Annotated in this window: 106 protein-coding genes and 1 tRNA gene (2 of these 107 only partly in view); 31 read left to right on the top strand and 76 right to left on the bottom strand. The window is 67.6% G+C overall.

Translation table 11 applies throughout. The features are described from left to right. Positions 1–812: the 5' portion of a hydroxymethylbilane synthase gene (gene hemC, locus A8M77_RS07390; protein WP_086920906.1), read on the bottom strand. Its footprint begins 94 nt before the window's first position; the window shows 812 of its 906 coding nt (coding positions 1–812); the start codon lies at positions 810–812; the stop codon falls past the left edge of the window. Between the two features lie 96 nt (positions 813–908). Here hemC and ppc point away from each other — a divergent pair, with 96 nt between their 5' ends. After that, the gene (ppc, locus tag A8M77_RS07395) at positions 909–3746 is read left to right on the top strand and encodes a phosphoenolpyruvate carboxylase (RefSeq protein ID WP_086920907.1); all 2838 of its coding nucleotides are present in this window, start codon (positions 909–911) and stop codon (positions 3744–3746) included. Positions 3747–3875: 129 nt separating this feature from the next. Further along, positions 3876–4781, top strand: a complete 906-nt coding sequence (locus tag A8M77_RS07400; protein ID WP_086920908.1) for a LysR family transcriptional regulator — start codon at positions 3876–3878, stop codon at positions 4779–4781. 22 nt (positions 4782–4803) lie between these two features. On the opposite strand, the gene A8M77_RS07405 is transcribed toward A8M77_RS07400, so the two are convergent. Genes A8M77_RS07405 through A8M77_RS07415 form a run of 3 tightly spaced genes read right to left on the bottom strand, consistent with a single transcriptional unit; the run spans position 4804 to position 7827 of the window. Then, positions 4804–6015: an AI-2E family transporter gene (locus A8M77_RS07405; RefSeq protein ID WP_086920909.1), complete on the bottom strand. Its 1212-nt coding sequence runs from the start codon at positions 6013–6015 to the stop codon at positions 4804–4806. After that, positions 6012–6761 (bottom strand): LytR/AlgR family response regulator transcription factor, encoded by a 750-nt coding sequence (locus tag A8M77_RS07410; protein WP_086920910.1) that lies wholly within the window; start codon positions 6759–6761, stop codon positions 6012–6014. Before A8M77_RS07410 ends, A8M77_RS07405 begins: the two co-directional genes overlap by 4 nt. A 1-nt stretch (position 6762) precedes the next feature. Further along, a complete protein-coding gene (locus tag A8M77_RS07415; protein WP_086920911.1) occupies positions 6763–7827 on the bottom strand; it encodes a sensor histidine kinase in 1065 nt (354 codons plus the stop codon). Positions 7828–7880: 53 nt separating this feature from the next. Between A8M77_RS07415 and argH the strand changes: the two genes are divergently transcribed. From argH to A8M77_RS07440, 5 genes are all read left to right on the top strand, one after another. Then, positions 7881–9278, top strand: coding sequence for an argininosuccinate lyase (argH, locus tag A8M77_RS07420; protein WP_086920912.1), 1398 nt, complete (start codon positions 7881–7883; stop codon positions 9276–9278). A 203-nt stretch (positions 9279–9481) separates the two neighbouring features. Beyond that, complete coding sequence (locus A8M77_RS07425) at positions 9482–10318, top strand: glycosyltransferase family 2 protein (RefSeq protein ID WP_086920913.1); 837 nt, start codon at positions 9482–9484, stop codon at positions 10316–10318. Between the two features lie 37 nt (positions 10319–10355). Next, entirely contained in the window at positions 10356–11327 is a 972-nt protein-coding gene (locus A8M77_RS07430) for a UDP-glucuronic acid decarboxylase family protein (RefSeq protein ID WP_086920914.1), read from the top strand. Positions 11328–11331: 4 nt separating this feature from the next. Further along, positions 11332–12705, top strand: a complete 1374-nt coding sequence (locus tag A8M77_RS07435) for a UDP-glucose dehydrogenase family protein (RefSeq protein ID WP_086920915.1) — start codon at positions 11332–11334, stop codon at positions 12703–12705. 26 nt (positions 12706–12731) lie between these two features. After that, positions 12732–14198 carry a rhomboid family protein gene (locus A8M77_RS07440; protein WP_086920916.1) on the top strand — a complete coding sequence of 489 codons (1467 nt, stop codon included), beginning with the start codon at positions 12732–12734 and terminating at the stop codon, positions 14196–14198. 6 nt (positions 14199–14204) lie between these two features. Here the strand turns inward: A8M77_RS07440 and A8M77_RS07445 are convergent, their stop codons facing one another. Further along, positions 14205–15503 (bottom strand): tetratricopeptide repeat protein, encoded by a 1299-nt coding sequence (locus A8M77_RS07445; RefSeq protein WP_086920917.1) that lies wholly within the window; start codon positions 15501–15503, stop codon positions 14205–14207. Between the two features lie 167 nt (positions 15504–15670). Then, positions 15671–16219: a DUF3455 domain-containing protein gene (locus A8M77_RS07450; RefSeq protein ID WP_086920918.1), complete on the bottom strand. Its 549-nt coding sequence runs from the start codon at positions 16217–16219 to the stop codon at positions 15671–15673. A 181-nt stretch (positions 16220–16400) separates the two neighbouring features. Here A8M77_RS07450 and A8M77_RS07455 point away from each other — a divergent pair, with 181 nt between their 5' ends. The 3 genes from A8M77_RS07455 to A8M77_RS07465 all read left to right on the top strand — a co-directional run bounded on the left by A8M77_RS07455 (position 16401) and on the right by A8M77_RS07465 (position 18621). After that, positions 16401–16976: an RNA polymerase sigma factor gene (locus A8M77_RS07455; RefSeq protein WP_443270533.1), complete on the top strand. Its 576-nt coding sequence runs from the start codon at positions 16401–16403 to the stop codon at positions 16974–16976. Between the two features lie 10 nt (positions 16977–16986). Next, complete coding sequence (locus tag A8M77_RS07460) at positions 16987–17739, top strand: anti-sigma factor (RefSeq protein WP_086920920.1); 753 nt, start codon at positions 16987–16989, stop codon at positions 17737–17739. Between the two features lie 105 nt (positions 17740–17844). Next, on the top strand, positions 17845–18621 hold the full coding sequence (locus A8M77_RS07465) for an SGNH/GDSL hydrolase family protein (RefSeq protein WP_086921045.1): 777 nt from the start codon (positions 17845–17847) through the stop codon (positions 18619–18621). Here A8M77_RS07465 and opgC read toward each other — a convergent pair. Then, positions 18585–19736, bottom strand: coding sequence for an OpgC domain-containing protein (gene opgC, locus A8M77_RS07470; RefSeq protein ID WP_086920921.1), 1152 nt, complete (start codon positions 19734–19736; stop codon positions 18585–18587). The genes A8M77_RS07465 and opgC overlap by 37 nt on opposite strands. 67 nt (positions 19737–19803) lie before the next feature. Next, on the bottom strand, positions 19804–21045 hold the full coding sequence (locus A8M77_RS07475) for a glycosyltransferase family 4 protein (RefSeq protein WP_086920922.1): 1242 nt from the start codon (positions 21043–21045) through the stop codon (positions 19804–19806). A gap of 110 nt (positions 21046–21155) precedes the next feature. On the opposite strand from A8M77_RS07475, the gene A8M77_RS07480 reads away from it, so the two are divergent. The 9 genes from A8M77_RS07480 to A8M77_RS07520 all read left to right on the top strand — a co-directional run bounded on the left by A8M77_RS07480 (position 21156) and on the right by A8M77_RS07520 (position 35637). After that, positions 21156–27203: an alpha-2-macroglobulin family protein gene (locus A8M77_RS07480; RefSeq protein ID WP_086920923.1), complete on the top strand. Its 6048-nt coding sequence runs from the start codon at positions 21156–21158 to the stop codon at positions 27201–27203. Positions 27204–27565: 362 nt separating this feature from the next. Beyond that, the gene (gene pilB / locus A8M77_RS07485; RefSeq protein WP_086920924.1) at positions 27566–29299 is read left to right on the top strand and encodes a type IV-A pilus assembly ATPase PilB; all 1734 of its coding nucleotides are present in this window, start codon (positions 27566–27568) and stop codon (positions 29297–29299) included. A gap of 15 nt (positions 29300–29314) precedes the next feature. After that, on the top strand, positions 29315–30541 hold the full coding sequence (locus A8M77_RS07490; protein WP_086920925.1) for a type II secretion system F family protein: 1227 nt from the start codon (positions 29315–29317) through the stop codon (positions 30539–30541). Continuing rightward, entirely contained in the window at positions 30541–31392 is an 852-nt protein-coding gene (locus tag A8M77_RS07495; protein WP_086920926.1) for a prepilin peptidase, read from the top strand. Before A8M77_RS07490 ends, A8M77_RS07495 begins: the two co-directional genes overlap by 1 nt. A 19-nt stretch (positions 31393–31411) precedes the next feature. Next, positions 31412–31990 (top strand): dephospho-CoA kinase, encoded by a 579-nt coding sequence (coaE, locus tag A8M77_RS07500; protein ID WP_086920927.1) that lies wholly within the window; start codon positions 31412–31414, stop codon positions 31988–31990. A 106-nt stretch (positions 31991–32096) separates the two neighbouring features. After that, complete coding sequence (locus A8M77_RS07505; RefSeq protein ID WP_086920928.1) at positions 32097–33590, top strand: MBOAT family O-acyltransferase; 1494 nt, start codon at positions 32097–32099, stop codon at positions 33588–33590. Positions 33591–33603: 13 nt separating this feature from the next. Further along, positions 33604–34623, top strand: a complete 1020-nt coding sequence (locus A8M77_RS07510) for a hypothetical protein (RefSeq protein WP_086920929.1) — start codon at positions 33604–33606, stop codon at positions 34621–34623. 38 nt (positions 34624–34661) lie between these two features. Continuing rightward, positions 34662–35417, top strand: coding sequence for a cell division protein ZapD (gene zapD, locus A8M77_RS07515; protein ID WP_086920930.1), 756 nt, complete (start codon positions 34662–34664; stop codon positions 35415–35417). Positions 35418–35421: 4 nt separating this feature from the next. Further along, on the top strand, positions 35422–35637 hold the full coding sequence (locus tag A8M77_RS07520) for a DNA gyrase inhibitor YacG (RefSeq protein WP_086920931.1): 216 nt from the start codon (positions 35422–35424) through the stop codon (positions 35635–35637). Here the strand turns inward: A8M77_RS07520 and A8M77_RS07525 are convergent. Genes A8M77_RS07525 through secA form a run of 4 tightly spaced genes read right to left on the bottom strand, consistent with a single transcriptional unit; the run spans position 35631 to position 40967 of the window. Continuing rightward, complete coding sequence (locus A8M77_RS07525) at positions 35631–36056, bottom strand: NUDIX domain-containing protein (protein ID WP_086920932.1); 426 nt, start codon at positions 36054–36056, stop codon at positions 35631–35633. The genes A8M77_RS07520 and A8M77_RS07525 overlap by 7 nt on opposite strands. Before the next feature lie 8 nt (positions 36057–36064). Beyond that, positions 36065–36934, bottom strand: coding sequence for an ATP-binding protein (locus A8M77_RS07530; RefSeq protein ID WP_086920933.1), 870 nt, complete (start codon positions 36932–36934; stop codon positions 36065–36067). After that, a complete protein-coding gene (argJ, locus tag A8M77_RS07535; RefSeq protein ID WP_086920934.1) occupies positions 36931–38160 on the bottom strand; it encodes a bifunctional glutamate N-acetyltransferase/amino-acid acetyltransferase ArgJ in 1230 nt (409 codons plus the stop codon). The genes A8M77_RS07530 and argJ overlap by 4 nt, the downstream gene beginning before the upstream one ends. Positions 38161–38183: 23 nt before the next feature. Beyond that, entirely contained in the window at positions 38184–40967 is a 2784-nt protein-coding gene (secA, locus tag A8M77_RS07540) for a preprotein translocase subunit SecA (RefSeq protein WP_086920935.1), read from the bottom strand. Positions 40968–41140: 173 nt separating this feature from the next. Between secA and A8M77_RS07545 the strand changes: the two genes are divergently transcribed. After that, a complete protein-coding gene (locus A8M77_RS07545; protein ID WP_086920936.1) occupies positions 41141–41446 on the top strand; it encodes a hypothetical protein in 306 nt (101 codons plus the stop codon). 105 nt (positions 41447–41551) lie between these two features. Here the strand turns inward: A8M77_RS07545 and A8M77_RS07550 are convergent, their stop codons facing one another. After that, a complete protein-coding gene (locus A8M77_RS07550; RefSeq protein ID WP_086920937.1) occupies positions 41552–41902 on the bottom strand; it encodes a hypothetical protein in 351 nt (116 codons plus the stop codon). Positions 41903–42035: 133 nt separating this feature from the next. Here A8M77_RS07550 and A8M77_RS07555 point away from each other — a divergent pair, with 133 nt between their 5' ends. Beyond that, on the top strand, positions 42036–42446 hold the full coding sequence (locus A8M77_RS07555; protein WP_086920938.1) for a hypothetical protein: 411 nt from the start codon (positions 42036–42038) through the stop codon (positions 42444–42446). Here the strand turns inward: A8M77_RS07555 and A8M77_RS07560 are convergent. Together A8M77_RS07560 and A8M77_RS07565 are read right to left on the bottom strand one after the other, a co-directional pair. After that, the gene (locus A8M77_RS07560; protein WP_086920939.1) at positions 42443–43360 is read right to left on the bottom strand and encodes an SDR family oxidoreductase; all 918 of its coding nucleotides are present in this window, start codon (positions 43358–43360) and stop codon (positions 42443–42445) included. The two genes, A8M77_RS07555 and A8M77_RS07560, sit on opposite strands and share 4 nt — an antisense overlap. A gap of 37 nt (positions 43361–43397) precedes the next feature. Beyond that, on the bottom strand, positions 43398–44138 hold the full coding sequence (locus tag A8M77_RS07565) for an SDR family oxidoreductase (RefSeq protein ID WP_086920940.1): 741 nt from the start codon (positions 44136–44138) through the stop codon (positions 43398–43400). A 127-nt stretch (positions 44139–44265) separates the two neighbouring features. On the opposite strand from A8M77_RS07565, the gene A8M77_RS07570 reads away from it, so the two are divergent. Then, the gene (locus tag A8M77_RS07570) at positions 44266–45180 is read left to right on the top strand and encodes a LysR family transcriptional regulator (protein ID WP_086920941.1); all 915 of its coding nucleotides are present in this window, start codon (positions 44266–44268) and stop codon (positions 45178–45180) included. 51 nt (positions 45181–45231) lie between these two features. Here the strand turns inward: A8M77_RS07570 and A8M77_RS07575 are convergent. The 6 genes from A8M77_RS07575 to petA all read right to left on the bottom strand — a co-directional run bounded on the left by A8M77_RS07575 (position 45232) and on the right by petA (position 49484). Then, positions 45232–45307 (bottom strand) — tRNA-Thr (locus A8M77_RS07575). 61 nt (positions 45308–45368) lie between these two features. Beyond that, positions 45369–45929, bottom strand: a complete 561-nt coding sequence (locus A8M77_RS07580; RefSeq protein WP_086920942.1) for a ClpXP protease specificity-enhancing factor — start codon at positions 45927–45929, stop codon at positions 45369–45371. Positions 45930–45959: 30 nt separating this feature from the next. Further along, on the bottom strand, positions 45960–46571 hold the full coding sequence (locus A8M77_RS07585; protein WP_086920943.1) for a glutathione S-transferase N-terminal domain-containing protein: 612 nt from the start codon (positions 46569–46571) through the stop codon (positions 45960–45962). 105 nt (positions 46572–46676) lie between these two features. Beyond that, the gene (locus A8M77_RS07590) at positions 46677–47432 is read right to left on the bottom strand and encodes a cytochrome c1 (protein WP_086920944.1); all 756 of its coding nucleotides are present in this window, start codon (positions 47430–47432) and stop codon (positions 46677–46679) included. A 20-nt stretch (positions 47433–47452) separates the two neighbouring features. Beyond that, the gene (locus A8M77_RS07595; RefSeq protein ID WP_086920945.1) at positions 47453–48853 is read right to left on the bottom strand and encodes a cytochrome b; all 1401 of its coding nucleotides are present in this window, start codon (positions 48851–48853) and stop codon (positions 47453–47455) included. A 16-nt stretch (positions 48854–48869) separates the two neighbouring features. After that, positions 48870–49484 carry a ubiquinol-cytochrome c reductase iron-sulfur subunit gene (gene petA / locus A8M77_RS07600; protein ID WP_086920946.1) on the bottom strand — a complete coding sequence of 205 codons (615 nt, stop codon included), beginning with the start codon at positions 49482–49484 and terminating at the stop codon, positions 48870–48872. 155 nt (positions 49485–49639) lie between these two features. Here petA and mscL point away from each other — a divergent pair, with 155 nt between their 5' ends. After that, entirely contained in the window at positions 49640–50068 is a 429-nt protein-coding gene (gene mscL, locus A8M77_RS07605) for a large conductance mechanosensitive channel protein MscL (RefSeq protein WP_086920947.1), read from the top strand. Here mscL and pdxA read toward each other — a convergent pair. Then, positions 50055–51101 carry a 4-hydroxythreonine-4-phosphate dehydrogenase PdxA gene (gene pdxA / locus A8M77_RS07610; protein ID WP_086920948.1) on the bottom strand — a complete coding sequence of 349 codons (1047 nt, stop codon included), beginning with the start codon at positions 51099–51101 and terminating at the stop codon, positions 50055–50057. The two genes, mscL and pdxA, sit on opposite strands and share 14 nt — an antisense overlap. Next, positions 51098–51874, bottom strand: coding sequence for a Nif3-like dinuclear metal center hexameric protein (locus tag A8M77_RS07615; protein WP_086920949.1), 777 nt, complete (start codon positions 51872–51874; stop codon positions 51098–51100). The genes pdxA and A8M77_RS07615 overlap by 4 nt, the downstream gene beginning before the upstream one ends. Before the next feature lie 139 nt (positions 51875–52013). On the opposite strand from A8M77_RS07615, the gene A8M77_RS07620 reads away from it, so the two are divergent. Next, positions 52014–53174 (top strand): S1C family serine protease, encoded by a 1161-nt coding sequence (locus tag A8M77_RS07620; RefSeq protein WP_086920950.1) that lies wholly within the window; start codon positions 52014–52016, stop codon positions 53172–53174. A 16-nt stretch (positions 53175–53190) separates the two neighbouring features. Here A8M77_RS07620 and tatC read toward each other — a convergent pair whose 3' ends face one another. The 40 genes from tatC to A8M77_RS07820 all read right to left on the bottom strand — a co-directional run bounded on the left by tatC (position 53191) and on the right by A8M77_RS07820 (position 89091). Next, positions 53191–53988 (bottom strand): twin-arginine translocase subunit TatC, encoded by a 798-nt coding sequence (gene tatC / locus A8M77_RS07625; protein WP_086920951.1) that lies wholly within the window; start codon positions 53986–53988, stop codon positions 53191–53193. Positions 53989–54040: 52 nt separating this feature from the next. Next, complete coding sequence (gene tatB, locus A8M77_RS07630; RefSeq protein WP_086920952.1) at positions 54041–54502, bottom strand: Sec-independent protein translocase protein TatB; 462 nt, start codon at positions 54500–54502, stop codon at positions 54041–54043. 13 nt (positions 54503–54515) lie between these two features. After that, entirely contained in the window at positions 54516–54752 is a 237-nt protein-coding gene (tatA, locus tag A8M77_RS07635) for a Sec-independent protein translocase subunit TatA (protein WP_086920953.1), read from the bottom strand. 64 nt (positions 54753–54816) lie between these two features. Beyond that, a complete protein-coding gene (locus A8M77_RS07640; RefSeq protein ID WP_086920954.1) occupies positions 54817–55176 on the bottom strand; it encodes a histidine triad nucleotide-binding protein in 360 nt (119 codons plus the stop codon). After that, positions 55166–55555, bottom strand: coding sequence for a DUF4870 family protein (locus tag A8M77_RS07645; RefSeq protein ID WP_086920955.1), 390 nt, complete (start codon positions 55553–55555; stop codon positions 55166–55168). The genes A8M77_RS07640 and A8M77_RS07645 overlap by 11 nt, the downstream gene beginning before the upstream one ends. Positions 55556–55577: 22 nt before the next feature. After that, positions 55578–55970 (bottom strand): phosphoribosyl-ATP diphosphatase, encoded by a 393-nt coding sequence (locus A8M77_RS07650; RefSeq protein WP_086920956.1) that lies wholly within the window; start codon positions 55968–55970, stop codon positions 55578–55580. After that, a complete protein-coding gene (gene hisI / locus A8M77_RS07655; protein WP_086920957.1) occupies positions 55967–56368 on the bottom strand; it encodes a phosphoribosyl-AMP cyclohydrolase in 402 nt (133 codons plus the stop codon). The genes A8M77_RS07650 and hisI overlap by 4 nt, the downstream gene beginning before the upstream one ends. 34 nt (positions 56369–56402) lie before the next feature. Beyond that, positions 56403–57182, bottom strand: coding sequence for an imidazole glycerol phosphate synthase subunit HisF (gene hisF / locus A8M77_RS07660; protein ID WP_086920958.1), 780 nt, complete (start codon positions 57180–57182; stop codon positions 56403–56405). Positions 57183–57201: 19 nt separating this feature from the next. Next, positions 57202–58044 (bottom strand): D-hexose-6-phosphate mutarotase, encoded by an 843-nt coding sequence (locus tag A8M77_RS07665; protein ID WP_086920959.1) that lies wholly within the window; start codon positions 58042–58044, stop codon positions 57202–57204. Between the two features lie 44 nt (positions 58045–58088). Beyond that, positions 58089–58832, bottom strand: a complete 744-nt coding sequence (gene hisA, locus A8M77_RS07670) for a 1-(5-phosphoribosyl)-5-[(5-phosphoribosylamino)methylideneamino]imidazole-4-carboxamide isomerase (RefSeq protein ID WP_086920960.1) — start codon at positions 58830–58832, stop codon at positions 58089–58091. A 48-nt stretch (positions 58833–58880) separates the two neighbouring features. Continuing rightward, positions 58881–59537: an imidazole glycerol phosphate synthase subunit HisH gene (gene hisH / locus A8M77_RS07675; protein WP_086920961.1), complete on the bottom strand. Its 657-nt coding sequence runs from the start codon at positions 59535–59537 to the stop codon at positions 58881–58883. Then, positions 59534–60163, bottom strand: coding sequence for an imidazoleglycerol-phosphate dehydratase HisB (gene hisB / locus A8M77_RS07680; RefSeq protein ID WP_086920962.1), 630 nt, complete (start codon positions 60161–60163; stop codon positions 59534–59536). The genes hisH and hisB overlap by 4 nt, the downstream gene beginning before the upstream one ends. Next, a complete protein-coding gene (gene hisC / locus A8M77_RS07685) occupies positions 60160–61254 on the bottom strand; it encodes a histidinol-phosphate transaminase (RefSeq protein ID WP_086920963.1) in 1095 nt (364 codons plus the stop codon). The genes hisB and hisC overlap by 4 nt, the downstream gene beginning before the upstream one ends. An 8-nt stretch (positions 61255–61262) precedes the next feature. Then, entirely contained in the window at positions 61263–61628 is a 366-nt protein-coding gene (locus tag A8M77_RS07690; protein WP_086920964.1) for a hypothetical protein, read from the bottom strand. After that, entirely contained in the window at positions 61628–62953 is a 1326-nt protein-coding gene (hisD, locus tag A8M77_RS07695; protein ID WP_086920965.1) for a histidinol dehydrogenase, read from the bottom strand. The genes A8M77_RS07690 and hisD overlap by 1 nt, the downstream gene beginning before the upstream one ends. Position 62954: 1 nt before the next feature. Then, positions 62955–63596 (bottom strand): ATP phosphoribosyltransferase, encoded by a 642-nt coding sequence (hisG, locus tag A8M77_RS07700; RefSeq protein ID WP_086920966.1) that lies wholly within the window; start codon positions 63594–63596, stop codon positions 62955–62957. Beyond that, the gene (gene murA / locus A8M77_RS07705; protein WP_086920967.1) at positions 63593–64879 is read right to left on the bottom strand and encodes a UDP-N-acetylglucosamine 1-carboxyvinyltransferase; all 1287 of its coding nucleotides are present in this window, start codon (positions 64877–64879) and stop codon (positions 63593–63595) included. Before murA ends, hisG begins: the two co-directional genes overlap by 4 nt. A gap of 18 nt (positions 64880–64897) precedes the next feature. Beyond that, positions 64898–65140 carry a BolA family protein gene (locus tag A8M77_RS07710; protein ID WP_086920968.1) on the bottom strand — a complete coding sequence of 81 codons (243 nt, stop codon included), beginning with the start codon at positions 65138–65140 and terminating at the stop codon, positions 64898–64900. 100 nt (positions 65141–65240) lie between these two features. Further along, a complete protein-coding gene (locus tag A8M77_RS07715) occupies positions 65241–66005 on the bottom strand; it encodes an ABC transporter permease (protein ID WP_086921046.1) in 765 nt (254 codons plus the stop codon). A gap of 85 nt (positions 66006–66090) precedes the next feature. After that, a complete protein-coding gene (locus tag A8M77_RS07720) occupies positions 66091–67038 on the bottom strand; it encodes an ABC transporter ATP-binding protein (protein ID WP_086920969.1) in 948 nt (315 codons plus the stop codon). A gap of 62 nt (positions 67039–67100) precedes the next feature. Continuing rightward, positions 67101–67373 (bottom strand): STAS domain-containing protein, encoded by a 273-nt coding sequence (locus A8M77_RS07725; protein WP_086920970.1) that lies wholly within the window; start codon positions 67371–67373, stop codon positions 67101–67103. Positions 67374–67386: 13 nt separating this feature from the next. Next, positions 67387–68043: an MlaC/ttg2D family ABC transporter substrate-binding protein gene (locus tag A8M77_RS07730; RefSeq protein WP_086920971.1), complete on the bottom strand. Its 657-nt coding sequence runs from the start codon at positions 68041–68043 to the stop codon at positions 67387–67389. A gap of 121 nt (positions 68044–68164) precedes the next feature. After that, the gene (locus tag A8M77_RS07735) at positions 68165–68911 is read right to left on the bottom strand and encodes an MlaA family lipoprotein (RefSeq protein ID WP_086920972.1); all 747 of its coding nucleotides are present in this window, start codon (positions 68909–68911) and stop codon (positions 68165–68167) included. Further along, positions 68908–69396, bottom strand: a complete 489-nt coding sequence (gene mlaD, locus A8M77_RS07740; protein ID WP_086920973.1) for an outer membrane lipid asymmetry maintenance protein MlaD — start codon at positions 69394–69396, stop codon at positions 68908–68910. Before mlaD ends, A8M77_RS07735 begins: the two co-directional genes overlap by 4 nt. A gap of 12 nt (positions 69397–69408) precedes the next feature. Then, positions 69409–70191, bottom strand: coding sequence for a lipid asymmetry maintenance ABC transporter permease subunit MlaE (gene mlaE / locus A8M77_RS07745; protein WP_086920974.1), 783 nt, complete (start codon positions 70189–70191; stop codon positions 69409–69411). Positions 70192–70282: 91 nt separating this feature from the next. Continuing rightward, the gene (locus A8M77_RS07750) at positions 70283–71107 is read right to left on the bottom strand and encodes an ABC transporter ATP-binding protein (protein WP_086920975.1); all 825 of its coding nucleotides are present in this window, start codon (positions 71105–71107) and stop codon (positions 70283–70285) included. Positions 71108–71222: 115 nt separating this feature from the next. Beyond that, positions 71223–72701 carry a glutamate synthase subunit beta gene (locus A8M77_RS07755; protein WP_086920976.1) on the bottom strand — a complete coding sequence of 493 codons (1479 nt, stop codon included), beginning with the start codon at positions 72699–72701 and terminating at the stop codon, positions 71223–71225. A 168-nt stretch (positions 72702–72869) separates the two neighbouring features. Next, positions 72870–77612, bottom strand: coding sequence for a glutamate synthase-related protein (locus tag A8M77_RS07760; RefSeq protein WP_086920977.1), 4743 nt, complete (start codon positions 77610–77612; stop codon positions 72870–72872). A 169-nt stretch (positions 77613–77781) separates the two neighbouring features. After that, on the bottom strand, positions 77782–78474 hold the full coding sequence (locus tag A8M77_RS07765) for a transposase (protein ID WP_086920978.1): 693 nt from the start codon (positions 78472–78474) through the stop codon (positions 77782–77784). 1 nt (position 78475) lies between these two features. Beyond that, complete coding sequence (locus A8M77_RS07770; RefSeq protein ID WP_086920979.1) at positions 78476–79342, bottom strand: class I SAM-dependent methyltransferase; 867 nt, start codon at positions 79340–79342, stop codon at positions 78476–78478. Then, positions 79339–79914, bottom strand: coding sequence for a DUF1415 domain-containing protein (locus A8M77_RS07775; protein WP_086920980.1), 576 nt, complete (start codon positions 79912–79914; stop codon positions 79339–79341). The genes A8M77_RS07770 and A8M77_RS07775 overlap by 4 nt, the downstream gene beginning before the upstream one ends. Continuing rightward, positions 79911–81185: an MFS transporter gene (locus A8M77_RS07780; protein WP_086920981.1), complete on the bottom strand. Its 1275-nt coding sequence runs from the start codon at positions 81183–81185 to the stop codon at positions 79911–79913. The genes A8M77_RS07775 and A8M77_RS07780 overlap by 4 nt, the downstream gene beginning before the upstream one ends. After that, entirely contained in the window at positions 81182–82312 is a 1131-nt protein-coding gene (locus tag A8M77_RS07785) for a deoxyguanosinetriphosphate triphosphohydrolase (RefSeq protein ID WP_086920982.1), read from the bottom strand. Before A8M77_RS07785 ends, A8M77_RS07780 begins: the two co-directional genes overlap by 4 nt. Positions 82313–82326: 14 nt before the next feature. Next, positions 82327–83427, bottom strand: coding sequence for a 3-dehydroquinate synthase (aroB, locus tag A8M77_RS07790; protein ID WP_086920983.1), 1101 nt, complete (start codon positions 83425–83427; stop codon positions 82327–82329). A gap of 36 nt (positions 83428–83463) precedes the next feature. Then, positions 83464–84009, bottom strand: a complete 546-nt coding sequence (locus A8M77_RS07795) for a shikimate kinase (protein WP_086920984.1) — start codon at positions 84007–84009, stop codon at positions 83464–83466. 25 nt (positions 84010–84034) lie between these two features. Further along, a complete protein-coding gene (gene pilQ, locus A8M77_RS07800; protein WP_086920985.1) occupies positions 84035–86179 on the bottom strand; it encodes a type IV pilus secretin PilQ in 2145 nt (714 codons plus the stop codon). Next, complete coding sequence (locus tag A8M77_RS07805) at positions 86176–86718, bottom strand: pilus assembly protein PilP (RefSeq protein WP_086920986.1); 543 nt, start codon at positions 86716–86718, stop codon at positions 86176–86178. The genes pilQ and A8M77_RS07805 overlap by 4 nt, the downstream gene beginning before the upstream one ends. Then, a complete protein-coding gene (locus A8M77_RS07810; RefSeq protein WP_086920987.1) occupies positions 86715–87386 on the bottom strand; it encodes a type 4a pilus biogenesis protein PilO in 672 nt (223 codons plus the stop codon). Before A8M77_RS07810 ends, A8M77_RS07805 begins: the two co-directional genes overlap by 4 nt. An 8-nt stretch (positions 87387–87394) precedes the next feature. Further along, complete coding sequence (locus tag A8M77_RS07815; RefSeq protein WP_086920988.1) at positions 87395–88015, bottom strand: PilN domain-containing protein; 621 nt, start codon at positions 88013–88015, stop codon at positions 87395–87397. After that, complete coding sequence (locus A8M77_RS07820) at positions 88012–89091, bottom strand: pilus assembly protein PilM (protein ID WP_086920989.1); 1080 nt, start codon at positions 89089–89091, stop codon at positions 88012–88014. The genes A8M77_RS07815 and A8M77_RS07820 overlap by 4 nt, the downstream gene beginning before the upstream one ends. Positions 89092–89333: 242 nt before the next feature. Between A8M77_RS07820 and A8M77_RS07825 the strand changes: the two genes are divergently transcribed. Further along, entirely contained in the window at positions 89334–91745 is a 2412-nt protein-coding gene (locus tag A8M77_RS07825; protein WP_086920990.1) for a penicillin-binding protein 1A, read from the top strand. Positions 91746–91751: 6 nt separating this feature from the next. On the opposite strand, the gene cyaY is transcribed toward A8M77_RS07825, so the two are convergent. Further along, positions 91752–92084: an iron donor protein CyaY gene (gene cyaY, locus A8M77_RS07830; RefSeq protein ID WP_086920991.1), complete on the bottom strand. Its 333-nt coding sequence runs from the start codon at positions 92082–92084 to the stop codon at positions 91752–91754. A 12-nt stretch (positions 92085–92096) separates the two neighbouring features. On the opposite strand from cyaY, the gene lptM reads away from it, so the two are divergent. Continuing rightward, positions 92097–92354 carry an LPS translocon maturation chaperone LptM gene (gene lptM / locus A8M77_RS07835; RefSeq protein WP_086920992.1) on the top strand — a complete coding sequence of 86 codons (258 nt, stop codon included), beginning with the start codon at positions 92097–92099 and terminating at the stop codon, positions 92352–92354. After that, positions 92351–93637 (top strand): diaminopimelate decarboxylase, encoded by a 1287-nt coding sequence (gene lysA, locus A8M77_RS07840; RefSeq protein ID WP_086920993.1) that lies wholly within the window; start codon positions 92351–92353, stop codon positions 93635–93637. Before lptM ends, lysA begins: the two co-directional genes overlap by 4 nt. Before the next feature lie 9 nt (positions 93638–93646). Here lysA and A8M77_RS07845 read toward each other — a convergent pair whose 3' ends face one another. The 5 genes from A8M77_RS07845 to A8M77_RS07865 form a co-directional block, all read right to left on the bottom strand. Beyond that, a complete protein-coding gene (locus A8M77_RS07845; RefSeq protein ID WP_086920994.1) occupies positions 93647–94294 on the bottom strand; it encodes a sulfite oxidase heme-binding subunit YedZ in 648 nt (215 codons plus the stop codon). Between the two features lie 13 nt (positions 94295–94307). Then, positions 94308–95306, bottom strand: a complete 999-nt coding sequence (msrP, locus tag A8M77_RS07850) for a protein-methionine-sulfoxide reductase catalytic subunit MsrP (protein ID WP_086920995.1) — start codon at positions 95304–95306, stop codon at positions 94308–94310. Between the two features lie 96 nt (positions 95307–95402). After that, on the bottom strand, positions 95403–96719 hold the full coding sequence (gene ccsB / locus A8M77_RS07855) for a c-type cytochrome biogenesis protein CcsB (RefSeq protein ID WP_086920996.1): 1317 nt from the start codon (positions 96717–96719) through the stop codon (positions 95403–95405). Continuing rightward, positions 96716–98848, bottom strand: coding sequence for a cytochrome c biogenesis protein ResB (locus A8M77_RS07860; RefSeq protein WP_086920997.1), 2133 nt, complete (start codon positions 98846–98848; stop codon positions 96716–96718). The genes ccsB and A8M77_RS07860 overlap by 4 nt, the downstream gene beginning before the upstream one ends. 103 nt (positions 98849–98951) lie before the next feature. Next, positions 98952–99629: a c-type cytochrome gene (locus A8M77_RS07865; protein WP_086920998.1), complete on the bottom strand. Its 678-nt coding sequence runs from the start codon at positions 99627–99629 to the stop codon at positions 98952–98954. 74 nt (positions 99630–99703) lie between these two features. Here A8M77_RS07865 and yihA point away from each other — a divergent pair, with 74 nt between their 5' ends. After that, positions 99704–100441, top strand: coding sequence for a ribosome biogenesis GTP-binding protein YihA/YsxC (yihA, locus tag A8M77_RS07870; protein WP_086920999.1), 738 nt, complete (start codon positions 99704–99706; stop codon positions 100439–100441). Further along, entirely contained in the window at positions 100438–101352 is a 915-nt protein-coding gene (locus A8M77_RS07875) for an alpha/beta fold hydrolase (RefSeq protein ID WP_086921000.1), read from the top strand. Before yihA ends, A8M77_RS07875 begins: the two co-directional genes overlap by 4 nt. Here A8M77_RS07875 and A8M77_RS07880 read toward each other — a convergent pair. Together A8M77_RS07880 and A8M77_RS07885 are read right to left on the bottom strand one after the other, a co-directional pair. After that, positions 101346–102230: a lysophospholipid acyltransferase family protein gene (locus A8M77_RS07880; protein WP_086921001.1), complete on the bottom strand. Its 885-nt coding sequence runs from the start codon at positions 102228–102230 to the stop codon at positions 101346–101348. The two genes, A8M77_RS07875 and A8M77_RS07880, sit on opposite strands and share 7 nt — an antisense overlap. Then, positions 102227–103114, bottom strand: coding sequence for a lysophospholipid acyltransferase family protein (locus A8M77_RS07885; protein WP_086921002.1), 888 nt, complete (start codon positions 103112–103114; stop codon positions 102227–102229). Before A8M77_RS07885 ends, A8M77_RS07880 begins: the two co-directional genes overlap by 4 nt. A gap of 180 nt (positions 103115–103294) precedes the next feature. Between A8M77_RS07885 and metK the strand changes: the two genes are divergently transcribed. Beyond that, on the top strand, positions 103295–104476 hold the full coding sequence (gene metK, locus A8M77_RS07890) for a methionine adenosyltransferase (protein WP_086921003.1): 1182 nt from the start codon (positions 103295–103297) through the stop codon (positions 104474–104476). Here the strand turns inward: metK and A8M77_RS07895 are convergent. The 5 genes from A8M77_RS07895 to A8M77_RS07915 form a co-directional block, all read right to left on the bottom strand. Continuing rightward, positions 104473–105102 carry a phosphoribosyltransferase gene (locus tag A8M77_RS07895; RefSeq protein WP_086921004.1) on the bottom strand — a complete coding sequence of 210 codons (630 nt, stop codon included), beginning with the start codon at positions 105100–105102 and terminating at the stop codon, positions 104473–104475. The genes metK and A8M77_RS07895 overlap by 4 nt on opposite strands. A gap of 28 nt (positions 105103–105130) precedes the next feature. After that, positions 105131–107251 (bottom strand): TonB-dependent receptor family protein, encoded by a 2121-nt coding sequence (locus tag A8M77_RS07900; protein WP_086921005.1) that lies wholly within the window; start codon positions 107249–107251, stop codon positions 105131–105133. Between the two features lie 75 nt (positions 107252–107326). Continuing rightward, positions 107327–107533, bottom strand: a complete 207-nt coding sequence (locus tag A8M77_RS07905; RefSeq protein ID WP_086921006.1) for a hypothetical protein — start codon at positions 107531–107533, stop codon at positions 107327–107329. Next, positions 107530–108717, bottom strand: coding sequence for a PepSY-associated TM helix domain-containing protein (locus A8M77_RS07910; RefSeq protein WP_086921007.1), 1188 nt, complete (start codon positions 108715–108717; stop codon positions 107530–107532). Before A8M77_RS07910 ends, A8M77_RS07905 begins: the two co-directional genes overlap by 4 nt. A gap of 21 nt (positions 108718–108738) precedes the next feature. After that, on the bottom strand, positions 108739–110781 hold the full coding sequence (locus A8M77_RS07915; RefSeq protein WP_086921008.1) for a TonB-dependent siderophore receptor: 2043 nt from the start codon (positions 110779–110781) through the stop codon (positions 108739–108741). Positions 110782–110987: 206 nt separating this feature from the next. Here A8M77_RS07915 and A8M77_RS07920 point away from each other — a divergent pair, with 206 nt between their 5' ends. Continuing rightward, positions 110988–112205, top strand: partial view of a phospholipase D family protein gene (locus A8M77_RS07920; RefSeq protein ID WP_086921047.1) — the 5' portion only. Its footprint extends 372 nt past the window's final position; only the first 1218 of its 1590 coding nucleotides appear in the window; its start codon is at positions 110988–110990; its stop codon lies beyond the right edge, outside the window.

Raw genomic sequence — 112205 nt, forward strand, 5'->3', positions numbered from 1 at the left:
CGGACCAGCGCCGCGGCGCCTTCGGGATCGCCCCAGGCCGCATCGATGCGCAGGCTGTCGCCGGGCTGCCAGCGCGCATGGGCCGCCAGCGGCATCGAGCAACTGCCGCCCATGGCCCGGCTCACCGCGCGTTCTGCGGCCGTGGCCAACGCATCGGGACGGCTGGCCAGCGGTGCGAGCAACGCGAGCAGATCGGCTCGATCGGCCCTGACCTCGATGCCCAGCGCGCCCTGCCCCGCTGCAGGCAGCATGGCCTCGGGCTCGAACACGGCGCGGATGCGGTTCTCGAGCCCCAGGCGCTTGAGGCCGGCGGCCGCCAGCACGATGGCGTCGTACTGGCCTTCGTCGAGCTTGCGCAGCCGGGTGTCGAGGTTGCCGCGCAGCGGCTCGATGCGCAGGTCGGGCCGCAGCGCGCGCAGCAGCACCACGCGGCGCAGGCTGGAGGTGCCGACCACCGCGCCCTGCGGCAACGCGTCGAGCGAGTCATGGCGCGAGGAGACCAGCGCGTCGCGCGGGTCCTCGCGCTCCAGCACGCAGGCCAGCGCGAAGCCATCGGGCAGGTCCATCGGCACGTCCTTGAGGGAATGCACCGCGATGTCGGCACGTCCTTCCTCCAGCGCGAGCTCGAGTTCCTTGACGAACAGGCCCTTGCCGCCGACCTTCGACAGCGAGCGGTCCAGGATCTGGTCACCGCGGGTGGTCATTCCCAACAAGCTGGCCGTGTGGCCGGCGTGCCGAAGAAGGGATTGCACGTGCTCGGCCTGCCAGAGTGCCAGGCGGCTTTCGCGCGTGGCGATCACGATGTTGCTCAAGGGCCGTTTCCGTAACGTTGGGGGATCGCAGGAATGCTAGCATTGTTGCAACGCAGCAACGCGGCACCCACCCGGCTCGAACGAGGAGATATTCGAATGAAGAGCAGCCCCGCCACCGCGTCCGCACCCCGGCGCAAGGACAGCGACGAACAACCGCTGATCGACGACATCCGGCTGCTCGGACGCATCCTCGGCGACGTGATCCGGGAACAGGAGGGCGAGGAAGCCTTCGCGCTGGTCGAGAAGATCCGCACCCTGTCGGTCTCCTTCCGCCGCGATGCCGACCATGCGGCCGACCGGGCGCTGAAGAATCTGCTCAAGGGCCTGAGCGCGGCCGAGACCGTGCGCGTGATCCGCGCCTTCACCTACTTCAGCCATCTCGCCAATCTGGCGGAGGACCGCCACCAGATCCGCCGCCGCACCGAGGCCGAGCGCGCCGGCGAAAGCGCGGCGGGCAGCCTGGAGGTGGCGCTGGCGCGCATCCGCAAGGCCGGCATCACGCCGGCGGCGGTGGCGGAATCGCTGGCGCACAGCTACGTGTCGCCGGTGCTGACGGCGCACCCGACCGAGGTGCAGCGCAAGAGCATCCTCGACGCCGAACGTGCCATCGCCCAACTGCTCACCGAGCGCGACGACATCAAGCTGCGCCAGCAGATGTTCGCCGGCGGCAAGGACGCGCTGAGTCCGCAGGCGCTGGCCGACAACGAGAACCGCATGCGCTCGCGCGTGACCCAGCTCTGGCAGACGCGCCTCCTGCGCTTCTCCAAGCTCACCGTGGCCGACGAGATCGAGAACGCGCTGAGCTACTACGAGGCCACCTTCCTGCGCGAGATCCCGCGCGTCTACGCGGACCTCGAGAAGGCCCTGGGCCAGGCCGACATCGCGCCCTTCCTGCGCATGGGCCAGTGGATCGGCGGCGACCGCGACGGCAACCCCAACGTGACGGCCGAAAGCCTCGAATATGCGATGCGCCGCCAGTCCGAGCTCGCGCTGCGCTATTACCTCACCGAGGTGCACTTCCTCGGCGGCGAGCTCTCGCTGTCGGCCACGCTGGTCGACGTGTCGGTGGAGATGCAGGCCCTGGCCGAGCGCTCGCCCGACCACAACGAGCACCGCCAGGACGAGCCCTACCGCCGCGCCCTCACCGGCGTCTATTCGCGCTTGGCGGCCACGCTGCGCGAACTCAGCGGCGGCGAGGCGGCGCGCCATGCAGTGGCGCCGCAGAACCCGTATCACAGCGCCCAGGAATTCCTGGCCGACCTGCGCACCGTCGAGGAATCGCTGCTCGACAAGCACGGCGCGCCGATGGTGGGCCAGCGCCTGGCCCCGCTGATCCGCGCGGTGGAGGTGTTCGGCTTCCACCTCGCTACCGTGGACCTGCGCCAGAGCTCCGACAAGCACGAGGCGGTGGTGGCCGAGCTGCTGGCCGCCGCGCGCATCGAGCCCGACTACGCCGCGCTGCCCGAAGAGGCCAAGCAGACCCTGCTGCTGCGCCTGCTCGACGACGCCCGCCCGCTGCGCGTGCCCGACGCTGCCTACTCGCCGCTGGCACAGAGCGAGCTGGCCATCTTCACCGCCGCCCGCACGGCGCGCGCGCGCTACGGTGCGGCGGCGATCCGCCACTACATCATCAGCCACACCGAGACGGTCAGCGACCTGCTCGAAGCCCTGCTGTTGCAGAAGGAAGTGGGCCTGCTGCGCGGCACCCTGGACGACAACGCCACCGCCGACCTGATCGTGGTGCCGCTCTTCGAGACCATCGAGGATTTGCGTAACGCCGCGCCCATCGTGCGCACCTTCTACGGCCTGCCCGGCATCCAGGCGCTGGTGCAACGCTCGGGCGGCGAGCAGGACGTCATGCTGGGCTACAGCGACAGCAACAAGGACGGCGGAATCTTCACCAGCAACTGGGAGCTGTACCGCGCAGGCACCGCGCTGGTGGCGCTGTTCGACGAACTCAACAAGAAGGAGAAGACGTCCATTCGGCTGCGCATGTTCCACGGCCGCGGCGGCACGGTCGGGCGCGGCGGCGGCCCGAGCTACCAGGCCATCCTGGCGCAGCCGCCCGGCACGGTGCGCGGCCAGATCCGCCTGACCGAGCAGGGCGAGGTGATCGGCTCCAAGTACGCCAACCGCGAGATCGGCCGGCGCAACCTCGAGACACTGGTCGCGGCCACGCTGGAGGCCACGCTGTTGCCCTCCGCCAAGGCCGCGCCGGCCGCCTTTCTCAGCGCCGCGGACGAACTGTCGGCCGCGAGCATGGCAACCTACCGGGCGCTGGTCTACGAGACGCCCGGCTTCAGCGACTATTTCTTCAGCGCCACGCCGATCCGCGAGATCGCCGAGCTCAACATCGGCTCGCGCCCCTCCTCGCGCAACCCCAACCGCAGCATCGAAGACCTGCGCGCCGTGCCCTGGAGCTTCAGCTGGGGCCAGTGCCGGCTCACGCTGCCGGGCTGGTACGGCTTCGGCTCGGCCATCGAGCGGTTCCTGGCCGCCGCCGGCAGCGCGGCCGCACGCAAGGAGCGCCAGGCCCTGCTGCAGCGCATGTACGCCCAGTGGCCCTTTTTCAGCACCCTGCTGTCGAACATGGACATGGTGCTGGCCAAGAGCGACCTGGCGCTGGCCTCGCGCTATGCCGAGCTGGTGGAAGACCGCAAGCTGCGGCAGAAGGTGTTCGCGATGATCGACGCCGAGTGGCACCGCACCTCCGACGCGCTCACGCTGATCACCGGCGCCAGGCAGCGGCTCGAGGGCAACGTCGAGATGCAGCGCTCGATCCGCCACCGCTTCCCCTACATCGACCCGCTGCACCACCTGCAGGTCGAGCTGATGCGCCGCTGGCGCGGCGGCCAGCAGGACGACGAGCGGGTGCAGCGCGGCATCCACATGTCGATCAACGGCGTGGCGGCAGGGCTGCGGAATACCGGCTGATCGTGCCGAAAATCCCTGGTCGCCGCACAATCGGCGACTGCATGAGCCTCCACGCTTCTCACTTCGCGTATCCGCTGCCCCCCAGAGGAAGCGCAAGCCTCCTTGGGGCCGCCCGGCGATCGGCCTGACATGGACAGCCTCGACCTGATCAGGACCTTCCGCGAGGTGGCCGCCCACGGCAGCTTCTCGCGTGCTGCCAGCCGCCTCGACATGTCGAAGGCCACCGTCAGCAAATACGTCGCCGAACTGGAGAGCCGCTTCGGCGTGCGCCTGCTCAACCGCTCGACCCGCTCCGTCAGCCTCACCGATGCCGGCACCCTGCTCCTGGAGCGCAGCAAGCCGGTGATGGAGATGATCGAGCTCACCCAAGCCGAGCTGCAGGAACACGCCACCCGCCCCACCGGCCGCCTGCGCATCTCGGCGCCGCAGGGCATGGGCCAGGGCGATCTGCCCCGGCTGCTCGGGGAGTTCATGGGTCACTACCCGGACGTCAGCATCAGCCTTCACCTGAGCCTGCAATTGGTGGACCTGGCCGAGGAAGGCATCGACCTGGCGCTGCGCTTCGGGCCGATCGCGGACGACAACCTCATCGTGCGCAAGCTCGCCAGGCCCCGCATGGTGGTGTGCGCCTCGCCGCTCTACTGGAAGAAGCGGGGCATCCCCACCCATCCGAGCGAGCTGTCGCAGCATGACGCGCTCACGCTCTCGCGCTTCGGCCCCCATCCGCACTGGATGTTCGAGGTCGACGGCAAGCCGCTGGACGTGCCGGTCAAGAGCCGCATGGACGCGAGCGAGGGCGCACCGCTGGTGCAGGTGGCGATGATGGGCTTCGGCGTCGTGTACCTGCCCGCGCTGCTGGTGCAGCCGCACATCGACCACGGCGAGCTGGTGCCGGTGCTGCAGGACCATGTGCGCAACGACGTGTGGCTCTCGGCCGCCTATCTCCAGCGGCGCCACAACAGCGCCGCGCTGCGCGCGCTGCTGGATTTTCTGCAGACGCGGATCGCGAAGAAATACCCGCCGGACAAGCGCTGAGGATGTTGTCCCCCCTCGGGCTCTAGTCCCCCAATAGCTCGCCAATGGGCTGCAGGTCTTCCACCCGGTCGCAGATGGCCTTGACCACCATCATGATCGGGATGCCCAGCAGCAGGCCCCAGATCCCCCAGAGCCAGCCCCAGAAGATCACGCCCACGAACACCGCCACCGGGTTCATGCGGCTGGTGCGGCTGGTGAGCCAGGGCACCAGCAGGTTGCCCACCAGCGTGTGGATCAGGAGCGAGGTGCCGCCGACCAGCAGCGCCATCTGGATGCTGTTGAACTGCAGGAAGGCCACCAGGCCCGCCGCGGCCATCACGATCACCGAGCCGATGTAGGGGATGAGATTGGTCACCGCCGCGACGATGCCCCACACGGCCGCGTTCTCCAGGCCGATGGCCCAGAAGGCCAGGCCGGTGGCGACGCCCACCATCGCGCTGGTGAGGATCTGCACCAGCAGGTAGCGCTCGATGTGCTGCGTGATGTCGTCCAGCACGTGCACGGTGATCCGCTTCTTCTGCAGGCTCGGGCCGGTGATCTTCACCAGCTTGCGCCGGAAGGTGTCGCCCGAGCCGAGCGCGAAATAGGTCAGGAAGGCCACGAGCGTGAGCTGCCCGGCCGCGCTGATCAGGCCCACCGTGCCGCTCCAGAGGTAGTCGCGCACGTTGAAGGGCGGCCGCTCGATGATCACGCGCGAGACGCCGCGGCGCGAGGCCACCTTGGCCGAGTTCTCGTCGGCCGCCTGCTCGAGTTGCGCGGCCGCCTTCTGCACCGTGTCGAGCGCGCTGGGGTCACCGGCACGGGTGTTGGCCCGGACCGCCAGGCGCAGCTTCTGCGCCGCCAGCGGCAGGGTGTCGAGCAGCTCGGACGCGCTGCCGGACAGCCTGTAGCCGGTCCAGCCGAAGGCACCGCCGAGCCCGAGCAGGATCAGCGCGGCGCCGATCCAGCGCGAGATCCGCCAGCGCTCCAGCAGGCCGACCAGCGGCGCGAGCGCATAGGTCAGCAGCAGGCTCAGCAGCAGCGGGACGAACACCGCCTTGGCCCAATGCAGCGTGAAAACCACGGCCAGCACGCACAGCACGACCAGCGCCGCGCTGCGCACGTCGACCGGCATGTGCAGCAGCAAGCGGTCCGGCTCGGGCCGCTCGACCGGCTCCAGCGTCGGTTCCTGCGGTGGTGGTGGCGGAGGCTCCGGCGGCGGCTCCACCGCCTTCTGTTCGGGCTGATCGCTCATCGCGGGTCCTTGAGCACTTCGCGCACCGCAGGCAATTGGCGCCGCGACACCACCACAGGCTCCGGGATGCCGTCGAGTCGCAAGGCCCAGCCCTCGGCGTCCTCGCCGTCGTCGTACTTCTCGAGGGCACGGATCGCCTGGCGCGCCACCAGCGCGTTGCGATGCACGCGCACGAAGCGCGCGGGGTAGCGCTCCTCGAGTTCGGCCAGCGAGCCGTCGTAGATGTGGCTGCGCGCCGCGGTGCGCACGGTGAGGTACTTGAACTCGGACTTGAGGTAGAGCACTTCCGACAGCAGCACCCGCTCGGTGCGGCCGCGGTCCTGGATCAGCAGCACCTCCTGCGGCACGTCTGTCGCCGGGTTGCGCCGGTCCCGGAGGAAGCGCTCGGCTTTCTGGAGTGCCTGCTGCAGCCGCTCGGCCCGCACCGGCTTGGTCAGGTAGTCGACCGCCTCCAGCTCGAAAGCCGTCACGGCATGGGCCGCGTGGGCGGTGACGAACACCACGGCCGGCGCACCGGTGCGCTCGCGCAGGCTGCGCGCCAGCGCGATGCCGTCCACGCCGGGCATGTGGATGTCCAGCAGCACCAGGTCGACATCCGAAACGTGCAGGTGCGCCTGCGCCTCGGCGCCATTCGCCGCCTCGGCCACCACTTCGGCCCCCGGCGCGCGGCAGTCGGCCAGGAGCGTGCGCAGGCGCGAGCGGGCCAGCATTTCGTCGTCGACGATCAGGGTGCGAAGAAGGTTCATGTCATGCTTCTACCGGGATGGCAATGCGTACGCGGTAGGACATCTGGTCCATCCCGGCGCTGAACTGCGCCTGCACGTCATGGAGCAGGCGCAGCCGGTCGCGCACGTTGCCCAGCGCGATGCCGTGGCCGCGCGGCAGGGGCTGGTCGGCCCAGCGCAGTGGCGGCAGGCTGTTGACCACCTCGATCACCACCATGCTGCCGCGGCGCTCGGTACGGATGCGGATCTTCGCACCGTCCGGGCTGGGCTCGACGCCATGCTTGACCGCGTTCTCCACCAGCGGCTGCAGCAGCAGCGGCGGCAGGCGCGCCGTATTGGCCGCGGGGTCGACGTCCCAGCGGATGCGCAGCCGCTCGCCGAAGCGCACCTGCTCGATGGCGAGGTAGCGCTCGGCCAGCGCGATCTCGTCGGCCAGCGTGACCGATTCACCCTCATCGGCCAGTGCGCGGCGGAACAGCTCGCTCAGGTCTTCCAGCATGGCCTCGGCCTTGGCCGGCTCCTCGCGCACCAGGGCGATGGCGCTGTTCAAGGTGTTGAAAAGGAAATGCGGCCGGATGCGCGACTGCAGCTCCGTCAGCCGCGCCGTCATGGTCGCCGGCGTCTGGCCGCGCGCGCGCAGCACCAGCGCGGCCATCACCAGCGCGGCGAACATCGCGCCGGCCAGTGCGCTGGCGATCCAGGGCGCACTGCCGAGCACGCCGGTCAGCCGCAGCAGCCCGCAGCCATAGAGCCCGGCCAGCGCGCCCAGCAGCGCACCGGCGCCGTACTGCGCGGTGCGCGGCAGCCGGCCCAGCAGCTTCTTGAGCCAGCAGGCCGCCAGCAGCCACAGCAGCGCAGCCGGCAGGGCGCCGCCGGTCACCGTGGCCAGCAGCATCACCCATTCGCCGGGCGTGGGCGCCTGGAACAGGGTCGCGACCGCCACCACCGCCTCGACGAAGATCACCGTGCGCAGCACCACGCCGATCTGGCAGGCATCGAAAAGCGCGGCCCCCGCGCGCGCAGGCCCGCGCGGGCGCGAGGCGGCCGGCGCAGAGGGGGTGGTCGATAAAATCGATGGGCCTCGCATCAAGAAGACATCGGGTGCAAACCCATTATTGCCTCCCAACCGGTTCACACCCCATGACCCACAACCAACTCGACAAGAAATCCGAAGCCTGGTCCGCCCTGTTCTCCGAGCCGATGAGCGACCTGGTGCAGCGCTACACCGCGAGCGTGTTCTTCGACAAGCGGCTGTGGCAAGCCGACATCCAGGGCTCGCTGGCGCACGCCGCCATGCTCGCGAAACAGGGCGTCATCAGCGCCGACGACCACGCCGCCATCGAGCGCGGCATGGCGCAGATCCGCGGCGAGATCGAATCCGGCGCCTTCGAGTGGAAGCTCGAGCTCGAGGACGTGCACCTCAACATCGAGGCACGCCTCACGCAGCTGGTCGGCGATGCCGGCAAGCGCCTGCACACCGGCCGCAGCCGCAACGACCAGGTGGCCACCGACGTACGCCTCTGGCTGCGCGGCGAGATCGACCTGATCGGCGGCCTGCTCGGCGACCTGCAGAAGTCGCTGCTGGCCATCGCCGAAAAGAATGCCGAGGTGATCCTGCCGGGCTTCACCCACCTGCAGGTGGCCCAGCCCGTGACTTTCGGGCATCACATGCTGGCCTACGTCGAGATGTTCGCGCGCGATGCCGAGCGCATGGCCGACGTGCGTCGTCGCGTCAACCGGCTGCCGCTGGGCGCCGCCGCCCTGGCCGGCACCAGCTACCCGCTGGACCGCGAGCTGGTGGCCCGCACGCTGGGCATGGATGCCGTGTGCGAGAACAGCCTGGACGCGGTGAGCGACCGCGACTTCGCGATCGAGTTCACCTCCGCCGCCTCGCTGGCCATGGTGCACGTCAGCCGCCTGAGCGAGGAACTGGTGCTGTGGACCAGCCAGGCCTTCGGCTTCATCGACATCGCCGACCGCTTCTGCACCGGCAGTTCGATCATGCCGCAGAAGAAGAACCCGGACGTGCCCGAGCTGGCCCGCGGCAAGACCGGCCGCGTGGTGGGCCACCTGATGGGCCTGATCACGCTGATGAAGGGCCAGCCACTGGCCTACAACAAGGACAACCAGGAAGACAAGGAGCCGCTGTTCGACACCGTCGACACGCTCAAGGACACGCTGCGCATCTTCGCCGAGATGGTGGGCGGCATCACGGTCCGCCCCGAGGCGATGGAGAACGCCGCGCTGCGCGGCTACGCGACCGCCACCGACCTGGCCGACTACCTGGTGAAGAAGGGCCTGCCCTTCCGCGACGCCCACGAGACCGTGGCGCATGCGGTCAAGGCCGCTATTTCGCACAAGGTGGACCTGTCGGAGCTGCCGCTGTCGGTGCTGCAGACCTTCCACCCGAAGATCGAGAAGGACGTCTACGACGTGCTGAGCCTGCGCGGCTCGGTGCACGCGCGCGACATCCTGGGGGGCACCGCACCGTCCCAGGTGCGCAAGCAGATCGAGCGCCACCGGGCCAGGCTGGGCTAGGCTCGACGGCCCTCTCCATCGGTTTTTTGCGCGATCCACCGCTTGCGGGAGGCGACATTCCGTGAGAACTATTTGGGGTTAACCCCGGGATATGCCGTCAGGTTTGTGGCGAGTTGTAAAACTGTAGTGCTAAAGTTTGGCATTGCATTGCAGCAAAGTGCCCGGCAACCTGTCGCCGAAGCCTTGCCCAGCCGCCCCAACCGATGGAACCAACCTCCTGCGTCGTCGTCATCCTGACCTTCAACTCCGCCTCGATCATCCGGGAGACCGTGTCCCAGGCGAAGAAGGTGAGCCCGAACGTGTTCGTGGTGGACTCGCACTCGAAGGACGACACCGTCGCCATCCTCGAGGAACTGGGCTGTACCGTGGTGCAGCGCCCCTTCTCCAACTACAGCGACCAGCGCAACTGGGCGATCTCGCAGGTCGAGGCAGCGTACGGCTGGCAATTGCACCTCGATGCCGACGAGGTGCTGGATGCCCGGTCCGTGGACGAGATCCGCGCCTTGCTGGCCGGCACCCCGCGCCACGACGCCTACATGTTGCGCCGGCGCGACTACTTCATGGGCAAGATGCTGCGCTTTTCGGGCGTCAACCCGTGGCACCTGCGGCTCTTCCGTTCCGGCGTGGGCCGCTGCGAGGCGCGTCTCTACGACCAGCACTTCATCGCCAGCGTCACGCCCGGCCGCATCGAAGGCTTCATGCACGACAAGAATTCCCAGCGTCTCACGGACTGGATCAACAGCCACAACCGCTGGAGCGACGCCGAGGCCAAGGAGAAGCTGGGCCCGCGCACGGCCACGGACAACGTGCTCCAGGCCCGCCTGATGGGCGATGCGCGCGAGCGCACACGCTTCATCAAGGAGATCTACTACAAGTTGCCGACCGGGCTGCGCTCGCTCAGCTACTTCATCTACCGCTACATCTTCCGGCTCGGCTTCCTGGACGGCACCACCGGCTTCTATTTCGCGTTCTTCCAGGCATTGTGGTTCCGCATGCTGGTGGACGCGAAGATGTACGAACAGCGCAGCGCCCGGCGCTGACCCCCACCGATTCCCCCTCATGGAGTGATTTCGCAGCATGCGGCAATACAACGAATCCAAGAAGGTCCTGGTCACCGGCGGCGCCGGCTTCCTCGGCAGCCATCTGTGCGACCGGCTGATCGAGCAGGGCCACGACGTCCTGTGCGTGGACAATTTCTTCACCGGCACCAAGCGCAACGTCGAGCATCTGCTGGGGCATCCCCGCTTCGAGCTGATGCGCCACGACGTGACCTTCCCGCTCTACGTGGAGGTGGACGAGATCTTCAACCTGGCCTGCCCGGCCTCGCCGATCCACTACCAGCACGACCCGGTGCAGACCACCAAGACCAGCGTGCACGGCGCCATCAACATGCTGGGCCTGGCCAAGCGGGTGCGCGCCAAGATCCTGCAGGCCTCCACCAGCGAGGTCTACGGCGACCCGGAGATCCACCCGCAGGTCGAGGCGTACTGGGGCCGGGTCAATCCGATCGGCATCCGCAGCTGCTACGACGAAGGCAAGCGCTGCGCCGAGACGCTGTTCTTCGACTACCACCGCCAGCACAAGCTGCGCATCAAGGTCGTGCGCATCTTCAATACCTATGGCCCGCGCATGCACATGGCCGACGGCCGGGTGGTGTCCAACTTCATCGTCCAGGCGCTCAAGGGGCAGGACATCACGATCTACGGCGACGGCCAGCAGACGCGCAGCTTCTGCTACGTGGACGACCTGGTCGAGGCCATGCTGCGCATGATGGGCACCGGCGACGAGGTGCCGGGGCCGATCAACATCGGCAACCCGGGCGAGTTCTCCATGCTGGAACTGGCCAACAAGGTGATCGAACTCACCGGCTCCAAGAGCAAGCTGGTGCGCCAGCCGCTGCCGGCGGACGACCCCAAGCAGCGCCGCCCCGACATCGGCCTGGCACAGAAAGAGCTAGGCGGCTGGGCACCCCAGACCCAGCTCGAGGAAGGCCTGAAGAAGACCATCGCCTACTTCGACGGGCTCCTCACCGAATCGACCGCAGGCTGAACGCATGAACATCACCATCATCGGCACGGGCTACGTCGGCCTGGTTACCGGCGCCTGTCTTGCCGACATCGGCAACAACGTGCTGTGCGCGGACGTGGATGCGCGCAAGATCGACATGCTCAAGGCGGGCAGCATCCCGATCTACGAACCCGGTCTGGGCGACGTGGTCGAATCGAACGCGGCCGCCCGGCGCCTCGCGTTCACCACCGACATCGAGGCCTCGGTCGCGCACGGCGACGTGCAGTTCATCGCCGTCGGCACCCCGCCCGACGAGGATGGCAGCGCCGATCTGCAGTACGTGCTGGCCGCGGCGCGCAACATCGGGCGCTACATGGAAAGCTTCAAGGTCGTGGTCGACAAGTCGACGGTGCCGGTGGGCACGGCCGACAAGGTTACGGCCGTGATCCAGGAGGAGCTGGACAAGCGTGGCCGCGCCGACCTGCGCTTCTCTGTCGTGAGCAACCCCGAGTTCCTCAAGGAAGGCGCGGCGGTCGAGGACTTCATGCGGCCCGACCGCATCGTGATCGGCTACAAGGACGACGAGACCGGCCGCGAGGCGCTGGGCTGGATGCGCAAGCTCTACGCCCCCTTCAACCGCAACCACGAGCGCACCCGTGTGATGGACGTGCGCTCGGCCGAGTTCACCAAGTACGCGGCCAACGCGATGCTGGCCACCCGCATCAGCTTCATGAACGAGCTGGCCAACCTGGCCGACCGCGTGGGCGCCGACATCGAGTCGGTGCGCCAGGGCATCGGCTCCGATCCGCGCATCGGCTACAGCTTCCTGTACGCCGGCACAGGCTACGGCGGCAGCTGCTTCCCGAAAGACATCCAGGCGCTCACCCGCATCGCGCGCGACAACGGGCAGAACCTGCGCGTGCTGGAATCGGTGGAGGCGGTCAACGAGGAGCAGAAGCGCGTCCTGACCAACAAGGTGCTGGGGCGCTTCGGCACGGACCTCGCGGGCCGCACCTTCGCGCTGTGGGGCCTGGCCTTCAAGCCCAACACCGACGACATGCGCGAGGCGCCCAGCCGCGTGATCATCGGCGCGCTGCTGCGCGCAGGCGCCCGCGTGGTGGCACACGACCCGATCGCGGTGGAGGAGACGAAGCGCGTACTGACGCTCGACTTCGCCGACGCGCCGGCGCTGCTGGAGCGCATCGGTTACTCCTCGGCCAAGGACCCGCTGGAAGTGCTGGCCAATGCCGACGCGCTGATCATCGTCACCGAGTGGAAGGCCTACCGCAGCCCCAACCTCGAACGGCTCAAGACGCTGATGAAGACGCCTGTGATCTTCGACGGCCGCAATCTTTATGAGCCCGGCCTCATGAAGGAGGCGGGCGTGGTCTACCAGGGCATCGGCCGCAACAGCGCCTGACGGCACCCGCCGCAGGCTGAGGCCGCGTGTTCTACGCGATTCCGCTCGAGAGCCGGCCCAGCTGGCGCAACCCGCCCTGGGTGACGGTGCTGCTGATCCTCGTGAACATGCTGGTGTTCTGGGGACCGCAGCGCGCGGAAGAGAAGGCACAGGCGCTTGCCGCGCAGTTCTACGCGCAAAGCAGCCTGCCGAAGCTGGAGCTGCCGGCCTTCGTCGACTGGCTGCAGGAGAAGCGCTCGCCGTATGCGGCGACAGCCCGGCGGATGCTGGCCCGCGGCCAGGTCGAGCCGCTGCTCGAAGGACTGCAGCAGGACCAGGCCTTCCTGCGCAGGCTGCATGCCGATGCCGTGATCCGGCCCACCCACTCGCAGTACGCGGCCTGGAAGCGCGACCGGCAGCAGTACGAGCGCCAGTTGCCCGCACCCTTCACCACGCGCTGGTCGCAGGACCACGACAAGGACGCCGGGTTCACGCCCTGGACCTGGATCACCGCGGCGTTCCTGCACGGCAGCACCGGCCACCTGCTGGGCAACATGCTCTTCCTGTTCCTGTTCGGCTTCTCGGTGGAGCTGGCGCTGGGGCGCGGCCTGTACCTCGGCTTCTACCTGTTGGGCGCGATCGGCGCCTCGGCCCTGGCGGCCTGGGCCTATGCGGGCCAGGGCGGCTACGGACTCGGTGCCTCGGGCGCGGTGTCGGCGCTGATGGGCATGTATGCGGTGATGTACCGCCTGCGGCGCATCCGCTTCTTCTATCAGCTCTTCTTCTATTTCAACTACGTCACCGCGCCCGCGCTGATCCTGCTGCCGGCATGGATCGCCAACGAGTTGCTGCAGCACCTGCTGGGCGGCCAGGGCATCGCCTACATGGCCCACCTGGGCGGCCTGCTGACCGGGGCGCTGCTGATGGCCATCGTCATGCGCCGGCGCCGGCTGCGACTGCCGGAGGCGCCGGCCGCGCAGGGGCCCGATCCGTTCGAGCAGCACGTGGCCGCGGCGCGGCGCCTGGCCGCGGAGATGAAGTTCGAGGAGGCGTGCGCGCAATGGCGTGTGGCCGCCGCGCTGCGCCCCGACCACGCGGAGACGCTGCGCGCCTGGTTCAACACGGCCAAGCTGTGGCCGGCGGACGAGGACTTCCATCGTGCCGCGCGCCGCATCTTCCGGCTCAAGCCGCAGGACCCCGCCACGCTGGAGCTGCAGCACGCGAGCTACAGGACCTACCTCGACCATGCGAAGCCGGGCGCTCGCCTGCGGCCCGAGGACATGGCGCGGCTGGCCCGCCGCTTCACCCGCGCGCAGCAGTTCGGCGATGCGGAGCGCCTGTGCCAGGCATTGATCAAGTCCGCGCCCGACCATCCGGAACTGGCTGAGACGCTGTCGATGTGCGCCGGCGGCCTGATGCAGGCCGGCCGGCGCGAGCAGGCACTCGGCTGGCTGCCGCACCTTCTGCGGCTGGCGCCGGACGCCATGGTCACGCGGATGCTGCAGAAGGCCTGAGCGATCTCAGGCCTGCGGCAGCTCGCGCAGCAGCCAGCGCACTTCCTGCGTCTGCTCGCTCTCCGGGTAGCGCGCTTCCAGCGTTGAGAGGATCGGCTGCGCCATGTCGCGCCGGCCGAGGCCCTGCACCAGCACGCGCGCCGCGAGTTCGTAGGCCAGCGGAATCTCGGCATGCCCGCGGAAGCGCTTGTCGAAGCCCCGCAGCAGGGCCAGCGACGCCTTCGCCTCGCCGTTGCGCCACTCGGCACGCGCCAGCGCCACGGTCACCGCAGGATCGTCCAGCACGAAGGAGTCGTCCTTCTCGCGGCAGACGTTGTAGACCTTCAGCGCTTCGGCATTCAGATCGCGCGCCAGCAGCATCGCCACGAGCCCGCGCGCGTGCGAGAGCAGCGTGGCCGTCTTGTCCGGCGCCAGCAGCAGCACACGGTGATAGCGGCGATGTGCGGCCAGGTCGTCCGGCTTGGTGCGCTGGTCCTCGTAGGCCAGGGCCAACGCTCCGGTCACGTCGCCGTCGGTCACCATCTGCGCGACCAGGGCGTCGGTGTGCTGCTGGGCGATCTGCGCCGGCGTGCGGGTGTCGGGCTCGCGCTCGTCGGCGCCCGCGCCGGGCAGCAGCTCGATGCCCAGCTCGGCATGGTTCTGGTACATCACGTAGCCCAGCAGGCTGGCCATGACCCAGCCGAAATAGATCATCACGAAGTTGAAGGCCGGCAGCGCGATCCAGCCCTTGAAGACCGGCAGCAGCATGACCACCGCCAGTTGCGCGCCGGAGTTCAGCAGGAAGAGGAAGAAGCACAGCAGCACGTAGGGCCAGCCGATCGCGCGCATCGTCTCCCACACCAGTCCAGGGTTCAGCGATTGCCAGAAGCTGCCCGACTGAACCAGCACCATGGTCGTGGCCGGCAGGGTGAAGGAGAGGACGAAGAGCGCGACATAGCCCAGCGCGGGGTTCAGCGCACCGATGAGGCCTCCCACGAAGCCCTGCAGCAGGAGCAGGCCGAACAGCTTCCAGGGCAGGTTCGTCCATTCCTCGTCCAGCGTGCGCGGGAAGTCGGCGGCCCGCACGATGCCCCGCGCGCCGAGTGCCATCACCTTGAAGCCGTAGCGGCTGGCCGCCAGCACGATGCCCAGCTCCACCAGCAGCAGGATGAGCGCCTGCGGCAGGAAGAAGAACAGGTGGATCAGCAGGCTGGAAGCAGCCAGCAGCAGCGCATAGCCGAGCGGCTGGCCCTGGAAAGGGAAGGCGAAGAAGGTATTGAGGCGCTGCCAGAAGGGGCGGGGCGCGGGACTGCCAGGCTCTTGCATGGACGCTCCAATCGAGGAGCGCGCAGTATATGTTTCAGGATGTTGACCGCGAAGCTGGCCCGTTCGGGAGCACCCGCGGAACCGGCTCTGCCGGGCCGCTGGGTGCGCCCCCGGTGAGGGGGTGGGCGGACCACACGAAGTGGGGGAGCCTGGGGGAGAGCTCTATTTCACATCGGCCGGTAGAAGATGTAGTCGGCCTGGTACTTCACCACCTGCTTCTGGCCCATGGAAGCGGGGCCGCAGGCCATGGCCGGCGCCGTGCCGCCCTGGGTGGCGACGCGCTGGATGTAGCTCACGCCCTGCATCGCGCCGCTGCCCGTCGCCGGGTTGGCCTTGACCAGCTGGTAGGGAATGTTGCCGCTGCCGTTGGGCGCGACCGCGACCTGGGTGCCGGTGAGCTTGGAGCCGTCCATGCTTTCCCAGGTGGCTGGCGGCCCCCAGTACTTGCCGACCTGCTTGCCGCCGCGGTCCATCAGCTTCGCATCGGGGCCGACGAAGACCCATTCGTGCTCGCCCGGCGCATTGGCCTTGACGCGGCACTCGTAGGTGATGTCGCCGGCGCCGACGGTCTCCATCGCCACGCGGTGGCCGGCGGGCACTTTGACGGGGTCGGGAAGACTGGCCTGCGAATAGGCCATGGGCTTGTTCATGCCCATGCCGGAGCAGGCGGCGAGGCTGGTGGCGACGGCGAAGATGCCGAGGGTGCGGAGGGTCATGATCTGTCCTTTCGGGTTGATGCACTAGGGGCTCGGCGGCCGCTGTTGTTTGCGGATTGGCGGCCTCCATTCCTGCTACGCAGGCCGAACGCGATCGGATTCAACTTTCTTGCGGGCCTGAATCCGTCGGCCGTCCCGCGCCGTATCGCCTCTGTGACGACCGATGCCCCACAATCCGCGCATGCCCGCACCCAGCCCCGACGCCGAACTGGCGGCATTGATCGACCGTGTCGGCCGACGGGACGAGACCGCCCTGCGTCTGCTCTACGAGCGGGCCTCGCCGAAGCTCTTCGGCCTGGCGATGAAGGTGGTGCGCCAGCGCGAATGGGCCGAGGATGTGCTGCAGGAATCCTTTCTCACCATCTGGCGCGTGGCGTGCGACTACCGCACCACGTTGAGCCCGCCGATGGCCTGGATGGGGCTGATCGTGCGCAGCCGCGCGCTGGACCTGCTGCGCCGGCGCACCGCCGACCGCGCCCAGCTCACACAGGAATTCGACGAGGTGATGGCGGAGACCTTCGAGTCCGATGCCGCCAACCCGATGGACACCGCAGATGCCAGCGAACAGGCCTGGGCGCTGCACCAGTGCCTGAGCCGGCTCGAGGGCCGCCAGCGCGAGGTGCTGAGCCTGGCCTACCTGCGCGAGCTCAGCCACGGCGAGCTGGCCGAGCAGCTCAAGCTGCCGCTGGGCACGGTCAAGACCTGGATCCGGCGCGGCCTGGACAAGCTGCGCAGCTGCATGCAGCAGTTCGCGTGAGGGCCGCGCCATGAATCTTCACGCCCATCCCGAACTGCTGGAGCTGCTGGCCGCGAGCCATGCGCTGGGAACGCTGCGCGGCGGTGCCCGCCGACGCTTCGAGGCACTGGCCCGGGAGCAGGCGCCCGTGCGCGCCGCGGCCCTGGTCTGGCAGAGCCGGCTGGCCAGCATGGCGGAGCTGCAGTCGCCCGTGATGCCGGATCCGGCCGTCTGGACGCGGATCCGCAACCTGATCACCGCCGAACAGGAGCAGGAAGTCATCGCCCGCCAGCGCGCGGCACCTGCGTCTGCGGCGCCGGCGCGCGGCGGCTGGCTGCGCAGCCTCGCGCTCTGGCGCAGTGCCACGGCCGCTGGCGCGCTGGCCACAGTGATCGCGACGGTCGTGGGCCTCCAGCTCGGCGAGCAGTTGCGCAATGCGCCGGCGGTGCAATACGTGGCCGTGCTGTCGGACGACCAGGCTACCGCCTCCATGCTGGTGACCTTCGACCCGAAGAAGCGCCAGCTGCTGCTGCAGCGCGTCGGCGGCTACCGCGAGGGCGAGGACAAGTCGCTGCAGCTCTGGGCGTTGCCGCCCGGCGGCGCGCCGCGCTCGCTCGGCGTGCTGGGACGCGATGCGGCCCTGCGGCTGCCGGCGCAGGAAGGCGATGTGCGCGCCGTGCCGGCGCTGGCCGTCAGCCTCGAGCCCCGCGGCGGCGTGCCCAGCGAGCGCGGGCCGACCGGACCGGTGCTCTTCAAGGGCGCGCTGATCGAAAAGACACTTTGAGCGAGAAGACGCTCTGAGCGGGTCGTTAACATCCTGCGACGCACCGTCGGCGATTCGACCGCAGGATGCGTTTCGAAGACTCGTTTCCTGAACTCGATGGTGTCGATGCACGCTGCTCCTGCCGCCAAGGCGGCCCGCCGGCTCCTGCTGCCGATCGCGCTGCTCTTCGCGACGCTCGGCGCACAGGCCCAGTTCCCGAATGCCCCGGGCCCGGACGGCGCCCCCTCCCCCGCTTACCTGGCAGCGCAGGCGCGCTGGCGCAGCGAACTCGCCGCCTTCGACGCCGCCGACCGGCAGCAATGGCCCAGCGAGGGCGGCGTGGTCTTCGTCGGCAGCTCCACCATCCGCTTCTGGACGCGGCTGGCGCAGGACTTTCCGCAGCTGCCGGTGGTCATCAACCGCGGCTTCGGCGGCTCGACCATGGCGGACTGCAGCTACTTCGCGCGCGAGTTGGTGCTGCGCTACAAGCCGCGGCACGTGCTGGTGTATGCGGGCGACAACGACCTGGCGGAAGGCCGCACGCCGATCCAGATCCTGGAGAGCTTCGCGCAGTTCGCGAACACGGTGCGAACCGCGCTGCCGGAGGCGCGCATCAGCTACATCTCGATCAAGCCAAGCCCCTCGCGCGAGAAGCTGCAGCCGCAGATGCGGGAGACCAACGACATCATCGGGGCCTACCTGCGGCGGCTGCCGAACAGCGAGTACATCGATGTGTTCACGCCGATGCTGGGAGCGGACGGGCGGCCAAGGCCCGAGCTGTTCCGGGGTGACCGGCTGCACCTCAACGACGAGGGCTACCGGCTGTGGCGCTCCGTGATCGGCGCACAGCTGGTGCGGCCGGCGGATCAGGCCGAGCTGTCCATCGCCCCGGTGTCGCGGTAGCGGCCCTTCGGCGGCCGGCTGTCCCACCACAGCGTGGCGCGCGCCACCCCGTACAGCCACGCAAACACCGCACCCAGCAGCAGCGCATCGCCCCACCAGGGCCGCGCGGTCTGGCTGTCGCCGTAGAAGGCCAGCACCAGCAGCACCGCCACCAGGTGCGCGCAGAAGACCGGCAGCGAAGCCGCGCCCATGGCTTCCAGCCAGTGCAGGCGCGGGATGCGCCGCATCAGCCCGGGGCCGAAACGCACCGCGACGATGCCCAGCACCACCAGGTTCACGATGCGCAGCGGGCCGAGCTGCCACTTGTCGAACAGCAGGTTCAGCTCTTCGTCGCCGCCGAAGGGTGCCTGGCCGTTGATGCCGTGGTGGCGCCACCAGATGCCGTAGACGGCCAGCGCGATGGCGATCGCGACGAGCCAGCGCGGAAAGCGGAAGGGCTCGGCATCCGGCGCATGCCGGCTGGCGCCGATCCACAGCCCGGCGAACCACAGGAACTGCCAGGCGAAGGCGTTGAACGCGCCCATCTCATGGAAAGGAACCGGCAAGTGCAGGTACAGCGCAGCCAGTCCGTACAGCCACTCGCTGAACCCGAACTGCGCCAGCGCCCAGAAGGCGGCGCTCGCCACCATCACGCCGGTCCAGCCGTGGCGCAGCGCGAAGGCCAGCACCCAGGGGCTCATCAGCATGAAGAAGATGTACATCGGCAGGATGTCGAGCAGCGCCGGCTCGTACACCAGCAGCAGCGAATAGACGAAGCCCTCGGGCGGGTTCGCCAGGTAGAAGGACAGCAGGTTCTTCACTGCCGGCTGGTCGATGCGCAGGCCGACCTTCGTGATGATGGTGAAGAGGAAGAGCAGCGTCGCCGCCTGCGCCAAGTAGACCTTGAGCGCGCGCCGCCAGAAGGCCCGGCGCATCGCGTCCACGCCCTGGCGGTCGCTGATGCGGGTGTAGACCAGGCCGGCGACGAAGGCCGAGAGCAGCACGAAGCCTTCCGCCGCCGAGACGAAGCCGAAGGGCTGCCCCAGCGGATCGGTGAAGCGCGTCGGAAGATGGGTGAAGGTCATCAGCACGAGCATCAGCCCGCGCAGTGCGTCGATTTCCCAGTAGCGCTTCATCGCGAGGTCGCCGGCATCGACGGCAAGCCCGTCGAACGGCAGGTGGTCATGGCAGGTTCTCTTGTTCCTAGCCCAGCTTGCGGATCGCGTCGATCACGACCTCGCTGTAGCCCTTCCAGGTGTAGCTCGCCGCATGCTGCACCGCTGCCTCGCTCATCGCCGGCAGCGCCTGCCTGTTCTGGTTGAACCAGGCCAGCTTCTCGGCGATCTTCTCCGGCGAGCGGATCGGCACCAGGAAGCCGGTCTTGCCTTCGACCACCAGGTCGTCGCCGCCGGTGTTGGGGGTGATCACGATCGGAAGGCCCTGGCTCATGGCCTCCTGCATCACCAGCGCGCGCCCTTCGTAGAGCGAGGGCAGGCAGAACACGTCGCAGCTGCGCATCAGCGCCAGCACCTCGGGGTGGGGGCGGCCCTTCTCGTGCGTGAAACCGGCGTACTGGCCGCGGTAGAAGTCGAGATCGGCGAGCAGCGAGCCCATGACGACCAGCTCGATGTTCTCGCCCTTGAGCAGCTGCATGGCCTGGAACAGGTCGGCCAGGCCCTTGCGCTGGCCCATCGAGCCGACGAAGAGCACCCGCAACGGCTTCGAGGGATCGACCGTCTTCGGCGCCGGCGCGGCGGCCGACAGCGGCGAGCCGAAGGGCGAGAGCACCCGCGTCTTCTGCCCGGCCCAGGCCGGCAGCGAATCGGCCACGAAGCGGCTCGGCACCACCACCAGGTCGGCCAGCTCCAGCTCCTTCGCCTTGCGCTCCAGCTTGGCGGGCGAATCGGACATGCCGCCGCCCAGCGCCTGGCGCCAGGCGGGCAGGCGCTGGATTTCCTCTTCCATCAGCCTGCGGCCGACTTCCCAGTACGAGATGGGCAGGTCGTACACGCACTTGACCCCCAGCGCACGGGCCGCCTTGAAGGTGTCGAGCGCGGAATCCTCGTAGGTATAGACGGCACCCAGGCCGAAGCGCCGGTGCAGGCGCGGCAGGGCGCGGGCGCTGAAGCGGTCGAAGTCCTGCAGCACCCCGTCGATGGAGGCGAAGCCCTGCTCGTGGCGCAGCCAGTAGTTCCAGCCGGCCCGGGAGCAGACGGCGCGGGCCAGCTCACGCCACGGATGCTGCAGGATCTTCTCGCGCGGGATGTTGAAGCGGCGGCGCAGCAGGTCTCGGCTCAGGCCCTGGGGTACCAGCTTGAGGGCCGGGTTGTCCGGCGCGACCGCCAGCGTGGTCGTGAAACGCGCGAGCATGCCGGCGGCCTCCAGCCCGTCGAGCATGGCACGCACGTTCTGGTTGCCTGCGGGATGGCTGAACAGCAGTTTCATATCGATCGATCATAGTGGACGGCTATGGCTCATCCGCGTCGCCGCGCGGGAGTTGCGCTACGCTCGCGCCCCGAAGGAGAAGTCTGTTGAAAACGAGAACGAAAACGACGATGCGGACCTTCGCGGCCGCCGCACTGGCCCTCTGCGCCCTCGGCGCGCAGGCACTGCAGATCACCAGCCTCACGCCGCAGGGTGAAGTGGCTCGGATCCGCCAAGTGGTCGCGAAGTTCGACCAGGCGGCCATCAATTTCGGCGACCCCAAGGCGCCCGCCCCGCTCGCGGTGAGCTGCAGCGACGCGCAGGCCGGCAAGGGTACGGGGCGCTGGACCGGCGACAAGCAATGGGTCTGGGACTTCGAGAACGATTTGCCGCCGGGCGTGCGCTGCACGGTCACGCGGATCGCGGGCTTCAAGTCGGCCTCGGGCGCGGAGCTGACCGGGCCGGAGCGCTACCAGTTCGGGAGCGGCGGCCCCTTCGTGCGCAATTGGCAGCCGAGCTATGGCCGGATCGACGAGGAGCAGCAGTTCATGCTGGAGCTCAACGGCCCGGCCACGCTGGAAAGCGCGCGCGAGAACATCTGGTGCCAGGCCGACGGCGTGGGCGAGCGCATCCCGGTGCGGCTGGTCGAGGGCGAGCAGCGGCAGGCCCTTCTCAAGGCCTTCGGCCGCGAGCGGGATGCCGAGAAGACGCCGCTGCGCTTCGTCACGCTCCAGTGCAATCGCCGGCTGACACCCGGCGGGCGCCTGCAGCTGGTGTACGGCAAGGGCGTCGCAACGCCATCCGGCGTGGCCAACGCGGTCGAGCGGCGCATGAACTTCCAGGTGCGGGAGCCTTTCGCCGCGTCCTTCACCTGCGAGCGCGAGAACGCCCAGTCGGCCTGCCTGCCGCTCAAGCCCATGGTGCTGCAGTTCAATGCGCCGGTGGCGCGCAAGCTCGCGGCGCAGATCACGCTCAAGGGCGCCGGCAAGACCTTCAAGCCCAAGTTCGACGACGAAGGCGCGGCCAAGGACGAGGACGCGGTGGTCGACTCGGTCAGCTTCCCGCCGCCCTTTGCCGAGCAGACGCCCTTCACGATCGAGCTGCCCGCGAAGTTCGAGGATGCCTCGGGCCGCGCCCTGGCCGCGCCCGACAGCTTTCCGCTCAAAGTCTCCACGGGCGCCATGCCGCCCCTGGCCAAGTTCGCCGCTTCGCCCTTCGGCGTGGTCGAGCGTCTGGCCGAGCCCGGTGGCACGGCCCTGATGCCGGTCACGGTGCGGCGCGTCGAGCCGGCGCTGCAGGTCCAGGCGCTGACGCCTGGTCAGGTCAGCGACCTCAACCCGAAGACGGATGCCGAGATCATTGCCTGGTTCCGCAAGGTGCGCCGCTACGAAAGCAACTACATGATGTCGCGCACGCAGGCGGCGCGCGACGTCAAGGGCGCACTGCCCAAGGTGATCGACAAGGAAGAGCGCGAGCGCGTCCAGACGCGCATGCTGTCGCTGCTGGGCGGCCAGGCCCGCGTGAAGACGCTGGACATGCCCAGGGCCGAGGGCGGAGACCCGCGGCCCTTCGAGGTCATCGGCATTCCGCTGACACCGGGCTTCCACGTGCTGGAGATCGCCTCGCAGAAACTGGGCGACGCCCTGCTCGACGAACGCTACGGCGCCGGCCGCACGATGTACGTGCGTACCACCGCGCTGGCCACCAACCTGGCCGTGCACTTCAAGCTGGGCCGCGAGAACGCGCTGGCCTGGGTCACGACCCTGGACAAGGGCAAGGTGGTCCCCAACGCGGCGGTGCGCGTGTCGGACTGCAACGGCAAGGAAATCGCCGCCGGCACCACCGATGCGCGCGGCCTCGTGCAGCTGGCCGGCATCTCCTCCAGCCCCCCGAGCTGTTCCAGCGAGGAGGACTACAGCGGCGACGCCTACTTCGTCAGCGCCCGTGCCAAGGACGAGCGCGGCGTCGAGGACCTTGCCTTCACCTGGAGCGACTGGCAGCGCGGCATCGAGCCCTGGCGCTTCAATGTGCCGACCAGCATGGAGCCCGAGCCCGACCGCGTGGCCCACACCGTGTTCGACCGCACCCTGCTGCGCGCCGGCGAGACGGTGTCGATGAAGCACCTGATCCGCACGCAGACGCGCGAAGGCTTCGGTCTTCCGAAGACCCTGCCCGACACGCTGGTCGTGACGCACGTGGGCAGCGGCCAGCAGTTCACCCAGCCGCTGAATTGGCGCAAGACGCGCACCGGCGGCCAGAGCGGCGAGAACACCTTCGCGATCCCGCCCGCGGCCAAGCTCGGGCTCTACCAGGTGGAACTGCGCAGCGGCAAGGAAGGCAGCGCCGATGCCGAGGACGGCGGCCCGCGCAGCTTCGGCACCGGCCAGTTCCGCGTCGAGGAATTCCGCCTGCCGGTGCTGGAAGGCCGGATCGCGCCGGCCGAGAAGAAGCCGCTGGTGGCCGCGACCTCGCTGCCCACCGACGTGCAGGTCAACTACGTGGCCGGCGGCGGTGCGGGCAACCTGCCGGTGCGGGTGACGGCGGCCGTGCGGGCCAAGAGCCTGTCCTTCCCCGACTTCGACGCCTTCAGCTTCTCGCCGCCGCGCACCGACGGCCAGGCTGCCGCCGATGCCGAGGAGTCGGAATCGGCATCGCAGGACCTGCGCGTGATCGCCGACAAGCTGCCGCTGACGCTCAACAAGGACGGTGCCGGCAAACTCACCATCGAGAAGATCCCCCTGGCCAAGGCGACGCCGCGCGAACTGCTGCTGGAAGCCACCTATTCCGACCCCAACGGCGAGGTGCAGACCCTGCGCGGCATGCAGACGCTCTGGCCCGCCGCCGTGATCGCCGGCGTCAAGACCGAGAGCTGGGTCTCGGTCAGCCAGAAGCTCAAGTTCCAGGCCCTGGCGCTCGATCTTGCCGGCAAGCCGCAGGAAGGCGTGACGCTCAACGTGCGGGCCGTCGCGCGCATCACCACCACCAGCCGCAAGCGCATGGTGGGTGGCTTCTACACCTACGACAACAAGACCGAGGTGAAGGAGATCGGCACCGTCTGCAGCGGCAAGAGCGATGCCCGCGGCCTGCTGTTGTGCGAGGCCGAGCTCAAGGAGGCCGGCCAGGTCGAGCTGATCGCCAGCGCCACCGACAAGGACGGGCGCGACAGCCGCGCCTCCAGCACCGTCTACGTCACCCGCCAGGGCGAGCTCTGGTTCGGCGGCGAGGACCACGACCGCATCGACGTGCTGCCCGAGAAGAAGAACTACCAGCCCGGCGAGACCGCCCGCTTCCAGGTGCGCAGCCCCTTCCGCTTCGCCACCGCGCTGGTGTCGGTGGAGCGCGAGGGCGTGATCGAGACGCAGGTCGTCCAGCTCGACGGCAAGGATCCGACGGTGACGCTGCAGGTCAAGCCCGAGTGGGGGCCGAATGCCTACGTCAGCGTGCTCGCGCTTCGCGGACGGTTGCGCGAGGTGCCGTGGTACAGCTTCTTCACCTGGGGCTTCAAGGCACCGCGCGAGTGGTGGACCGCCTTCTGGTACGAGGGCAAGGAATATGTGGCGCCCACCGCGCTGGTCGACCTGAGCAAGCCGGCCTTCCGCCTCGGGCTGGCGGAAATCCGCGTCGGCACCCAGGCCCACCAGATCGATGTGAAGGTGGCGAGCGACAAGCCCAGCTACCCGGTGCGCGGCAAAGCGCAGGTCACCATCTCGGCCAAGCTGCCGGACGGCAAGCCCGCCGCCGGCGCCGAGGTCGCGCTGGCCGCGATCGACCAGGCCCTGCTGGAGCTGATGCCCAACGACAGCTGGAAGCTGCTGGAGGCCATGATGCAGCGGCGCAGCTGGGGCGTTTCCACCGCCACCGCGCAGATGGAGATCGTCGGTCGCCGGCACTACGGCCGCAAGGCGGTGCCGGCCGGCGGCGGTGGCGGCAAGGGCCAGACCCGCGAGCTGCTCGACACCCTGCTGCTGTGGAATCCGGCCGTGGTGCTGGATGCCAACGGCCAGGCCACGGTGACGGTACCGCTCAACGACGCGCTGACGACTTTCCGGATCGTGGCGGTGGCGGATGCCGGCACCAGCCTCTTCGGCACGGGGCAGACCTCCATCCAGGCCACCCAGGACCTGCAGATCGTCAGCGGCCTGCCGCCACTGGTGCGCGAGGACGATCAGTTCCGCGCCCAGATCACCCTGCGCAACACCACTCAGAAGCCGATGAAAGTGGAAGCCGCGCTGCGCGACACCTCGCTCAAGCCGAGCGCCGCGCCGGGCCGCCCCAAGCAAGCGAGCGCCCCCTCGGGGGGCAGCGAAGTACACGCAGTGACGAGCGTGGGGGCTGAACTTGCTCTGCAGACGGTCGAGATCCCGGGCGGCGAGGCGCGCGAGCTGGCTTGGATGGTGACGGCGCCCGCACAGTTGGCGCAGACCCGCGCCGAGGCCATCCTCTGGGAGATCGAAGCGCGCGACACGATCGGCGGCGCGCGCGACGCGCTCAAGGTGCGGCAGCGCATCGTGCCGGCGGTGCCGCTCACGGTGCAGCAGGCCACGCTGGTGCAGCTGGACGGCCCCTTCACCCTCGACGTGGCGCCCCCAGCCGACGCCCTGCCAGGCCGCGGCGGCTTGAAGCTCTCGCTGCAGCCGCGTCTGGCCGAGGGCCTGACGGGTGTGCGCGACTGGTTCGCTGCCTATCCCTATGCCTGCCTTGAGCAGAAGACCAGCAAGTCCATCGGACTCCGGGACGGCAAGGCCTGGCAGGCGGTGGTGGCGCAGCTGCCCAGCTACCTCGACGGCGACGGCCTGGCCAGCTACTTCCCACCACGCGACGGCGAAGCCAACCGCGGCAGCGACATCCTGACCGCCTATGTGCTGGCCGCCACCCACGAGGCCGCCGCGCTGGATCCGGCCTTCGCCCTGCCCGACGCGGCCCGGGCGCCCATGGAGCAAGGGCTGGTCGCCTTCGTCGAAGGCCGCATCCAGCGCGAGTTCTGGAGCCCGCGCAAGGATCTGGACGTGCGCAAGCTCGCCGCGCTGGAGGCCCTGTCGCGCTACGGCAAGGCCCAGGGGCGGATGACCGGCAGCCTCACCATCGCGCCCAACCAGTGGCCGACCAGCGCGGTCATCGACTGGATCAACATCCTCAAGCGCGTGCCCGACGTACCGCAGCGCCAGCAGCGCCTCGACGAGGCCAACAACGTGCTGAAGGCGCGCCTGAGCTACCAGGGCACGAAGCTGGTCTTCAGCACGGAGCGGGACGACTACTGGTGGTGGCTGATGGCCAACGGGGACGTCAACACGGCCCGCCTGCTGCTGGCCGTGCTGGACGATCCTGCGTGGAAGGAGGACATCGGACGGCTGGCCAGCGGCTTCATCGGCCGTCAGCAGAAGGGCGCCTGGCACACGACCACGGCCAACCTCTGGGGTGGCCTGGCGCTCGAGAAGTTCTCGAAGCAGTTCGAGAACACCCCGGTCGCCGGCATCACCGCCGCCAACCTGGGCAATGCCAAAGCCCAGGTGGACTGGAGCAAGGTCGAGCGCGTCAAGACAGGTGATCCGGGCGGCGCGCCCAACCAGACGACGGCCTTCGGTGCGCCTGCGGCGCCAGGCAACCTGCGCAACAACAGCATGTTCCTGCCCTGGCCGGCCGGAGCCCCGGCCGCGCGCGACACCCTGTTGGTCACCCAGAGCGGCAGCGGGAGGCCCTGGCTCACGGCCCAGTCGGTCGCGGCCGTTCAGCTCAAGGCGCCGTTCGCGGCCGGCTATGCGATCAAGAAGACCGTGACGCCGGTGGAGCAGGCGGTCAAGGGCGTCTACACGCGCGGCGACGTTCTGCGGGTGAGCCTGGAAGTCAATGCCAGCGCGGACATGACCTGGGTTGCGATCACCGACCCGATCCCGGGCGGCGCCACCATCCTCGGCAGCGGTTTGGGCCGCGATTCCCAGATCGCGACGCAGGGAGAAAAGCGTTCCGGTGCCGGCTGGCCCGCCTTCGAGGAGCGCAGCTTCGAGGCCTTCCGCAGCTATTACGAATACCTGCCCAAAGGCGTGGTGAAGATGGAGTACACGGTGCGGCTGAACAACGTCGGCGATTTCGCGCTGCCGCCGAGCCGTGTCGAGGCCCTCTATGCGCCGGAAATGTTCGGCGAGTCGCCGAACGAACGCCTGAAAGTGGAAGCGGCAAGGTAGTTCACGGCCGCCGGCGATGCGCCGCCGCCACAGGGCAAGCACTCACCCCGGGCGGACGAGGTGTTTGCCCTGTTTAGGCCTAAACTGGCGCCTCGTTCAAACGCTGGAAAAGGTCGGGAACTTCAGAAAGGGCGCGGGCGCCTGTTTCGATTTCCGGGGAGGCCCCAGCATCGGCTTTGCCGATCAAGTCCTTCCTTTCGGAATTGCAGGGCCGGTTAACCCGATTTGTTTCATTTCGACACGCCTTTCCGGCTGTAAACGCAAAATGCTGCGCGCTTCGGTCCAAATGGAGCGGTTTACAGCCCTCGGGCGATCAGCGATGATCGTGATGCACTTTTTCACGTCTTGTTACATTCCATTGAATGGCTGCTGCTGAACCTCTCGCCAAAGAAAGCGCATCGATCGCCCTGCCCGGGCTGGCACGCGCATTGATCTCCGCCGGCAAGCTGCCGGCGAAGACCGCGGAGGAGATCTATCAGAAGGCGACCAGCAGCCGCACCAGCTTCATCGCGGAACTGACCGGCACAGGTGCCGTGTCGCCGGCCGACCTGGCCCACACCCTGTCGAGCGCCTTCGGCGCACCGCTGCTCGACCTGGACGCCGTCGACCCCCAGCGCCTGCCCAAGGACCTGCTGGACACCAAGCTGTGCCAGGCCTACCGGGTGGTGGTGTTGAGCAAACGCAACAACCGCCTGATCGTCGCAACGGCCGACCCCTCGGACCAGCAGGCCGTCGAGAAGATCAAGTTCGCCTCCCAGATGGGCGTGGACTGGGTGATTGCGGAGTACGACAAGCTCTCGCGCATGGTCGAAGCAGCGGCCGTGAGCGCCTCCGAGACCATCGACAGCATCGTCGGCGCCGAGTTCGAGTTCGACGACTCCACGATCGCCGAAACCGCCGACCAGAACGAATCGGCGATCGCCGAGGTCGAGGACGCGCCGGTCGTCCGTTTCCTGCACAAGATGCTGCTCGACGCCTTCAGCATGCGGGCATCGGACATCCACTTCGAGCCCTACGAGCACCAGTACCGGGTGCGCTTCCGCATCGACGGCGAACTGCGCGAGATCGCCACCCCGCCCACCGTCATCAAGGAAAAACTGGCCTCGCGCATCAAGGTGATCTCGCGGCTGGACATCTCCGAGAAGCGCGTGCCCCAGGACGGCCGCATGAAGCTCAAGATCGGCCCGGACCGGGTGATCGACTTCCGGGTCAGCACCCTGCCCACGCTGTTCGGCGAGAAGATCGTGGTGCGTATCCTCGACCCCAGCAGCGCGCGCATGGGCATCGATGCGCTGGGCTACGACCCGGACGAGAAGGCGCGGCTGCTGGATGCCATCAGCCGCCCCTACGGCATGGTGCTGGTCACGGGCCCGACGGGCTCGGGCAAGACCGTCTCGCTCTACACCTGCCTGAACCTGCTGAACAAGCCGGGCGTCAACATCGCGACCGCGGAAGACCCGTCCGAAATCAACATGCCCGGCGTGAACCAGGTCAACGTCAACGAAAAGGCGGGCCTGACCTTCGCGACCGCGCTGCGCGCCTTCCTGCGCCAGGACCCGGACATCATCATGGTCGGGGAAATCCGCGACCTCGAGACCGCCGACATCTCGATCAAGGCCGCGCAGACCGGTCACTTGGTGCTTTCGACCCTGCACACGAACGACGCCCCGACCACGTTGACGCGGATGCGCAACATGGGCATCGCCCCCTTCAACATCGCCTCCAGCGTGATCCTGATTACCGCGCAGCGGCTGGCGCGCCGCCTCTGCCCGGTTTGCAAGGTCCCGGTCGACGTGCCGAAGGAAGCCCTGCTCGACGCCGGCTACAAGGACGGCGAGATCGACGGCACCTGGAAGCCCTATAAGCCGGTCGGCTGTCCTGCCTGCAACAGCGGCTACAAGGGCCGCGTGGGCATCTACCAGGTGATGCCGGTCTCCGAAGAGATCCAGAAGATCATCCTGCGCGACGGCAGCGCCCTAGAGATCGCCCACCAGGCCGAGTCCGAGGGCGTGCGCTCGCTGCGCCGGTCAGGACTGCAGAAGGTCATGCAGGGCCTCACCTCGCTCGAGGAAGTGCTCGCGGTGACCAACGAATAGAGAAGCGGAGTTTGAATGGCAACGGCAGCAGCATCATCCCGGACGGCCCACAAGGAATTCGTCTACGAATGGGAAGGCAAGGACCGCAACGGCAAGGTGGTGCGGGGCGAGCTGCGCGCTGCCGGCGAGAACCAGGTCCAGGCCGCGCTGCGCCGCCAGGGGGTGCTGGCCTCCAAGATCAAGAAGCGGCGCATGCGCGCCGGCAAGGCGATCAAGCCCAAGGACATCGCGATCTTCACGCGCCAGCTCGCGACCATGATGAAGGCCGGCGTCCCGCTGCTGCAGTCCTTCGACATCGTGGGCCGCGGCAACGCCAATCCGAGCGTGGCCAAGCTGCTCAACGACATCCGCAGTGACGTCGAGACCGGCACCTCGCTGTCGTCCGCCTTCCGCAAGTTCCCGAAGTACTTCGACAACCTCTACTGCAACCTGGTAGAGGCCGGTGAGGCCGCCGGTATCCTGGAAGAGCTGCTCGACCGCCTCGCCACCTACATGGAGAAGACCGAGGCCATCAAGTCGAAGATCAAGTCGGCGCTGATGTACCCCACCTCGGTGATCGTGGTCGCCTTCGTGGTGGTGGCGATCATCATGATCTTCGTGATCCCGGCCTTCAAGCAGGTGTTCACCTCCTTCGGCGCCGACCTGCCGGCGCCGACGCTTTTCGTCATGGCGGTGAGCGAGTTCTTCGTGGCCTACTGGTGGCTGATCTTCGGCGTGATCGGCGGCGGCCTGTACTTCTTCTTCCAGGCCTGGAAGCGCAACGAGAAGGTCCAGCGCTTCATGGACCGCCTGCTGCTGCGCCTGCCGATCTTCGGCGCGCTGATCGACAAGTCCTGCGTCGCGCGCTGGACCCGCACACTGGCCACCATGTTCGCCGCTGGCGTGCCGCTGGTCGAGGCGCTCGACTCGGTGGGCGGTGCCTCGGGCAACACCGTGTACGGCGATGCCACGGTCAAGATCCAGCAGGAGGTCTCAACCGGTACCAGCCTGACCACGGCCATGACCAACGCCAACCTCTTCCCCTCGATGGTGCTGCAGATGACCGCCATCGGCGAGGAGTCCGGCTCCATCGACCACATGCTGGGCAAGGCGGCCGACTTTTACGAGTCGGAGGTCGACGACATGGTCGCGGGCCTTTCCAGCCTGATGGAGCCGATCATCATCGTGTTCCTGGGCGTCATCATCGGCGGCATCGTGGTCTCGATGTATCTGCCCATCTTCAAGCTCGGCCAGGTCGTCTGATGCTGGTGTCGCAGGGGGTGGACGCCGCGCTGGCCGGCGTGCTGGGGCTCATGATCGGCAGCTTCCTCAATGTGGTGATCCACCGGCTGCCCAAGATGATGGAACGGCAGTGGGCCGCCGAATGCGCGGAGCTGACCGGCGCCGAGGCCGAGGCAGGCAAGGCGCAGGAACCCTTCAACCTCATGGTGCCGCACTCGCGCTGCCCGCATTGCGGTCACGCGATCCGGTGGTATGAGAACCTGCCGGTCCTGAGCTATCTCTTCCTGCGCGGCAAGTGCTCCACCTGCAAGACGCCGATCAGCCTGCGCTATCCGCTGGTGGAACTCGCCACTGCAGCGCTCTTCGCCTGGTGCGTGTGGCGCATGCCCGGCCAGTTCGGCGGCCTGGCCTGGTGCGGCTTCACGGCCGCGTTGCTGGCCGCGGCCCTGATCGATTGGGACACCACCTACCTGCCCGACGACATCACATTGCCCCTGCTCTGGGCCGGGCTGCTCGCCGCCATCGGTGGTTTCACGGGCATCAGCCTGGCCAATGCGGTCTGGGGCGCGGTGGCCGGCTACGTGTCGCTGTGGGCGGTGTACTGGTTGTTCAAGCTCACCACCGGCAAGGAGGGCATGGGCTACGGCGACTTCAAGCTCTTCGCCGCCTTCGGCGCCTGGTTCGGCTGGCAGGCGCTGGTGCCGATCGTGCTGATGGCCTCGGTGATCGGCGTCGTCATCGGCCTGATCCTCAAGTTCAACAGCGGCCTGCGCGAGGGCGGCTACGTGCCCTTCGGCCCCTTCCTGGCCGGCGCCGGCCTGACGGCCATGCTCTTCGGCCCGGACGCGATCCTGCGCACGGTCGGCCTCTGAGCGCGGGGGCGCTCACGGCATGCGCATCGGCCTCACCGGCGGCATCGGCAGCGGCAAGAGCACGGTCGCGGCCATGCTCGTCGACGGCGGTGCCACGCTGATCGACACCGATGCCATTGCGCGCACCATCACGCAGCCCGGGGGCGCAGCCATGCCGGCGGTCGAGGCTGCCTTCGGGCCTTCGGTGATCGCCGCGGACGGCAGCATGGACCGCGCCCGCATGCGCGAGTTGGTCTTCGCCGACCCTTCCGCCAAGCAGCGGCTCGAGGCCATCCTCCACCCCGTGATCGGCCTCGAATGCGAGGCCCAGGCCACCGCGGCCGGGCCGGGGCTGATCGTGTTCGACGTGCCCCTGCTGGTCGAGTCGAAGCGCTGGCGGGCCCGGGTCGACCGGGTGCTGGTGGTCGACACGACCGAAGAAACCCAGCTGCAGCGTGTGGTCACGCGCTCTGGCTGGTCACCCGAGGCGGTGCGCGCCGTCATCGCGCATCAGGCAACGCGGCGCGAGCGCCGTGCCGCCGCCGACGCCGTGATATTCAACGAGGGAATGTCGCTCGAGGAACTCCGCCAGGAGGTCCGCGCTCTACCTTGGGGTTAATACTCCGCGCGGTCACGCGATAATGCAGGGTTTGCCGCCGCAGCGGCGCCCCCCGTGATCAGAAGAAGACGGCGCACAAGGCCCCAGCGAGCGCGCCCCATCCGAGATGCTTTTCAATTCGCACGCGTTCCTTTTCGTCTATTTCCCGATCGTCCTGCTCGGCTTCTTCTGGATCGGCAAACGCAACGTGCGCGCCGCGGCCGGATTCCTGGCCCTGGCCTCGCTCTTCTTCTACGGATGGTGGAGCGTCAAGGCGATGCCGCTGCTGCTGGCATCGATCTGCATCAACTACTGGTTCGGGCTGCGCCTGACGCCGGCGCCGGGCCGCGAGGACGTCCAGCGCAAGCGCCTGCTGATCGTGGCCCTGGTCGTCAACCTCGGCGTTCTGGCGATCTTCAAGTACGCCAACTTCTTCCTCTCGAACGTCAACGAAGGGCTGGCGGCCGCGGGCTTCACGCCCATGGAGTTGCTGCACATCGCGCTGCCTATCGGCATCTCTTTCTACACCTTCACCCAGATCGCCTTCCTGGTCGACTGCTGGCAGGGCAAGGTGCATGAGCGCAGCTTCGTTCACTACGCCCTCTTCGTCACCTACTTCCCGCACCTGATCGCGGGCCCGGTGCTGCACCACGCGCAGATGATGCCGCAGTTCGCCAACCCGGCGACCTACAAGCCCGACCCGAACAAGATCGCGGCGGGCCTGGCGATCTTCAGCTTCGGCCTGGCCAAGAAACTGCTGATCGCCGACCCGATGGGCCAGTACGCCGACCTGGTGTTCAACGGTGCGCACCAGGGCACGGCGCCCACGCTGTACACGGCCTGGTTCGGGGTGCTTGCCTACACGCTGCAGATCTACTTCGATTTCTCGGGCTACTCGGACATGGCGGTCGGCCTGTCGCTGTGCCTGGGCGTGCAGCTGCCGCTCAACTTCCGCTCGCCCTACAAGTCGACCAACATCATCGAGTTCTGGCGCCGCTGGCACATCTCGCTGTCGACCTTCCTGCGCGACTACCTCTACGTGCCGCTGGGCGGCAACCGCAAGGGGCCGGCCCGGCGCTACCTGAACCTGTTCCTCACCATGCTGCTGGGTGGCCTCTGGCACGGCGCCGCCTGGACCTTCGTGATCTGGGGCGCACTGCACGGCGCCTACCTGATGGTCAACCACCTGTGGAATGCCAAGGTGCGGCGCAACGCGGCGCCGGGCCGCATCGCGAAAGTCTTCGGCTGGGCGCTCACCTTCCTGTGCGTGATGATCGCCTGGGTGGTGTTCCGCGCCGAAGGCATGCACACCGCCATCGCGATCTACAAGGGCATGCTCGGCATGCACGGCGCACCGCCAACCGCCTTCAGCGAAATGGGGCTCATGCCCTACCGCAAGAACGACTTCTTCAAGACCATGCTGATCGGGCTGGTGATCTGCCTGGCGCTGCCGCCCACCATCACGCTCGAACGCTGGGTGCCCCACCCGCAATCGGTGGTCGGCCACCGCGTGATGGCGGCAACCTCGACCGTTTTCATTGCCGCCAGCACCTTCGTGCTGTTCGCCTGGGCAGTGTCGAAGCTGGGCGGCTACAGCCCCTTCCTGTATTTCCAATTCTGATCAAGCGACAGACATGACGCTCGCAAAAGTCTGGCTGCGCATCTTTGTCATCGGTTACGTGCTGGTGTTCGCGATGTGGCTCGTCTCCCTGACCACCCTGCCCCCCTATGGCGACCTGACCCGCATCGGACACCTGCCCGAGGAGGACTTTGGCTGGACCAAGCCGGCACCGACCATCGACCCGTCGCTGCTGAAGGCCTCCCCGGTCAAGGACGCCGACATCCTGGTCATCGGCGACAGCTTCTCGATGACGCTCTACTGGCAGGCATCGCTGGTGAAGGCGGGCTACCGCGTCGCCACCACCTACTGGGGCCAGTACGGCACGGTCATGTGCAAGGATTTCGACCAATGGATCGAGCGCTCCGGCTTCAAGGGCAAGCTGATCATCTTCGAGAGCGTGGAGCGCCTGCTGGACGAGCGCACTGTGGACGGCCAGCACTGCGACAAGGTCGTCAAGCCCCTGGAGGCCCGGCTCGACCCCTTCGTCGCCCCGGCCAAGCTGCCGGGACCGGACGCGCTGCCCAACTGGACCGCGCGCTTCGACACCGGCCCGGAGGCCTACTACAACGCCTGGCGCGCGAGGAAGTCGCCGGTGGAGCTCGTGTTCAACAAGAACACGCAACTGCGTGCACTGCCGAACGGCTGCAACTATTTCTCCCACAAGGAGTGCGAGAAGCTGCCGGTTTTCATCGATGACATCCGCAACGGCCCGCTGACCAAGGACACGCTGGCACGGATCAAGGCCTTCAAGGACAGCCACAGCGCCACCATCCCGCAGATGTGGATCGTGATCCCCAACAAGAACACCGTCTACCTGCAGCCCGACTTCTCGAAAGATTTCGAGGCCGGCTTCCGCGAAGCCCGGCTCGGCCCCGACCTCTACGCCTTTGCGCGCGAGATGTATCCGAAGGTGATGGACTTCTATTTCCCGAACGACACCCACCTGTCGATGCATGGGCAACTGGCGCTGGGCGAGCACATGCTGGCCGCGGTGCGCGAGGTGCTGCCCGTGCCGCCTGCGAAATCGCCCTGAGGGGCTATCATGTTCCGACAGGAACCCGACAGAAACGCGTGATCCTCTACGAATACCCCTTCAACGAGCGCATCCGGACCTATCTGCGGCTGGAGCACCTGTTCCGTCGGCTCGGCGAGCTGGTGCCGGCCGATTCGCCGCTGTCTCACCACTACGCCCTGGTCACGATCTTCGAGATCATGGACGTGGCCGCGCGCGCCGACTTGAAGGCTGACGTGCTGCGCGACCTGGACAAGCAGAAGAACGTGTTCAACGGCTATCGCGGCAATCCGGCGATCTCCGAGGCCCTCCTGAACCAGGTGGTCTCCAAGCTGGAGAGCAATTTCGCCACGCTCAACACCATCCCGGGCAAGGCTGGGCAGGCGCTGACCGAGAACGAATGGCTGATGGGCATCCGCAGCCGCGCGAGCATCCCGGGCGGCACCTGCGAGTTCGACCTGCCGGCCTACTACGCGTGGCAGCACCGCCCGGCCACGGAGCGGCGGGCCGGCCTGGAGCGCTGGTCCGCCACCTTGGCGCCGCTGGCCGAGTCGATCTACCTGCTGCTGAAGCTGCTTCGCGATGCCGACGTACCCTACAAGGTCATCGCCACGCGTGGCCAGTTCCAGCAGCCGCTGCCGCAGGGCCGCAGCTTCCAGCTGCTGCGCCTGCGCATCGACCCTCGCTTCGGACTCATCCCGGAGATCAGCGGAAACCGGCTGATGGTGTCGGTGCGGTTGATGCGGCACGAGGCCGATGACCGCCTGCACAAGAGCATGGAAGACACCCCCTTCGAGCTCACTCTCTGCGCCTGACCCCATGGCGACGAACAGGAAGACCCCGTCGGGTGAACGCATTGTCCGTTGCCCCGCCTGCGGCGAGGACAGCGTCTACGGCCCGAGCAATCCTTACCGCCCCTTCTGCAGCGCGCGCTGCAAGGGCATCGATCTCGGCGCTTGGGCGACCGAGGAATTCCGCATGCCGGCCGAGGCACCGCCCGAGGACGAGCCCTTCGGCGATCCGAAAATTCAGTAGGCTGTGCCGGCGAGGCCGCGTTCCTGCGCCAGCCAGTCGAGCACCGGCAGGGCACCCGGCAGTACCGGCGTCACGTCGAGCGGCAATTGCTGCCAGCGAATGGCCTGGCCTTCGCGCATCTCGAATTCCCCGTCCCAGGCGCGCACCTTGCACCAGTGCAGCCGCACCAGCGCATGGGGGTAGTCGTGCTCGGTGGTCTTCCAGACCTCCACGCCGGCGATGGTGATACCCAGTTCCTCGTGCAGTTCGCGCCGCAGCGCCTGCTCGATCGACTCGCCCGGCTCGATCTTGCCGCCCGGGAATTCCCAGTAGCCCGCGTAGGGCTTGCCCTCGGGCCGGGTCGAAAGCAGAAGCGCCTCATCCGCCTCGCGGATCAAGATGCCGACCGCCACTTCGGTGTGCTTGCGCGCCTCGGCCATGGCTGCGTTCAGTGCCTGCCGGCGTAGTCGCGCGCGAACTGGTAGGCCACGCGACCGCTGCGCGAACCCCGCTCGAGCGCCCAGACCAGCGCCTCGGCGCGCGCCGACTCGATGGTTTTCGCATCGGCACCGAAGGAGGACAGCCATTGCGCCACGATCGCGAGGTATTCGTTCTGGCTGAAGGGGTAGAAGCTCACCCAGAGGCCAAAGCGCTCCGACAAAGAAATCTTCTCCTCGATCACCTCGCCCGGATGCACCTCGCCATCCTCGGTGTGGGTGTAGCTGAGGTTCTCCTTCATGTACTCGGGCAGCAAGTGGCGCCGGTTGCTGGTCGCGTAGATCAGCACGTTGGGCGTGGCCGCCGCCACCGAGCCGTCGAGGATGGACTTCAGCGCCTTGTAGCCCGGCTCGCCTTCGTCGAAGCTCAGGTCGTCGCTGAACACGATGAATTTCTCGGGCCGCTGCGACACCACCTCGACGATGTCGGGCAGGTCGGTCAACTCGGCCTTGTCGACCTCGATCAGGCGCAGGCCCTGCGGCGCATAGGCGTGCAGGCAGGCGCGGATCAGGGACGACTTGCCAGTGCCGCGAGCGCCGGTGAGCAGCACGTTGTTGGCCGGCTTGCCTTCCACGAACTGGCGGGTGTTGCGCTCGATCTTCTCCTTCTGGACGTCAATCTCCTTGAGTGCATCCAGCGGCATCGCCGCGAGGTGGCGCACTGGCTCGAGCGTGCCATGGCCCGAGCTGCGGCGGCGGTAGCGCCAGGCGATCGACGCACTCCAGTCGGCAGGCGCCGCGAGCGGCTGGGGAAGGATGGACTCGATGCGGGTGATGAGTTGCTCGGCGCGCTCGATCAGCTTCTCAAATTTCTCGTTCATGACCTGTAGTCGGCGTTGATGGACACGTAATCGTGACTCAAGTCGCAGGTCCAGACCGTGTCGACCGCATCGCCGCGGCCAAGCCCGATGCGCACTGTGATCTCGCTCTGCTTCATCACGCGCTGGCCGTCTTCTTCGCGGTAGCTCGGATTGCGCCCGCCCTTGACCGCAACGTGGACGTCGTCCAGGTACAGGTCGATACCGGTCTGGTCCAGGTCGGCGATGCCGGCATAGCCGACCGCCGCCAGGATGCGCCCGAGGTTCGGGTCGCTCGCGTAGAACGCGGTCTTCACCAGCGGCGAATGCGCGACCGCATAGGCCACCAGGCGGCATTCGGCGGCATCGCGGCCGCCCTCGACCCGCACCGTGATGAACTTGGTCGCGCCCTCGCCGTCACGCACGATGGCCTGGGCCAGCTGGCGCGCGACCGCCTGCATCGCCTCCACCAGCGCCCGGCCCTCGGCCGAGTCCAGCGAGTCGATGGTGGCATGCGCGGCCTTCTGCGTCGCGATCACCACGAAGGAATCGTTGGTGGAAGTGTCGCCGTCGATGGTCACGCGGTTGAAGGAGGCGTCGGCCAGGGCCTTGGCCAGCGGCTGGACCAGCGCCGGCGCGATCTTCGCGTCCGTGGCCAGGAAGCCCAGCATGGTCGCCATGTTGGGCCGGATCATGCCTGCGCCCTTGCTGATGCCGGTGATGCTGACGGTCGCCCCGCCGATCTGCACCTGGCGGCTCGCTGCCTTCGGCACGGTGTCGGTGGTCATGATGCCCTCGGCCGCGCGCGCCCAGTGCGCGGATTGCGCATCGGCCAGCGCGGCAGGCAGGCCCGCTTCGATGCGGTCGATGGGCAACGGCTCCATGATCACGCCCGTCGAGAAAGGCAGGATCTGCTCCGGCGCGAGCTCAAGCTTGCGGGCCAGCGCGATGCAAGTGGCGCGCGCGCGGGCCAGCCCGTCCTCGCCGGTACCGGCATTCGCGTTGCCGGTGTTGATCAGCATCGCGCGGATGCCGAAATCCTTCTGCAGATGCTCGCGGCAGACCTGCACCGGCGCGGCACAGAAACGGTTCTGCGTGAACACGCCGCCGACGGCCGCGCCCTCGTCGATCAGCACCACCGTCAGGTCCTTGCGGTTGGCCTTGCGCACGCCCGCTTCGGCCACGCCGATGCGGATGCCGGGGACCGCATGCAGCGCGGCGGGATCGGGAGCGGAGAGATTCACGGGCATGAGATTTCCCTCGGGGATGCGGCTCAGCTGAGCTTGCCGTGGCAGTGCTTGAATTTCTTGCCGCTGCCGCAGGGGCAGGGGTCGTTGCGGCCCACGCGCGCGAAGGCGGCGGCGCCGGCCGGCACGCCGGAGGCGATCGCGGCCAGGCGGCGCTGGCTTTCCTCGTCGACGCGGACCTCGACCTCGCCGGTCTCGGTGGGTGCGCTGTAAGTGATGTTGGCCAGGTTCTCGCCGCGGCTTTCCATCGCCTCGGCGGCCTCCTCCAGCTGCTCGCTGGACTGCACGCGCACCGTCATCAGCTGGCGCGTGACCTCGTTCTTCACCGAATCGAGCAACTGGCCGAAGAGCTCGAAGGCCTCGCGCTTGTATTCCTGCTTGGGCTGCTTCTGCGCATAACCGCGCAGGTGGATGCCCTGGCGCAGGTAGTCCAGCGAGGCCAGGTGCTCGCGCCAGTGGGTGTCGATGCTCTGCAGCAGGACCATGCGCTCGAACTGGGTGAAGTTCTCCTGCCCGATCAGCGCGACCTTGGCGTTGAAGGCCTCGTTCGCCGCGGCGACCACCTTCTCGACGATGTCCTCGTCGGTCATGGCGGTGGCCGCTTCCACGTCCTTCTGCAGCGGGATGTCGATGCCCCACTCGCCGGCCAGCACCTTCTCCAGGCCGGCCAGATCCCACTGCTCCTCGACCGACTCGGCCGGCACGTACTGGCGGACCAGGTCGGTGAAGCAGCCCTCGCGAAGCGCCTCGATCTGCGCCGTCAGGTCGCCCGCATCGAGGATGTCGTTGCGCTGCTGGTAGATCACCTTGCGCTGGTCGTTCGACACGTCGTCGTACTCGAGCAGCTGCTTGCGGATGTCGAAGTTGCGCGCCTCGACCTTGCGCTGCGCGCTCTCGATGCTTCGCGTGACGATGCCGGCCTCGATCGCCTCGCCGTCGGGCATCTTGAGGCGGTCCATGATGGCCTTGACCCGCTCGCCCGCGAAGATGCGCATCAGCGGATCGTCCAGGCCCAGGTAGAAGCGCGAGGAGCCCGGGTCGCCCTGGCGGCCCGAGCGGCCGCGGAGCTGGTTGTCGATGCGGCGCGACTCGTGGCGCTCGGTGGCGATGATGCGCAGACCGCCGAGCGATTTCACGAACTCGTGGTCCTTGTCCCATTCGGCGCGCAGGCGCGCAACCACGGCGGCGCGCGCGGCTGCATCCTTGGTCTCGTCGGCCTCGATCGCCTCGATCAGCTTGTCGACATTGCCGCCCAGCACGATGTCGGTGCCGCGGCCTGCCATGTTGGTGGCGATGGTGATCATCTTGGTCCGGCCCGCCTGCGCCACGATCTCGGCCTCGCGCGCATGCTGCTTGGCGTTGAGCACCTGGTGCGGCAGCCCGGCCTGGGTGAGCAGGCCGTCGATGATCTCCGAGTTCTCGATCGAGGACGTGCCCACCAACACCGGCTGGCCGCGCTCGTAGCACTCGCGGATATCGGCGATCGCGGCCTCGTATTTCTCGCGCGTGGTCTTGTAGACGCGGTCGAGCTGGTCGTCGCGCCTGCTCGGCTTGTTGGGCGGGATGATCACGGTCTCGAGGCCGTAGATCTCCTGGAATTCGTAGGCCTCGGTGTCGGCGGTGCCGGTCATGCCGGCCAGCTTGGCGTACAGGCGGAAGTAGTTCTGGAAGGTGATCGAGGCCAGGGTCTGGTTCTCGGCCTGGATCTGCACGCCCTCCTTGGCCTCCACCGCCTGGTGCAGGCCATCGCTCCAGCGGCGGCCGGTCATCAGGCGGCCGGTGAACTCGTCGACGATCACCACCTCGCCCTGCTGCACCACGTAGTGCTGGTCGCGGTGGTAGAGATGCCGCGCGCGCAGCGCCGCATTGAGGTGATGCATCAGCGTGATGTTCGCCGGGTCGTAGAGCGAGGCGCCCTCGGGCAGCAGCTTGAACTCGGAGAGGATCTGCTCGGCCTTCTCGTGACCGTCCTCGGTCAGGAAGACCTGGTGCGTCTTCTCGTCGACCGTGAAGTCGCCCGGCTTGGTCACGCCCTCGCCGGTGCGCGGATCGGCCTCGCCTTCCTGGCGCGTGAGCAGGGGCACCACCTTGTTGATCGCCAGATAGAGGTCGGTATGGTCCTCGGCCTGGCCGCTGATGATCAGCGGCGTGCGCGCCTCGTCGATCAGGATCGAGTCCACCTCGTCCACGATCGCGTAGTTGAGCCCGCGCTGCACCCGGTCCTGCGTCTCGTAGACCATGTTGTCGCGCAGGTAGTCGAAGCCGTACTCGTTGTTGGTGCCGTAGGTGATGTCGCTGCCGTAGGCCCGCTGCTTCTCCTCGCGCGGCATCTGCGGCAGGTTGATGCCGACGGAGAGGCCGAGGAAGTTGTAGAGCCGGCCCATCCATTGCGCGTCACGGTTGGCCAGGTAGTCGTTCACCGTGACCACGTGCACGCCCTTGCCGGTCAGTGCGTTCAGGTACACCGGCAGCGTGGCCGTGAGGGTCTTGCCCTCGCCGGTCCGCATCTCGGAGATCTTGCCGTAGTGCAGCGCCATGCCGCCGAGCAGTTGCACGTCGAAGTGGCGCATCTTCATCACGCGCTTGGAGCCCTCGCGCACGACGGCGAAGGCCTCGGGCAGCAGGTCGTCCAGCGTTTCGCCGCGCCCGAGGCGGTCCTTGAACTCCTGGGTCTTGGCACGCAGCGCCTCGTCGCTGAGCTTTTCGAAGCCGGCCTCGAGCGCGTTGATGCGGTCGACGGTCTTGCGATACTGCTTGAGGAGCCGGTCGTTGCGACTGCCGAAGATCTGGGTCAGGAAGTTGGTGGCCATGCGAGCGGGTCGACAGCGACCCCATGGCATGCGGGCTGCGCGACCGAAATTCCTAAGATAGTGAAAGCAGGTGGGCACGCTTGGCGCAGAATCAACACGCCAGGCGCTGGGACCCTCCGGCGCGTACGCCGGCAAACCGGGCATTTTAGCCGCGCCGCTTGACGCCTTCACGCATGAACCGCCGTTTCCACCCCGTCACCCTGCAGCAGGCCGCCGAGGATTCCCCTACCCTCGCCGGCCTGATGGCGCGCGCCCGCGACGCCGAAGAACGGCTGAAGGCGATCCGGGACCTGATCCCGTCCGAGATGCGCGCTGCCGTGCAGGCCGGCCCGGTCGAGGACGGCAACTGGTGCCTGCTGGTACAGGGCAGCGCCGCCGCCGCCAAGCTGCGGCAACTGCTGCCCGCGCTGCAGGCGCGGTTGAAGTCCAGAGGCTGGGCCGACACGGCCCTGCGCCTTAAGGTCCTGACGCGTCGCTGAGCGGCGAACGTCGGCGTTCCGCGTTCAGTGCGTCTCGCGGCGCTGCGTAACGGGTGCCGGCCAACCGGTGTCGGGGTCGCCAAGCTCAAGCGGCGTGCACGCTCCTCACGGTGGACGCCTGTCAGCGGCGATGCGGTCCCGGACCACCTTGGCCGCGCGGCGGTACATCGCGATCATGTTCACCATGCCGGCGAAACCAAAGACCGCGCCGGTCAGGGCCGCCATCAGGAGGATGCCGGGAAACTCGTAGCTGTGGACGAGGATGGCCAGCGCCAGCAGCCCCAGCCAGAGGCAGGCCCAGCGGAGGATGTACATGTCCATGTAGCTCCTGAGCCAGAGCGCGTTCCGGTAATCGACCTCGGCAGCCTCATCCTCGCTGCTGCCGGCGGACACGGGCTCCAGCATGCCGCGGGGCGACCAGAATCGGCTCCAGAGCGATGCGCCTGCGGGGTTCATGGCCGACAGTGTCTCAAAGCGCCGCAGGGGCCTGGCTGCTTCCGGGCGCGGCGCCCGGCACGCGCGGTAGCGTCATTCGATACCCCGGGCGTTCGTCGACGGAATGGGCGCGTGGGCTGTCTACATTGCCCCCATGAAGCCGCTCACTTCCATTTCCTTCCTCCCTCACGCCCTGTCGCCTGCGCCGCAGGCCGTCGACGAGCTCGATGACGTGGACTGGCCGCAGCCCCTGGCCAAAAAGGACGGGGGCTGGAATCCGGCGCCGCTGGAGTGGCTCTTCGGGGGCTTTCTCCTGTGCATGGCGATCGCGGCGCTTCCGCTGTTGGGTATCCGGTGGACCATGCCGGAAGCGATGCGGTTGGGCGCCGCCCTCGCAGATACCGTGGTCTTCGCGCTGCCCGTCGTCGTTCCGCTTCCCTTTCTTTTTTTCGGCTGCGCAGCCGCGCTGATCCTGCAACCGCGCTCCAGGACACCGGCCGCCTTCGCGGCCTTCGCCACGGCCTTGACCATCGGGCTGGCCGCGGTGCATGCGCTGCTGGGCTAGCGCCCCGGCACGCCACCCTTTTCCGAAGCCAGCTTCAGCAGATCGCCCATGCCGACGCGGTGCAGCATCTCCGCGCGCAGCCGGTCCAGCACGGCGAAGCCGACATCGGCGCCGTCCTGCGCCGGATCCACATGGACGCGGAACGGGCGCTGGCCGAAGGGCGTGTCCACCACCGTGACGATCGCATCGGCCACCGCGGACGCATCCGCCCACGCGCGGACGATCGCGGCGAAGGCGCGCTGGATCTCCTCGCCGGAGCCCATATAAGGCCCGCTCTCATAGGCCGCGGCCACGGACGGATCGCCCGGCTGGCCTGCATGCGCGAAGTGGTTGGTGCCGGAGGTGAACGCACCCGGCACGATGATCGAAGTCTCGATGCCCCAGCGCGACAGCTCCCGCGCGTACTGCACCGCGATCGCATCCATCGCGGCCTTGGCGCCGAAGTACGGCGCGAGACAGGGCGGCGTGCCGCCCGCCGAGCCGGAGCTCGACACCCACAGCAGCAGCCCCTTGCGGAGCGCCCGCAGGCGGGGCAGCACCGCGCGGTTGACGCGCTGCGTGCCGATCACGTTGCTGTCGTAGAGCTGCGCGTACTGCTCGGGCGTGAACGATTCGGCCGGGCCGAACACCATGTCGCCGGCGTTCTGCATGACGACGTCGATGCGGCCGGCATCGGCAATGGCCCGGGCCACGCCCGCATCGACCGAGGCCTGCGACTGCACGTCCAGCTCGATCGTGCGCAGGTCGATGCCGCGTTCGGCGGCCAGGCGGGCCATTGCGGCTGCGTTGGCGGCGTTGCGGCCCGCCAGGTCGCGCATGGATGCGTAGACGGTATGGCCAGCCTCGGCCAGCTTCTCGGCAGTGAGGCGGCCGAAACCGCTGGAGGCGCCGATGAGGATGATCTTCTTGCTCATGACACAACCTTTGGCCGGGGGATGCGTGAGATACCGATCAGACGATGCCGCCGTTGGCGCGCAGCACCTGCCCGTTGATCCAGGCACCATCCGGCCCGGCCAGGAAGGCCACGGCATTGGCGATGTCCTCGGGACGGCCCAGGCGCTCCAGCGGCGCGAGGCGGGTCAACTGGTCGATCACCGACTGCGGCTTGCCGTTGAGGAACAGGTCGGTCGCCGTCGGACCGGGCGCGACCGCATTGACGGTGATGTTGCGGCCGCGCATTTCCTTGGCCAGCACGTGCGTCGCGGCCTCGATACCGGCCTTGGTGGCGGCATAGGCGGCATAGCCGGGCTGGTAGAGCCCCACCACGCTGGACGACAGGTTGATGATGCGGCCGCCTTCGCGCACGCGCCTGGCCGCCTCGCGCATGGTGTACAGGCTGCCCTTGAGGTTGATCGCGATCTGGCTGTCGATTAGCGCATCGTCGGACTCGCCCAGCGGGGCCAGCTTCATGATGCCGGCGTTGTTGACCAGCACGTCGACGCCGCCGAAAGCCGCCTGCGCGGCGTCGAACATGCGGCGCACCGCCTGGGGATCGCTGACGTCGGCCTGGGCCGTGAGGGCGCGGCCGCCGGCCGCCTCGATCCCGGCGGCCAGCGCGGCGGCCTCCTTCTCGCTGCCGGCGTAATTCACCACCACGGTGAAGCCGTTGGCGGCCAGGCGGGTGGCGATGGCGGCACCGATGCCGCGGGAGGCGCCGGTGACGAGGGCGACCTTGTCTTCTTGCGTGTTCATGAGCGTTCCTTGTGTTGCGCCGCCGAACCTTCCGACGACTGAAACATACTGTGCCTATTCGCTCGTCAAAGATAATCTCGCCAAATTCGCCATCAAAATTCATCCACTGCGAACAATAGGGGCCGCCATGGACCGACTGGAAGCGATGCGCGTCTTCACCCGCATCGTCGAGCGCCGCAGCTTCACACTGGCCGCGCAGGACACGGGTGCGCCCCGCTCGACGGTGACGACGGTGATCCGCGAGATGGAGGCTCGCCTGGGCGTGCGCCTCCTGCAGCGCACCACCCGCACCGTGACGCCAACCCTGGACGGCGAGGCCTACTACCGGCGCTGCCTGGCGATCCTGGACGACGTCGAGGATGCCGAGGGCGCCTTCAAGGGGGCGCGGCCCAAGGGCCTGCTGCGGGTCGACGTACAGGGTACGCTTGCGCGCCACTTCCTGATGCCGGGGCTGCCCGACTTCTTCGCGCAGCACCCGGACATCGAGCTGTCCATGAGCGAAAGCGACCGCTGGGTCGACCCGGTGCAGGAGGGCGTGGACTGCGTGCTGCGCTATGGGCAGTTGCCCGACAGCGACCTGGTGGCGCGCCGCGTCGCGATGCTGGAGCGGCTGACCTGCGCATCGCGCGAATATCTGGCGCGCTTCGGCACGCCCGCTTCGCTGGACGATCTGGCGGGGCATCGCATCGTCGGCATCCGGCGGTTGACGACGTCCCACGTCACGCCGCTGGAGTTCGGCGTCGATGGCAACTTCCGGGTAGTGGAACTGCCCGCGACGCTGTCGGTCACCGGGCCGGAAAGCTACCTCAAGGGCCTGCAGCTCGGCCTGGGCCTGGCGCAGGTGCCGCGCTTCCATGTCGAGGAGGACCTGGCGGCCGGGCGGCTGGTCGAGATCCTGCGCGACACACCGCCGCCGTCGATGCCGGTGTCACTGGTGTATCCGCGCAGCCGGCAGCTGTCGCCGCGCGTGCGTGCCTTCCTCGACTGGGCGGCCCAGGCCTTCGCGGCGCGGTTGCGCACGCCTGCTGCAGACGTGCCTTGACTCGAAGGCCATGCGAGGGGCGGCAGCGCCGGCCCTTCCGGGAACATGGGATGGTGCCGCTTGTCGGAATCGAACTGACGACCTACCGCTTACAAGGCGGGTGCTCTACCAACTGAGCTAAAGCGGCTGGGAAATGTGAAGGCTGATTCTACCGACGGCCCTAACACGCGCCGCCGCACCGAGCGTCATTACTTGATGCGCTTCAGCGAAGGCCGCGCGCCGCCGTTGCTGCCCGGCGGACGCGGTGGGCCCTCCGGATCCGAGGACGCAGGCGCCACGGCCGCGTCCTCCGCGCCGGCTTCACCGCTGACCAGGTGAACCACCTTGCCGGCGTCGATTTCGGCGCTCTTGGAGGCGTCACGCAAGGAGGCGCGAGGCGCGGCGGGAGAAGCAGTGGCGCCGGTTTCGGCCGGCGCCGGCGCAGGGACCGGCGCTGGAAAGGCCATGCCCTGCCCGTTCTCGCGCGCATAGATCGCGATCACGCGGCCGACCGGCACGCTGATTTCCCGGGCCGTGCCGGCGAAGCGCGCCTTGAACTCGATGAAGTCGTTGCCGAGCTTGAGCGAGCTGGTCGCGTCGAAGCTGATGTTCAGCACGATCTCGCCGTTCTTCACGTACTCGCGCGGCACCTGCACGGTGTCGTCGACCTGCACCGCCACGTAGGGGGTGAAGCCGTTGTCCGTGCACCACTCGTACAGCGCCCGGATCAGGTACGGGCGGGTGGAAGAGGACTCCAGCGCGTTGATCATGAGGAACAGGCGGTCGGCAGCGTTTCGCGGTTACTTGCGCATGACCTTTTCGGACGGCGTCAGCGCCTCGATGTAGGCCGGGCGGGAGAAGATGCGCTCGGCGTACTTCAGCAGCGGCGCCGCGTTCTTGCTGAGGTCGATGCCATAGTAATCCAGGCGCCAGAGCAGCGGCGCAATGGCAACGTCCAGCATCGAGAAATTGTCCCCGAGCATGTATTTGTTCTTGAGGAACACGGGCGCGAGCTGGGTCAGGCGGTCGCGGATGTGGGCGCGGGCTTTCTCCAACGCCTTCTCGTTGCCCTTGGCGCTGCGGTTCTCCAGCGTGGACACGTGCACGAACAGCTCCTTCTCGAAGTTGAGCAGGAAAAGCCGCACACGGGCGCGGTCGACCGGGTCGCCAGGCATCAGTTGCGGGTGCGGGAAGCGCTCGTCGATGTACTCGTTGATGATGTTCGACTCGTACAGGATCAGGTCCCGCTCGACCAGGATCGGCACCTGGCCATAGGGGTTCATCACGCTGATGTCTTCGGGCTTGTTGTACAGGTCGACGTCGCGGATCTCGAAGTCCATGCCCTTTTCGAACAGGACGAAGCGGCAACGATGGGAAAAGGGGCAGGTCGTTCCGGAATACAAGACCATCATGGCGTAAGGCTCCTAAAAATCAAAAAGAGTGGGTTGCCTTCAGCAACCCACTCCGCAAGGACGCGTGCCCGGCAAAACCGGGTCGCGCTCCCATGTCTACATCACCTACTTCACGTCCTTCCAGTACGACGCGTTGAGGCGCCATACGAAGACCAGCGCCATCACCAGGAACAGCATGACCCAGACGCCGACACGGATGCGCGTGTTCTGCGCCGGCTCGGCCATCCACTGCATGTAGGCCACGAGGTCGCCCATCGCCTGGTCGTATTGCAGCGGCGACATCGTGCCGGGGCTGACCTGCTCCCAGCCCTTGAAGACTTCGGTCGCATGGCCATGGGACTCGATCTTGTCGAAGACCGGTCGGCGCTCACCCTGCAGTTCCCACAGCACATGGGGCATGCCCACGCTCGGGAACACGAGGTTGTTCCAGCCGGTGGCCTTGGTGTCGTCGCGGTAGAAGGTGCGCAGGTAGGTGTAGAGGTAGTCGGCGCCCGTGCCGCCGTGGCCGGCGCGCGAGCGGGCGACCAGCGTGAGGTCGGGCGGTATGCCGCCGAACCACGCCTTGGCCTGGGCCGGGTCCAGGTTGGCCTTCATCGTCTCGCCGACCTTCTCGGTCGTGAACAGCAGGTTGTCCTTGATCTGCTGCTCGGTGATGCCAATGTCCTGCAGCCGGTTGTAGCGCATGAACGCCGCCGAGTGGCAGTTGAGGCAGTAATTGACGAAGAGCTTGGCACCGTTCTGCAGCGCGGCCAGGTCGTTGGTCTTGTTCGGTGCCTTGTCCCAGGCGATGCCGCCCTCGGCGGCCTGCGCGCCGGCGGCGATGCCGAGCGCTGCGATCAACGTGAGGATCAGTTTCTTCATTGTCGTGGGCTCCGGTTCTCTCAATGCGCGTGGAAGGTCACGCGCTCGGGCACCGGCTTGAATTCACCGAGACGGCTCCACCACGGCATCAGCAGGAAGAAACCGAAATAGAAGAGCGTTCCGACCTGAGACACGCGCTCGCCGATCGGCGAAGGCGGCTGCACGCCGAGGTAGGCCAGGATCACGAAGTTGATGACGAACAGGCCGTACAGGTACCAATGCCAACTCGGGCGATAGCGGATCGAGCGCACGGGGCTGTTGTCCAGCCAGGGCAGGAAGAACAGGATGATGACGGCGCCGCCCATCACAACCACGCCCCAGAACTTGGCATCGATCGACAGCATCATGGCTGCCACGATGACGGCAGCGATCACGATGACGGCCTTGAAGATAGCTGCGATGTGGGCCTTCCAGACGCCGAAGGCGGCTGCGGCCACGACGCAGGCGATCAACGCATACATCATCTCGCTGGTGATGGCACGCAGCATCGAATAGAAGGGCGTGAAGTACCAGACCGGCGCGATGTGGTTGGGCGTCTTCAGCGAGTCGGCCGGGATGAAGTTGTTGTACTCCAGGAAGTAGCCGCCTGCCTCGGGCGCGAAGAAGATCACGGCCGAGAAGATGGTGAGGAACACCACCACGCCGAAGATGTCGTGCACCGTGTAGTACGGGTGCGAGGGGATGCCGTCCAGCGGATGGCCGTCGGGGCCGCGCTTGGCCTTGATCTCGATGCCGTCGGGGTTGTTGGAGCCCACCTCGTGCAACGCAATCAGGTGTGCCACCACCAGGCCCAGCAGCACCAGCGGCACGGCGATCACGTGGAAGCTGAAGAAGCGGTTCAGGGTAGCGTCGCTCACCACGTAATCGCCGCGGATCAGGAGCGCCAGGTCAGGACCGACGAAGGGGATCGCGGAGAACAGGTTCACGATCACCTGCGCGCCCCAGTAGCTCATCTGGCCCCAGGGAAGCAGGTAGCCCATGAAGGCCTCGGCCATCAGGCACAGGAAGATCGCGCAGCCGAAGATCCAGATCAGCTCGCGCGGCTTCCGGTAGCTGCCGTAGATGAGGCCACGGAACATATGCAGGTACACCACGATGAAGAAGGCCGAGGCCCCCGTGGAGTGCATGTAGCGGATCAGCCAGCCCCAGGGCACGTCGCGCATGATGTACTCGACCGACGCGAAGGCCAGCGCCGCGTCGGGCTTGTAGTGCATCACGAGGAAGATGCCGGTCACGATCTGGATCACGAGGACCAGCATCGCGAGCGAGCCGAAGATGTACCAGAAGTTGAAGTTCTTCGGTGCGTAGTACTGGCCCCACTGGTCGTTCCACAGCTTGGACAGCGGGAAACGGTTGTCGACCCAGTTCAGCAGCTTGTCGCCAGCGGGGGCGTTGGGCGAGATTTCCTTGAATTCAGCCATGTTCCTGTACTCCTCCTCAGGCCTTCTTGTCTTCGCCGATCAGAAGGCGCGTGTCGGAGAGGTACATGTGCGGCGGCACCGGCAGGTTGTCGGGCGCGGGCTTATTCTTGAAGACGCGGCCGGCCAGGTCGAAGGTCGAGCCGTGACAGGGGCAGAGGAAGCCACCCTCCCAGTTGTCGGGCAGCGAGGGCTGGGGACCGGCCTGGAACTTGTCGATCGGCGAGCAGCCGAGGTGGGTGCAGATGCCCACGACCACCAGGACGTCGGGCTTGATCGAGCGGTTCTCGTTGCGCGTGTACTCGGGCGTGAACTCGTCAGGATTGCGCTTGGACTGCGGGTCGGCAAGCTGACCATCCAGCTTGGGCAGCTCGGCAATCTGGGCCGGCGTGCGCTTGAGGATCCACACGGGCTTGCCACGCCACTCGACCGTCAGCTTCTCGCCGGGCTGAAGGCCACCGATGTCGACCTCCACCGGCGCACCGGCGGCCTTGGCTTTTTCCGAGGGTTGGAAGGTGCTGACGAACGGGATGGCGGTGGCCACTCCGCCCACTGCGCCGGCACAGCCTGATGCGATCAACCATGTCCGCTTGCTGCTGTCGATCCGCTGGCGGCCGACCGGGATGTCACTCATGGGGGGTCCTCAATCTTCTTCGCTGGTGGCTTGGGTCAACCAACGATTGTAGCGGAGCGTAAGAAGCGAATTCAACGCGAGCTCCGGGCGGGGCCGCGGGCCAGGCGTCCCTCTATACTGCCCCGCTCCAACAACAAGCACGCGAGGTGACCTGCATGAGTTTTCTGAAGGAGTTTCGCGAGTTCGCCGTCAAGGGCAATGTGGTCGACCTCGCGGTCGGCGTGATCATCGGCGCGGCCTTCGGCAAGATCGTCGACTCGATCGTGGCCGACATCATCATGCCCATCGTCGGCCTGGTGTTCGGCAAGCTCGATTTCTCCAACCTCTACATGGTGCTCGGCACGGTGCCGCCCAACGTGGCCAACAACCTGGCCGACCTCAAGAAGGCTGGCGTGCCGGTGCTGGCCTACGGCAACTTCATCACCATCGTCGTCAATTTCGTGATCCTCGCCTTCATCATCTTCATGATGGTCAAGCAGATCAACAAGCTGCGCAGGAAGCAGGAAGAGGCCCCGGCCCCGGCCGCGCCGCCCGAGGACATCGTGCTGCTGCGCGAAATCCGCGACAGCCTCAAGCGCCCCTGAGGGCCAGCGCGCGCGCCACGCGGATCGCCTCCACGAGACTGGATGCGTCGGCTTGGCCGCGGCCCGCGATGTCGAAGGCCGTCCCGTGATCGGGGCTGGTGCGGACCAGCGGCAGGCCCAGCGTCACGTTCACGCCCTTCTCCACACCGAGGTACTTGACCGGTATCAGGCCCTGGTCGTGGTACATCGCGACCACCACGTCGAACTCGCCTGCGCGCTGCGCGGTGGCGCGGGCGCGCATGAAGACGGTGTCCGGTGCATGAGGGCCATCGGCATCGATGCCTTCGGCACGCGCCGCCGCAATGGCCGGCGCGATGATCTCGCGTTCCTCGCTGCCGAACAGACCGCCCTCCCCCGCATGCGGATTGAGGCCTGCCACGCCGATCCTCGGCGCGCGGCCCAGCATCGCCGACAGCGAGACATGCGCGATGCGCAGCGTCTGCAGCACGTTGTGGAAGCTCACGGCCTCGATCGCCTGGCGCAGCGACATGTGGATGCTCACGAGGACCGTGCGCAGCTCGTCGTTGGCCAGCATCATGCGGACCGGCACGTTCGCCACCGGCTGGCCCAGGTGGGCGGCGGCCTCGGCCTGCAGCAGCTCAGTGTGGCCGGGGAAGGCGTAGCCGGCCGCCGCCAACGCCTCCTTGTGCAACGGCGCGGTCACCAGGGCCGCCACCTCGCCGCGCAGGGCGGCGCGCGCGGCCCAGACCACGCATTCGCCGGCGATGCGGCCGGCCTCGGCGCTGATGGCACCGGTCGAAATGGAGGCAGCGGGCGGCCGGGTCGCTTGCAGCACGGGAATGCAGCGTGGCGGAACTGCAGCCGCGTCGGCCGATGATTCGATGAGCGCGACCGGCAGCGCGGGCTGCCCAGGCGCTTCCAGCATCTGCGCGGCCTGGCGCACGATGCCGACATCGCCCACCACGAAGCAGCCCTGAGCTAGCTCCGGCGCATAGCGGAAGGCCTTGGCGATGATTTCCGGGCCGATGCCCGCCGGATCGCCCAGGGTGATGGCGAGGACTCGACTCTTCACGCCGGGTTGTCGATGTCGATGAACTGGTGCGCGCAGCCCAACTGCGCTGCCACGTGGGCCGCCACGGCAGGCGCGCCGTAGCGTTCGGTAGCGTGATGGCCACAGGCCAGGAAGGCCACCCCCATCTCGCGCGCATAGTGCGCCTGCGGCTCGGAGATCTCGCCGGTGACGAAGGCATCCGCGCCGGCCGCGATGGCTGCCTCGAAGTAGCCCTGCGCACCGCCCGTGCACCAGGCGACGGTGCGGATCGGCCGCGATGCCGGCACATCGACCAGCGTGACCGTCTTGCCCAGTGCCTTTTCCACATGCGCGGCCAGCGCCTTCGCGCCTGGAAAGCTCTCGCCGTTGCCGCGGCCGCCGATGAATCCGATCTCCTGCTCGCCGAATCGGCCGGCCGAGCCGGCATGCGCGACCAGCCCCAGCTTGAGCCCCAGCTGGGCGTTGTTGCCGAGCTCGGGATGGGCATCGAGCGGCAGGTGATAGGCGAACAGGCTCACGTCGTCACCCAGCAGCAGGCCCAGGCGCTGCTTCATCCAGCCGGTCACGCGGCCGTCCTGGCCACGCCAGAACAGGCCATGGTGCACGAAGATCGCATCGGCCTCGGCATGGATGGCCGCCTCGATCAGCGCCTGGCTGGCGGTCACGCCCGAGACGATCTTGCGCACCGTGGTGCGGCCCTCGACCTGCAGGCCATTGGGTCCGTAATCCTTGAAGCGCTCCGGTGCGAGCAGCAGGTCGAAGGCATGCAGCAGTTCGTGGCGGGTGGTGCTCATCGCGCCATTGTGGCGCCGGGCGGCAGCGCACGCACGCACCCAGTGGCGGCACACCCCAAGGGGCGGCCATTGAGGGAAAATGCGGGGTTCCCCGCGCCGACCCCCGGTGGGGCCGCAATCTTTTCCTTCTCTTTTCTCCATGAAACGTACCTGGCTGCTGTTTGCCCAAGCCGTCACCGTCATGCTGGCGGCCTATTTCGTGGTCGCCACGCTCAAGCCCGAATGGATCGGCCGCCGCGCCACCTCGCTGGGCGGCGTGGTTTCGGTGATCGAGGCGCCCGCGGCCAGCTCCGGCGTGATCGCACCCGGCAGCCTGAGCGCGGCGGCCAAGAAGGCCTCGCCGGCAGTGGTCAGCATCAACACCAGCAAGGCGGCGCGGCGCAGTCCACGCAGCGAGGACCCGTGGTTCCGCTTCTTCTTCGGCGACCAGGGCGACCAGCCGCAGATCGGGCTGGGCAGCGGTGTGATCGTGAGCGCCGACGGCTACATCCTCACCAACAACCACGTGGTGGAGGGCGCCGACGAGATCGACGTCACGCTCAACGACAGCCGCCATGCGCGCGGCAAGGTGATCGGCACCGACCCCGACACCGACCTGGCGGTGCTGAAGATCGAGCTCGACAAGCTGCCGGTGGTCGTGCTGGGCAACTCCGACAACCTGCAGGTCGGCGACCAGGTGCTGGCCATCGGCAACCCCTTCGGCGTGGGCCAGACCGTCACCAGCGGCATCGTCTCGGCGCTCGGACGCAACCAGCTGGGCATCAACACCTTCGAGAACTTCATCCAGACCGACGCGGCCATCAATCCCGGCAATTCGGGCGGCGCGCTGGTCGACGTCAACGGCAACCTGGAGGGGATCAACACCGCGATCTACTCGCGCTCCGGCGGCAGCCTGGGCATCGGCTTCGCCATTCCCGTCTCCACCGCCAAGCAGGTGCTGGAGGACATCGTCAAGGAGGGCAAGGTCACGCGCGGCTGGATCGGCGTGGAGCCGAACGACCTCTCGCCGGAGCTGGCGGAGACCTTCGGCGTCAAGGCCAGCAAGGGCGTGATCATCACCGGCGTGCTCCAGAACGGCCCCGCCGCGCGCGCGGGCGTGCGGCCCGGCGACGTGATCACCGGCGTGGGCGAGAAGCAGATCGGCAATGTGCAGGAGCTGCTGACCGCGGTGGCGGGCCTCAAGCCCGGCAGCAGCGCGCGCTTCGCGCTGCAGCGCGGCAGCGACCGGATGGAGCTGGACGTCACACCGGGCCTGCGGCCCAAAACGCCGGTGCGCCGGGCACCGGGCCAGCCCGAATAGGGATCCGTGTTCCCGATCAGGGTTGCGCCGAGTCGGCGCTTTCCTCGGGCGCGCGAGTGTGCTTGGAGAAGTAGCGCGCCGCCACGATGCCCACCTCGTAGAGCACGCACATCGGGACCGCCAGTGCCAACTGCGACACCACGTCCGGCGGCGTCAGCACCGCCGCGACCACGAAGGCCAGCACGATGAAATAGCCGCGGAAGGCCTTGAGCTTCTCGATCGTGACCATGTCGAAGCGCACCAACAGCATGACCACGATCGGCACCTGGAAGGCAACGCCGAAGGCCAGGTAGAGCGAGAGGATGGACTCCACGTAGGAGGCGATGTCCGGCGTGGCCGCGACACTCGCCGGCGTGAAGTGCTGGATGAAGCCGAACATCTTGTCCAGCACGAAGAACTGGACGAAGGCGATGCCGGCGTAGGCCAGGAAACTGCCGAAGAAGATGAGCGGCAGCGCAAACTTCTTCTCATGGCTGTAGAGGCCGGGCGCGACAAACATCCAGGCCTGGTACATGAGCCAGGGCAGCGCCAGCAGCACGGCCGCCATCAGCAGCACCTTCAGCGGGACGAAGAAGGGAGAGAACACGCCCACCGCGATCAGCTTGGCGTCCGGCGGCATGTGGGCCCGGATCGGGATCGCGACCAGGTCGATCAAGCCGGCGGGCCCGGGCCAGATCGCCAGCAGGATGCCGGCCACGGCCAGCCCGTAGATGCAATAGAGCAGGCGGTCCCGCAGCTCCATGAGGTGCGCGACGAAGGGCTGCTCGGTACCGGCCAGCTCGTCTTCTTTGTTCTTGTCGGGGGAATCGGCCATGTGGGGCGCTGCGGGCGAAAAGAGGGCGCGCCGCGATGCGGCCGGGCGGCTCTCAGTTGATCTTGTGGGGACGGTAGCGGGCCACGCGCGCGGCCCCGGACAGGGCCCGGGTGCGCACGCCGTTGCGCGCCTTGTACCACTGCGGCATGGCGCCCTGCTTCAGGCGCCACTTCTTGCGCGGGTGCTTGTACTCGGGGTAGCTTGCGGCCGGCTCGGCCAGCGGGCCCGAGCCCTCCTGCCCGATCTCCGAGAACTGCTTCTCGAAGTCGCTGGCGCCGGTCTGGATGCTGTGCTCCACATCGCGGGCGGCGTCCTGGACCGTGTCCTTCATCTTGCGCAGCTCGTCCAGGTCCATCGAGCGGTTCACCTCGGCTTTGACGTCGTTGACGTAGCGCTGCGCCTTGCCCAGCAGCGTGCCGACGGTGCGCGCGACCCGCGGCAGCTTCTCCGGGCCGATCACGATCAGCGCGACCGCGCCGATCAGGGCCAGTTTCGAGATACCGAGGTCGATCACGGAAGCCGGGCGCTCAGGACTTCTGGCGCGCTTCGACGTCGATGGTCGACTTGTCGGCGCTGTTGTTTGCGGTCACCTGGGGATTCGGGGTGGGGGGCGTCTCGGTGGCGGAGCCGTCCTTCATGCCGTCCTTGAAGCCCTTGACGGCGCCGCCCAGATCGGAACCCATGTTGCGCAGCTTCTTGGTGCCGAAGATCATCACGACGACAAGCAGCACGATCAGCCAGTGCCAGATGGAAAGTGAACCCATGGATTACTCCTGAAGAATGATCAATTTTAGTCGGGGGCGCGTCTGGGGCCCGGTACAGCGAATATCAACCCTTTAGCCAGGGCCTTGGGCCACCCATGACGTGGACATGGAGATGCTGGACCTCCTGGCCACCCTCGGCGCCGGTGTTGACGACGATCCGGAAGCCGCCCTGCGGATAGGGCCGGCAGCCCTGCTCCAAGGCCAGCTTGGGGGCCAGGGTCATGATCTTGCCGAGCAGCGCCGAATCCTCCGGCGTCACCTGGGCCATGGACGGGATGTGCCGCTTGGGCACCAGCATGAAGTGCACCGGCGCCCACGGCGCGATGTCGTGGAAGCCGAACAGATCCTCGTCCTCGTAGACCTTGCGGGACGGAATCTGGCCCGCGACGATTTTGCAGAAGATGCAGTTCGGATCAGAGGACATTGGAAGGCTCCATGGATCGGCCCGCATTCATGCGCACCATCCCCTTGATGATGCGGTAGAGGAACCAGAGTGAAATCAGCGCCCAGGCCAGCCAGCCGGGCAGCAGGAACAGCAGCCAAAGCCAGGCGGTCAGCACGTAGGCCACGCCGGCCCACAGCACCGAACGGATGCGCCAGCTGAAATGCGAGGCCTGCCAGGTGCCGGCGGCGTCGTCACGCTTGACCAGGTCGATCACCAGCGCGATCAGCAGCAGGGCGATCGAGGCCTGCGCCCCGGGCAGCACAGCGCCCACCGCCACCACCAGGTGCAGGATGTAGCTGATCCAGCCCCAGGTCTTCAGGGAGCTGTCGGGCTCGACGGTGACGATCTCGTTGGCCATGGCGTGCGTCCTTTCCCCTACTTCAGTCGTTGGAAGCTTCGCGTGCCTGCGCCTTGCGCAGGGCCTTTTCCTCGATGCCGCTGGTGCCTTCGCGGCGCTCCAGCTCGGCGATGACGTCGCGCGGCGAGAAGCCGTAGTGGGCCAGCGCCACCATGCTGTGGAACCACAGGTCGGCCACCTCGTTCACGATCTTCGCACGGTCGCCGCCGTGATCGGCGTCCTTGGCGGCCATCACGACCTCGGTGGCTTCTTCGCCGATCTTCTTGAGGAAAGCGTCGGGACCGCGGTGCAGCAGGCGCGCGACGTAGCTCTTGTCCGGGTCGCCGCCCTGCGCGGGCAGGCGGCTCTCGATCACGGCCGCCAGGCGGGCGAGTGCGTCTTCCATGGGGTGTTGCTGCGGGGTCTCGGTGCTCATGTCGGCGAGGAGGTGTAGATCGCCTGGGGGTCCTTCAAGACCGGCTCGGTCACCGTCCAGCGGCCATCTTCGTATTTGCTGAAGAAACAGCTGTGACGGCCCGTGTGGCAGGCGATCCCGGGCTCGTGGCCGGTCTGGGTGACCTGGAGCAGGAGCACGTCGTTGTCGCAGTCCATGCGGATCTCGTGGACGGTCTGCACGTGGCCCGATTCCTCGCCCTTGAACCACAGCTTGCCGCGCGAGCGGCTGAAGTAGACCGCGCGGCCCAGCTCGGCCGTCCTGGCCAGGGCCTCGCGGTTCATCCAGGCGAACATCAGGACATCCTTGCTGCCGCGCTCCTGCGCGATCACCGGCACCAGGCCGGCCGCGTCCCACTTCACTTCATCGAGCCAATTCATGGGACTATTGTCGTGCCTGCCCGGCACGAGGCGGCTAAACCCGCACGGGAATCCCGCGCTCGGCCATCCGGGCCTTGGCCTCGCCCACCGTGTGCTGTCCGTAGTGGAAGATGCTGGCCGCCAGCACGGCATCCGCGCCGCCGGCCTGGACGCCGTCGGCCAGGTCGTCCAGGCTGCCCACGCCGCCTGAGGCGATCACGGGCACGGTCACCGCGTCGCTCACCGCCCGGGTCAAGGCCAGATCGAAACCGCTCTTGGTGCCGTCGCGGTCCATGCTGGTCAACAGGATCTCGCCCGCGCCGCGGCGCGCCATCTCGACGGCCCATTGCACCGCGTCCAGTCCGGTGTTCTTGCGGCCGCCATGGCTGTAGACGTCCCAGCCCGGCCCGCGCACCGCGGTGTCCTCGGCGGAACGCCGCTTGGCATCGATCGCGACCACGATGCACTGCGCGCCGTACTTGCGCGAGGCGTCCTCGATCACCTGCGGGTTGGCGATGGCCGCGGAGTTGAAGCTGGTCTTGTCGGCGCCCGCATTGAGCAGGCGGCGCACGTCCTCGACCGTGCGCACGCCGCCGCCCACGGTCAGCGGGATGAAGACCTGCGAGGCGACCGCCTCGATGATCGGCAGGATCAGGTCGCGTCCGTCGCTGGTGGCCGTGATGTCCAGGAACGTGAGTTCGTCGGCACCCTGGGCGTTGTAGCGGGCCGCGATCTCGACCGGGTCGCCGGCATCGCGCAGCTCGACGAAGTTGACGCCCTTGACGACACGGCCGCCGGTGACGTCGAGGCAGGGAATGATGCGCTTGGCCAGCATGGGGAATCGTGGGGGTCGTTCAAAGGACGGTGAGTTGCTGCCAGCCCTGCCAGCAGCCGCCCGGCGCCAGCAGCACCGGCTCGTCGATGCGCGCGGCCTCGACGCAGAGCATGTGGCGCCAGCCGTCGTCGGGCAGGTCTTCCAGCCGCGCGCTCAGCTCGGGCCCGGGATTCCAGACCACGGTTTCGGTGCAGCTCGCGCTCTGCGCGATCTCCAGCGTGCCGGCGGGTTGCACCAGGTGCAGCGGCCTGGCGGGCGCCGCGTAGACGCTGTCGAACTCGGTGCTGAAGCGCAGCGCGGGCGACAGGTCGACGTGGCGGTCGTCGCGCACCGCATCCCAGCGGTTGGCACCCTGGAGGCCCTCCAGCGTGGCCTGAGTGACGTCGTCCACGCGCAGGTAGCTGTGCAGCGCCGCGGCGAAGGACCAGGGCGCTCGGCCGGTGTTGTCGATGCTCAGGGCCACGCGCAGCGAGCGGGGCGACAGCGTTACCGCCAGGCGGGCATGGAAGGCATGCGGCCAGATCGCGCGGGTGGCTTCGTCGTCATGCAGCGAAAGGACCAGGGTGTCGGCCCGCCCGCCCACGGCGCCCGCATCGGCGCGCCAGGCGACGTTGCGCACGAAGCCATGCTTGGTCAGCGTGCCGCGCTGGTTGAACTGCGGCCAGCAGATCGGCACGCCGCCGCGGATCGCGCTGCGGCCGTCGAAGCGCGCCTCGGGGCTCAGGTAGAGGCGCTCGACACCGTCGGCCGTGATCCACGACAGCACGTGCGCGCCATGCAGCGCCACCGTGCAGGCACCGCCGTCCGGCAGGGCGAGCTGCAGGGCCGGCTGGCCGCGGAAATCGAGGGTTTGAAGGGACATGGGCTCGATGCGCCAGGCCGAAGCGGTCGGGAGGCCCTGCGCGCCTATTGCTCGGCCAACTCGTCGGCGCGCGCCTGAGCGGCAGCGAAGTCCAGGTCGCCCGAATAGATGGCACGGCCACAGATCACGCCCTCGATGCCTTCGGGCTCGGCGGCGCAGAGCTTGTCGATGTCGGCCATGTTCGACAGGCCGCCCGAGGCGATCACCGGGATGGTGAGGGCCTGCGCGAGTTTCACGGTGGCGTCGATGTTGATGCCCGAGAGCATGCCGTCGCGGCCGATGTCGGTGTAGATGATGGACTCGACGCCGTAGTCCTCGAACTTCTTGCCCAGGTCGGCCACCTCGTGGCCGGTGAGCTTGCTCCAGCCGTCGGTAGCGACCTTGCCGTCCTTGGCATCGAGTCCGACGATGATGTGGCCGCCGAAGGCGCTGCACGCATCCTTCAGGAAGCCGGGGTTCTTGACCGCGGCGGTGCCGATGATCACGTAGCGCAGGCCGTCGTCGATGTAGCGCTCGATGGTGTCCAGGTCGCGGATTCCGCCGCCGAGCTGCACCGGGATGTCGTCGCCCACCTCGCGCAGGATCGCCTTGATCGCGGCATGGTTCTGCGGCTTGCCCGCAAAGGCGCCGTTGAGGTCGACCAGATGAAGCCGGCGCGCGCCGGCATTGATCCACCGGCGTGCCATGGCGGCCGGGTCTTCGCTGAAGATGGTGGACTGGTCCATGTCGCCCTGCTTGAGGCGAACGCAGTGGCCATCCTTGAGATCGATCGCAGGAATGAGGAGCATGGTGCGGGATTGCGCGGAACGGGCGATGAAGCGCAGCGTGAAACTGCGTCAGGGATTCCAGTGGAGAAAGTTTCGGTACAGCTGCAACCCATGGTCCGCGCTCTTCTCGGGGTGGAACTGGGTCGCAAAAATATTATCGCGTGCGATGGCGGCGGTAAAGCGTGCGCCGTATTCGGCCTCGCCGGCACTGTGGCGCGCATCGGCCGGCCTCGCGTAGAAGCTGTGGACGAAGTAGAAGTAGCTGCCGTCCGGCACCCCGGCCCAGACCGGGTGCGGCCGGGTCTGGAAGACCTGGTTCCACCCCATCTGCGGCACCTTGTAGCGGCTGCCGTCGGGCTGGATCCGGCCTTCGAGCTGGAACCGGATCACCTGCCCCGGGATCAGGTCCAGGCCCTCGGTCGGCCCCTCGTCGCTCGCTGACAGCAGCATCTGCATGCCCACGCAGACGCCGAACAGCGGCTTGCCGGCCGCCGCCTCCAGCACCGATTCCTGCAGGCCGGAGTCGCGCAGTTCGCGCATGCAGTCGGGCATGGCGCCCTGCCCCGGCAGCACCACGCGGGTGGCGCGGCGCACCACGTCCGGGTCGGCTGTCACGAAGACTTCGACGCCGACCTGGTCGGCCGCATGCTGCACCGCCTGCGAGACGGAGCGCAGGTTGCCCATGCCGTAGTCGACGACGGCGACCGTGTTGTTGCTGCTGCTCAGAGGGAACCCTTGGTCGATGGAATCACGCCGGCCGAGCGCGGATCGAGTTCGAGCGCCGCCCGCAGGGCGCGCGCGAAGGCCTTGAAGACGGTCTCACACTGGTGGTGCGCGTTGACGCCCTTCAGGTTGTCGATGTGCAGGGTCACGAAGGCATGGTTGACGAAGCCCTGGAAGAACTCGTGGGTGAGCTGAGTGTCGAAGCTGCCGATCATGCCGCTGGTGTAGGGCAGGTCCATCACCAGGCCGGGGCGGCCGGAGAAGTCGATCACGACGCGGCTGAGCGCCTCGTCCAGCGGCACGTAGGCATGGCCGTAGCGGCGGATGCCCTTCTTGTCGCCCACTGCCTTGGCAATCGCCTGGCCAAGGGTGATGCCCACGTCCTCCACCGTGTGGTGACCGTCGATGTGCAGGTCGCCTTGGCAGTCGATTTCGAGGTCGATCAGGCCGTGGCGGGCGATCTGGTCGAGCATGTGGTCGAAGAAGCCGATGCCGGTGGAGAGCTTGGCGTAGCCGGTGCCGTCCAGGTTGACGCGCACGCTGATCTTCGTCTCCGCCGTGTTGCGCGTGACGGAGGCGACGCGCGCGCCGGCGATGGTGACTGCTTCGGGGGCCGTGGGGCTGTTCATAAGGAGGTTTCGAGGGCCGTGAGCATCCGCGTGTTCTCGTCGGCGGTTCCGACGGTCAGGCGCAGGCAGTTCGCGAGCAATGGGTGCATTTTAGAAACGTTCTTCACCAGCACGCCGCGTGCCTTCATGCCCTCGAAGGTCTTGGCGGCATCCGGCACGCGGACCAGGATCATGTTGGCGTCGCTGGGCCAGCTCTTCACCGAGGGCATGCCAGCCAGCGCCCCTGCGATGCGGGTGCGCTGCTCACGGATCTGCGCCGCCTGGGCCGCGAAGACTTCCGCATGCTCCAGCGCGAAGAGCGCGCACTCGCAGTTCAGCACGCTGATGTTGTAGGGCGGGCGCACCTTGTCCACCTCGGCGATCAGCGTCGCCGGGCCGACCAGGTAGCCCAGCCGGACGCCCGCCAGGCCGAACTTGCTGAGCGTGCGCATCAGCAGCACGTGGCCGTGGCGCGCCACCCGGTCGATGTAGCTGCGGGCGGCGAAGGGCTGGTAGGCCTCGTCGATCACCACCAGCCCACCCTGCCGGCCCTGGGCCTCGACGATCTTCTCGATCACGGCGTCGTCCCAGAGGTTGGCGGTCGGGTTGTTGGGGTACGCCAGGTAGACGATGGCCGGCTTCTCGCGGTCGATCGCCGCCAGCATGGCCGCTTCATGAAGCTCGAAATCGGCCGTGAGCGGCACGCCGACGAAGCGCAGGCCCTGCAGTTGGGCGCTCATCGCGTACATCACGAAGCCCGGCTCGGGCGCCAAGATGGCAGCGTTCGGCAGATCGCAAGCCATCGCCAGCAGCGAGATCAGCTCGTCCGATCCATTGCCCAGCATCAGGCCGAAGCCCTCGGGAATCCGCGCATGGGCCGCCAGGGCGTGCTGCAGGTCTGCGCTGCGCGGCCCGGGGTAGCGGTTCAGCGCCAGCGCGCCCAGCCGCTCGCCCAGCGCGGCCTGCAGCGCGGGCGGCAAGCCGTAGGGGTTTTCCATGGCGTCCAGCTTGAGCAGCCCGCGCGCGTCCTGCACGGCATAGGCATGCATGGAACGGACGTCGGAACGGATGCGGCCCAGGGCGCGGGTGGAGTCTTCGGAGGCGGAGGTCATTCGTCGATTCAAGGGCAGCGGTAGCTGTTGCGCAGCGCGGCCGACACCACCAGCTGCACCGGCATGTCTGCCTCGTAGCTGTCGGCATTGCGGCTCAACTCGCTCTGGTAGAGCGTGCGCGCCATCGAAGGCTCCAGCCGGCGCCCGTTGACGCAGAAAAGCGGCTTCTGGCCGGCGCGCTGCTCGGCCTCGCTGGCCTCGCGCAGGCCTTCGACCACGCCGACCAGGTAGTAGTTGGCGTAGAGCTTGCCGTCCTTCTCGTTGGCTTCCAGCATGCGCAGCTCGCGGATGCTCATGGCCTGGCAGGCGGCACCGGCCGCCAGCAGGCCCACCCAGGCCAGGCAGCGCAAGGGCCCTCGCGCCGGGATCGCCATCACGGCTCCTGGCGCAGGCGCATGCGGGCGGCCTCGGCGTGCGCCTGGAGGCCCTCACCCTCGGCCAGCGTCACGGCGACGCGGCCCAGGGCCTGCGCCCCCGCCTCGCTCACCTCGATCAGGCTGGAGCGCTTCTGGAAATCGTAGACGCCCAGCGGCGAACTGAAGCGCGCGGTGCCGCTGGTAGGCAGCACGTGGTTGGGCCCGGCACAGTAGTCGCCCAGGCTCTCGCTGGTGTAGGCGCCGAGGAAGATCGCGCCGGCATGCCGCAGCAGCGGCTCCCAGCGCGCCGGCTCGCGGCTGCTGACCTCGAGGTGCTCGGGCGCGATGCGATTGCTGATGGCGCAGGCCTCTTCCATGCTCTTCGTGTGGATCAGCGCGCCGCGGCCGTTGAGCGAGGCCGCGATGATGGCCGCGCGCGGCATGGCGGGCAGCAGGCGGTCGATCTCCTGCTGTACGCGTTCGATGTAGGCGGCATCGGGGCACAGCAGGATGCTCTGCGCGAGCTCGTCGTGCTCGGCCTGGCTGAACAGGTCCATCGCCACCCAGTCGGGCGGCGTGCTGCCGTCGGCCAGCACCAGGATCTCGCTCGGGCCCGCGATCATGTCGATGCCCACCGTGCCGAAGACGCGGCGCTTGGCGGCCGCCACGTAGGCGTTGCCGGGGCCGGTGATCTTGTCGACGGCCGGGATGGTGGCGGTGCCGTAGGCCAGCGCGGCCACCGCCTGGGCGCCGCCGATGGTGAAGGCGCGGGTCACGCCGGCTACGTGGGCCGCGGCCAGCACCAGCGTGTTCTTCTCGCCGCCGGGCGTCGGCACGACCATGATGATCTCGCCGACGCCCGCCACCTGGGCGGGAATGGCGTTCATCAGCACGCTCGACGGATAGGCGGCCTTGCCGCCCGGCACGTAGATGCCGACCCGGTCCAGCGGCGTGACCTTCTGGCCCAGCAGCGTGCCGTCGGCGTCGCGGTAGCTCCAGCTCTCGCCGCTGGCCTTCTTCTGGGCCTCGTGGTAGCTGCGCACGCGCCGGGCTGCGGCCTCGAGCGCCTCGCGCTGCGCCGCGGGCAGGCCGTCGAAGGCCGCCTGCAGCTCGGATGCGCGCAGCTCCAAGGCCTCCAGTCCGGCCACATCAAGCCGGTCGAAGCGGCGGGTGTAGTCGAGTACGGCGGCATCGCCCCGCCGGCGCACGTCGTCCAGGATGTCCGCCACCACCTGCTCGATCGCGGCATCCGTGTCTGCCGACCAGTGCAGCCGCGCCTTGAAGTCGGCTTCGAAGCTGGCCGAGGCGGTCGACAGGCGGGCGGGGGTGGCTTTCACATTCATTTCAGGCGGAGGGAATGGCGGCGGCGAAGGCGTCGATGATGCGGCGAATCGGCGCCTGCTTGAGCTTGAGCGCGGCCTGGTTGACCACCAGGCGGGCGCTGATGTCCATGATGCGCTCGACCTCGACCAGCTGGTTCGCCTTGAGCGTGTTGCCGGTCGACACCAGGTCGACGATGGCGTCGGCCAGGCCGGTGAGCGGCGCCAGCTCCATGCTGCCGTAGAGCTTGATCAGGTCCACGTGCACGCCCTTGCTGGCGAAGAAGTCGCGCGCCAGGCCGACGTACTTGGTCGCGACCTTGATGCGCGAGCCCTGGCGCACGGCCGAGGCGTAATCGTAATCGGCGCGCACGGCCACGCTCAGGCGGCAGGCCGCGATGCGCAGGTCCAGCGGCTGGTACAGGCCCTGGTTGCCATGCTCCAGCAGTACGTCGAGCCCGGTCACGCCCAGATCGGCACCACCGTACTGCACATAGGTGGGCACGTCGGAAGCGCGCACCAGCACCACGCGCACGTCCGGCCGCGAGGTGCCGATGATCAGCTTGCGCGATTTCTCCGGGTCCTCGCTGACCTCGATGCCGGCCGCTGCCAGCAGCGGCAGGGTCTCGTCGAAGATGCGGCCCTTGGACAGTGCGAGCGTGATCACGGCTGGTACTCCGCCGGCCCGGCCACGCGCTCGATGTCGGCGCCGAGGCCGCGCAGCTTGCCTTCCATGCGGTCGTAGCCGCGGTCCAGGTGGTAAATGCGGTCGACCAGGGTCTCGCCCTCGGCCACCAGGCCGGCGATGACCAGGCTGGCGGAGGCGCGCAGGTCGGTGGCCATCACGGTCGCTCCCGAGAGCTGGGGCACGCCCTCGATCACGGCCACCTTCCCATCGGTCTGGATCTTGGCGCCCAGGCGCAGCATCTCGTCCACGTGCATGAAGCGGTTCTCGAAGATGGTCTCGGTCACGGTCGAGGTGCCCTCGGCGATCACGTTGAGCGCCATGAACTGGGCCTGCATGTCGGTCGGGAAGCCCGGGTACTCCGTGGTGCGGAAGCTCTGCGCCTTCAGGCGGCCCTGGCTGCGCACGCGGATGCCCCCCTCCACCGCGCTGACCTCCACGCCGGCCTCGCGCAGCTTCTCGATCACGGCGTCCAGGTGGTCGGCGCGGCCATGGCGCAGCAGCGCCTCGCCGCCGGCGGCCGCGACGGCGCACAGGAAGGTGCCGGCCTCGATGCGGTCGGCCACCACGCGATGGGTTGTGCCCTGGAGCCTCTCCACGCCCTGGATGCGGATCCGGCTGGTGCCATGGCCCTCGATCTTCGCGCCCATCTCGATCAGCATCTCCGCCAGGTCGGCGATCTCGGGCTCCTGAGCGGCGTTCTCCAGCACGGTCTCGCCCTCGGCGAGTGCAGCGGCCATCAGGAAGTTCTCGGTGCCGGTGACGGTCACCATGTCGGTGGTGATGCGCGCGCCATGCAGCCGGCGTCGGCCGCCGCCGATGCTCGCGACCATGTAGCCGTGCTCGACCACGATCTCGGCGCCCATGGCTTGCAGGCCCTTGATGTGCTGGTCCACCGGCCGCGAGCCGATCGCGCAGCCGCCCGGCAGCGAGACCTTGGCCTGGCCGAAGCGAGCGAGCAGCGGGCCCAGCGCGAGCACCGAGGCCCGCATCGTCTTCACCAGTTCATAGGGCGCTTCCGGCAGGTGCAGCGCGCCGGCATCGAGCGCCACCGTGCCGTTGTCGTCGCGCTCGGCCGCCACGCCCATGTTGCGCAGCAGCTTGAGCATGGTGCCCACGTCGTTCAGGCGCGGCACGTTGTGCAGCGTGACGGGGCGGTCGGTCAGCAGCGCCGCGCAGAGCTCCGGCAGGGCGGCGTTCTTCGCGCCTGAAATGAGCACCTCGCCGCGGAGCTGGCGCCCGCCGCGAATCAGGAGTTTGTCCATGAAAGGTCCGCGAGAAAACTAGGAGTTCTGGGCCGCCCATTCCGCGGGCGTGAAGGTCTTCATCGAAAGCGCGTGCACCTCGTCCGTATGCATTTTGGCACCGAGAGTGGCGTAGACGCGCTGGTGTCGCTGGATCGCGCGCTTGCCCTCGAACTCGGCGGAGACGATGGTGGCGTACCAGTGGCGGCCGTCGCCCTCGAGCGCGATGTGCTCGCAGGGCAGGCCGGCCTGGATGATGGATTGGAGTTCGTCGGCAGTCATAAGGGAGAAGGGGCCGCCACCGGGCCGCCCCAAGGCGGCCCAGCCCCCTCGGGGGGTGGAGTTGCGCGAGCGCAGCGAGTGAAAAGCCTGGGGGCCATTGTCATCCGCGGATCTTGTAGCCGATGCGCAGCAGGTGCACGGCGATCGCGCTCACGACCAGCCAGGCGCCACCCACGATGGCCAGGCTCACCCACGGCGAGATGTCGCTGATGCCGAAGAAGCCGTAGCGGAAGCCGTCGATCATGTAGAAGAAGGGGTTCAGGTGGCTCACCGTCTGCCAGAAGGGCGGCAGCGAGTTGATTGAATAGAACACGCCCGACAGGAAGGTCATGGGCATGATCAGGAAGTTCTGGAACACCGCCATCTGGTCGAACTTCTCGGCCCAGAGGCCGGCGATCAGGCCCAGCGTGCCGAGGATGGCGGCGCCCAGGAAAGCGAACACGGCGATCCACAGCGGCGCCTCGAAGCCCGGCAAGGCGAAGATGGACGTCACTACGAACACCCCCAACCCCACCGCCAGCCCGCGCACGATCGAGGAGCCTACGTAGGCCAGGAACCAGCCCCAGTGCGACAGCGGCGTCAGCAGCACGAAGACCAGGCTGCCCATGATCTTGCTCTGGATGATCGAGGACGAGCTGTTGGCGAAGGCGTTCTGCAGCACGCTCATCATCACCAGACCGGGCACCAGGAAGGCCGTGTAGCTGACCGAGCCATAGACCTTGACGTGGTCCTCCAGCACGTGGCCGAAGACCATCAGGTAAAGCAGCGCGGTGAGCACCGGCGCACCGACGGTCTGGAAGCCGACCTTCCAGAAGCGCAGCGTTTCCTTGTAGAGCAGCGCGCGCCAGCCCAGAGCGTGAATCATCATTTGAGCCCCCACTCTCGGCACTTCGTGTCCTCGCTGCCCCCCGAGGGGGCGCGAGCTTGCTTGGGGCGGCCCGGCGCGGCGCTCATCGCGCCACCTCCAGCGGCGTCTGCTCACCTGCCATCAGGTCGATGAACACGTCTTCCAGATCGGCCTTGCGCATCTCGACGTCCTCGACGTCGAGACCGGCTTCGCGGATCGCGGCCAGGAGTTGCTCGACCTCGCGCGCGTTCTGCGCCGGCAATTGCACGATGCGGCCGGTGATGCGCGCATGCTGGGCCAGTTCCCAGGGCAGCATGCCATCGGTCTTGAAGCGCAGCACGTTGCTGGCGGCGGAGCGCAGCAGCTCGCTGGTGCGGTCCAGCGCGATCACGCGGCCCTGCTTGAGCATCGCGATACGATGGCACAGGGCCTCGGCCTCCTCGAGGTAGTGGGTGGTCAGCAGCACCGTGCTGCCCTGCTTGTTGAGCTTGGCGACGAATTGCCACAGTGTCTGGCGCAGCTCGACGTCGACGCCGGCCGTGGGCTCGTCCAGCACGATCACCGGCGGCTTGTGCACCAGGGCCTGCGCCACCAGCACCCGGCGCTTCATGCCGCCGGAGAGCTGGCGCATGTTGGCGGTGGCCTTGTCGGCCAGGCCCAGGCTGGTCAGCAGTTCGTCGATCCAGTCGTCGTTGTTCTTGATGCCGAAGTAGCCGGACTGGATACGCAGCGACTCGCGCACGTTGAAGAAGGGATCGAACACCAGCTCCTGCGGCACCACGCCGAGCTGGCGCCGCGCCTGGCTGTACTCGCGCTGCACGTCGAAGCCATGGACGCTGATGGCGCCCGCGCTGGGCCGGGACAGGCCGGCGAGCATGCTGATCAGGGTGGTCTTGCCGGCGCCGTTGGGCCCCAGCAGGCCGAAGAATTCGCCCTCTTCGATCTGGAAGGTGACCCCGTCGACTGCGCGCAGGCCTGGCTTTCCCTGGGCGCGCTGCTGGCGCGAGGCGGGGTAGGTCTTGGAGACCGATTGGAAGGAGATCGCGGGCATGAGAGCCCGGGATTTTAGGGCCCCGGCGTTTTTCCGCCCCAGGGCCGGAAAAAGGCCTTCGGCTACGGCGCAGCCGGCAGGAGCCCCGCCACGCCGTAGAGCGAGGCAAGTTCGCGCAGGCGCGGAGGCAGGCCCTTCACCGCGAAGCCGCGCCCGAGCGCGCTGGACTCGCGCCGACATTCGAGCAGCACCGCCAATGCCGAGGAGTCGAACTGCTCGAGGGCACTGGCATCCACCACGGTGGACGATGCAGCCTGCCCCGCCAGCCCCTGGCGCAGCATGAGCACGCAGGCCGGTGCTTCGTCGTGCGTGAGCTTGGGCGGCAGGACCAGCATCGCGAGGGATGCCCTACTTCTTGCTGCCGTTGCGCGAGTTGCGCGCCACGAGTGCGGCGATCAGCCCGTCGATGCCCTTGGCATTGATCTCCTGCGAGAACTGGCTGCGGTAGGTGTCGACCAGCCAGACACCCAGCACATTGAGGTTGTAGACCTTCCAGCCGCCACCCTGGCCCGGGGTCTTCTCGAGCCGGTAGTCCAGCTGGACCGGATCGCCACTGCTGCCGCGGACCTCGGTGCGCACCAGCACTTCGTTGTCGTCGGGCGAGCCGCGGAAGGGGCGCACCACCACCGACTGGTCGCTGACCTGGTCGAGCGCGCCGGCGTAGGTGCGCACCAGCAGCTTCTTGAACTCTTCCTGCAGGCGCTGCTGCTGCTCGGGCGTGGCCTGGCGCCAGGCCGGCCCGACCGCGGAGGCCGTCATGCGCTGGAAGTTCACGTGGGGCATGATCTTGGCGTCGACCAGCGCCATGATCTTGGCGACGTCGCCGGCCTTGATCGACTTGTCGGCCTTGATGGTCTCGAGCACATCGGTCGAGATGCGCTTGACCAGCGCGTCGGGCGTCTCGTCGGCGGCATGCACCGGGCGCACGAAAGCTGCGGCGCCCGCGAGCAGCACCCCGGCCAGGGCCAGGCGTCCGAAGGAGCGTCGTTGCAGGGTCTGGGTCATCGAAAAAGTCCCTTGTTGAAGTTTCAGGTCCGGCGAGCGTTGGCGGTTTGGAGGCGGAGCTGCGCCGGCAGGTTCCCACCACGGCGAGGGCACCGGCAACCGGATGCAAGCGCAGCGGGCCTCAATTGCCGTCGTTCGGCAGGTCGCCGTTGTGAATATCGTTGCGCCGACGCTGCAGGTAGGCGTCCCGCGTGAACGAATACTTGTCGAGCGCGGCCTCGCCCAGCAGCTCGCTGGCACGCAGGAAGTTGGAGCGCGTGTCGACCACGCGCAGCACGTACATCGAGTTGCGCCATGGGATGTCGTCGATCTGGTTCACCAGGTCGCCCCGGCGGTCGACCAGCAGGGCCGAGCCGTCGCGCACGGTCGAGGGACCGAGCAGCGGCAGCACCACGTAGGGCCCGCTCGGCACACCCCAGCGGCCCAGGGTCTGGCCGAAGTCCTCCGGGTGGCGGTCGATGCCGGCTTCGGTGGCGACGTCGAGCAACCCGCCGAGGCCGAAGACCGTGTTGACCGGAATCCGCATGAAGTTGTCGGTGCTGTGCCGCAGGTTGAGCTGCATCACGCTGTTGGCGAAGTTCCACACGTCGGACAGGTTGCCGAAGAAGTTGTTCACGCCGGTGCGCACGAAGGAAGGCAGGACGCGGCGGTAGGCGCTCGCCACCGGCTTGAGCACCGCGTCGTCGACGTTGTCGTTGAACTTCGCGACGCCGCGGTTGAAGGGCTCGAAGGGGTCGGCTGGATTGGCACCGGGGCCGGTCGCGCAGCCCGCGGCCAGGGTGAGGGCCGCGGCCGCGGTCAGGCCGCGAAGGACCAGGGAAAGGCTGCGCCGGGCCGGTGACGGGTCTTGTGGGGTCGGTGTTTTCATTTCTTGTTGCTGTTGGCCGGCGGCGCGCTGCCGTCGGCCGCCTTGCTGTAGAGAAACTGTCCGATCAGGTTCTCCAGCACGACTGCCGACTGCGTCGAGGTGATGATGTCACCGGCTTGCAGGCTCTTCTCCTCGGCGCCCGCCTCGATCCCGATGTACTGCTCTCCGAGCAGGCCGCTGGTCAGGATCTTGAGGGAGCTGTCCTTCGGGAAACTGTAACGGCTTTGCAACGCAATCGTCACGCTGGCCTGGAAGTTCTTGTCGTCGAACGTGATCGATTCGACGCGGCCGACCACCACGCCTGCGCTCTTGACGGCCGTCTGCGGCTTGAGTCCGCCGATGTTGTCGAAGCGCGCGGTGATGGCATAGGTCTTCTGGAAGCTCAGGCTCAGCAGGTTCGCGGACTGGAGTGCGAGGAAGAGCAGCGCCGCCGCGCCGATGAGCACGAACAGGCCGACCCAGACGTCATTCTTGGAGCGTTGCATGGCTTATTTCTACTAGATGCTGAACATCATGGCGGTCAGCAGGAAATCGAGACCGAGCACCGCGAGCGAAGCCGCGACCACGGTCCGGGTGGTGGCTCGGGACACACCCTCGGGCGTCGGCTGCGCCTCGAAGCCCTGAAGCAGCGCGATGAAGGTGACGGTGAAGCCGAAGACAACGCTCTTGACCACGCCGTTGCCCACGTCACGCCAGACGTCGACGCCGCCCTGCATCTGGCCCCAGAAGGCGCCGGGATCGACGCCGAGCATCGGCACGCCGACGACCCAGCCGCCGATCACGCCGACCGCGCTGAACACCGCAGCCAGGAGCGGCATGGTGATCACGCCGGCCCAGAAGCGCGGCGCCAGGATGCGCTGCACCGGATCCACCGCCATCATCTCCATGGCGCTGAGCTGCTCGCCGGCCTTCATGAGGCCGATCTCGGCCGTCAGCGAGGTGCCTGCACGCCCCGCGAAAAGCAGCGCCGCCACCACCGGGCCGAGCTCGCGCACCAGGCTCAGCGCCACCAGCAGACCCAAGGCCTCGGAGGAACCATAGCGCTGCAGCGTGTAGTAGCCCTGCAGCCCGAGCACGAAGCCCACGAACAGGCCCGAGACCGCGATGATGGCCAGCGAGTAGTTGCCGAGGAAATGGATCTGGTCACGCACCAAGCCGAAGCGGCGCAGGCTGCGCGCGCCGTGAAGGCTGAGGCGCACGAAGAGCCGCGCGGCCGCGCCAAAGTCCACCAGCTTGGACCGGACGGCGAATCCGGCATCGGCAGGCCTGTACCAGGTCATTGGACGACCTCCCCCAGGCTCGTCACTTCGTGTACTTCGCGCACCCCCTCCTGAAGGAGGGGGCGAGCGCCTTCGGGCGGCCGGGCGGCGCTCACGCCCGCTCCCCATGGCTGTTGTTGCCGAAGTCGTCCTCGACGGCGACGCCGGGGTAATGGAAATGCACCGGCCCGTCGGGCAGCGCATTGACGAACTGGTGCACCAGTGGGTCGGCACTCGCCCGCACGTCCTGCGGCCTGCCTTGGGCGGCGATGCCGCCGTTGGCCAGGATGATCACGTGGTCGGCGATGCGGAAGGTTTCCTCGAGGTCGTGCGACACCACCACGCTGGTCAGGCCCAGCGTGTCGTTGAGCTGGCGGATCAGCCGCGCCGCCGTGCCCAGCGAGATCGGGTCGAGGCCGGCGAAGGGCTCGTCGTACATCACCAAGTCGGGATCGAGCGCGATCGCCCGGGCCAGCGCCACGCGGCGGGCCATGCCGCCGGACACCTCGCTGGGCATCAGCTGGCGGGCGCCGCGCAGGCCGACGGCGTCGAGCTTCATGAGCACGATGTCGCGCACCAGCGCCTCGGGCAGCCGCGTGTGCTCGCGCAGCGGGAAGGCAACGTTGTCGAACACGCTCATATCGGTGAAAAGCGCGCCGAACTGGAACAGCATGCCCATGCGGCGACGCGCGGCATAGAGTGCATCGCTGCCCATCCGGCCGATGTCCTGCCCATCGAACAGCACCTCGCCGCGCTGCGCGCGCACCTGGCCGCCGATCAGGCGCAGCACGGTGGTCTTACCGCCGCCGGAGGCGCCCATGAGCGCCGTCACCTTGCCGCGGGGGACGGTGAAGGAGACGCCGTCGAGGATCGCGCGATCGCCGTAGCCGAAGCGGATATCGCGGAACTCGACAAGTGAGGAATCGGAAGGCTTCATGGGCAACAGAAAAGCCAGGGCGCCTGAGGCATCCCCGGCTCACGGTGGCGGCCATGATAAATGAAGCACGGGACGTGCCCATGCGCCGAAAGTGGGAGGCCAATCCCCGCCTAATTCAGCGCGGCAGATCGCTGTAGCCCATCAGGAACTCGTCGACCGCGCGCGCCGCCTGGCGCCCCTCGCGGATGGCCCAGACCACCAGTGACTGGCCTCGGCGCATGTCGCCGGCCGCAAACACCTTGGGCACGTTGGTCGCATAGCCACCGATGAAGTCGACGCCGGCCTTGGCGTTGCCGCGGCCGTCCTTCTCGACGCCGAAAGCCTCCAGCACGCCGGCGACGGGACTCACGAAGCCCATGGCCAGCAGCACCAGGTCGGCCTTGAGCACCTGCTCGGAGCCGGGGACCTCGCTCATCTTGCCGTCCTTCCACTCGACGCGGACGGTTTTCAGGCCAGTGACCTTGCCCTTCTCGCCGATGAATTCCTTGGTGGCGATGGCGAATTCGCGCTCGCAGCCCTCCTCGTGGCTGGAGCTGGTGCGCAGCTTGTAGGGCCAGTAGGGCCAGGTCAGCGGGCGGTTCTCCTCCTCGGGCGGCTGGGGCATCAGCTCAAACTGGGTCACGCTGGCCGCGCCGTGGCGGTTGCTGGTGCCCACGCAGTCGGAGCCGGTGTCGCCGCCGCCGATCACGATCACGTGCTTGCCATCGGCCCGGATCTGGCCCTTGACCTTGTCGCCGGCGTTGATCTTGTTCTGCTGCGGCAGGAACTCCATCGCGAAATGGATGCCGTCGAGGTCGCGCCCCGGCACCGGCAGATCGCGCGACTGCTCGGCGCCGCCGGTCAGGACCACGGCGTCGAATTCCTTGTCGAGCTGCTCGGGCGTCACCGTCTCCTTGGCCCAGTTGGTGACCTTGGAGCCCTTGCCCAGCGGGTCCTTGGCGGCGCCGACCATTACGCCGGGGCGGAACACGACGCCCTCCGCCTTCATCTGCTCGATGCGGCGGTCGATATGCGTCTTCTCCATCTTGAAGTCGGGGATGCCGTAGCGCAGCAGGCCGCCGATGCGGTCGTTCTTCTCGAACAGGGTCACGTCATGGCCGACGCGCGCGAGCTGCTGCGCGGCCGCCATGCCGGCGGGGCCGGAGCCCACCACCGCGACCTTCTTGCCGGTCTTGTGCCGGGCCGGGCGCGGCGCGACCCACGCTTCCTGCCACGCGCGGTTGATGATCGCGTGCTCGATGGACTTGATGCCGACCGCGTCGTCGTTCACGTTCAGCACGCAGGCCGCTTCGCAGGGCGCGGGGCAGATGCGGCCGGTGAACTCGGGAAAGTTGTTGGTCGAGTCCAGCACCGCGAAGGCGCTCTGCCAGTCGTTGCGGTACACAAGGTCGTTGAAGTCCGGAATGACGTTGTTGACAGGGCAGCCGCTGTTGCAGAACGGCGTGCCGCAGTCCATGCAGCGCGCACCCTGCACCTTGGCCTGCTTGTCATCGAGGCCGACGACGAATTCCTTGTGGTGCTTGACGCGCTCCTCGACGGGCTTGTAGCCCTCTTCGATGCGCTCGTGCTCCATGAAGCCGGTGATCTTTCCCATCGTATTTCCTTTGCTCACCCCCGTCGCTTGCTCACTTCGTGTAGCCTCCTCCCCCCTCACGGGGGCAGCACCAGCGGCCCGGCAAAGCCGGTTCCGCGGTGCTCCCCGAAGGGAGACAGGTGCTACGCGTAGAGAGGCTGCACGGCGTGTGAAGAGTTTGTTGTTTGATCAGGCCGTGACCGGCTTGTTGACGACCGCATGCGGCTCCAGGCCCACGTGCGCGTTGTTGCCGCTGCTGGTGAGCTCGACCTTGCGATCGTGGATCTCGGCCAGCGCGCGCTTGTATTCGTTCGGGAACACCTTGACGAACTTGGTCCGGGACACGGCCCAGGTGTCGAGCAGCTCGCGCGCGCGCTTGCTGCCGGTCCAGCGGTGATGGTCCTCGAGCAGTTTCTTGAGCCGGGCCTCGTCGGTCTCGCCCTCGTGCCAGATCTTGCGATGCACGCTGGCGGTCTGCTCGGCCGAGGTCAGCACCTTGTCGAGCGAGACCATGGCCAGGTTGCAGCGCGAGGCGAACTGCCCGTCCTCGTCGTAGACGAAGGCCACGCCGCCGCTCATGCCGGCGGCAAAGTTGCGCCCGGTCTTGCCCAGCACCACCACCGTGCCGCCGGTCATGTACTCGCAGCCGTGGTCACCGGTGCCTTCGACCACCGCGGTGGCGCCCGACAGACGCACCGCGAAGCGCTCGCCCGCCACCCCGCTGAGGAAGGCCTCGCCCGTGGTCGCGCCGTACAGCGCGGTGTTGCCGACGATGATGTTGCGGGTCGCCTCGCCCCGGAAGTCCAGGCTGGGGCGCACCACCACACGGCCGCCCGACAGGCCCTTGCCGGTGTAGTCGTTGGCATCGCCGATCAGGTAGAGCGTGATGCCGCGCGCCAGGAAGGCGCCGAAGGACTGGCCGCCGGTGCCCTCGAGCTGGATGCGGATCGAGTCGTCCGGCAGGCCCTGCGGATGCACCTTGGTGAGCGCGCCCGAGAGCATGGCGCCGACCGAGCGGTTGACGTTGCGCGCCACCTCGATGAACTGCACCTTCTCGCCCTTCTCGATGGCGGGGCGCGACTTCTCGATCAGCTTGTTGTCCAGGCTCTTCGCGAGGCCGTGGTCCTGCGCCTCGACGTGGAAGCGCGGCACGTCGGCCGGCACGTTGGGCTGGGCGAACAGGCGGCTGAAGTCCAGGCCGCGCGCCTTCCAATGGGCGATGCCCTTGCGGGTGTCGAGCAGATCGGCGCGGCCGATCAGGTCGTCGAACTTGCGGATGCCCAACTGCGCCATGATCTGGCGCACTTCCTCGGCGACGAAGAAGAAGTAGTTCACCACGTGCTCGGGCTTGCCCGAGAACTTCTTGCGCAGCACCGGGTCCTGCGTGGCCACGCCGACCGGGCAGGTGTTCAGGTGGCACTTGCGCATCATGATGCAGCCCTCGACCACCAGGGGGGCGGTCGCGAAGCCGAACTCGTCGGCGCCCAGCAGCGCGCCGATCGCAACGTCGCGGCCGGTCTTCATCTGGCCGTCGGCCTGCACGCGGATGCGGCCGCGCAGCCGGTTGAGCACCAGGGTCTGCTGGGTCTCGGCCAGGCCGATCTCCCACGGGCTGCCCGCGTGCTTGATCGAGGACCACGGCGAGGCGCCGGTGCCGCCGTCATGGCCCGCGATCACCACGTGGTCGCTCTTGCACTTGGCCACGCCGGCCGCGATGGTGCCGACGCCGACCTCGCTCACCAGCTTGACGCTGACGCTGGCGTGCGGGGCCACGTTCTTCAGGTCGTGGATCAGCTGCGCCAGGTCCTCGATCGAGTAGATGTCGTGGTGCGGCGGCGGCGAGATCAGGCCCACGCCCGGAACCGAGTAGCGCAGCTGGCCGATGTAGTTGGAGACCTTGCCGCCGGGCAGCTGGCCGCCCTCGCCGGGCTTGGCGCCCTGCGCCATCTTGATCTGCAGCTGATCGGCCGAGGCCAGGTACTCGGCGGTGACGCCGAAGCGGCCCGAGGCCACCTGCTTGATGCGCGAGCGCAGCGAGTCGCCGTCGGCCAGCGGCAGGTCGACCTCGACGTTGGCCTCGCCGATCACGCTCTTGAGCGTGTCGCCCTGCTTGATCGGGATGCCCTTGAGCTCGTTGCGATAGCGCGCCGGATCTTCACCGCCTTCGCCGGTGTTGCTCTTGCCGCCGATGCGGTTCATGGCCACGGCCAGGGTCGAATGCGCTTCGGTGCTGATGGAGCCCAGCGACATGGCGCCGGTCGCAAAGCGCTTGACGATCTCGCTCGCCGGCTCGACTTCGTCCACCGGAATCGCCTTGGCCGGATCGATCCTGAACTCGAACAGGCCGCGCAGCGTCAGGTGGCGGCGGTTCTGGTCGTTGATGAGCTGCGCGTATTCCTTGTAGGTATTGAAGTTGTTGGCGCGGGTGCTGTGCTGCAGCTTGGCGATGGCGTCGGGCGTCCACATGTGCTCCTCGCCGCGGGTGCGCCAGGCGTATTCGCCACCGGCGTCCAGCATGTGCGCCAGCACCGGGTCGTCGCCGAAGGCCGCCTTGTGCATGCGGATGGCTTCCTGCGCGATCTCGAAGACGCCGATGCCCTCGACCCGGCTGGCGGTGCCGGTGAAGTACTTGGACACCGTCTCCGCATTGAGGCCGATGGCCTCGAAGAGCTGGGCGCCGCAGTAGCTCATGTAGGTGCTGACGCCCATCTTCGACATGATCTTGGACAGGCCCTTGCCGATCGCCTTGACGTAGTTGTAGATGGCCTTCTCGGCGCTCAGGTCGCCCTGCAGGTCCTCGTGCATCGCGGCCAGGGTTTCCATGGCGAGGTAGGGATGCACGGCCTCGGCACCATAGCCGGCCAGCACGCCGAAGTGGTGCACTTCGCGCGCCGAGCCGGTTTCCACCACCAGCCCGGCGGTGGTGCGCAGGCCCTCGCGCACCAGGTACTGGTGGATGGCCGAGAGCGCGAGCAGCGCCGGGATGGCGATCTGGGTCGCGCTGAGCGCGCGGTCGCTCACGATGAGGATGTTGTGGCCACCCTTGATGGCGTCCACCGCTTCGGCGCACAGCGAGGCCAGCTTGGCTTCGACGCCCTCCTCGCCCCAGGCAAGCGGGTAGGTGATGTCGAGCGTGTAGCTCTTGAACTTGCCCTGGGTGTACTTGCCGATGTCGCGCAGCTTCGCCATGTCGGCGAAGTCGAGGATGGGCTGGCTCACCTCCAGCCGCATCGGTGGGTTGACCTGGTTGATGTCCAGCAGGTTCGGCTTCGGGCCGATGAAGGACACGAGCGACATCACGATGGCTTCGCGGATCGGGTCGATCGGCGGGTTGGTCACCTGCGCGAAGAGCTGCTTGAAGTAGTTGTAGAGCGGCTTGTTCTTGTCGGACAGCACGGCCAGCGGGCTGTCGTTGCCCATGGAGCCGATGCCTTCCTCGCCGGCCGCGGCCATGGGGCTCATCAGGAATTTGATGTCTTCCTGCGTGTAGCCGAAGGCCTGCTGGCGATCGAGCAGGGCGACCTGGCTGATCGGGGGCTGCACCGCCTCCGCCTCGACGCTGTCGAGCTTGATGCGCAGATTCTCGATCCACTGCTTGTAGGGCTTGCTGTTGGCGAGGGTGGCCTTGACCTCCTCGTCGTCGATCATGCGGCCCTGCTCCAGGTCGATCAGGAACATCTTGCCGGGCTGCAGGCGCCACTTGCGGACGATCTTCTGCTCCGGCACCGGCAGCACGCCGGATTCGGAGGCCATGATGACCAGGTCGTCGTCCGTCACGCAGTAGCGCGAGGGACGCAGGCCGTTGCGGTCCAGCGTGGCGCCGATCTGGCGGCCGTCGGTGAAGACGATCGAGGCCGGACCGTCCCAGGGCTCGAGCATCGCAGCGTGGTATTCGTAGAAGGCGCGCCGGCGCGGGTCCATGGTCGCGTGCTGCTCCCAGGGCTCGGGGATCATCATCATCACGGCCTGGCTGATCGGGTAGCCGGCCATCGTGAGCAGTTCGAGGCAGTTGTCGAAGGTGGCGGTGTCGGACTGGTCGGCGAAGCTGATCGGGTACAGCTTCTGCAGGTCGGCGGCCAGCACCGGCGAGGACATCACGCCCTCTCGCGCCTTCATCCAGTTGTAGTTGCCCTTGACCGTGTTGATCTCGCCGTTGTGGGCGACATAACGGTACGGGTGGGCCAGCGGCCACTCGGGGAAGGTGTTGGTGGAGAAGCGCTGGTGCACCAGGCCCAGGGCCGAAATGCAGCGCTTGTCCTGCAGGTCGAGGTAGTAGGTGCCCACCTGATCGGCCAGCAGCAGGCCCTTGTAGACCACCGTGCGGCTCGACATGCTCGGGACGTAATACTCCTTGCTGTGCTTGAGCTTCAGGCGCTGGATGGCGGCGCTGGCCGTCTTGCGGATGACGTAGAGCTTGCGCTCCAGGGCGTCCTGCACGATCACGTCGTTGCCGCGGCCGATGAAGACCTGGCGCAGCAGCGGCTCCTTTTTGCGCACCGCGGGCGACATGGGCATCTCGCGGTTGACCGGCACGTCGCGCCAGCCCAGCAGCACTTGCCCTTCGGCCTTGATGGCGCGTTCCAGCTCCTGCTCACAGGCTTCGCGCGATGCGTGTTCCTTGGGGAGGAAGATCATGCCCACGCCGTACTCGCCGGGCGGCGGCAGCGTCACGCCCTGCTTGGCCATCTCCTCGCGGTACAGCACGTCGGGCAGCTGGATCAGGATGCCGGCGCCGTCGCCCATCAGCTTGTCAGCGCCCACTGCGCCGCGATGGTCCAGGTTTTCCAGGATCTTCAGGCCCTGGACGACGATGCTGTGGCTTTTCTCGCCCTTGATGTGGGCCACGAAGCCGACGCCGCAGGCGTCATGCTCGTCGGCCGCGGAATAGAGGCCGTGTTGTTGGAGATGTTCGATCTCGGCAGCCGTCGTCATGGGCGCACTCCTTCAGTTTTTCGCAGGGAGGTGAAGGATATTGCGTTGCACAAACAATGCCAAGTGTTTTATTTGGGGTCAGATTCCAAATAAATGTTGAGTTTTTGACTAGGAATAAAAATAGGGACAGATTAAGTATGCTGATGAACGGTCCGCGAGCGGATGTGGCTCAATCGCGCTGAGACGGGGGACGGCCCGGCCGCGCCCTCAACACGCGGCGTGGCGTGTTCTTCTGAAGGGCATCGATGAAGTCGGAATCGCCGACAGCCCAGCCATGCAGGGTGGCGTCGGTCAGCGCGGCCTGGTCGGCCGATGCCACGCCACCGCGCACCAATTCGGCATAGGCGGCCTCGCGCGCAAAGGGCGTGTTGCCCAGCGACCAGTAGAGGGGGTGTGGCGTCACCAGCCTGTCGTGCCGCAACCCGGCGTAATGCGCATGGCTGGACCACGGATAGTCGCGGGCCTCGGCCGCGATGCCGGCCCGCACCGGGTTCAGGTCGATGTAGGCCATGCACGTCAGCAGGTAGCGGTCCGACTGGATCAGCGTGGACTTGTACCGCCCCTCCCACAAGGTGCCGGTGCGTCCGTGACGGTCGTTGAAGTAGCGCACGTAGCGCCGGCCCACCGCCTGCATCCACAAGGGCAGGCCGTCGGCACTGTCCGGCGTGGCGAGCAGGTGGTAGTGGTTGTCCATCAGCACGTAGGCATGCAGCGCGATGCCCAGGCGCACCGCGTTCTCGCCCAGCAGGCCCAGCAGCATCTCGCGGTCCGCGCTGTCGACGAAGATGGGCTGGCGGTTGTTGCCGCGCTGGATCACGTGGTGCGGCTGGCCGGCCAGCGTGAGGCGAGGCAGGCGTGCCATTTCAGTGCAGGCGGAAGCGCGTTTCCTGCAGGGCGTCGAGGCCGAACTGGGCAAGCAGTTCCTGCAGCCGGGTCGCGGCGCTGGCCTTGCGATGGCCGGTACGGCGCGCAATGATCAGCTCGTTCTTCAGGCTGTGCTCCCAGCCCACCAGTTCAGTCACGGTAACCTGGTAACCGTGTGCCTCCAGATAGAGGCAACGCAGCACGTTGGTGAGCTGACTGCCGATCTCGCGCGTGTGCAGGGGATGGCGCCACAGTTCGGCGAGGGGGGTGCGCGACAACGCCAGCGCCTTGCTCTGGCGCAGGCAACCCGCCACCTCGGCCTGGCAGCAGGGCACGAGCACCATGAAGCGCGCCTGCTTGGCCAGGCCGAAGGCGATGGCATCGTCGGTGGCGGTGTCGCAGGCATGCAGCGCGGTCACGACATCGACCTGCGCCGGCAATTCGGCCGCGTCGGCGGATTCGGCCGCACTGATGTTGAGGAAGGACATGCGCTCGAAGCCCAGCCGCGCCGCCAACGCGCGCGACTTCTCGACCAGCTCCGCGCGCGTCTCGATGCCGTACACATGCCCTCCGCCTCGGGGCTGGAAAAACAGGTCGTAGATGATGAAGCCGAGGTAGGACTTCCCGGCCCCATGGTCGGCGAGCGTGGCTTGGGCGCCCTCCTCCGGCAGCTCGCCGAGCAGCTTCTCGATGAATTGGAAGAGGTGATAGACCTGCTTGAGCTTGCGGCGCGAGTCCTGGTTGAGCCGGCCTTCGCGCGTGAGGATGTGGAGTTCCTTGAGAAGCTCGATCGACTGGCCCGGCCGCAAGATCTCCTGCAGCTCGGCCTCGGCCTTGTACGCCTTGGCGACGGATGCCTTGCTCATGATGCCGCTCCACGCGGGCCGATGTCCAGCGCCGCCCATCCTTCGTGCCCCAGCTGTTCCAGCGTCTGCATGTTGCGCCCGAAGATGGCTTCTGCATCCGGGAAGGCCTCGACGGCACGGCTCACGCTGTCCTCTCGCAGCAGGTGCAGTGTGGGATACGGCGCGCGGTTGGTCGCGTTCGTGATGTCGTCAGCCTCCGTCCCGGCGAACTGGAAGCGCGGGTGGAAGCTGGCCAGTTGGAATTGGCCTTCGAAGCCGGCGCGCGCCAGGCGGCGCTCGGCACGGGCCGTGAAACCGTTGAAGTCCAGAAAGTCGGTCAAGATGTTCGGGGCAATCAGAAGCGTGGTGTCGCGCTCTGCGGCGTTGGAGGCCGCGAGCGCACGGGCTTCGTCCAGCAGCGCGTCGATGAGGCCGCCCTCCTCGTCCTGCTGGTAGACGGCGTAATGGATCTGGCCGCGCGCATGCACGGCCTTGGCGAAGGGACACAGGTTCAGCCCGATCACCGCACGTTCGAGCCAGCGCTGCGTGTCCTGCACCGCCTGTTCGGCCGAAGCTGGGGTCGCACCGCTCATGCTGCCGTCCCCGTGCGGGCCCGCCCCGGCGCCACACGCGCCGCCAGCGCAAGGCCGGCCAGCGAGCAGGCCAGCGTCACGCCCCAGGTCCACTGCCAGCCGCCGGCCCGATGGGCTATCCAGGCCACCACCGGCGGTGCGATGAACTGGCCCAGGGAAGAGGCCTGCTGCATCAGGCCCACCGTTGTCGAGACGGTCGCGGGTCCGGGCGCGAGCCGGACCGAGAGCATGAAGAGGGTCGCCGGAATCATGCCTCCAGCCAGCGAGAACAGGCAGACGGCCAGATAGCGCAACGCCGGCGGCAAGCCCTCCGCGCTGCCCGGACCGATCTGCGCGAAAGCCGCGACGCTACCCAGTGCCATGACGACAAAGCCCCAGCGCAGCAGGCGCTCGGGCGCGACGCCGCGCTGGAGGAACCGGCCTCCGCTGATGTTGCCGACGATGTTCATCGCGGCCGCCAGCGCGGTCAACGCAGCGTTCCAGGCGGCGGGCACGCCGGCATCGGCATAGATCGCGGGGAGGAAGCCGATCACGGCCATCCATTGCGAGGAGTACACCGCGAAGGCCAGCGCCAGCGTCCAGGGACCGGCGGAGCGGGCCGTGTCGAGCAGGCGTGCCGACCAACGCGACGGTGACGGCATCGCCTGCGCAATGCGCAGGCGCCGGTCGCTCGGTACCACCAGCCACACCCAGACCGCCGCCATCGCCGAGACCGCCGATAGCACCCACCACCAGCCCGGCCAGCCACCCCAGGCGATCAGCGCCGGCCCGAGCAGCAGCGCCAAGGCAACGCCCAGCGGCATGTAGGCGCCCCAGAGGCCGAGCGCCTTCTTCTCCACATTCGGCGGCGACAGGGCCCGGATCAGGCCAGGCCCGGGCATCACGGCCAGCAGGAAGCCCACGCCCTCGAGCGCCCGCAGGGCCAGCAGCCAATGAACTGCCCGGGGACCGGAGTGCCCAGCGGCGCCGACCCACCCGCCCAGCACGCTGGCCGCCGTCACCACGACCAAGCCTGCCAGCATGCTGCGCCGCAGCCCGACGGCATCGGCCAGCAGGCCGAACACCATGCCCAGTGTCATGCCGGCCACCTGCACCAGCGCCAGGAGGAAGCCCGCCTCGACCAGCCCGATGCCGAGGGTGGCCTGCAGCGCCGGCACGGCCGGCGGCAACTTGCCCAGGTGCAGGGCCGCGGACACGCCGGCCAGCACCACGGCCAGCGCAGCGCCGGGGACACGGGCTGCAGCGGCCGCCGGAGAAGGAGGCAGGCTCATTCGATCCACCGCCGCCCGGTGAGGCGCTCGTGCTCGCGAATCGCGAAGCGATCCGTCATGCCAGCGATGTAGTCGGCCACCGCGCGCTGGCGGTCGTCGCGCTGCGCAAAAGATGCCGGCATCTGTCCCGGATCCTCGATGTAGGCGGAGAAAAGCTCGCGCACCACCTCCTGCGCCCGGCCGGTGGTCTGCATCACGCGCGGATGCCGGTAGAGGTTGCGGAAAAGAAACTGCTTGAGCTCGGTCGACTGGGCGCGCATCGTGGCGCTGAAGAGCACCAGCGGCGCGGCGCGGCGCACTGCATCTGCATCGACCGGCGCAGCTGTTTCCAGCGCGGCGCGGGTCGCGTCGATCACGTCGTAGACCTGCGCGCTCAGCATGCGGCGGATGGCTTCGTAGAGCACGCGACGGCCCTGCAGCTGCGGGTGCTCGTCCCGCGTCTCGCGCAGGTAGCGGCTGAAGAGCGCGACCTCGTCCAGGCGGTCCAGCTCGATCAGGCCCGAGCGCACGCCATCGTCGATGTCGTGAGCGTTGTAGGCGATCTCGTCGGCCAGGTTGCACAGCTGCGCCTCCAGCCCCGGCTGGGTGCGTTCACAGAAGCGTCGCCCGACGCCCCCCGGCTCGGCGGCCTCCAGTCGCTCGGCGTTGGCGCGCGAGCAATGCTTGAGGATGCCCTCACGGGTCTCGAAGCTCAGGTTCAGCCCGTCGTATTGCGGATAGCGGTGCTCGAGCGCATCCACCACGCGCAGGCTCTGCAGGTTGTGCTCGAAGCCACCGTGCTGCGCCATGCAGGCATCCAGCGCGTCCTGCCCTGCATGGCCGAAGGGTGTATGGCCCAGGTCATGGGCCAGCGCGATGGCCTCCACCAGGTCCTCGTTGAGCCGCAACGCACGCGCGATCGAGCGGCCGAGCTGCGCCACTTCCAGGGAATGGGTAAGGCGGGTGCGGAACAGGTCGCCCTCGTGGTTGAGGAAGACCTGCGTCTTGTAGACCAGACGCCGGAAAGCGGTCGAATGCACGATGCGGTCGCGGTCGCGCTGGAAGTCGTCCCGCGTGGGCGCCGGGGGCTCCGCATGGCGCCGGCCGCGCGACTGTGCCGGATGACTCGCGTAGGGTGCCAGGCTCATTGCCCGATGCCGGGTCAGGCCGCGCAGCCCTGCGCCAGCACCTCGCGCACCATGGCGTCAGGTGCGCTGCGCATGGTGGCCGACCCGGGCTTGTCGATGACCACGAAGCGGATCTCGCCGGCCTCCGACTTCTTGTCGATCCGCATCAGTTCGAGGTAGCGTTCCGCACTCAGCGCGGGGGCCACGACCGGCAGGCCAGCGCGCTCGACAAGCGCCGAGAGCCGCTGCACGAAGGCCTCGTCGACGCCACCCAGCCGTTGCGACAGCCGCGCGGCCAGGACCATGCCGCAGCCGACGGCCTCGCCGTGCAGCCACTCGCCATAACCCAGGCCAGCCTCGATGGCATGGCCGAAGGTATGGCCGAAATTGAGGATCGCGCGCAGGCCGCTCTCGCGCTCGTCCTGCCCCACGACCGCCGCCTTGATCTCGCAGCTGCGCCGCACCGCGCGCGCGAGCGCGGCAGGATCGCGCGCCATCAACGCGTCGATGTTCGCCTCGATCCAGTCGAAGAAGCGCATGTCGTAGATCGGGCCGTACTTGATGATCTCGGCCAGGCCCGCGCTGAGCTCGCGCGCCGGCAGCGTGGACAGCGTGGCGAGGTCGCACAACACGAGGCGCGGCTGGTAGAAGGCGCCGATCATGTTCTTGCCCAGGGGATGGTTGATCGCCGTCTTGCCGCCCACCGAGGAATCGACCTGCGCCAGGAGGGTGGTCGGCACCTGCACGAAGGGCACGCCCCGCATGTAGCTGGCCGCCGCGAAGCCGACCATGTCGCCCACCACGCCGCCGCCGAGCGCAAACAGCACCGTCTTGCGGTCACAGCCGTGGCGCAGCAATGCGTCGAAGATCAGATTCAGCGTCGCCCAGTCCTTGTGCACCTCACCATCGGGCAGCTCCAGCATGTGGACGGCCTGGAAGCGGCAGGCCAGGGTGTCGCGCAGGGCCTGCGCATAGAGCGGCGCCACCGTGGTATTGCTGACGATCAGGGCCGCAGCAGCGGCAGGGACGGCGTCGAAATGGCCCGGCTCGCCGAGCAGGCCGCTGCCGATCAGGATCGGATAGCTGCGCTCGCCAAGCTGGATCTCGACCCGCCCGGGGGAGAGGGACACTGGCATGGCCCCGAGTTTAGGCGCATGCTGCCCGGCCCGGGCTCAGGTCTGCGGATCGCTTCGGGTCCCGGGGGATATCAGACCGGCCAACTCCAGCTGCATCACGATGATGTTCACCAGCATCGCGACGGTGGGCCGGCCGGTTTCGACCACATCGTGCGCTGTTTCGCGGTAGAGCGGGTCGCGCGCGGCATAAAGCTCATGCAGACGGCCCAGCGGGTCGGCGACCTGCAGCAGGGGCCGCTTGACATCGTGTCGCAGCCTCCGGAACAGGTCCTCGGGCGAGGAGCGCAGGTAGATCACGTGGAAGTGCTCGCGCAATTGGAGGCGATTGGCCTCGCGCAACACCGAGCCGCCGCCGGTCGACACGATGCCGTGGGCCGCGGCGGCAAGTTCGGCGATCACCTCTTGCTCAAGGTCACGGAAACTCTGCTCGCCCTCGCGCTCGAAGAAATCGCGGATGGAGCAGCCGATGCGCCGCTCGATCAGGTCGTCGCTGTCGATGAAGGGAAGCTGGAGACGCTGAGCCAGGCGCCGGCCCACCGCCGATTTTCCGGCGCCGGGCAGGCCGACGAGTGCGACCGCCACGCGATGCTGCGAACACCCACGCGCGTCAGCGCGCGGCGTTACGGTCGGTAATCATCTTCGGGGTGATAAAGACGAGCATTTCGGTCTTGTTGGCAACGCGCTCGCGCTTGCGGAACAGTGCCCCCACGTAGGGCACTTCACCCAGCACCGGCACGCGCGATTCGTCGTTGGTTTCGGTGAGCTCGAAGATACCACCGATGACCACGGTGCCGCCGTTTTCGACCAGCACCTCGGTCTGCACATGCTTCGTGTTGATCGCGAAACCGGCGGTCGTTGCCTGACCGACCGTGTCCTTGTTGACGTCCAGCGTCAGGATGATGTTGCCCTCGGGAGTGATCTGCGGCGTCACCTCGAGCTTCAGGTTGGCTTTGCGGAAGGCGATGGAGGTGGCGCCGCTGGAGGTGGCAACCTGATAGGGCAGTTCCGTGCCCTGCTCGATCAGCGCCTTGGTCTGGTCGGCGGTCACGACACGCGGGCTGGACACCACCTTGCCCTTGCCGTCGGCTTCCAGGGCCGAGATCTCGAGGTTCAGCATGCGCGAGAAGCTGGAGTTGAACAGCGAGATGGCGAAGGTGCCCGGCGCATTGCCGTTGCCGGCCACACCAGTCGAGGGCAGGTTGACGAAGTTGGAGTTCGTGAAAGTGGTGAGCGCGCTGGCAGGCGTGGTGGCGGTCGCCGGGGTTACGACCGGAACCGCGCCGATATTGCCGAACACAGGCCGACCGTTGTTCGAGCCCACCGTGCCGCCGGACACGCCGCCACCGAGCCGCACGCCCAGGGATTTGCCGAAGGTATCGGAGGCTTCCACGATGCGCGCCTCGATCAGCACCTGGCGCACCGGCACGTCCAGCTTCTGGATCAGCTCGGCGACCTGTTGCAGGCGCGAGGGAATGTCCGAGACGAAGAGCTGGTTGGTCCGCGATTCGGCGATCACGCTGCCGCGCGGGCTCAGGATGCGGGTCGTGGTGCCCGAACCGCCGCCGCTCGACGTGCCCGAACCGGTCAGGCCCTGGGCAATGGTCACGGCCTTGGTGTAATTCAGCTGGAAGGATTGGGTGCGCAGCGGCTCCAGGTTCTGGATCGCGGCCTGCGCCTCGAACTCGAGCTTTTCCTTGGCGTTGATCTCGTCCTTGGGCGCGATCCACAGCACGCTACCGTTCTTGCGCATGCCCAGGTTCTTGGCCTGCATGATGATGTCGAGCGCCTGGTCCCAGGGCACATCTTTCAGACGCAGAGTCAGCGCACCGGTCACGGAATCCGAGGTCACGATGTTGAAGTTCGTGAAATCGGCGATCACCTGCAGCAGCGAGCGGATCTCGATGTTCTGGAAGTTCAGCGACAGCTTCTCGCCGGTGTAGCCGACACCCTGGGTCAGCTTGGTCGGATCGACCTTGCGCGGACGCACCTCGACCACGAACTGGTTCTCGCTCTGGTAGGCGCTGTGCTCCCAGTCGCCCTTGGGCTCGATGGTCATGCGCACGCGATCACCGGCCTGCTGCGCCGTCACGGTCTGCACGGGCGTGCCGAAATCCGACACGTCGAGGCGGCGGCGCAGGCCTTCCGGCAGGGTGGACTTGGTGAACTCCACCACCAGGTTGCGTCCCTGCTGACGAATGTCCACCCCCACCTGATTGTTTGCGAGGTCAACGACCACGCGGCCGGTGTTGTCCGAACCAAGCCGAAAATCGACATCGCGCAGCGGCAGCATGTCGCGATTGCGGTTCTCGGAAAATGCCTGCGGCGTCGAGGCCACCAAGGCCGCGCCCGGAACGGGTTCGAGCGAAACCAGGAGCGACTTGCCCTGGATCTCGGCCTTGTAGGCAGTCGCTTGCTTCAGGTTCAGAACCAGCCGGGTGCGCTCCCCTGCCTGCACCACGTTGATGGAACGCAGATTGCCCTGGTTGACGTCGATCGCCGAGCGGCCGATGGCGTTGGTCACGCCAGGAAAATCAAGGGCGATGCGCGCCGGCGCCTGGATCGCGAAGCCGGTGGGCGGGGCAGCGAGCGGCTGCGTGAGGTCGATCCGCACGACTTCGGCGCCAGACTGCATTGAGCTCGTGACCGATTCGATCGCGTTCTGAGCATGCGCCACCGCCAGCGCGCCACAGGCGAGCAGGCCGGCACCAACCACGCGCAGCCACTGCGCGAACCTGAAATTCTTGGGTTTCATTTCGACCTCTCTTGCAACTGCAGCGTCGCCACGCGTTCGATCCATTCACCGGCGGCGTCCTGCACGATTTCACGCAAGGCGAGTTCGGTTTCGCTGATTCGGGTAATGCGCCCGTAGTTGAGGCCCAGATAGTTTCCGACCCGGACCTGGTAGAGCAGCTTGTCGACGGTGACCAGCGCCACGGGCTGGCCATTGCGCACCATGCTGCCCACCATGGCCATCGAATCGAGCGGGAAAGCTTCCAGCGATTCCTTGCGACGGGTCAGTTCAGGCGCGATCAGGCCCGAGGTGCTGGGCTGGTTCGAATCGCGGCGCAGGGCCTGCGTGAGCTTTTGCATGTTGAAGGGCTCGAAGGCGCTGGCTTCGGTATAGGCCTGGGGCGTGAACTTCTTCGGCTCGGTGATCGGCGGCACGGTGGGCCGCACCTGCGCCTTCTGCTCGGCCATCCAGCGCTGGAGCTCCTCCTGGTCGGAGCCCATGCAGCCGCTCAGGCCAAGGGCGACGGCGCAGATCCACAATGGGTAAAAGAACCTTCTCATTTCTTCTGCGCCGCTGCTGCAGCGCGCTTCTGCGCCGCCTGCTCTTCTTCATCCAGGTAGCGGAAGGTTCGCGCCGTGGCGTCCATGGTCAGCGCGCCATCCTTGCCCGGGGTGACCGCCAGGTTGTTCAGCGTCACGATGCGCGAGAGATTGGCGACATCCGCAACGAAGGCACCCATATCGTGATAGCGACCCGTTACCTTCACCGCGATCGGCAGTTCGGCGTAGTAGTCCTTGACGACGACCTGGCCCGGACGGAACAGCTCGAACTGGAGGCTGCGGCCGAGCCCAGCCTGGTTGATGTCGGAGAGCAAGGCATCCATCTCGGCCTTGCTCGGCAGTTGCTTCTCGAGCAGCGTCACATACTGCTGGACCTGCTCGCGCTGCTTCTTCAGCAGCTCGAGATTGGCGGCCTGCCCCACCTTCTTCTGGTAGTCGGCCCGGAGCGCGACCTCCTTGGCCCGCTCGGCCTCGAGCTCGTCGTTCGAATTGGTGAGCCACACGAACCACAGGGCCACGAGAACCAGCGCCGTGACCACCGCGCACAGCGCGTAGCGCGGCACTGGCGGCCACACCGAAGGATCGTTCGGGTTCAGGCCACGGAACTGGTCGCCGAAGCGCTGCAGAGCGGCGCTGATGTCGATGTTGGAAGCGCGTTTGGTTGCCATGATGCCGCTCAACCCTTGCCCGCAGCCGATGCCGCCGCACCCGCGCCGGGTGCGGCCTTCTGCGCATCCGTGGGCCGCTTGAGCCCGATGCGCATCGTGAAGTTGGCCACCCGCCGCTGGTCGCGCGGGCTCAGACTGACGTTGCCAGCGGTGATTTCCACCAGTTCCGGCTTGACCAGCCAGGGACTGTTGTTGCCCAGATTTCGCAGCAGCTCCGACACCCGTTCGTTGGACTGCGCCTGGCCCAGCAGCGTGACTGTCTGGTTCTCCTGCTTCATGCTGGTCAGGTAGACGCCGTCGGGCAGTTGCCGCACGAGTTCATTGAGCAGATGCACCGGCATGTTGCGGTCGCCCTGGAGATCTTCTACTGCCTGCTGCCGGGCACGCAGGGCGGCGATCTCGGACTGGAGGGTGGAGATTTCCTTGATCTCGGCTTCCAGTTTCCTGATCTCGGCCTGGAGAAAGCTGTTCTTGGCCTGTTGATCGGCGATCTGGGCCTGGTACCAAAGAAAAGCTGCGCCCGCGATCAGGCAGCCCAGCACCGCCGAGGCGCCCAGTGCGGCATAGAACGTCTCTCGCCGGCGCTTGCGCGCGGCTTCCCGGTGCGGGAGCAGGTTGATCAAGATCACTGCAGGAACCTCCGCATCGCCAGGCCGCACGAGGTCAGGTACGAGGGCGCCTCGCGCCGGACCTTCTTTTCGCGGATGCCACTGCCAATTTCCATGCCGTCGAAAGGATTGACCAGCGAGCAGGCAAAGGAAGTCTGCCGCGTGACGGCGCTGGTCAGCCCCGGAAGTGCGGCCGATCCGCCCGCGAGCAGCACGTAGTCGACCCGGTTGTGCGGTGTGCTGGTGAAGAAGAACTGCAACGCCCTGGCGATTTCCTGGGCGATGCTCGCCACAAAGGGCTTGAGCACGCCGGAACCGTAGTCGTCGGGGAGATCGCCACTGCGCTTCTTCGTTTCGGCCTCTTCCGCGGAAAAGCCGTACTGCCGCACGATCAATTGTGTGAGCTGAGCGCCGCCGAAGGCCTGGTCGCGGTCGTACAGCACCTCCTGGTTGCGCAACACCTGCATGCTGGTCGTGAAGGCGCCCACCTCGAACAGTGCCACCACAGCATCACGGCCCTGACCGGGAAGCTGCTCGATCAAACGCGCCGTCGCGAGCCGCGAGGCATAGGATTCGACGTCGAGAATGACGGCCTTCAGGCCCGCCGCTTCCGCCAAGCCCTGGCGGTCCTGTACTTTTTCCTTGCGCGAGGCGGCAATCAAGACTTCGACGTCACCCACCGTGTTCGCGCTCTGGCCGATGACGCAGAAGTCCAGGCTCACCTCGTCGAGCGAGAACGGGATGTACTGATTGGCCTCCGACTCCACCTGGATCTCGAGCTCCTGCTCGCTCATTCCGCCGGGCAAGACGATCTTCTTCGTGATGACGGCCGACGGCGGCAGAGCCAACGCAGCGTTCTTGGTGCGGCTGCCGCTCTTGCGCACCACGCGCCGGACCGCCTCGGCCACCTCGTCGAACTTCTCGACATTGCCGTCCGTGATCCAGCCCCGCTCCAGCGGTTCGATCGCACAACGCTCAAGAACCAGCTTGCCGCTGGCGTCACGTCCGAGTTCGACCAGCTTGACACTGGACGAGCTGACGTCCAACCCGAGCAGCGGCGCGGGTTGACGGCGAAACAGCGATCCGAGAGCAGCCAAGTTAAATCCCGTTCCGTTTGTAACGATTAGAAATATTTGCGTGTGGGTGCATGCTAGCAGGACGTTTACGGCCAACCAAGCGCGAGAACCTCAAGTCTTGTATCAAGCGTTGTCAAAAGGGAACGTAACAGGCCCGATTCACAACTTACGTCACGAATGCGAGTACTTGGGTTTTATGTCCTCTTCAATGCCCGTCTGGAGGGGGCGCTTTTTATAATTGGCGCTGACTTCAATCTCCCTCCATGCCCGAAAAAACTCGCCCCAACGGGCCCGCCAAGACTCCTCCGCCCCCGACGCGCCCCGTCTGGCTGACCTGGCTGACGCGCCTCGTGCTGTGGGGCCTCGGCCTGGCTGCGGCGGGCGCGGTGGCACTGGCGTGTATCGTGGCCGTGGCGCTGGCAGTGGCGTATCCGAACCTTCCCGACATTTCCGAACTCGCGGACTACAGGCCCAAGCTGCCGTTGCGAGTGTTTTCTTCCGAGGGCATCCTGATCGGCGAGTTCGGCGAGGAGCGCCGCAACCTCACGCCGATCGCGACCATCCCGAAGGTGATGAAGGACGCCGTCCTGGCGGCCGAGGATGCGCGCTTCTACGATCATGGCGGCGTTGACTACAAGGGCCTGCTGCGCGCCGGGCTCGCCAACATGAACCGGGTGAAGAGCCAGGGCGCCTCCACCATCACCATGCAGGTAGCGCGGAATGTCTACCTGAGCTCCGAGAAAACGCTGACCCGCAAGATCTACGAGGTGCTGCTCACCTTCAAGCTCGAGCACCTGCTGACCAAGGACCAGATCTTCGAGATCTATCTCAACCAGATCTACCTGGGCAACCGGGCCTACGGTTTCGCGGCCGCTTCGGAAGCCTATTTCGGCAAGCCGCTCCATGACATTTCCATTGCCCAGGCGGCGATGCTGGCAGGTCTGCCGAAGGCACCGGGCGCGAATAACCCGGTCAACAACCCATCGCGTGCCCGCGGGCGTCAGCTCTATGTGATCGACCGCATGCAAGAGGCCGGTTTCATTACGGCCGAGCAGGCCGCCGACGCGAAGAAGGAGGAACTGCACCTGCGCGACGGCGCGGACCCGACCCGGCTGCACGCCGAGTATGTGGCGGAGACCGTGCGCCAGCTGATGTACGCCCAGTACGGCGACAGCACCTACACCCGTGGCCTGAAGGTTTACACCACGCTGGTGGCAGTCGACCAGGCGGCGGCCTACAAGGCGCTGCGCAAGGGCATCATGGACTTCGAGCGCCGCCAGATCTACCGCGGGCCCGAGAAGTTCGTCGACTTGCCGAACGACGCCAAAGAGCTGGACGAGGCAGTCGACGATGCACTGGCCGAGCACCCGGACAACGGCGACGTGATGTCGGCGGTTGTACTCAAGGCCAGCGCAAAGGAGATCAACGCCATACGCGCCAACGGCGACACCCTGCAGATCACCGGCGAAGGTCTGCGGCCCGCGCAATCGGGACTTTCTGACAAGGCTCCGCCCAATATCAAGATCCGCCGCGGCGCGGTGATCCGCGTTGTGAAGACGCCGAAGAACACCTGGGAAATCACCCAGCTGCCCGAGGTCGAGGGCGCCTTCGTGGCGCTGGATCCGCGCGACGGCGCGGTCAAGGCCATGGTCGGCGGCTTCGATTTCGACAAGAACAAGTTCAACCACGTCACGCAGGCCTGGCGGCAGCCGGGGTCGAGCTTCAAGCCCTTCATCTACTCGGCGGCCCTCGAGAAGGGCTTCACGCCGGGGACGGTGGTCAACGACGGACCACTATTCTTCGACGCCGGCACCACCGGCGGCCAACCCTGGGAGCCCAAGAACTACGACGGCAACTTCGAGGGCCCGATGTCCCTGCGCCGCGCGCTGGCCAAGTCCAAGAACATGGTGTCGATCCGCGTGCTGCAATCCATCGGGACGCGTTACGCGCAGGACTGGATCGGCAACTTCGGCTTTGAGCGCGAGAAGCATCCTGCCTACCTGCCGATGGCACTGGGCGCCGGCGCGGTCACGCCAATGCAGATGGCCACCGCCTACTCCGTGTTCGCGAACGGCGGCTATCGCGTCAATCCCTACCTCGTGACGCGCATCACCGACCACAAGGACAAGGTGCTGGTGGAGACCCAGCCACCATTGCTCAACGAGACCATGCGCGCGATCCCGCAGCGCAACGCCTTCATCATGGACAGCCTGCTGCAGGAAGTGGCGCGCAGCGGCACTGCCGCCAAGGCACAGGCCACGCTGAAGCGGCCCGATCTCTATGGGAAGACCGGCACCACCAACGACTCGCTGGACGCTTGGTTCGCCGGCTTCCAGCCCACGATGGCCGCCGTGGCCTGGATGGGGTACGACACGCCGCGCAAGCTGGGCGACCGCGAGACCGGCGGCGGGCTGAGCCTGCCGATCTGGATCAGCTACATGGAAACCGCGATCAAGGGTGTGCCAGTGACGGAGCTGACCGCCACACCTCCGACCGGCGTGGTCAACGTGGGCGGCGAGTGGTATTACGACGACTACGCGCCGGGTCGCGGTGTGGCCACTCTGGGCGTCGAAGCGGGCCCGACGCCACCGGTGGAGGCGATCTCGGGCGTGCCCATCAGCCCGACGCCGCAGCCGGAAGAGCGCAGCCGCATCCTCGACCTGTTCCGCAACTGACGGCCTTCAGACGGCGGCAAACTGCAGCGGAAGACCGGACTGCGCACTCGCCTCGCGCGAGAGCTGACCGAACAGTTCCTCCCCGCTCTTGGTGTCGACCCACGCCTGACCGTCATGCCGGTAGTGGTAGCCGCCGGAGCGAGCCGCCAGCCAGATCTCGTGCAAAGGTTTCTGCAGATTGACGATCAGCTGGCTGCCGTTGCGGAAGCTGATGGTGATCATGCCGCCCACGCGCTGGTTGTCGATGTCGGCATCGGTCGTGTCGTTGATGCGGTCGCAGTTGCGCTCGATGGCGGCCAGCGCCGCTTCCGCGCAGTCCATGTACTCAGGGTCGGTCATTACAATTTCAGCATGTCGAATGTTCGTCAAATTCTAGTGAGCGCCATTGGCCTCGTGCTCGTCGGGGTCGCGCTCGGTGGCTGTGGGCAGAAGGGTGCGCTCTATCTTCCGACCGAACCGGCCGCCAAGGACCGTGCCACGCTTCCTGAACTGCTGCTGCCCAACTCGAACGGCAAAGACGCGGCGGCGGGTGGCACGGGTGCGACTCCCGCACAGCGCCCCGCTGATGCAAACGGCACCTCGGCACCAAAAAGCGAAGGAACGAAGTGAGCGACGAGACTCAACGCCTTCCTGGCCACCCACATATCGCCTACCGGGACGGCACGCTCCACGTGGAGGGTGTGGCGCTGCCAGCCCTCGCGCAGGAGCACGGCACGCCGCTGTTCGTCTACTCCAAGCAATGGATGCTGGATGCCCTGGCTGCCTACCAGCGCGGTTTCGAGGGCCGCGACGCCCTGGTCTGCTATGCGATCAAGGCCAACTCCTCGCTCGGCGTGCTGCGCGTCTTCGCCGAGGCGGGCTGCGGCTTCGACATCGTTTCCGGCGGCGAGCTCGCACGCGTGCTCGCGGCAGGCGCCGATCCGGCCAAGGTGATCTTCTCCGGCGTCGGCAAGACGCGGGCCGAGATGCGCCAGGCACTGGCCGCGGGCATCGCCTGCTTCAACGTGGAAAGCGAGGCCGAGATCGACGTGCTGAACGCGGTCGCGCTCGAGGAAGGGTGCCGCGCTGCCATCAGCGTGCGCATCAACCCCAACGTCGACCCGAAGACCCATCCCTACATCTCCACCGGCCTCAAGGGCAACAAGTTCGGCATCGCGCACGACCGCGCCGTGGCCATCTACCAGCATGCGGCTTCGCTCGAGGGCCTGCAGGTGGTGGGCATCGACTGCCACATCGGTTCGCAGATCACCGAGGCCGCGCCCTACCTCGAGGCGCTGGAGCGCGTGCTCGACCTGGTCGAAGCCATCGAAAAGGCCGGCATCCCGCTGCATCACCTGGACTTCGGTGGCGGCCTGGGCATTGACTACAACGGTGACACGCCGCCCGCGGCCGATGCGCTCTGGCAGCAGTTGCTGGCGCGCCTCGATGCTCGCGGTTTCGGCCGGCGGCGCCTGATCGTCGAGCCGGGCCGTTCGCTGGTCGGCAATGCGGGCCTGTGCGTGACGGAGGTGCTCTACACCAAGCCGGGCGAAGCCAAGAACTTCTGCATCGTCGATGCGGCGATGAACGACCTGCCGCGACCTGCGATGTACCAAGCCTTCCATCGGATCGTGCCATTGGCGCCACGCCAGGAAGGCCAGGCCGTGACCTACGACGTGGTCGGCCCGGTCTGCGAGAGCGGCGACTGGCTGGGCCGCGACCGCGCATTGGACGTGCAGGCCGGCGATCTGCTGGCGGTGCTCTCGGCCGGCGCCTATTCGATGGCGATGGCGAGCAACTACAACACCCGCGGCCGCGCAGCCGAGTTGTTGGTCAGCGGCGAACGCGCCGGCCTGATCCGCCGCCGCGAGACCATCGAGGACCAACTGCGCAGCGAGCGTCTCGGCGACTGATCGCCGGCCTCACTTGCTCATCTGCACACGCCCGGCCGGCGACGGCCGAGGCGCGCTCTTCCTGTTCCGCGCGAAATTCCAGACACGCCATCCCAGCAGCACCGCCAGGATCGCGGCGTAGACGAACACCTCCGCGAAGTTGTTCTTGCCAGCGCGCATCCAGAAGAAGTGCAGCAGCCCCAGGCCGGCGATCAGGTAGACCAGCTTGTGCAGCGTCTGCCAGCGCTTCGCGCCCAGTGCCTTGATCGCGCGATTGAACGACGTGGCCGCCAGCGGCGTGAGCAGCACGAAGGCGCTGAAGCCCACCAGGATGAAGGGGCGCTTGGCGATGTCCTTGGCGATCTCCGGAATGTCGAAGCCCATGTCGAACAGGCTGTAGCTCAGCAGGTGGACGACGACATAGAAGTACGCGAAGAGGCCCAGCATGCGCCGGAAGCGCGCCAGTGCATTGATCTTGAAGATCACGCGCAGCGGCGTGACCGCCAGCACGATGCAGATGAAGCGCAGGGTCCAGTCGCCCGTCGAACGGATGAGGTACTCGGCCGGATTGGCGCCGAGCCCGTCGGTGAACGCGCCATAGGCCAGCCATGCAAAGGGCAGCAGGGAAAGGATGAACACCAGTGGTTTGGCAGCCGGGTGCAGCAGCAGCTTGTTCATGGCCAGGCCCGGCTCAGTAGAACTTCTTGAGGTCCATGCCGGCGTAGAGCTGGCCGACCTGCGGCTCGTAGCCATTGAACATCAAGGTCTTGTTCCGCTTGGCGAACAGCCCCGAGCCATCGCCGATGCGCCGCTCGGTCGCCTGGCTCCAGCGCGGATGGTCGACATTCGGGTTGACGTTCGAATAGAAGCCATACTCCTGCGCCGCCGCCTTGTTCCAGGCGGTCCCCGGCTCCTTCTCGACGAAGCGGATCTTCACGATCGACTTGCCGCTCTTGAAGCCGTACTTCCACGGCACCACGATGCGCACCGGTGCACCGTTCTGGTTGGGCAGCACCTCGCCGTACATGCCGAAGGTCAGCAACGTGAGGGGATGCATGGCCTCATCCATGCGCAGCCCTTCCACGTAAGGCCAATCCAGCACGCGCGAACCCACGAAGGGCATGGTCTTGGGATCGGCCAGGGTGACGAATTCGACGTACTTGGCGCTGCCCTGCGGCTCCACCCGCTTGATGAGCTCGGCCAGCGAATAGCCGACCCAGGGGATCACCATCGACCAGCCCTCGACGCAGCGTAGGCGGTAGATGCGCTCTTCCTGCGCGCTGAGCTTGACCAGGTCCTCGATGCCGTACTTGCCCGGCTTCTTGACCAGCCCCTCGACCTCGACGGTCCACGGCCGGGTCTTCAGGGTACCGGCGTTCTTGACCGGGTCGCCCTTGTCGGTGCCGAACTCGTAGTAGTTGTTGTAGCTCGTGGCGTCCTTGTAGTCGGTGAGCTTCTCCATGGTCTGCGCACCGGCCACCGCCGACTTCTCGCCCTTCAACGCAGCCAGCTTGCCGGGCGCGACGGCCTGCGCCAGCGCATCGCGGGCAGCCCAGGAAGCGAGCGCCGCACCGGCCACGCCGCCGGCCAGCAGCTTGAGCATGTCGCGCCGGCCTTCGTAGGCGGCGCGTGGCGTGATCTCGCTGGACCGCGGGTGGATGAAGCCGGAATCATCGGAACGAATCAACATGGATCGCCTTTCAGCTGTTTTGTCGTACTGGAATCAGTTCGTTCCCAGTGCTGATTCGGTTACGCGACGGATGTTCCGGCGGATTCACCCGCCCCGTTACAAGGTGCCGTAGCTGTGCAGCCCGCTCAGGAACATGTTGACGCCCAGGAAGGCGAACGTGGTCACCGCCAGCCCGGCCAAGGCCCACCAGGCGGCCACGGTGCCGCGCAGCCCCTTGACCAGCCGCATGTGCAGCCAGGCCGCGTAATTGAGCCAGACGATCAGCGCCCAAGTCTCCTTCGGGTCCCAGCTCCAGTAGCCGCCCCAGGCATCGGCCGCCCACAGCGCGCCCAGCACGGTGGCGATGGTGAAGAAGGCGAAGCCGACGGTGATCGACTTGTACATCACGTCATCCAGCACCTCGTTGGCCGGCAGCCGCGCCGCGATGCGCCGGCGGCCCAGCAAGATGCCCGCCGCAATCACGGCCGAGATGGCCGCGTAGACGAGCCAGTAGCTGCCGCCGGCCTCCTGCGCACGCTGGCGGAAGGCCACCGGCACGAAGCACAGCGCCACGCCCAGCAGCCACATGGGCGTGAGCCGGTACCAGCGTGTCTCCTGCGCCTGTTCCTTGATGAGGTAGGCGAAGGCCACCATGGCCGCCAGCGCGAAGGTGCCGTAGCCGATGAAGTTGGCCGGCACGTGCAGCTTCATCCACCAGCTCTGGAGGGCCGGCACCAAGGGCTGGATCTCGTGGGCCTCGCGCACCAGCGTGTACCAGAGCAGGAAGCCGACCGCCGCGCTCACCACCAGCATGACGAAGGCACCCAAGGCGCGCGTACCGTAGCGCGACTCGTAGTACAGGTAGAAGGTTGCCGTCAGCCAGCAGAAGAGCACGAAGACCTCGTAGAGGTTGCTGACGGGGATATGGCCGATGTCCGGGCCGAGCTGGTGGCTCTCGTACCAGCGCACCATGGTGCCGATCAGCGCCATCGTGACCGCGGCCCAGGCCAGGCGGGAACCGATCAGGTCCATGGTGTCGGCCTGTTTGCCGCTGAAGAAGCCGATCCAGTAGAACAGCGTGCTCATGAAGAAGAGCACGCTCATCCAGAGGATGGCCGACTGGCTGGAGAGGAAGTACTTGAGCCAGAACACCTGCTCCGCACGCGCCAGGTCGCCCTGGTAGGACACGATGCCCAGCAGCGCCGCCGCGGCCACCACGATCGCCAGCACGCGCAATGGCCGCCAGAACCAGCCGAGCCAGATGGCGAAGGGCATCGCCCCCAGCAGGATGACTTTCTCGTAGATGTCCATCGCCCCGGCGTAGCGCGAGAAGGCGGACAGCCCGCCGGCCAGCACCAGCACGGCGAACACCCAGTCGAAGGCGTTGCGGCGCGAGCGCCAGCTGTCGTGGAGCGTGAGGGTCGTGGTGCTCATGATGCACTGTCCTTTCGGAGGGCGAGCAGCCGGTCTTTCAGGCGCTCGAATTCGCGGTCGCTGTCGATGGTCTTGCGGTTGACCGAGAAGGCCATGGTGGCCTCGGTGCCACCCCCCTTCGCATCCTTGGCCAGCCACACCCAGAGCCTGCGCTCGCGCACGTAGAGCATGGCAAAAATGCCCACGATCAGCAACAGGCAGCCTAGGTAGACGATGTTCTTGCCAGGGGCACGGGCGACCTGGAACACGCTGGCCTGCACCTGCTGGAAGTCGGTCAGCATCATCGCCACCGGCGCCGGATAGAAGTAGGAGTCGCTCAGGGCCAGCACGGCCTGGGTCAGGAAGGTCTGCGTCTTGTCATCGGCCGGCAGCACGGCCAGGCTCGCCTTCTCGCGGCTGAGGTTCAACACCTCGTACAGCACGTCGTTGAGGATGCGCACCAGCACGGCCCCGGCCCGCTCGCGCTCGGCCTCGGGCACGTTGGCCTCCATGAACTCGGCGATCGCCTGCCAGCCGCCGCTGCTCACCGCATCTGCCTTGGCCCGCTCGGCGCCGGCGAAGAGGGCCAGCGCCCGGCCGGCCGAGATGCGCAGCTGCTGGGCCAGCTCGGGCCGCTTCGGGTCGGTGGTGCGCGCGATGTAGCGCTCGATCGCGCGGGTGCGCATGTCGGCGTCGGCCAGGGCGGCGCGCATGCGAACGAAGCCGTCCATCGAACCCTGGTCATCAGCCGGCACGCGCAGGTAGCGGAAGGGCTCCTCCGGCCGCTCCCGCATGCCGAGCAGGAACACCGGCTGGCCGTCGCCGGTGTCCACCGGCACCATGTAGTTCTGGTACTCGCGCGCCTGACCGGCCGCGTCGCGCAGTTTGTAGCCGATGCTCGGGCCGATGTTGCGCAGCACCTTGGGCTTGTTCGTCTTGTTGGCCGCGCCCAGACGCGATTCGATGTCGCTCCGGAGGTCGACCTTGCGCACGTCGGCGCCGCTGGTCAGCGCGCCGGCATCGCCGAAGTTCTCGACATTGATCACGCGCAGCGCCGTGTATTCCAGCGTCAGCCGCTCGGTGCCGTTGGTGATTTCGGCGCTGTTGCCGATGACGCCCTCGAGCTCGAAGGACTTGGCTGCCGCCCCCATGGGCACGGCCTTGAGCTTCACGCTGGAGCCGCCGTCGTCGAAACTGGACTGGTAGATCTCGATGCCCTTGTAGCTCGCGGGGTGGTTCACCTCGATGCGCGCCGGCACCTGCCGCCCGGTCTCGCGGTCGTGCAGCACCACTTCGCTGGCGAACAGCTTGGGCATGCCGGTCGCGTAGTAGTCGACGATGAACTTCTTGAGCTCGATGGAGAAGGGCAACTCCTGCAGCAGCACCCCGTCGGACTGGATGAGGATCGCGACGCTGCCCTGCCCGCCCTCCGGCACGAGGATGTTGCCGCGGAAGGTGGGATTGTTCGGCGACAGCCGGTGCTGCGGCGCCACGTCGGCGATCAGGCCACCGCCGGTGTAGACGCTCTTTCCGTTGAACCAGGTCTGGGCCCGCACGATCAGGTCGCCGTCGAACAGCCCACCCAGGCACACCAGGACGATGGCGCCGTGCGCCGCGATGTAGCCCAGCTTGTGCGCGCCGCCCGCCCGAGCCGCCACCATCCAGCCATCGCCGTCGCGGTGCTGCAGCTTGACCTTCCAGCCGCCGCCGGCGAGCAGCTGGCCGATGCGGTTGGCCGCGCCGTCCGGCGTCTCCTGGAGCACCGTCTCGGCACGCTGACCGAAGGCCCGCAGGCTCTGGACGCGGATGCTTTCCTTGTAGTTCTTCAGGTCGGCGAAGATGCGCGGCGTGTTGCGTGCAATGCACAGCGAGGTGCTGACCACCAGGAAGGCCAGGATCAGCAGGAACCACCAGGCGCTGTAGATCGAATCGAGCCGGGCCGCGCGGAACACCTCGGCCCAGAAGGGCCCGAACTGGTTGATGTAGTTGTTGATGGGCTCGTGCTGCTTGAGCACGGTGCCGATGATGGACGCGATGCAGATGACCGTCAGCAGCGCGATCGCGAAGCGCATCGACGACAGCAGTTCCACCAGCGCGCGGACCGCATGGGGGCCGCTGCGGACGCGAAGGCCGTGGGTGAAGACTGACATGACGGGCGAGGGAGAAAGCAAAAAGGCGGGCCATCCTCCTTGGGATCGGCCCGCCCTGTTGGGGTTTGTTATCGGCGGTTAGTTCACGCGGAAAAGCGGGCGATCAGCGCAGGCCGGCGATGTAGTCGGACACCGCCTTGATCTCTCGGTCGTTGAGCTTGGCGGCCACGCCGTTCATCTGGGGGCTGTTCTGGCGTGTGCCGTCTCGGAACTGGTTCAACTGGGCCACGGTGTAGTCGGCATGCTGGCCGCCCAGGCGGGGGTACTGGGCCGGGATGCCGGCGCCGTTGGGGCTGTGGCAGCCGGCGCAGGCCGGGATCTGGCGGTCGCCGATGCCGCCGCGGTAGATCTTCTCGCCCAGCGCCACCAGGTCCTTCTCCTTCGAGAAGCCGGGCTTGACCTTCTTGGAGCCGACGAAATACGCCACGTTGCGCATGTCTTCCTCGGACAGGGCCGAGGCCAGCGGCTTCATGATCGCGCTCTTGCGCTTGCCGGACTTGAAGTCCTGCAGCTGCTTGAGGATGTATTCGGGGTGCTGTTGCGCCAGCTTGGGATTGGCCGCGATGGCCGAGTTGCCGTCCGCGTTGTGGCACGAAGCGCAGCTCTGGCTGTTGGCCGGGGTGTTGTTGAAGAGGGTGTCGCCCTTGGCGGGATCGGGCCTGGCGACCTTGGCAGGTGCCGCTGCGGCAGCCGGCTTGCTCTCCGGATCGTCGGCCGCGAAGCTGGCGCTGGCGGCGGCGCCCACGAGGGCTGCAAGCAGGAAACGGGCAAACAACTTCATATCGGGGGCTTGGGATTGATGGCGCAAAACCTGGCGATTCTACAATGTGACGCCCCGTGACCGAGGCGCCACCGATGACCGCTCCGAGCCGCAAGCCGGCCCCCTCCTATCCCCGCAAGGCGGCCGCCGATGGCGCTACCGCCGAGAGCATGCGCGCCGCACGCGGCTGGCTGCACACCGCGCATTTCCTCACCAGCGCCCCCCAACTGGAGCACTTGCCTCCGCTCGGCCTGCCCGAGATCGCCTTCGTCGGGCGCTCCAACGCCGGCAAGTCCACCGCCATCAACACCCTGACGCAGCAGACGCGCCTGGCCTTCGCCTCCAAGACGCCGGGCCGCACCCAGCACATCAACCTGTTCGGCGTCGGCCGGCAGAAGGTGGACGACGCCGTACTGGCCGACCTGCCCGGCTACGGCTACGCGGCCGTGCCGCGCGAGGCCAAGCTGCGCTGGCAGCGCGTGATGGGCAATTACCTGATGACGCGCGACAGCCTGCGCGGCGTGGTCCTGCTGTGCGACCCGCGCCATGGCCTGACCGAGCTCGACGAGATCCTGCTGGAGGTGATCCGCCCGCGGGTCGAGCAGGGCCTGAAGTTCCTCGTGCTGCTGACCAAGGCCGACAAGCTCTCCCGCGCCGAGGGCGCCAAGGCGCTGTCGATTGCGCGACTGCAGGCCGGCGGCGGCGAGGTCAAACTCTTCTCAGCCTTGAAACAACAGGGAGTGGACGAAACGGCCGAACTGCTGTGGCGCTGGACCCATCCGCAGGACGAGCCGGCCGCCGAACCGACGGAAGAAGGAGACAACCCCTCATGATCCAGACCTTTGCCCGCGCGCTGCCCAACGGCACGACGCTCAGCTGCCGCGCCGCCGGCGAGTCCGGCCGCCCCTTGATGGTCTTCCTGCACGGCTTCCCGGAGGCCGCCTTCATCTGGGACGCGCTGCTCGAGCACTTCAGCCAGCCCGAGCATGGCGGCTTTCGCTGCGTGGCACCCAACCTGCGCGGCTTCGAGAAGTCCAGTTCGCCCAGCGAGGTGTCGGCCTACCGCGCCCACCTGCTGATCCAGGACATCGAGCAGCTCGCCCAGAGCGAGCGCGCGGACGGCCGCATCGAGGTGCTGGTGGCGCACGACTGGGGCGGCGCCTTCGGCTGGGGCTACGGCAACCAGCATGCGGACAAGCTGGGCCGGCTGGTGATCATCAACTCGCCGCACCCGGGCACCTTCATGCGCGAGCTGCGCGACAACCCGGCCCAGCAGGCCGCCAGCATGTACATGAACTTCCTGGCGCGACCCGACGCCGAGGCGCTGCTCTCGGCCGACGACTACAAGCGCCTGTGGCTGTCGTTCACCCAGATGAAGGCCGGGCCCGAGGGCTACGGCTGGCTGACCGAGGAAGTCAAGAACAAGTACCGCGAGGTGTGGGACCATGGCCTCACCGGTGCCTGCAACCTCTACCGCGTCACGCCGATGAAGCCGGCCATCCCCGGACAGCCGGCCGTCGAGTTCCCTGAGCTGTCGCGCGATCGGCTGGTGGTGGAGGTGCCCACCTTCGTCTTCTGGGCGCTGGACGACGCGGCACTGCTGCCAGGCCTGCTCGAGGGCCTGGAGGACTACGTGCCGAAGCTCGATCTCAAGAAGGTGCCCGACGCCACCCATTGGATCGTCCATGAGCAGCCGCAGTACGTGGCCGGCGAGATCGAGGCCTTCATCGCGCGGACTCAGTAGACGGGCGCCGCGCCCTCGGGGCGTGTCTTGAAGCGCCGGTGCACCCAGTAATACTGCGAGGGCATGGTGTCGATGTAGCTTTGCAGGCGCTCGTTCATCAGCGCCGTGTCGGCCACCACGTCCTCGGTCGGGAAGTCAGCCCAGGCGGGCAGCACCTCGATCTCGTAGCCGGTGGGCGTCAGCTTGGAGACCACCGGCACCACTTTGGCCCGCCCGAGCCGGGCGAAGCGCGACAGCGAAGGCACGGTGGCGGCCGGCACGCCGTAGAAAGGCACGAAGACCGTCTGGTCCCGGCCGAAGTCCATGTCGGGCAGGAGGTACAGCAGTCCGCCCTTGCGCAGCCCGGCAATGATCGGCTTGATGCCGTCGACCCGGTTCAGCGTGATCACGTTGCCGAAGCGCTTGCGGCCTTCCCGAATCCACGCGTCCACCATCGGGTCGCGCTGCGTGGTGTAGATGGTGGTGGAGGGCCGCGCCGTGTGCATGGTCAGCGCGGTGGCGGCCGCGTCGAGCCCATAGAAATGCGGCGCGAACAGGATCATCGGCTCGGTGCCGTTGGCGATCTCGTGGATCTCGGCGGCGGCGCCCTTCACCGTGAGGCGGGCCGCCACGGTGGCCTCGGGTGCATGCCAGAGCCAGCCGCGGTCCAGCCAGGACTGCGCCACGTAGACGAAGGTCTCGCGCGCGATGCGGCGCCGCTCGGCGGCCGTTTTCTCGGGGAAGCACAGCGCCAGGTTGGCGTCCACCACCCGCCGGCGCGACGCGGCGACGCTGTGGAGCACATGGCCCATGAAGGCGCCGAAGCCCCGCACCGCAGGTAGCGGCACATGAGCCAGCGCACGCATGAAAGCGATGCCGATCTGGGAGGAAAGGCTCATGACGACACCTCGGCCACAACCGCCGCTTCCCCGCGCGGCTGTTTGTAGCGCGCGTAGTCCCAGACGTACTGCCCCGGAAGCGCGTGGATCAGCGCGGCGATGCCTTCGTTCATGGCAGTCGCGGCGGCCTCGGGTGTGGCCTTCGGATCGCCGAGGGCAGTGCCGTCGAACGGCGTCAGGCGGATGGCATAGCCGGCGCCGCGCGGCAGCCGCTCGCACACGCCGAAGAAGACGCGCGCCCCGGTCTGCTGCGCGAGGCGCGGCAGCAGGGTCATGGTATAGGCCGGCCGCCCGAGGAAGGGCGCCCACACGCCCTGCCCCAACGGCGGCACCTGATCCGGCAGGATGCCGGTGTAGCCGCCCTGGCGCAGCGTGCGGATCAGCCCGCGCACGCCAGCCACGCTGGTGGGCAGGGTCTGCAGGCCGCGCCGGTCGCGCGAGCCGGAGGCAAGGAGCTCTGCCATCCACTTCTTGCGGTGCGGCCTGAACAACGCGGTGATCGGGCCGTAGCTGCCGACGAAGCGCTCGCCGAGCGCCTGGCCCAGGATTTCCCAGCAGCCGATGTGCGGCGAGGCGATGATCACGCCCCTGCGCGCCGCCAGCGCCGCCTCCAGTTCGTCCACACCCTCCCAGCGGGCAATGCGCGGAAGCACGCTCTCGTCCTGCGGCCGCGCCCACAGCCAGGGCAACTCCGCCGCCATCGCGCCCGCCGCGCCGATGGCCGGGCGGTATTGCTCGGGCGTGAAGCCGGCGCGCTCGGCGTTGTCCCTGAAGCGCTGGCGGTAGGTGGGCGAGCCCCACCACACGAGCCAGCCCAGGCAGCGGCCGGCGGCCTGCATCCAGCGCAGCGGCACACGGGCGAGCAATCGAAACAGAAAGATCATCCAGACGGAGGGGGTGAAAACCAGGCGCGCGCGCAGGGTACAGCGCGGCTCGAATAGAATGCAAATTGTCGCTGAGTTATGGAACTACTTGCAGGGCGACGTTAAACATCACTGCTAAAGCGTTCGCCAGGCTCCCGACGGATTGGCAACGCGTCAATTCAACTACTGGAGTTTCATCGAATGGCGAACGACTTTCTCTTCACTTCCGAATCGGTTTCCGAGGGCCATCCCGACAAGGTCGCGGACCAGATCTCGGATGCCATCCTCGACGCGATCTTCGAGCAGGACCCGCGCAGCCGCGTGGCCGCCGAGACACTGACCAACACCGGCCTGGTAGTCCTGGCCGGCGAGATCACCACCAACGCGCACGTCGACTACATCCAGGTCGCGCGCGACACCATCAAGCGCATCGGCTACGACAACACCGACTACGGCATCGACTACAAGGGCTGCGCGGTCATGGTCTGCTACGACAAGCAGTCCAACGACATCGCCCAGGGCGTGGACCACGCGAGCGACGACCACCTGAACACCGGCGCCGGCGACCAGGGCCTGATGTTCGGCTATGCCTGCGACGAGACGCCCGAGCTGATGCCCGCGCCGATCTACTACGCCCACCGCCTGGTGGAGCGCCAGGCCCAGCTGCGCAAGGACGGCCGCCTGCCCTTTCTGCGTCCCGATGCCAAGAGCCAGGTCACGATGCGCTACGTGGACGGCAAGCCGCACAGCATCGACACCGTGGTGCTCTCCACCCAGCATCACCCCGACCAGAGCGAGACGCCGACCAAGATGAAGGCCTCGTTCAACGAAGCCATCATCGAGGAGATCATCAAGCCCGTGCTCCCCAAGGAGTGGCTGAAGGAAACGAAGTACCTGATCAACCCGACCGGCCGCTTCGTCATCGGCGGCCCGCAGGGCGACTGCGGCCTCACCGGCCGCAAGATCATCGTCGACACCTACGGCGGCGCCTGCCCGCACGGCGGTGGCGCGTTCTCGGGCAAGGACCCGAGCAAGGTGGACCGTTCGGCCGCCTACGCCGCGCGCTACGTGGCCAAGAACATCGTGGCCGCCGGCCTGGCGCGCCAGTGCCAGATCCAGGTCGCTTATGCGATCGGCGTGGCGCGCCCGATGAACGTGACGGTCTACACCGAGGGCACCGGCAAGATCTCCGACGAGAAGATCGCCGCCCTGGTGCAGGAGCATTTCGACCTGCGTCCCAAGGGCATCATCCAGATGCTGGACCTGCTGCGGCCGATCTACGGCAAGACCGCGGCCTACGGCCACTTCGGCCGTGAAGAGCCCGAATTCAGCTGGGAGCGCACCGACAAGGCGGCGGTGCTGCGCGCGGCCGCCGGCCTCTAAGCCTTCGCGAGGAGTTCGCGCACCTCTTCATCGCTGGTCTGCGCGAAGTCTTCGTACCAGAGGCCGACCGCACGGAACTGTTTGGGCACGTGGACGCAGACCACCTCGTCGGCCACGGCCTCCAGCAGTTGCACCGCCTCCACGGAGGCGACCGGCGCGCCCACCACGATGCGCTGGGCCTGCATCGCACGCGCGGCGAGCACGGCCGCATGCATGGTCGCGCCGGTAGCGAGTCCGTCATCCACCAGGATGGCCACGCGCCCGGACAGCAGGAGCGGCGGGCGCGCCCCACGGTAGAGGCGCTCGCGCCGGGCCAGCTCGGCTTGCTCGCGTGCCATCACCTCTGCGACGGCAGCGTCCGGGACCGGGCACATCGGCGAGATGTCGGACATGACGCGCACGCCGCCCGGGCCGATCGCGCCCATCGCGAACTCTTCCTGGCCCGGATAGCCGAGCTTGCGCACCACCAGCACGTCCAACGGCGCCAGCAGGGCCTGGGCGACCTGCCAGGCCACGGGTACGCCGCCGCGCGGCAACCCGAGCACCAGGACCTCGCGCCGTCCGTGCCAGGCGGCCAGCCTGAGAGCGAGCGCACGGCCCGCTTCGTATCGATCCCTGAATTCCATCGGCGCTCCTTGGCTTGCGAGCGGGAATTCAGAAACGATACGCCGCCCCCATGCCGAGCGTCCAGTTGCGGCCCAAGGCCGGCTCGAAGTAGCGGGCATTGCCTTCGTTGACGATCACCGAGCCGACGTAACGGCGGTCGAACAGGTTGTCGACGCGCACGAAGGCATTGAAGTCCCAGCGATCCCAGCGCCGGACGTAGCCGGCGTACAGCGAGGCCACCGCATAGCCCGGCGCGCGGGCATTGTTGCGGTCGTTGGCGGCAATCTTGCCGAGCGCTCGCAGTTCGGCGCCGGCGCGCCAGCCCTCCGGCGGCACCCAGCCGTAGGAGGCATAAAGTGCATGCTCGGCGATGCCCGGGATGCGGTTGCCCGCTGGCACCGTGTTGCCGGTGCTGCAGAGCGAAGGCGAGCAAAAGGCATCGCGGTAACGCGCGTCGAGCCAGGTGTAGGCCAGCTGCGTGCGCCAATGGTCGGCGGTCTCATGCTGCCAGGCGAGCTCGAAGCCGTCGCGCTTCGTCCGACCAGCGTTCTGGAAGGTCGCCCGGCCGCCGACGTTGGTATTGGTCACGATCTCGTCACGCGTGCGGGTCTGGAACAGGGCCGCGGTGAGCAGTCCGCCGCCGACACGCGCCTTGGCGCCGACCTCGACGCTGGTGTTGACCGAAGGCTGCAGCGCGAAGTTGAGCCCGCCGATGCCGTCGGCACGGTAGGACAGCTCGTTGAGCGTGGGCGTCTCGAAGCCGCGCCCGGCGGAGGCATAGAACGCCAGGTCCTGCGTGGCCTGGAAGCGGAGCGAGGCCACGGGCAGCGTCTTGCGATAGCGCGCGCTGCCGCTGTCATCGCGGTTCGCGCCGACGATGTAGCGGTCGTGGGAGGAGAAGCGCACGTTGCTGCGGCGCACGCCGGCCTCCAGCGTCCAGCGTTCGGCGAAGCGCCAGGAGCCCTGCACGTAGGGGTCGAGGTTGCGCACTTCATTGCGCTCTTCACGGCGCAGCCGGCCCTGCACGCCCAGGGCGCGCGGCGCGGTGGCGTTGCCATAGAAGTTCTCGAAGCCGCGGCGCTTCTCGCGCAGGCTGTCGTAGGCCAGGCCCGCGACCAGGTCGAAGGGCCGCTCGGCCAGCGCCAGCTTGGCACTCCATCGCAGGTCCAGTCCGCCGTAGTCGCGCGCCAGGTCGATCACGCCGCCGGCATGCAGCGGGTTCGCCTGCGCGGCGGGTGGGATGGACTGGTACTGCACGGTGCTGCGCTGGCCGCCGTAGACCATCAGGCGCAGCGCGTTGCGGGCGTCGATGCTGCGTTCGTAGGTCAAGCCCAGCTGCTGCTGGTCCACCGTCTTGCGCGTGTCGAACTGGGTGGCCAGGTCGGCGCCCCGCGGGTTGAGCGCGTACTGCTCTGCCGACAGGCCCAGCGGGTCCTGCGCGAACAGGTGCACGCTGTTGAAGACCAGGGTCAGCTTGCTGCCGTCGTCCAGCCGGAAGCCCAGCCTGCCGTTCTGGATCTCGCGGTCCGCCGCGCTGTGCTCGCGCCAGCCATCGGTGTGGAAGCGGCTGGCGCTCAGGGTGTAGTCAACCGCGCCCGACGAGCCGGTGAGCTTGCTGCCCACGCGCCACGTGCCGAAGCTGCCGCCGGCCACCGAGAAGCCCAGCATGGGCGGGCCCTCGCCCTGCTCGGTGAAGACCTGCACCGCGCCGCCCGAGGAATTGCCGTAGAGCGCCGAGAAGGGCCCGCGCAGGATCTCCACCCTGTCCGCCGAGCCGATGTCGATGTTCGAGGTCTGGCCCTGGCCGTCGGGCAGCGTGGCCGGGATGCCGTCGACGTACAGCCGCACGCCGCGCACGCCGAAGGTCGAGCGCGCCCCGAAGCCGCGAATGGAGAGTTGCAGGTCCTGCGCGTAATTCTGGCGGTTCTGCACCTGCAGGCCCGGCACCGGGCCCAGACTCTCGGACAGGTTGACCTGCAGGCGCGCATCGCGCATCTCGCCGCCTTCCACCCGATCGACCGAGCCCGGCACGTCGAAGGGTCGCACCTCGCCGCGCGGGGTGGAGACCGTCACCTCGCGCAGCGTGGCGGTCGACGTGGCATCCTGGGCCTGGACAGCACAGGAGGCAGCGGCCGCCAGCAGGCCGGCGGTGGCGAGGGAGGAGTTCATCGCCGTGATTCTGCTGCCAGCACCGTCTGTGACGCGGCGGGGCAAGACCCTATGGCGCAGACCGCGCGGCCGAAACTAATGAGGCTGGGACGACGACTGGCGCGGACGCCAGCCGTACCAGATGCAGACACCCACGGGGACTCCCAGCGCGACCCAGGCCACTGCGTCGCCCAGGCCACCGTCACTGAACAGCGCGGACACCAGGCCGACGGCGGTGAGCACGCCCATCACCAGGGGCCCGCCCCACAGGTGCCAGAAGGAATGGCGATGCTTCGTCGTCATGAGCCCGCCTTCGCAGTGGTCACGGCCGGGCGGCCGACGGCGCCGGGCGGCGCCGCGTGTCCGGCGTCCTCCGGCCGCGCGGCTGGCACCGTGTTGCCTCGCTTGAGCCACAGGTACAGCCCGCTGCCCAGCACGATGATGGTCGCGATGTCCAGCAGCGCCCAGATGATCTGCATCGGCATGCCGCCGTAGTCGCCGAAGTGCAGCGGCTGCGACACCAGCAGCGCCGTGAGGTACCACGGCAGCCTGGGGCTGGCGGTCGCCTCGTTGGTCTTCGCATCCACCAGCACCGGCTGCAGCAGCCGCGAGGTGAAGGGCTCGTTGCCGCGCAGGAACACCGTGTTGTGGTGAGGACTCGAGAAGGCCGTGCCCGGGAATGCGATGAAGGACACCTTCATGCCCGGGGCCTGCGCCAGTGCGACCTCCAGCGTGCGCTGCAGCGACGCACGCTCGGCCTTCGGGGTCTCGGGCTGCCCCTTGTAGGGCGCCAGCAGGCTGCTGAGCTGATCGTACTGCCAGTACTTGATCAGCAGGTCGGCCCAGGTGTTGATCATGCCGGTGGCGCCCACCGTGAAGGCCCACACCAGGGTCACGACGCCCAGCAGGTTGTGCAGGTCCAGCCACTTCAGGCGCGGCCGGCGTTCGCGCCGCACAGTGCCGAAGTCCAGCTTGCGCATGAAGGGCGCGTAGAGCACCACGCCACTGACGATCGCCACCAGCAGCAGCAAGCCCATGAAGCCCAGGAACAGCTTGCCCGGCAGGCCGGCGAACAGGTCCACGTGCAGCTTGAGCATCACCCACATGAAGCCTTCGTCGAACTTCGGCTGGGCCAGCACCTGGCCCGTGCGCGCGTCGACCGCCACGGACTTGAAGTCATCTGTCGGCGCGGGCGTGGGCGTGAGGGTGACGAACCAGAGGCCGTCGTCGTCCTCCGGCTGCGAGACGAACTGCACCACGCGCTCCGGATGCAGCGCGTGCGCCACCTCGATGACGCGGTCCAGGCTGGCGCGCGGCGTGCCGGCGGGCATCTTCGGGGCCTCGACCTCGGTGCCCAACAGGTGGCCGATCTCGTGGTGAAAGATCAGCGGCAGCCCCGTGATGCACAGCAGCAGCATGAAGACGGTGCAGACCAGGCTGCTCCACTTGTGCACCCAGGCCCAAGTCTTGATTTGTCGGCTGTTCATCGCGGTCACAGTCCAAAGAGGCTAGAAGCGGTAGGTGGCGCTGGCCACGATGTTGCGTCGCGTGCCCCACCAGCAGTCGCCGCGTGCCAGACAGGTGCTGAAGTACTCCTTGTCCGTCGCGTTGTTGATGTTGAGCGCGTAGCGCCAGTTGGCGGTCTCGTAGGCGAGCACCAGGTCCAGCAGCGTCACGCTCGGGATGCGCGGGCCGTAGCCGCCGAACGACGTGTCGCGAAATGAGCCCATGTGCCGCACGCCGGCGCCGGCCGAGAAACCGGGCACCCCGCCGATCGAGAAGCGGTACTTCGCCCACACGGCCGCCTGGTGGCGCGGCAGGCCTTCGATCTGCGGGTCGAGGTCGGTGTAGTTGTAGTGCGCCGTGACGTCCAGGTTCGGCGTGATCGAGCCCTTGGCCTCGAGCTCGAGGCCGCGGGTCTTGGTCTGGCCGAGCTGCTGGTAGACGCCCGGGATCGGCTGCGAGATCTGGTTCTTCTCGCGCAGGTCGTAGGCGGCGGCGCCAAACGCCAGGCCGCGGCCGGCCGGCTCGTACTTGACGCCGACCTCCCACTGCTCGCCCTGCAGCGGCTTGAACACCTGGCCCCGCTGCGGCGACTGGGGCGTGAACGATTCGGCATAGCTGATGTACGGCGACCAGCCGGACGGGAAGGCGTAGAGCACGCCGAAGCGCTTGCTGGTCGCGCTGTTGCGGGCATCCTCGCCCCCCTCGGCGCCCGAGACCACTCGGTCATGGCGCAGTCCGGCGATGAAGTTCCAGTTGCCCAGCTTGACCTGGTCCTGCAGGTAGACGCCCGTTGCGCGCTGCTTGGTGCGCGGGAAGGCCTCGCGCACCAGCTCGGGCCGGAAGCCGTAGAGCGGCGTATAGGCGTCGATCTCGCTGTATGCGCTGGCGCCCCAGACGTTCTCGCGCTGGTGCGAGTAGTCGGCGCCGACCAGCAGCGTGTGCTTGAGCGCGCCGGTGTCGAAATGGCTCTCGAGGTGGTTGTCCAGCGTGTCGATGCGGTTGCGCGTGAGATAGCTGTCGAGGATGCGACCCAGGCGGCGCTTGAAGATCGGGTCCGCCCCCCAGCCGCCGGTGATGGAGAAGAAGTCGCCGTAGTGGTAGCTGTTGTCGTTCTCGTTGCGCGCGTGGCGGAAGTTCTGGCGGAAGGTGAAGTTCTCGTTGAACTTGTGCTCGAACAGCCAGCCGAAGGTCTTGCGCTCGCTGTCGTAGTAGTCGCCGGGCTCGCCGATGAAACGGTTCATCGGCAGGCGCCCGTTGGGGTTGGGCAGGATCGTGCCTTCCCAGGGGAAGAACTGGGAGCTCGAGCCACTCTTGTCCTTCTGATAGAGGCCCTGCAGCGTGAGCGAGGTGGCCGCATTCGGACGCCAGGTCAGCGAGGGCGCGATCAGACGGCGGTCATCCGGCACAAAGTCGACCTGGGTGTCGGCCTCGCGCGCCAACGCGATCAGGCGGTAGGACCACTGGCCGTCGGCCGTCAACGGACCGGTCAGGTCGGCCTGGAGCTGGCGGCGGTTCCAGCTGCCCTGCTGCACGCCCACCTCGCGCTGTGCCTCCTGCAGCGGCCGCTTGCTCACCATATTGACGATGCCGGCGACGGTGCCCGATCCGAACAGCATGCCCGCCGGACCGCGCAGCACCTCGAGGCGCTCCAGGGTGTAGGGCTCGGTGCGCGTGGTGCTGGTGTAGTAGCCGTAGTTCTGACGCAGGCCATCGAGGTAGACGTCCGGGTAGGCGCCGCGCACGCGAACGGAGTCCGTCCGCGCATCGAGGCCGTAGGCATCCGAGCGCACGCCGGCCGCATAGTTGAGCGCGTCCTGCAGGTTGGTGGCGCCCTGGTCGACGATCTGGTCCCGCGTGACCACCGTTACCGCCTGCGGCGTCTCCGCGAGCGGCGTGTCGGTCTTGGTGGCGGTGGCGGCGTTCTTCGCCCGGTAGCCGATCACAGGGCTGGTCGCGGTCTCGTGCTCCGCGTTCGCGTCCACGCGCACCTCGGGCAGCGAGCCGCCCGTTTGCGCAAACACCTGCGATGACGCCGAAATGGCCATGCAGCCCGCCAGAAAAGAGACGGCCTTGTGCCGCCCGGTAAAGCTCGATTTCAAACTCCGCCCTCAGAATGGTGTTGAGATTGATTCGCATTTTATTATCCAATCATTCTGTTCTGAAACTATTACCCTTCATGCGTGGTGTTTCCCGTGCCGCACCGGCACGGCTACGATGCGCATCGCCCGCGATGCCATTGCGCAACGACGCCATGAAACACCTTCTTGCCCGTCTTCTGCTGCCGCTGCTGCACTGCGCCGCACTTGCGCTTGCCGGCCTGGCGGCCGGCTGCGCCAGCTTGCCGCCGCCCGAGGCGCAGGCGCCGGAGGCCGCGATCCCGGGCTCGACGGCCACCGAGCTCGGCCGTGTGACGGCCCCGTTCTATGCCGACCCAGGCGGGCTGTCCGCCGTGCGGCCTTTTCCGCAGGCCGCCTTCGCGCTGGACGCGCGGCTGGAACTGATCCGCCGCGCCCAGGCCTCGATCGACGTGCAGACCTACCAGCTGGGCAACGACAAGACCGGCCGCCTCCTCCTGCGCGAACTGCGCGACGCTGCCCGCCGCGGCGTGCGCGTGCGGCTTCTGCTGGACGACTTCTACACCGTGGGCCTCGACCCGCTGCTGCTGGCGCTGGCCGCAGAGCCGGGGGCGCAGGTGCGCCTGTTCAATCCCTTCGCCAACGGGCGTGAGCACACGGCCACGCGCTGGCTGGACTTCTTCACCGACTTCCGGCGGCTCAACCACAGGATGCACAACAAGCTCTTCATCGCCGACGGCGCCATTGCGATCGCGGGCGGGCGCAACCTGGCGGACGAGTATTTCCTGCGCAGCGAGCTGGCGAACTTCATCGACTTCGAGCTGCTGATGGCCGGCCCGGTGGTTCCGGAGTCCGCGCGCATCTTCGACAGCTACTGGAACAGCGACGTGGTGTACCCCGTCCAGCGCGTGGTGCATGGGGCGAAGCCAACGGTGGAGCTGGCCGCGGCCTTCGAGGCCGCCACCTCCGAGCGCGAGGCACCCCGCCCCGAGCCGCCGCCCGCCACCGACGTGTTCGGCGAGCCGCGTCTTGCCGACCAACTCGCGCGCGGCGAGCTGCGCTGGATGCGCGCCGACGCCCACGCGCTGGCGGACAGCCCCAACAAGGCCCTGGGGACCCGGCCGCCCGGCATGCGGACCCTGGCCCAGCAGTTCCATGCGACGCTGGGCAGCACGGCGCAGTCGCAGGTGCTCGTGATATCGCCCTACTTCATCCCCGGCGACGAGGGCATGGCGCGCATCCGCGCCGCCCGAGCGCGGGGCATCCGGATCACGGTGGTCACCAACTCGCTGGCCGACAGCGACGAACCGCTGGTCAACGTCAACTACAACCGCTACCGCGTCGCGATGCTGGAGGAGGGCGTGGAGCTGCGGGAAGTCAGCACCCGCCAGCTC

The organism is Variovorax sp. JS1663 (genome assembly GCF_002157355.1).
Taxonomy (GTDB): Bacteria; Pseudomonadota; Gammaproteobacteria; order Burkholderiales; family Burkholderiaceae_C; genus Variovorax.

Bases quoted from the DNA above. Each gene is read 5' to 3' on its own strand.
- ppc (WP_086920907.1), top strand. From the start codon at position 909: ATGAAGAGCAGCCCCGCCACCGCGTCCGCACCCCGGCGCAAGGACAGC.
- A8M77_RS07915 (WP_086921008.1), bottom strand. From the start codon at position 110,781: ATGGCCATTTCGGCGTCATCGCAGGTGTTTGCGCAAACGGGCGGCTCG.
- A8M77_RS07530 (WP_086920933.1), bottom strand. From the start codon at position 36,934: ATGAACGAGAAATTTGAGAAGCTGATCGAGCGCGCCGAGCAACTCATC.
- opgC (WP_086920921.1), bottom strand. From the start codon at position 19,736: ATGAAGCGCTACTGGGAAATCGACGCACTGCGCGGGCTGATGCTCGTG.
- A8M77_RS07465 (WP_086921045.1), top strand. From the start codon at position 17,845: ATGCACGCTGCTCCTGCCGCCAAGGCGGCCCGCCGGCTCCTGCTGCCG.
- A8M77_RS07845 (WP_086920994.1), bottom strand. From the start codon at position 94,294: ATGAACAAGCTGCTGCTGCACCCGGCTGCCAAACCACTGGTGTTCATC.
- A8M77_RS07895 (WP_086921004.1), bottom strand. From the start codon at position 105,102: ATGGAATTCAGGGATCGATACGAAGCGGGCCGTGCGCTCGCTCTCAGG.
- hisD (WP_086920965.1), bottom strand. From the start codon at position 62,953: ATGAATGTGAAAGCCACCCCCGCCCGCCTGTCGACCGCCTCGGCCAGC.
- A8M77_RS07710 (WP_086920968.1), bottom strand. From the start codon at position 65,140: ATGACTGCCGACGAACTCCAATCCATCATCCAGGCCGGCCTGCCCTGC.
- A8M77_RS07550 (WP_086920937.1), bottom strand. From the start codon at position 41,902: ATGAACCCCGCAGGCGCATCGCTCTGGAGCCGATTCTGGTCGCCCCGC.
- yihA (WP_086920999.1), top strand. From the start codon at position 99,704: ATGACCGCTCCGAGCCGCAAGCCGGCCCCCTCCTATCCCCGCAAGGCG.
- mscL (WP_086920947.1), top strand. From the start codon at position 49,640: ATGAGTTTTCTGAAGGAGTTTCGCGAGTTCGCCGTCAAGGGCAATGTG.
- hisF (WP_086920958.1), bottom strand. From the start codon at position 57,182: ATGCTGGCCAAGCGCATCATTCCCTGCCTCGACGTCACCGGCGGCCGT.
- secA (WP_086920935.1), bottom strand. From the start codon at position 40,967: ATGGCCACCAACTTCCTGACCCAGATCTTCGGCAGTCGCAACGACCGG.
- A8M77_RS07785 (WP_086920982.1), bottom strand. From the start codon at position 82,312: ATGAGCCTGGCACCCTACGCGAGTCATCCGGCACAGTCGCGCGGCCGG.
- A8M77_RS07570 (WP_086920941.1), top strand. From the start codon at position 44,266: ATGGACCGACTGGAAGCGATGCGCGTCTTCACCCGCATCGTCGAGCGC.
- A8M77_RS07770 (WP_086920979.1), bottom strand. From the start codon at position 79,342: ATGAGCAAGGCATCCGTCGCCAAGGCGTACAAGGCCGAGGCCGAGCTG.
- A8M77_RS07665 (WP_086920959.1), bottom strand. From the start codon at position 58,044: ATGTCCCTTCAAACCCTCGATTTCCGCGGCCAGCCGGCCCTGCAGCTC.
- argH (WP_086920912.1), top strand. From the start codon at position 7,881: ATGACCCACAACCAACTCGACAAGAAATCCGAAGCCTGGTCCGCCCTG.
- A8M77_RS07735 (WP_086920972.1), bottom strand. From the start codon at position 68,911: ATGAAAACACCGACCCCACAAGACCCGTCACCGGCCCGGCGCAGCCTT.
- A8M77_RS07505 (WP_086920928.1), top strand. From the start codon at position 32,097: ATGCTTTTCAATTCGCACGCGTTCCTTTTCGTCTATTTCCCGATCGTC.
- A8M77_RS07900 (WP_086921005.1), bottom strand. From the start codon at position 107,251: ATGAACTCCTCCCTCGCCACCGCCGGCCTGCTGGCGGCCGCTGCCTCC.
- A8M77_RS07620 (WP_086920950.1), top strand. From the start codon at position 52,014: ATGAAACGTACCTGGCTGCTGTTTGCCCAAGCCGTCACCGTCATGCTG.
- A8M77_RS07450 (WP_086920918.1), bottom strand. From the start codon at position 16,219: ATGACCCTCCGCACCCTCGGCATCTTCGCCGTCGCCACCAGCCTCGCC.
- A8M77_RS07765 (WP_086920978.1), bottom strand. From the start codon at position 78,474: ATGGCACGCCTGCCTCGCCTCACGCTGGCCGGCCAGCCGCACCACGTG.
- A8M77_RS07475 (WP_086920922.1), bottom strand. From the start codon at position 21,045: ATGAAACTGCTGTTCAGCCATCCCGCAGGCAACCAGAACGTGCGTGCC.
- A8M77_RS07720 (WP_086920969.1), bottom strand. From the start codon at position 67,038: ATGCCCGCGATCTCCTTCCAATCGGTCTCCAAGACCTACCCCGCCTCG.
- A8M77_RS07725 (WP_086920970.1), bottom strand. From the start codon at position 67,373: ATGCTGGTCCTGCCGCCCAAGCTCACGCACGACGAAGCACCGGCCTGC.
- A8M77_RS07780 (WP_086920981.1), bottom strand. From the start codon at position 81,185: ATGAGCCTGCCTCCTTCTCCGGCGGCCGCTGCAGCCCGTGTCCCCGGC.
- A8M77_RS07645 (WP_086920955.1), bottom strand. From the start codon at position 55,555: ATGGCCAACGAGATCGTCACCGTCGAGCCCGACAGCTCCCTGAAGACC.
- pilB (WP_086920924.1), top strand. From the start codon at position 27,566: ATGGCTGCTGCTGAACCTCTCGCCAAAGAAAGCGCATCGATCGCCCTG.
- A8M77_RS07405 (WP_086920909.1), bottom strand. From the start codon at position 6,015: ATGAGCGATCAGCCCGAACAGAAGGCGGTGGAGCCGCCGCCGGAGCCT.
- A8M77_RS07875 (WP_086921000.1), top strand. From the start codon at position 100,438: ATGATCCAGACCTTTGCCCGCGCGCTGCCCAACGGCACGACGCTCAGC.
- argJ (WP_086920934.1), bottom strand. From the start codon at position 38,160: ATGCCCGTGAATCTCTCCGCTCCCGATCCCGCCGCGCTGCATGCGGTC.
- A8M77_RS07730 (WP_086920971.1), bottom strand. From the start codon at position 68,043: ATGACCCAGACCCTGCAACGACGCTCCTTCGGACGCCTGGCCCTGGCC.
- aroB (WP_086920983.1), bottom strand. From the start codon at position 83,427: ATGCCAGTGTCCCTCTCCCCCGGGCGGGTCGAGATCCAGCTTGGCGAG.
- A8M77_RS07760 (WP_086920977.1), bottom strand. From the start codon at position 77,612: ATGACGACGGCTGCCGAGATCGAACATCTCCAACAACACGGCCTCTAT.
- A8M77_RS07810 (WP_086920987.1), bottom strand. From the start codon at position 87,386: ATGGCAACCAAACGCGCTTCCAACATCGACATCAGCGCCGCTCTGCAG.
- murA (WP_086920967.1), bottom strand. From the start codon at position 64,879: ATGGACAAACTCCTGATTCGCGGCGGGCGCCAGCTCCGCGGCGAGGTG.
- A8M77_RS07510 (WP_086920929.1), top strand. From the start codon at position 33,604: ATGACGCTCGCAAAAGTCTGGCTGCGCATCTTTGTCATCGGTTACGTG.
- A8M77_RS07430 (WP_086920914.1), top strand. From the start codon at position 10,356: ATGCGGCAATACAACGAATCCAAGAAGGTCCTGGTCACCGGCGGCGCC.
- ccsB (WP_086920996.1), bottom strand. From the start codon at position 96,719: ATGAGCACCACGACCCTCACGCTCCACGACAGCTGGCGCTCGCGCCGC.
- hisC (WP_086920963.1), bottom strand. From the start codon at position 61,254: ATGACCTCCGCCTCCGAAGACTCCACCCGCGCCCTGGGCCGCATCCGT.
- A8M77_RS07615 (WP_086920949.1), bottom strand. From the start codon at position 51,874: ATGAGCACCACCCGCCACGAACTGCTGCATGCCTTCGACCTGCTGCTC.
- A8M77_RS07580 (WP_086920942.1), bottom strand. From the start codon at position 45,929: ATGATCAACGCGCTGGAGTCCTCTTCCACCCGCCCGTACCTGATCCGG.
- A8M77_RS07865 (WP_086920998.1), bottom strand. From the start codon at position 99,629: ATGAAGTTGTTTGCCCGTTTCCTGCTTGCAGCCCTCGTGGGCGCCGCC.
- A8M77_RS07555 (WP_086920938.1), top strand. From the start codon at position 42,036: ATGAAGCCGCTCACTTCCATTTCCTTCCTCCCTCACGCCCTGTCGCCT.
- A8M77_RS07640 (WP_086920954.1), bottom strand. From the start codon at position 55,176: ATGTCCTCTGATCCGAACTGCATCTTCTGCAAAATCGTCGCGGGCCAG.
- A8M77_RS07445 (WP_086920917.1), bottom strand. From the start codon at position 15,503: ATGCAAGAGCCTGGCAGTCCCGCGCCCCGCCCCTTCTGGCAGCGCCTC.
- mlaE (WP_086920974.1), bottom strand. From the start codon at position 70,191: ATGACCTGGTACAGGCCTGCCGATGCCGGATTCGCCGTCCGGTCCAAG.
- A8M77_RS07480 (WP_086920923.1), top strand. From the start codon at position 21,156: ATGCGGACCTTCGCGGCCGCCGCACTGGCCCTCTGCGCCCTCGGCGCG.
- A8M77_RS07590 (WP_086920944.1), bottom strand. From the start codon at position 47,432: ATGAAGAAACTGATCCTCACGTTGATCGCAGCGCTCGGCATCGCCGCC.
- A8M77_RS07860 (WP_086920997.1), bottom strand. From the start codon at position 98,848: ATGTCAGTCTTCACCCACGGCCTTCGCGTCCGCAGCGGCCCCCATGCG.
- A8M77_RS07805 (WP_086920986.1), bottom strand. From the start codon at position 86,718: ATGAGAAGGTTCTTTTACCCATTGTGGATCTGCGCCGTCGCCCTTGGC.
- A8M77_RS07400 (WP_086920908.1), top strand. From the start codon at position 3,876: ATGGACAGCCTCGACCTGATCAGGACCTTCCGCGAGGTGGCCGCCCAC.
- A8M77_RS07880 (WP_086921001.1), bottom strand. From the start codon at position 102,230: ATGAGCCTTTCCTCCCAGATCGGCATCGCTTTCATGCGTGCGCTGGCT.
- A8M77_RS07885 (WP_086921002.1), bottom strand. From the start codon at position 103,114: ATGATCTTTCTGTTTCGATTGCTCGCCCGTGTGCCGCTGCGCTGGATG.
- A8M77_RS07435 (WP_086920915.1), top strand. From the start codon at position 11,332: ATGAACATCACCATCATCGGCACGGGCTACGTCGGCCTGGTTACCGGC.
- A8M77_RS07460 (WP_086920920.1), top strand. From the start codon at position 16,987: ATGAATCTTCACGCCCATCCCGAACTGCTGGAGCTGCTGGCCGCGAGC.
- tatC (WP_086920951.1), bottom strand. From the start codon at position 53,988: ATGGCCGATTCCCCCGACAAGAACAAAGAAGACGAGCTGGCCGGTACC.
- coaE (WP_086920927.1), top strand. From the start codon at position 31,412: ATGCGCATCGGCCTCACCGGCGGCATCGGCAGCGGCAAGAGCACGGTC.
- A8M77_RS07905 (WP_086921006.1), bottom strand. From the start codon at position 107,533: ATGACGACGAAGCATCGCCATTCCTTCTGGCACCTGTGGGGCGGGCCC.
- A8M77_RS07410 (WP_086920910.1), bottom strand. From the start codon at position 6,761: ATGAACCTTCTTCGCACCCTGATCGTCGACGACGAAATGCTGGCCCGC.
- cyaY (WP_086920991.1), bottom strand. From the start codon at position 92,084: ATGACCGACCCTGAGTACATGGACTGCGCGGAAGCGGCGCTGGCCGCC.
- A8M77_RS07650 (WP_086920956.1), bottom strand. From the start codon at position 55,970: ATGAGCACCGAGACCCCGCAGCAACACCCCATGGAAGACGCACTCGCC.
- msrP (WP_086920995.1), bottom strand. From the start codon at position 95,306: ATGTTGATTCGTTCCGATGATTCCGGCTTCATCCACCCGCGGTCCAGC.
- hisI (WP_086920957.1), bottom strand. From the start codon at position 56,368: ATGAATTGGCTCGATGAAGTGAAGTGGGACGCGGCCGGCCTGGTGCCG.
- A8M77_RS07415 (WP_086920911.1), bottom strand. From the start codon at position 7,827: ATGCGAGGCCCATCGATTTTATCGACCACCCCCTCTGCGCCGGCCGCC.
- A8M77_RS07715 (WP_086921046.1), bottom strand. From the start codon at position 66,005: ATGATTCACGCTCTGGGCTGGCGCGCGCTGCTCTACAAGGAAACGCTG.
- A8M77_RS07825 (WP_086920990.1), top strand. From the start codon at position 89,334: ATGCCCGAAAAAACTCGCCCCAACGGGCCCGCCAAGACTCCTCCGCCC.
- tatA (WP_086920953.1), bottom strand. From the start codon at position 54,752: ATGGGTTCACTTTCCATCTGGCACTGGCTGATCGTGCTGCTTGTCGTC.
- A8M77_RS07520 (WP_086920931.1), top strand. From the start codon at position 35,422: ATGGCGACGAACAGGAAGACCCCGTCGGGTGAACGCATTGTCCGTTGC.
- A8M77_RS07455 (WP_443270533.1), top strand. From the start codon at position 16,401: ATGCCCGCACCCAGCCCCGACGCCGAACTGGCGGCATTGATCGACCGT.
- A8M77_RS07910 (WP_086921007.1), bottom strand. From the start codon at position 108,717: ATGAACAGCCGACAAATCAAGACTTGGGCCTGGGTGCACAAGTGGAGC.
- A8M77_RS07585 (WP_086920943.1), bottom strand. From the start codon at position 46,571: ATGATGGTCTTGTATTCCGGAACGACCTGCCCCTTTTCCCATCGTTGC.
- hisA (WP_086920960.1), bottom strand. From the start codon at position 58,832: ATGCTCCTCATTCCTGCGATCGATCTCAAGGATGGCCACTGCGTTCGC.
- hisB (WP_086920962.1), bottom strand. From the start codon at position 60,163: ATGAACAGCCCCACGGCCCCCGAAGCAGTCACCATCGCCGGCGCGCGC.
- A8M77_RS07425 (WP_086920913.1), top strand. From the start codon at position 9,482: ATGGAACCAACCTCCTGCGTCGTCGTCATCCTGACCTTCAACTCCGCC.
- A8M77_RS07750 (WP_086920975.1), bottom strand. From the start codon at position 71,107: ATGAAGCCTTCCGATTCCTCACTTGTCGAGTTCCGCGATATCCGCTTC.
- A8M77_RS07495 (WP_086920926.1), top strand. From the start codon at position 30,541: ATGCTGGTGTCGCAGGGGGTGGACGCCGCGCTGGCCGGCGTGCTGGGG.
- metK (WP_086921003.1), top strand. From the start codon at position 103,295: ATGGCGAACGACTTTCTCTTCACTTCCGAATCGGTTTCCGAGGGCCAT.
- mlaD (WP_086920973.1), bottom strand. From the start codon at position 69,396: ATGCAACGCTCCAAGAATGACGTCTGGGTCGGCCTGTTCGTGCTCATC.
- A8M77_RS07560 (WP_086920939.1), bottom strand. From the start codon at position 43,360: ATGAGCAAGAAGATCATCCTCATCGGCGCCTCCAGCGGTTTCGGCCGC.
- petA (WP_086920946.1), bottom strand. From the start codon at position 49,484: ATGAGTGACATCCCGGTCGGCCGCCAGCGGATCGACAGCAGCAAGCGG.
- A8M77_RS07525 (WP_086920932.1), bottom strand. From the start codon at position 36,056: ATGGCCGAGGCGCGCAAGCACACCGAAGTGGCGGTCGGCATCTTGATC.
- A8M77_RS07490 (WP_086920925.1), top strand. From the start codon at position 29,315: ATGGCAACGGCAGCAGCATCATCCCGGACGGCCCACAAGGAATTCGTC.
- A8M77_RS07595 (WP_086920945.1), bottom strand. From the start codon at position 48,853: ATGGCTGAATTCAAGGAAATCTCGCCCAACGCCCCCGCTGGCGACAAG.
- lptM (WP_086920992.1), top strand. From the start codon at position 92,097: ATGTCGAATGTTCGTCAAATTCTAGTGAGCGCCATTGGCCTCGTGCTC.
- A8M77_RS07545 (WP_086920936.1), top strand. From the start codon at position 41,141: ATGAACCGCCGTTTCCACCCCGTCACCCTGCAGCAGGCCGCCGAGGAT.
- A8M77_RS07690 (WP_086920964.1), bottom strand. From the start codon at position 61,628: ATGGCGATCCCGGCGCGAGGGCCCTTGCGCTGCCTGGCCTGGGTGGGC.
- A8M77_RS07565 (WP_086920940.1), bottom strand. From the start codon at position 44,138: ATGAACACGCAAGAAGACAAGGTCGCCCTCGTCACCGGCGCCTCCCGC.
- A8M77_RS07755 (WP_086920976.1), bottom strand. From the start codon at position 72,701: ATGGGAAAGATCACCGGCTTCATGGAGCACGAGCGCATCGAAGAGGGC.
- pilQ (WP_086920985.1), bottom strand. From the start codon at position 86,179: ATGAAACCCAAGAATTTCAGGTTCGCGCAGTGGCTGCGCGTGGTTGGT.
- A8M77_RS07775 (WP_086920980.1), bottom strand. From the start codon at position 79,914: ATGAGCGGTGCGACCCCAGCTTCGGCCGAACAGGCGGTGCAGGACACG.